Here is a 115,343-nt window from a genome sequence, read left to right on the forward strand (position 1 = left end):
TCATCTTTATGCTGATTTTTGCTAGCTCACTATAATATTTTCTAGTTTAGGATTGAATATCGTAGGAAATGACTTAGGGAGTAGCTTCGTTTGTTGTTTGTTTATAAATGGGTATATTAAAAATAAGGAAACTATAATGCTAATAATGACGTCATCTATGAAAGTAAGTAGGTATTCAACTGGAATTACTTGATTTATATTGCTATGTTTGAACACGATATCGTTGAGCTCACGAGAAGACAATACTTGCTTATTTAAAAATAAATTGAGGAACTATGTTAACTAAGAAATTAAAAGCAAGGAGATTTACAAAATGAATTATGGAATATTTCAATGGATTAATGATATAGCTGGTCGCTATCCTTTTCTAGATAAAGCGATGATTTTCATCACTGATAGCGTTCCTTATGTCGTAATCTTATTCATGTTATTTTTATGGTTTACTGCAAACAAAGAAAAAAGAACGGAAAAACAATATACTGCTATCTATATTGTCTTTACAGTTTTACTTGGATTGGGTCTAAATGCACTCATTCACTTTGTCTACTATCATCCACGACCATTCATAACATATAATGTTCATCAGTTAGTACCACATGCTAATGATTCTTCTTTTGTAAGTGATCATTCAGTATTAGTATTCGCTCTAGCATGGACGTTACTTTTACGAAAAGACTCGTGGAAGTATCCGGTATTAGTATGGGCCATCTTAGTAGGAATTTCGCGTATCTACGTCGGCGTTCATTATCCAGCGGACGTGATTGGCGGAGCCCTTTTGTCATTTGGGGCAAGTTTCTTCATTTTAAAGTTCTCCAAAAAATTGGAGCCAATAGTACAAGTAGTTTTCAACATATATAAGAAACTAACAAAACATATCCCTGTCCTAGCAAAATACAGTCATTAATAACCTAAGTCAGGAAAGATAAGGATAAGCTAATGAAAATGAAGTTCTATGTTACTAGAGCAGCCTTTTTCTTATCAAAGAAATATGTTTTACTGAGAGCCGTATTTTTATGCGGCTCTTTTATTGTTTAATTTAGTCAACTTTACATTTGAAAAGGTGAAGTTGATATGATTATTATATTTAGAGTAAGGGAGCAAGCTAATAAGGTTATAAAGGCGACCTTCATTACAGAATGTTAACTATCTTGATGTAGAGATATCAAGATTCAGTTTAATTTAGTTCGAAAAAAATGGTGTCAACTTTTCTCAGACTTCACTTAAAGAAAATAAATAGTAATACATATAACTTTGAAATGTAAATGGAATGTTTAAAACGTTAAGTCTTAATAGGAAAACTTCCATTTGCTTGGTAACTTAATTACAATATAACAAAGGATCTGTAATGAAGTTTGTTCTTGATTGAAAAAGTAGGTTGGAATAAGAGTACATATTTTGGAAAATATATTTGTGGAATACAAAGAGGTGTTTATTATGAAGTCTTATACACAATTTGAGCGAAGAAAATACATACTAGATGAACTAGATCAATACAATCGTGTGATGGTCAATGATTTAGCAAAAGTGTTAAATGTAACGACAGAAACCATCAGAAGAGATTTAGATTTGTTGCATAAAGAAGGTAAGTTGACGAAAATACATGGTGGGGCTTTAAAGAAAAACGATCATACCGTGGAATTATTTTTTAATAAACGTCGCAATGAAAACATTGATGAAAAACGAAGAATAGCAATAGCAGCAAGTAAATTGGTAGAGGATAATGATATTATTGCCATTGAAGTTGGAACAACTACGCTGCAAATATTGGACTATATATATGACAAAAAAAACATAACCATTTTGACAAACTCCATACCTGCTGCTAATAAAATTATTGAGTTAAAGGAACAGTATGAGTCATTTGACTGCAAACTTATAGTAGCTGGTGGAATGTTAAATACAAATTCATTAGCATTGTCTGGTGATATGACATTAAACTTCCTTGATCATTTTACGGTTAATAAATTGTTTGCTTCTTGTGATGGAATTTCATTAGAAAAGGAATTGACATGTACGTATATTGAGGACGCTCAAATATTTAACCGCTTAAAGAAAAATGCAAGACAAGTTGTCATGATGGTAGATGAATCTAAATTCAACTTAATGAAGTTTTATAAAAGTGGGAGTTTTGCTGATATTGATACATTATTTACGAATGCTAAACTCGATACAGAATGGCAAAGTATTTTTGCAGCTAAAGGTGTAGAAATAATAACCGTATAGAAGGAAAATGATAAATCAGGCCGGGAAACTTTTTCTCAAGTAAGAGCGGTTTTTTAAAACAGGCACATTCGTATGAAGCGAATGTGCCTGTTTGATTTGTATTTCTATTAAAGTATTTGTTGCATTTAAGTAAGTCACATTTCAGGCAACTGTTTCTTCTTTTAAGTAAGAAAGTATACTGAGTAAGACCCTCGTTGTAGAATAAATTTCACTCATGAATAATTGTTCATTTCATTTTTAGGCTGATTTCTTTTGTTTTTGGTCTAAAAGATGACTAAAGAAAGTTAATAGACTTGCACAGACTGCAACTATTCCACCGACCCATGTTACATTCATTAAATTCCCTTGATGGTATACAATTCCTCCTAATGCAGAACCAAAAGCGATGCCTACGTTGCTTGCCACTGGCATGAGTGAAGCGGCGAGTCCTGTAGCATTTGGCTGATAAATTCCTGCGAGGTCGATTAAATATAGCTGAGTAGATGTTGTTAAGAGGATAGCCATTAACGACATGAAGCCAATGTTTATCAGTCCTAAAATAAAATGATTTGTTGTCCAAAATAAACTTGTCAGAACAGCTGCTTGCACTAGAAAAACAAACCGAAGGCGACCGATTGGATTGTGGCTGGCAATTTTACCGGCAAGGATGTTGCTGAAAATCGAGATAAATCCATAACCAAATAAGATTAAACTAATTGAATTATTTGGAGCTCCCATTCCCTTTAAGATAGGGACAAGGTAAGTAAAGACGGCATAAGTTGCGCCAAATCCGAGAGCAGGAATGAAAAAAGCCATCAAAATTCGAGGCTTGGTCATTAAAGAAAACTGATCACGTATCGAACTTCGTACTTGGCTGAGATTATTAGGTAAGACAAAAAAGGAGGCCAAAAACGCCAAAATTCCTAGGAAAGTGGTTAACATGAAAGTGGCATTCCAGCCGTACCATTCGGCGATTACAATTCCAATTGGCACTCCAACGACATTTGCAAGTGTGAATCCACCAAAAACGAATGATATAGCAAGTCCGCGTTTTTTAATCGGCATGGTTTCACTTGCAACAATCATGGCTAGGGAGATTAATACCCCTGTTACAATCGCTGTCATAATTCGAAGGGCAAGGAGCAGGATGTAGCTCGTCGAAATTACGCACAAAGCATTCAGGACGATGAAAGATCCAATCAAAAACAACATCCATTTACGCTTTGGAAAATGACTTGTTGCTGACATCACTAGTGGTGTGGCGATAGCAAACGTAATAGCAAACGCAGAAACGAGTGTGCCTGCTTTTGCATTTGTCATATGTAGGCTTGAAGAAATATCTGTTAAAATTCCGACAATAACAAATTCGCTTGTCCCGAGAACAAATGTTAATAAAGTAAGTGTTAAGATGAGCAACCAATGTCGCTTGGATAATTTTGTGGTGTGCATAAATACCTCTTTTCTTAGATGAATGTAAATGTGTCACATAGTAGATACACAACCTGAACATCATACCATAAAATTTTTTGTGAGAGAAATCCTTTCTTATTCAAGAGATTACTAGAATCGACAAGGGTGCAGAGTTAAATAAGAGCATGTTTTGATCATTCTTTTTTCATAACATGCTCATGTCCCGCTTTCTCGCGGGAAGCTTTGATATGCGACGAAAGCAAAGCGACTGGAGCACTCGAGAGCCCTACGCTACAATCAGTTGAAATGGGCAACATACCTGATAGCAAATAAAACATTAAAAGCTTTACATTGACGTTGCGTAAAGGATTAAGCTTTTAGATAAGGGGGGAGGTAACATGGAAAAAGTAAGAATCAATTTAATCAATAGCTTAGATTTCTATGAAAAGTGTTTATTAGGAAATGTTAATGAGAATTCATTCCGATATGAATTGATGCAACCGATGAAAACAATGTGGGATTATTTAAACGTACCGTTAAAAGCAGCGCAACCTAATGGATACGATGTTGTTATGGCATCAGAGATGTTAGGGATTTGGACTCCAAGAAAATCTATTCAACAAGTTAAGGATAATCTGCCAGAGCTTATAGAATCTAGAATTTTTGATGAATATCAGGAAGTAATCTCAAAGGGAATTGATGAATTTGAAAAGATAGGCTATTCTATTCCACTAGAAGAAATCGGCGTAAATATTCTTTTAGGGGATGAAGATAGTCAAGAAATGAAAGTAAATAAAGGATATTCAGGTTTTGGTGGAATACCGGGATATATTTTGCTAATGGTTGTTCCTAATGATTTTAATAAGAAACGATTAAAATCCGCTTTAGCTCACGAGCTTAATCATAATGTTCGTTTTACATTTGAACCATTTAATCATGGTGACGTGACTGTAGAAGAATATTTAGTGTTGGAAGGTTTAGCTGAATGTTTTGCTGAAGAAATGTATGGGAAAGAATTGATAGGACCTTGGATTAAAGATTTTGATAAAGAAGAGCTGGAGTACTCAATCGAAGTGATAAAAGAAGGAAGAAAGACTAAAGGTTTTGGAGAAGTTTCAGCTTATATGTTTGGTGATGAGGTTGCAAAGAAACAAGGGTACAGTCCAGTTGGTTTATCAGAGAATGCAGGTTATACTATTGGTTACAACTTGATCAAGAAATACTTAACCAACAGTAACAAGAGTATTGCCGAAGCGACACTGACTCCTACCGAAGAAATAATTAGAGACTCTAAATTTTTCGATTAACCTCACAACTGATACGGTAGTGCAACAAAGGTTATATAAATAATCAAACTTTTGATAAGAATTTAATCTGTATTATTAAATAACCGCGTAGCAAGGTTAATATTGCTAATTGAATTTAACTTTTTAATAAAACTACACCTAATAATAAATTAAACTATTTCTCAATGCCAACGAGAAATAGTTTTTTTATGAAAATGTATTGGTTTTTATGTTGTTTTACTTTGTTTATATGTTTATTTTTACAACTTGTTAATAAAAATACAACATCTGATTAATAATTTGGCTTTACAATGTGAATCAGGAGGTGACATGAATGCAAATAAAATTTTCAAAGGCTGCGTTCTTTTTATTACCGGTTGGAATACCTCTTACACTCTTTTGGATTATTCCGAATTTGTTTAGTTTAGGTATTAGTTTTACAGACTGGGATTTCATGACAAATGGTTTTCATTTTGTTGGTTTAGATAACTATTTCAATTTGTTTACCCAGTCATCGTTTAAGCAGGCATTGCTAAACACTCTTTATTTTGGATTTGGGACAGTTATTCCAACGATTGTATTGGGATTAGGTTTTGCTTTGTTCTTTAGAAAAAATTTCAGAGGCTCTGCCATTTACAAATTGATGATTTTTTCGCCATGGGTAACACCAACAGTAGCTGTATCGATTGTATGGTCACTTCTTTATGAACCGAAATTAGGTGTTATCAATAAGGTACTAGGCTTGGTAGGGATACCTGGATTGGATTGGCTTAAGAGCAGTGAAACCGCAATGCTAGCAGTCATTATTGTAACGGTTTGGAAACTAGTTGGATGGACAATGATTTTCTATATTGGAGCGCTCGAGAAAGTACCTGATAGCTTATACGAAGCGGCAAGTATTGATGGAGCAAATGCATGGCAGAAGTTTCGAAACGTAACACTTCCGATGGTTTCACCAACAACTTTTTTCTTAATTGTTGTGAATACGATTGTATCGCTGCAAGCATATGATCAAATTAAAATCTTAACACAAGGTGGACCGAGTGGTTCGACAAGAACACTACTCTATTTATTCTTCCAACAAGCGTTTGAACAATTTGATATGGGATCCGCGACAGCCATCGCGTTTATCATATTAATAATTACTATTCTATTATCATTTATAAACAAAATAATAGGTGACAAGTGGGTGAATTATTAAGACATGAGTAATCAAAAAAAGACACCGATTATTACAAAGCATCTCTTTTTAGCTATATCGAGTATCTTGTTTGTCTTTCCTTTTATTTGGATGGTCCTTAGTTCGTTTAAAACATCCAGTGAAGTACTACAAGGTGGTTTTTGGCCAAAAGAATTCCATTGGGAAAATTATCAAGAAGTATTAGGAGTCATTCCTTTTCACACGTATATATTTAACAGTTTCTATACTTCTTTTATTATTACAATCTATGTTCTTATTTCATCAGCGCTTTTTGCTTATATGTTGGCATTTTATAAATTTAAAGGGAAAGAATTTACGTTTGGCGTTGTCATGGCAACATATATGATTCCAGGTGCTGTATCGTATGTTCCTGTGTATGTGATGTTAGCAAAAATGGGATTGTTAAATAACCATTTTGGATACATTATTTCTTTATCAGTTAGTGTATTTGGGATTTTTTATTTAAGACAAGCGTTCCTTAAAGTTGGTCATGAAATCGTAGAAGCAGCCAAGATAGATGGGGCAAGTGATTGGAAGATTCTTTGGAAGATTGTCTTCCCGATGACACGCTCATCATTTGTGACACTAGGTTTAGTGACATTTGTCGAAAACTATAATAACTATATTTGGCCAGCGCTAGTATTAAAAGATAACGATAAAAAATTGATCACTAACGGGGTTGCTGATTTTTTCATTAATAGCTCATTAGGTAGGGATTGGTCACACATTATGGTTGCAAGTACAATCGCTACAGTACCACTCTTACTTGTATTTTTAGTATTACAAAAATGGTTCCTCTCAGGTGTTTCTGATTCTGGAATAAAGGGTTAACTAATTTAAAAGGAGGCATTTCATGATGAAGAAATTATTAACGCTTTTTATGGTTTTATCATTATTTGTTAGTGTTCTTGCAGGTTGCTCTGGAGGAGAAGGAAATGTAGTTAAGGTAACAAAAGAAGGGGATAAAATTGTTGTCCCATTCATTAACGGAGTTGGGGGATCACTTGCTGATCGTTTAGATAAAATTGTGATGGATTTCAATCAAAGTCAGGACAAGTACGTTGTAAAAACGACAAAAGCAGGTAACTATGATGAGTCTTATCAAAAGCTTCAAAGTGGATTTGCGGCAAACAATCAAGAAGCCATTGCTTTACTAGGGTCAGACGTTATTCAAAACTATATTAACAAAGAGCTAGTTGTCCCAATCGATAAATTTATCAACAATGATAAAGAATTAAAAATAGACGATTATGGTAAAGGCTTTGTTAGTCAAGCAACAGTTGATGGGAAATTTTATGGAATTCCTCTATACGGTACAACTCAAATTCTTTATTATAATAAAAAAGTATTAGAGGAAAATGGTTTTACTACAGATGACTTAAAGACGTGGGAAGGAATAGAAAAGGTAGCCGAAAAAGTATCAAAACGTGATGAAAATGGAAACGTTAGATACGCAGGTTGGATGCCGATTTGGGGTACGACAAACTTAATTGATTCGGTTCGAAGTGCTGGAGGAAACGTATTAAGTGAAGACGGAAAAACAGTTTTAATTAACGATGAAACATGGGTAAAGGTATGGGAGAAATACCGTAAGTGGCTTCATGAAGATAAAATCATGAACATTCATACAGGTGGTACTGGATGGGAATATTGGGATAACACAATTATTGATTTTGTTGAAGGTAAAACATTAGGATATACAGGTTCATCTGGTGACCAAGGTTTTGTCTATAAATCGTTAGGTGAGGGAATGGATGAGGCCGAAAGACTGGCTACATTTGGAGCAGTTCCACAACCAGGCTGGGGTGACCATAAGCCAGCACCTAAATTAGAAGCTTATTTTTTAACATTAACTAGAAATACCGATCCAGAAGTAGCACAAGGTGCATATGAGTTTATGAAATTTGCGACAAGTACTGAGAAAACAGCAGAATGGTCGATGGAAACAGGCTATATCCCTGTTCAAAACAATGTCACTGATTATAAGCCCTATGCAGATTTCGTAAAAAAACAACCACAGGCGTTAGTTCCGTTAGAGCAAGCGAATAAATATGGAGTTTCGCCATTTATCGATCCAACAGGTGGCAAAATTTATGATGCATTAGATATAGCGAAAGATAAAGTAGAAATCGAAGGAATCTCTGCTAAGGAAGCATTAGATGAAGCAGCGAAAATTGCTCAGGAAGAATTAGATAAAGTTAAAAAGAAATAATAAACTATTCGAAGAGAAATGGAGGTACTTCTCTTTTGAATGAAAGAAGTACCTTCATTATTTTGTGAATTGGTCTTATAGAAAGAGAATAATAGGCTATATGTTTTAGGAGGCGAAGAAGATGAAGAAGGGAATCATTTTCGATAAGGATGGAACATTAATACAGCTCGATACTGTTTGGTACAAAATCGTTGATTGTGTGCTTCATGATATATTTCAAAAGTTTCCGAATGAAAAGAACAGACGAGATGAATATATGCAAATTATAGGAATGGACAATAATGATTTTGAGAGTACGAGTTTACTTGCTAGTCAAACGAATTCTTTTATTGCAGCAGCATGGTATTCATTATTGGGAGGGAATAATATTAAAAAAGGGGAATTTGTACATGATGTTTGTGCATCATTCAAAAAGCATTCTACATCAGATGACCTCGTATTTACAGAAGTAAAAGGTGCTCAAGAAACATTAAAGTATTTAAAAGATCATGATTATATTATCGGTATTGTGACAGCAGACGATGTTGATGCAGCTATTCATTCGCTTAAAATGACTAATTTATATGAGTATATAGATTTTTTAAGTGCAGAGGATGGAATCAATAAACCTAAACCTAATAGTGAATGTTATCATTTTTTTAAAGATAAATTCTTACTGAATGATGAAGAAGTTTTAATGGTAGGTGACACGTTAACAGACATTCGATTTGCACGAAACTGCCATATTGAAGTAGCCGGGGTTCTTTCTGGTGCATGCAGTAAGGAAGATCTAGAAGGAAAAGCAGACTATATTATAGATAGTGTTAAAGATATTCAAAAGATTTTATAGCACAAAAAAACAATGACAATATTGATACACAGAAGGTGAAAAGGATGAAATTAGGATTAGAAACGGAAACCTATCATTTACTTTTTCAAAATGGTCGAATGGATATTTTTGATTTCATTAGAAAAACAGCGGAACACGGTTTGGATGGGGTAATGATTAATGTCATTGCTTATCCCGGCGATAAATTTTTACATCCTAAGTGGGGTGCTCTTGGCGGTGCTGAACCTGATCATTTAGAGAAGGTGCGTAAAGAAATTGAAAAGTATGGATTATACGCAGAGATTGACGCAAGAGGAACAGAACCGGGGCATTTATCAGAGGTAATTGAAGTAGCACATAAAATTGGAGCAGATGTGATTCGGACGTATTGCTGTCCAGGGAAATATGATAAAGAATTACTAGATCAAGCACCAAACAATATAAAAAAAGTTGTGCCACTTCTAAAAAAATATCGCATTAAATTAGCTGTTGAAAACCATGAGGAAGAAATAGCTGACGAAATTATACAAATTGTAAATGAAGTAAACAGCTATTGGGTAGGAGCACATTGTGATTTTGGAAATTCAATGATGGCATGGGAAGACCCGGTGGAAGCAGCAAGAAAGCTTGCTCCGTATACGTATACAACCCACTTTAAAGATCACATTATCATCGAAGCAAAAGATGGTTATAAAGTGTGCGGTGTTCCGGCAGGACAAGGAAATATCGATTTAGACGAAATCTTTAAAATTATGATGGAGCATTCCCCGTTAACAAGAATTAATATTGAAATGTGCTACCCTTATGTAGCTCGATTTAAAAGGGAAAAAGGTACAGGAGGTATTTTTGAAGTAGGAGAAGGGGCGTTTAAAGTGGAGAATCCTCCATTTGATCGAAATGTGATCGAGCCAGAAAATTATTACTATCCTCCTGAAGAACATTTAGAAGAGCTAATCGAAAAACAAATTCAAGGTGCTGAGCAATCGATTAAACATGCATTAGCGCTTAGAGATAAGTATTGTAGATAACGTCAATTTTTAAGCACATCACCCAATAATTAGGAATCAAAATTGTTAAAACATATGCAATGTCTATAAGTTGATTGGAGTGGAGGCTGGGCGACTCCATGGGGATCAGCGTCACAGATGAGACCCTGCAGCGAGCAACGCGAGTGAAGCGGCTCATCGGACGCCCCCAGGAAAGCGCCCAGCCGGAACGGAAATCAACCCAACATTATGGTAATGAGCTAATCTTCACTTGAAAATCACAATATTAGGAGGCAATGATGGCTCAGCTATTATTCGAACATATTTATAAAAAATATGATAATGATACAACAATCGTAAAAGATTTTAACCTAGAAGTGAATGATGGAGAATTTATCGTTTTTGTAGGACCTTCAGGATGTGGAAAATCGACGACATTACGTATGATTGCAGGTCTTGAAGAGATTACAGATGGGGACTTTTATATTGATGGAAAGCGTATGAATGATGTTGCACCTAAAGATCGAGATATCGCAATGGTCTTCCAAAATTACGCTCTTTATCCACATATGACGGTATTCGATAATATGGCATTCGGTTTAAAACTTAGAAAGTATAGCAAAAAAGAAATTGAAGAACGTGTAAAACATGCAGCGGAAATCCTTGGGCTTGAGCAATATTTAGAGCGAAAACCTAAAGCACTTTCCGGTGGACAACGTCAGCGTGTGGCATTAGGACGTGCGATTGTTCGGAATGCAAAAGTTTTTTTAATGGATGAGCCGTTGTCAAACCTAGATGCAAAGCTACGTGTTCAAATGCGTGCTGAAATTTCGAAATTGCACCATCAGTTGCAAACAACAACTATATATGTTACCCATGACCAAATCGAAGCGATGACGATGGCTTCTCGTATTGTTGTGCTTAAGGACGGCATCATCCAACAAGTGGGTACACCTAAAGAAGTTTATGATAAACCTGCAAACGTATTTGTAGGAGGTTTTATTGGCTCTCCTGGAATGAATTTTTTCAAAGGAACATTAACAGAAAGTGCTTTTATAGTTGGCGATTGGAATCTTCAGGTGCCAGAAGAGAAGCTGGAGTTCTTTAGAAATAACGGATATATGAATAAAGAAATTATCTTAGGTATACGCCCAGAAGACTTCTATAATGGTCAAACACCTTTAGACTTATCTTATCAAACGAAAGTAACCGTCAATATTGAAGTATCAGAATTAATGGGATCAGAAACTTATCTCTATTCGAAAAATGCTGGTCAATCCTTCGTTGCACGCGTTGACTCCTCAACAGATGTGCAAAACCAATCAAAGATAGACCTTATGTTGAATATGGAGAAAGCTCATTATTTTGATGCTCAAACTGAAAAAAGAATAATTTTATAGGTCATCATTATTGGAATAGATTCCTATATAAAGATATAAAAAAGAGATTTAGGTTTAGATCTAAATCTCTTTTTGCTTTATCAAACACTACATTACTACTATTGTACATAATGATTTTATCCCGAAATAACTGGAAGTAAATTATTGAATAAGACCCCTACGTAAAGCTTAGGCTAAACGAATATAATCTTGAACATTAAACTCACTAATCCCAATAGAAATATGTTTTCCATGTACTTTTTTTGTTCCTTAATTAGAAGTTTTGTCGAAAAAAACCTGCTATTTAATAAAAGTAGTATGATTTATTTTATTAGAACAAAATATGTGATTTAAGATTATTTTGAAAGGAGTTTCCTCATAGAAAAAGAGATTCTATATCTTATAACATGCTTAATAGAAAAGATAACGAATCAAGCCATATTATCCTAATAGGCAAAGTAATAAGCAAAATTATATGTAAGCGCAAAAAAATAAAAAGTAAGCGAGGTAGTCTATGGGCTTTTTCAAAAAGAAAAGTAATTCTAAATTACATTCCAATTCTATTTCAACTAGCCAAATGCTAAAGACAAGTTCAGCAATCGAATTAAAAACAAATCTTCAAGAAAATTTACAAAGAATAAAAGATTCCCTTGGGAAAAGCTCGGATATTATCATTCGAGAAATTCGAATTGGAAAAGATGAAACAATAAAAGCCGGTATTATCTATACAGATGGATTAACCGATACAGCTTCATTACAAAATTTCATTTTAGAAACGCTCATGCTAGATATCGAAGGGACCGAATTACAGAAAAAGCTATCTCCTGAACAAAATCTTATTAGCGTATTAAAAGATTTTGCCATGACAGTAGGAGAAATAAAAGAACTAACTAATTTTGAAGAGCTTCTTACTGGACTATTATCGGGTGATACGATTATTTTAATCGATGGATATGTCCAAGGTTTAATCATTTCCAATAGGCATTGGGTTGAGCGTGGGGTAACGGAAGCAGCGGCCCAGGTGATAGTAAGAGGACCCCGCGAAGGATTCTCCGAAAATTTGCGTGTAAATACCGCCTTAGTTCGTAGAAGACTGAAAGACCCAAATCTTTGGATGGAATCAAAAGTTATTGGAAAACGCACGAAAACGAATGTTGCCATGATGTATATCAAAGGAATTGCAAATGACAAAATAGTGAAAGAAGTCCGTTTGCGTTTGGATAAAATAGATATTGACTCAATTCTTGAAAGTGGAAATATCGAGGAATTAATTAAGGATGAACCATATTCACCTTTTCCAACCATACTTAATACGGAACGGTCGGATGTAGTAGCTGCAGAATTATTGGAAGGAAAAATAGCTATTTTTGTAGATGGAACACCATTTGTCCTAATTGTTCCAGCAATATTCATTCAATTTTTTCAATCTTCAGAAGACTACTATCAAAGTGCTGATATTGCAAGTCTTATTCGGCTCCTTCGTTTTTTTGCATTTGCGATTTCAATGCTTGCACCTGCAATATTTATTGCGGTCACAACTTTTAATCATGTAATGCTACCTCCTGGACTTCTTATTAGTCTGGCAGCTCAACGAGAAGGTGCTCCATTTCCGGCATTTGTTGAAGCAATTATAATGGAAGTCACCTTTGAAATCTTGCGTGAAGCAGGTTTAAGAATGCCACGAAGCATTGGTTCAGCCATGTCTATTGTAGGGGCATTTGTAATTGGAACAGCAGCGGTGGAAGCAGGCATAATCTCTGCTGCGATGGTAATCGTGGTTTCAATAACCGCCATTTCTAGTTTCGTTTCTCCAACTTACAACTTAGCTATCTCTGGCAGGATTCTACGCTTTGGATTTATGGCAATAGCTGCTTCTTTTGGTTTATTAGGAATTACGATTGGTTTAATCGCTCTACTTCTGCATTTATGCAGTTTGCGTTCTTTTGGAGTGCCTTATATGTCTTCACTAGGTCCATTTAATCTTTCCGATCAAAAGGATGCATTTATTCGTTTGCCTATTTGGAGATTTTTTACTAGACCGCATCTAATCAGTCAACAAAATATTTTTAGGCAACAAGACTCAGCCTCTGCAAAACCAGAACCATCAAAAGATAAGGAGTCTGAAGGGGGTTAAACGATGAAAAAGTGCATGTTTGTTTTCCTGATTCTTATCCCCCTTCTTACGGGGTGTTGGGACAAGAGGGAATTAAATGAGCTTGGTATTATGTTGGCAATGGGAATCGATAAAGTAGAAGATGAATACAGAGTAACTGCTCAAGTGGTTGTACCTTCGGAAGTATCCATGAAAACAAGTACTGGACGAACACCAATCATCCTGTATCAGGAGAACGGAGAAACGGTATATGAAGCCTTACAAAAAATTACAAAGGAGTCGCCCCGAGAAGTATATACTGGACATCTTCGAATGCTTGTGCTTGGTGAGGATTTAGCTGAAGAAGGCATTGCCAAATCCATAGAGTTATTGTCAAGATATTGGGAACTTCGATCTGATTTCTATGTTGCTATTGCTAAGGATAAGACCGCAGAGGAATTGCTAAATGTCAGAACAACGATTGAAAATATACCCGCCAATGAAATGTTTAACGCGCTTAAAACGCCAGAAGCTACCTCGACTTCAACAAACGGCTTTACATTAGATGAGTTGATAGCCAGTCTTACAAGTGCTGGAAAGGAATCTGTATTAACAGGGGTTCTAGTAAAAGGAGAATTAGAAAAGGGATCCAATAAACAGAATGTGGAATCGATTACTCCTTCTGTGCAAATTAAATATGATGATTTAGCAGTGTTTAAAAAAGATAAACTGGTGGGCTGGTTAACTGAACGCGAAAGTAGAGGATATAATGCCATCCTCAACAAAGTGCATAATTCTGTAACTGCTATATCTTGTCCTAAAGGGGGAAAAGCCACTTTAGAGATTATTCAATCGGATTCTAAAATGAAAGGCAAAATGAACAAAGGTAAGCCTGAAGTGGATATCAATATTAAAGTAAAAGGAAACGTTGAGGAAGTAGGTTGTCAAATTAATCTTAATGACCAAAAATCAATTGTTGAGCTAGAGAAAAATACTGAAAAACAGTTAGAAAAGACCATTAAGCTGACCATTGAAACGGCACAAAAACAATATAAGTCAGACATATTTGGATTTGGTGAAGCCATTCATCGATCTAATCCGAAAGAATGGAAAAAGATCAAAAAGCAGTGGGATGAGGAATTCCCTGAGATGACAGCGAATGTTAAAGTAGACGTAAAACTTGTACACACGGGTACAGAAGGTAGTTCCTTCTTAAAAAAGATAGAGGTTAAATAATCATGATAAAAACTATGGGAATATTACTGATTGCAGCAGTTATTCTGTGGATTGAAGTTCCACCTCTCTTGGAAAAAAAATATAAAAAAGAGTTGCTTGTATTTTTAATTCTTCTTGCAATTGGGGTAGGTCTAAGTATTACACTTTTTGGATTTGAAAAATCTATTCCAAATCCTTTTGATTTACTCACTTTTATTTTTAAACCACTTAATGACTTAATTTCTCTTTTGTTGAAATAATAGCACAGTGTAGAGGGGAAGGTATGATATGAATGATGCAAGACGTTAAAATAAATTCGTACCAATTTCTAGTGTTAGTTATTTTATTTACGATTGGTACGAGCATCTTAACTGTACCATCAGCATTAGCAACCGACGCAAAGCAAGACGCCTGGATTTCCACTATAATTGGTACAGGAATCGGTTTATTAGTCGTATGGCTATTCATCACTATAGCAAATTGGTTCCCCGACCTCACTTATGTCCAAATCATTGAAAAACTATTTGGAAGATGGATAGGTAAAGCCATTTCTGCTTTTTTTGTATTTATAACTCTTCTTTATGCTTCAGAACTTTTGTATTATTTTGGGATATTCCTAAACATCCATATGCTGCCGAATACTCCAATGGTAATCCTTAATATTCTTATGGCGTGGATTGTGGTGATGGGAGTCCGTCTTGGATTGGAAACCTTCGCTCGTACAGCAGAAATCCTAATTGTCGTGTTCTTCGTCTTTTTTTTCATTTTAGTAGTGTGTATTTCACCTGAAGTAAAGTTTGAAAACATACAGCCTGTATATGAGATGGGGACAAAAAAGATCGTTCAATCATCTATTTTTTATGTTATAGTATCTTCGGTAAATGCCGTTGTTCTCTTAATGATTTTTCCTTCTTTTGTTAATAAAATAAAACAAGGTAAAAAAACTTTTTTAATTGGAAACTTAATAGGTGGTATCGTCATCATCGTTATTACATTTTTATGTGTTACAGTATTAGGCGCTGATAAAACTGCAGGAGAGATTTATCCAAGCTATGAATTGACCAAAAAGATAAATATCGGGAATTTTATACAGCGTATTGAGGGATTGATGGCATCACTTTGGATTATCACTCTCTATTTTAAGACGACCCTTTATTTTTACGTTTCCGTTTTAGGGATGGCGCAAATTCTGAATTTGAAAGATTACCGCCCTTTAACATTACCGTTAGGCATGATTGCTGTTATCCTTTCTCTTGTGATTTATCCTAATATCGTCTACCTAAACCATTTTGACGAAACAACGGGTAATTCTTTAACATTATCAATCGGACTTTTTTTACCTCTATTGTTGGTTGTCGTATATGCAATACGAAAAATATTGAAATTGAAATAAACGAATAGATAATTATTTTGAAAAATCTATGGATAAACCTTTAATGGGACTAAAAATATAGGTAGAAACTCTATAATACATAGAGAAGGAAACATTGAATGGACGATTTCCAGATTCCTTTTTAGAACAGAATTAAATAACTTTATATCACTTTACAAAACCATCTTTCTATTAGGAAAAGCTAAAAAACAGCTTGTGAAATTTTACTCACAAGCTGTTTTAAATTATATTTTGAAGATAAAACCTTTAGTCTATATAATTCATCATGTTTTATTCTATTATCTCGACTTTTGTTTAAATCATTTTTTAATGTGTTATCCCAACTATTTGTAGCTTTACATGTGAAAAATTCAGCAGCACTCATTTTAAATAGTTTTATACGGGATTTGTAATTGAAAGGCTTTAAAAGCTCCGGGATATTTTTAATATAATGGTTGCTTTTTGCATGTGGATTCGAATGGTGGCATGTATATCTTCTTCTACGACAGGGACATTCATAGAAATCCAATTCACACGTTCATTTTTATTTTGATTTTCCGTTTCAGGTGATAATCTGCTCAGCCAGTAATATAGCCGATGAACCGGTGAATGTCTTTTGTTAAATTTTTGTTAGCACAATACCAGCTAGTGCGGATATAACCCCGATGACTTGATACATTTTTAGCCTTTCTTTATATAGCCAACAGCTACCGAGAACGACAACTAAACAACTTAAACTAACGATTGGGAATACAATACTCGCTACTCCTGTATCAAGAGCAAAAAAGTAGCTACAATAACCTACAACACTAATGCATCCAATAATTGACCCGAATTTCAGCTCGGTACGCTGCCATTTTTCCTTCATAATAAAGCTATTAATGATTAAATAAGTCGCACCGCCACCATACATACAAACAAGCGTATTGATTGAATCAATATGTAAATGCGAAGACGTCTTCATAAGCACACCGAGTACACCAAACGATACAATTGATAATAAAACGCGGTACATCCATGGCTTATAATCCGTTTTAACACCACTTCCTGGTACATATTGGATGATAACTGCAGAAACAAGCATAACAATAATGCCAATCCACTGAATTAGTGTAATATGCTCGTGGAAAATAAGTGCCGCACTTAATATTGGAATAACCGTATTGGCGCTAATAAGCGGCGAAGTTAAACTCGCAGGTCCTTTTTCAAACGCCTTTGACATTTGAATATTACCGTTTGCATTCAATATTCCGATGACCGCACCTAATACAATTGTTAATCCATTAAATGATGCAAACCCTACGACTGTTCCATAGCCAAACATTAATAAAAACGCGATAAGATAAAAGAAAAACTGCATATGCACTTTTGATAGTCCTTTTCCTGACGTGATCTTAAAAATCATATTATTGATTCCAAAGCAAAACATCGTCAGTATTGCTGCTACAATCCACATTTAAAATCCTCCTCTCCCTTTGATAGAATTATTTTAATATAAATTTCTAGCATTTCAAATGATTATTACAATTATAAAAGAAACTTTTTATGAAATCCGTAGCTTACTTTCATAACGAGAATCTCCTATCAAATTATTTCATTATTATTGTAAAACATCTAAAAAAGAATACCTATTAATTACGAATTTTAGTTAGTGATTGTAGAAAGTATCCTTCCATTGAGTAGAGTGAAACTTAAAAAATTGCAGACGATGAGCAGAATCAACTCTTCCAATGCCTGTTCGCTACAACCATTATAAATTGCTTTTACTAACAAAATCCCTCGGTATTAGATCAAAGGAAGTTGACACTATGTCTGAAACAGAAAAATTTACTAGTATCTTGTTCATTTTAACGATTTTTTGAAATATAAAACAAAATATAGAAAAATAGTCTCAAAAAAAGTATAATTTCCTTCGGTGGGTAAAATACACCATAAGTCATGGGAGGCTGTTGATTTTGAGCACTATTATAACTACACAAGTTTTGAATGAAAAAGCTGTTTTATCTGCACTTGAATTAAACTTAGCGATGATAGAGTTTAATTTAGAAGGAGAAATAATTTGGGTTAATAAAAACTTTTCAAGCACTTTAGGATATGAAGTTAATGAAATGAAAAATATGAGGCATAAACAATTATGTACTGAAAAGTTTAAAAACAGTAAAGAATACGAAGTATTATGGGACAACCTTCGTAAGGGAATAAAATTTCAACAAAAAATGCAGAGAGTTGGTAAAAAGGGGAATTTACTATGGCTTGAAGCTACCTATATTCCAGTTCTAAATGACGAAAGAAATGTAAGTCATGTTTTAAAGATAGCCACTGATATTACAGAGCGTGAAAATAAAACAAGAGATGTTATATCTCAATTAAATGATATGTCTACAGAGTTAGGTAATTTGGTTGTTTCTAAATCTAATGAAAATATACTAACTCTTCAATCTCTAAAAGAAAACACAAAGTTAATAAGTGAAGTATCTAAAACAATAAGATATATAGCTTCTCAAACAAATTTATTAGCATTAAATGCAGCCATTGAGGCCGCAAGAGCAGGAGAACATGGGCTTGGATTTTCAGTTGTAGCAAATGAAGTCCGTAAATTAGCCAATAATTCTGATGAGTCTATAAAAAATGTCAACTCTTATGTGGAACATATTACGAATGAAGTAACGAAAGTTAGTGATATCACTGAAAATTTACAAAGATTAGTTGAAGAAACTCAATTGAAAATTAATAATATTACGGATGAATTTAAAAATATGGAATGATTTTATTCATTACCGAAACGGCTTGAAAAAACGACTATTTATATACAAAAAATATACATCTCCATCCTAAGTGGTATATACCGAATGCGTAAATTATCCTTACACATGAGTGGTAGTACATACATCACCTGAATGCTTTATTTAAAAATATTGATATTTGAAACCTACCTGAAATCTTAGTATTAATCAGTTAAGAATGAATGTTTGGTATGTGATTGGGTTGTGCAAAACATTCAGTAATTAAACAGAAATAAGAATGGATATCTCTATGAATGTATATGTACAGAATTATAATTTTTATCCCTTTCGTTGATACGAAGGGGTTTTTGTATATTTGTGCAATTGTACATAAAAAAATATTGCACTTTTATTTTAATAACCTAACTTTCGAACTCAGAAAAAATGTACTTTGTACTAGCTTAAAATATCAGAGGCATTTCAAAAAAGGGAAACTGAATATGGAATTCAAGCAACGCCTTGTAAATAACAACTGTTGACAATTTCAAAATCAGGAATATTACCTCCTTATAGGACAGCATTTAGATGTCTTTTTTGTTGAATAAAAAGAGACAGAGTGACTCCTTACTCCATTTCTCCTTCTTCAACCTCTTTCAATGTCAAAAATTTTTCGAAACCCTTGTTACTAGAGCGTACACTTCTGTTGTTATCGATTTTTTAAACGAGCGTCGCTCAAAATAACAAAAATGTAACGTTTATGAAATATAAATCAACCGATACTATGAATGAAAATGTATAAAATAAATTACATAAACGAATAAGGATTAAAGCATTTTTTTATGGAAAAAGGAGAGATATAAATGCGAAATATATTAAGTGTAGAAAAAATAGAAAAATATTATGGTAATAAGGATAATGTCACAAAAGCTATAGATAATATTAGTTTTAAGGTAGATGAGGGAGAATTTGTTGGGATTATGGGGCCCTCAGGAAGTGGTAAAACTACATTACTTAACTGTATATCAACTATTGATAATGTTTCTACGGGGAAAATAATAATAAATAATAGTGACATTACTAGATTAAAATCAAAGTCACTTGATAAGTTTAGACAAAATGAATTAGGGTTTATATTTCAGGACTTTAATTTATTAGATACTCTTACCGCTTATGAAAATATTGCCTTGGCGTTAACAATAAAAGGTGAGGATAGTTCAAAAATTGATGACAAAATAAAATCAGTAGCAAAATATTTAGACATTGAACAAGTATTAAGCAAATACCCTTATCAAATGTCAGGCGGACAAAAACAAAGAGTTGCTTCAGCAAGAGCTATAGTAACAGATCCATCTATAGTACTTGCAGATGAACCAACTGGAGCGTTAGATTCTAAATCAGCTAGATTATTACTTGAAAGATTTGAAAATCTAAATAAATCTTTAAACGCTACAATTCTTATGGTTACTCATGATGCATTTACAGCAAGCTATGCCCGTAGAATTCTTTTTATTAAAGATGGGAAAATCTTTAGCGAGTTGATAAGAGGGAATGATTCTAGAAAAGAATTCTTTAATAAAATTATGGAAGTGATATCCCTTCTTGGAGGTGACGATAATAATGTATTCTAAGATTGCTGCCCGCAATGTAAAGAAAAGTTTTAAAGATTATGCGATCTATTTCTTAACATTAACACTAGCTGTTTGTATATTTTATAGCTTTAACTCAATAGAATCACAAAAGGCATTTATGGAAATTGAATCTTCAGGTGCAGATTATACGTCTACTTTAATGAAAGCTATGTCAAATGTATCCGTATTTGTATCCTTAATATTAGGTGGTTTAATCTTATATGCAAATAATTTCTTAATCAAAAAACGTAAAAAAGAATTAGGGATATACATGACTTTAGGTATGGGGAGAACAGACATATCTAGAATATTAGTAACAGAGACATTACTAGTTGGCGTTATTTCTTTAATGAGTGGACTTATACTTGGCATTGGCGTCTCACAGGGATTATCTACATTTACATTAAAGTTATTTGATTTGCCCATTTCTGAATATCAGTTTGCAGTTTCAACAGGTGCAATAGGTAAAACTGTTTTATACTTTGGAATCATGTTTGTACTTGTCATGTTATTTAATATACGTGTTGTTTCTAACTACAAAATAATTGATTTGTTAACAGCAGATAGAAGAAATGAAGAGATAAAATTTAAAAACCCTATTTTATATTTTGTAACATTTATTTTATGCGTAGTATCACTTGGATTTTCATATCAATCTGTAATAAAGATAGGGTTGGATTATAAAAACCCTATGTTCCAACTGTCTGTAATTATGGGACTATTAGGTACATTGATGTTTTTCTTTAGCTTATCTGGATTTATCTTATTTGTTGTAAAGAAAAATAAAAAAGTTTATTTTAAAGGTTTAAATATTTTTATCATCAAACAATTAAATAGTAAGGTTAACACAAATTTTATATCCATGTCTTTAATCTGTATTATGCTATTTATTACAATGACGGTTTTATCTACAGGAATAAGCTTTAAAAGAAGTATAGACGCAGAAGCTAAAGAAGCAACACCATTCGATGCTAGTATAATATTGGTAAATGAAGATGGAAATTACAAGATAGAAGACATATTAAATACAGTTAATTTTAAAATAAGTAATAACGAAAAATATGTATCTTATAATATATATCGAACAGGAATGAAAATTGGTGACTTTTTAACAAAAGAAAATACACCTGTAACGAATTTCGATGTGGATTTCATTAAAGTATCTGATTACAATAAAATTTTAAAATTTAAAGGTGAAAAAGAAATCCATTTAAATAACAATGAAGTTTTTCTTTCAAATGATAGCCGGTTAGTTAATCCTATAAATGAAAGATTAAAAAATAGCAATAAAATAAATATTAAAGAAAAAGAATATCTAATAAAAAATTCTGAAGCTAAACAAGAAAACCTTCAAACTTTTTATGGGCAATCTAATCCATTCACAATCGTTATAAATGATGAGTTTTTATCAGGCTACAAAATTAGTACATCCGTAATTAATGTAAATTATTTAGGTGGAAATAGAGAAGAATATAATAAAAAATATGATAGTTTTCAAGGTGACTTTTATGATAAAGTTCCAAATTTAAATTTCAAAATTATAGCAGGTATGTCAAAGGATACTGTTTATGCAGATAGTAAGGGATTGACAACTACCATACTATTTATTGGGATATATGTAGGTATTGTATTTTTAATAACGTCTATGGCTGTATTAGCTCTTCAACAATTATCAGAAGCTAGTGATAGTATAGAGAGATATAAATCTTTAATGCGAATTGGTGCAAACAGACAAATGATAGACAAAACAATTTTTATTCAAACTTTAGTCTACTTTAGTTTACCAGTTATTCTTGCCTTAATTCATTCAGTAATCGGAATTTATGTAGTCAATAATTTTATAAACTCGTATCAAGAAACAGATATTAGTTTTTCATCGCTCATGACTGCATTATTCTTTATTGCAATTTATTCAGGATATTTCTACACAACCTATATCGGGTATAAAAATATTGTAAAAAGTAATACTTGATATATTATGATCATTAAGGCTATTACATCTTGTTACTGAGATGTAATAGCCTTATATTCTATATAGGGAGGGGAAAATCATGAAAAAAATCATTCTTATTGAAGATGATGAAATGATAAGAGACGAATTACAAAATTTTTTAAAAAAGTATGGATATGAAGTAAAGGCCCCCATAGATTTTAATCATATTATCGAATATGTAAAAAATGAGAATGCCAACCTTATATTACTAGACGTAAATCTGCCAGTATTCGATGGCTATTATATTTGCAGAGAAATACGAAAAACTTCAGATGTTCCAATCATAATGGTTACAAGCAGAGATAGTGATGTAGATGAACTAATGAGTATGAATTTAGGAGCAGATGATTTTATAACAAAGCCGTATAATACAGAAATATTACTAGCTAGAGTTACGAACATGTTAAGAAGAACGTATGGAGGCTTAAAGACGAATAACATCTTAAATTATAAAGACTTTAATTTGAATCTTTCGAATGCAACGGTTACGTATCAAGACAAATCTTTAGAGCTAACTAAAAATGAAGTTAAAATACTCTCATACTTAATAAATAACCGCGGTAATATTGTAAAAAGGGATTCACTTATGGAACACTTATGGAAATCAGATTATTTTGTGGATGATAGCACCTTATCTGTTAATATGAATAGATTAAGAAAAAAGCTTGAAGAGATAGGTATAGAAAATCCAATAGAAACAAGAAGAGGGTTAGGGTATATAATGCCATGAGTACAGGTGAATTTATTAAAGACAAAATGGTAATAATAGTATCTAATTTGGTGCTATTTATTATATTAGCAGGTATATTGATTACTGCGAGTGTTAGTTCCATTATAATATACTTTACCTTTTGTGTTTGGTTTTTTCCATTAATTTCATATATAACTCTAGAACTTATTAAATGTAAAAGTTATTATAATGAGATCAATGGTATATTAGAAAACCTAGATAAAAAATACCTACTTCCAGAGGTAGTAAAGGAAACAAATTTTATACATGGGGAAAAGCTTAATTCTATACTTAAAGAGATCAGTAGGGACATGCATGAAAATGTAAAATATTATAGGGATATGCAAGCGGATTATAGAGAATATATAGAAACATGGGTACATGAAATCAAGACACCGATCGCTTCTACAAAGCTAATAATTGAAAATAATCAAAATGAAGTAACAAATAAAATAGACTCTCAAATAGATCGAATCGAAGGGTTTGTAGAACAGGTGCTGTATTATTCTCGAAGTAATAATGTCAGTAAAGACTATATTATAAAACCTATCAACCTTGATAATGTGGTAAGAAATGTAATTAAAAGAAATTATAGAGATTTTATTTATAAGAGAATAAAATTAGATATAAAAGCTATTAATGAAACCGTATATAGTGATGGAAAATGGGCTGAATTTATTATTAATCAGATAATAGGAAATTCTATAAAGTACTCAAATAACAAAGAACCAATGATAAGTATTTATTCAATTAAGAAAGCTAACTCAGTCATATTAACCATAGAGGATAATGGAGTGGGGATAATATCAAAAGATATAAATAGAGTTTTTGAAAAAGGATTTACTGGAGAGAATGGAAGGAGATTTAGCAAAAGTACAGGAATGGGCTTGTATCTATGCGAAAAACTGTGCTCGAAATTGGGATTAAAAATTAGTATGGACTCTGAAGAGAATAAAGGAACTAGAGTTACATTAATATTCCCTTTGTCAGATATGGCGACTGTTGAGTCTCCTTTATAACAGAGGTGCTACCATCTTTCTACGTATTTTGGATGAAACCTATAAACAAATAAAAGAAAATTAAAACAAAAAAGAGCTGGTTTTGCCAACTCTTTTTTTGTTTTTGCAATTTTACCTCAAAATCAATCAATTGTTTAATATGTTATAACAGCAGGGTAGTACCACATAGCTATCAAGTTAAGGTTAGAAAAGGTCAGTTTCAATGTTATATAACGATATTGTAAGATTGGCGTAACAATCATTGCTACTACTATTTTAGGAACTTCTGTATAGTTTGTGAGTGAGGAGGAGAGTTACATGCAACCAATTGATTTAAACAAAAGAATTGATACATTAGATTATTTAAGGGGATTTGCTTTATTAGGAATTATATTAGTAAATATTCCAACACTCATGTGGTTTGAACCATCTACAACTGTTGATCTTACGTATTATAGTTTTTTAACGCTTTTTGTGGAAGGGAAGTTTTTCTCCATTTTTTCATTTTTATTTGGTGTAGGCTTCTATATTTTTATTTCCCGTGCAAAAGCTAAAAATGAAAAAGCCTATTTTTTATTCTTTAGAAGAATCATTTTTTTATTTTTATTAGGACTTGTGCATTTCTATTTCCAACCGGGAGAAGCGTTAACCATCTATTCGATATTTGGTCTGATAGCATTACCATTTTACAAAGTTCGTAAAGAAATAAACTTAACTATAGGACTTATATTGTTAGCTGTTACAGCTTATTATGGAAACAAACTTGCTATGCCGTTTCCACTTATTTTACTTGGGTTAACGGCCGGTCAGTATCGAATTTTTGAAAAAATCAATGAAAATCGGAAAAGCTTATTTGCCTTTACAATTATTATGTTCTGTATTAGCATCGGTGGATTGCTGTATCAATGGCATTATTTTCCGGATTCAATATTGAACTATAACAATATGTCAGAAAGTGAAATTAAAGAATATGAGACAAACTCTTTAAAATTTGCCGTAATCGGGATGCAAATTAGCCCATTTGTATCGGCGTTTTATGTGGGACTAGTAATGCTTTTACTGCAACATCCTTTATGCCAATTTTTGCTTTCACCACTAAAAGACTATGGCCGAATGGCTTTAACAAATTATTTAGGACAAACAGCGCTGATTTTAATAATAGCGAATGTCTTTCACCTTAAAATTCAGCTGATTCAATCTCTATGGATTTGCATAGGCATTTACATTTTCCAATTACTAATTAGTAAGCTTTGGCTAAAATTCTTTAGATTTGGTCCAATAGAATGGTTGTTGCGCATGGGCACATATTGGACAGTACCTACAATGCTAAAAACTTCTACTAATTCTAAGAAACGCTCCTAAAGAATTGATAAGAACTTATCAAACTGGGTGATCCGTGCAGCTGAAGATTGGCTTTAGGCACAAAGTCTATTTTTCTATTCTTAAAGCATTCTCATTAACATAACAAAATTGTAACGTTGCTGTTATGGAAATCCATCTCTCAGTTAAAAGACATCTGATAAAGTTATATTTGTAATCAAGAGAAAATGGAGGAACGTTAAGATGAAAAAATATTTAGGCATTTTTGTTATTGGAGTATTAATTATTGGTGCAGTAGGATATAAAGTAATTCCCGGTTTATATGAAAAGGCGACAGCAGAAGAATATTATGTACAGATCCAGGGTAATGAAGATAAACAACAGCATCCAACAAAAGATGAGTATAAATTAAATGCATTTAATAAAGATGGTGAAAAAACAAAAATTGTTTTTTCTGTATATGATAATGAAACTCCCTTACTACTTCGTGTAAATGTATTAAAATCAACAGATTCTGAAGGAAATCACTTCGTTAAAAATTACGAAAAAGTAAAGGAAACAGAACTACCTGAGAAAGTAAAAGAAAAAATAAAAGAAGATTAAAGAATATTTTTTGTAAGTTATTTTGGTTTATATCAAAATACATACTTACTGAGAGGAAGACAACTGATGAAAAACAGTATAAAGATATTTCTGAGTTCGATAATTATTGCGTCTAGTATGAGTTCTTATAGTTTTGCTGAAGCTAGCCCCCCTGTCCAATCGTTTACCGGAAAAGGTGTAAAAGTGGCCGTGATTGATTCAGGTGTTGATAGAACGCATCCGGATCTTAAGAAAAATTATCTAAAAGGTTATGACTTCGTCGATAACGATAATAATCCAGAAGATACGGAGGGACACGGAACACATGTAGCAGGCATAATTGCTGCGAACGGATCAATGAAAGGAATTGCTCCCGATGCATCAATTCTAGCTTATCGTGTTTTTGATGATCAAAAAGGCGGGGATACCGAGACAATTGTTAAGGCTATTCACCAAGCTATCAAAGATGGTGCACAAATTATTAACTTATCTTTGGGAGAATCTTATAAAGGCACAGATTCCCCATTAAATAAAGCGGTCCAGGAAGCTATAGCTAAAAATATCACAGTTATAGTAGCAGCAGGAAACGCGGGGCCCGAACAATGGACCGTTAATAGTTTGGCCAGTACACCTGAGGCAATTACTGTAGGAAATATAAAGCAGCAGGGTATGAGTAATACTGTGCTGCACATTCCTGGTATGCAACAAGATATCGAATTTCACCCATTATTTGAAGACCAAGTTTTGAACCCAGGGAAACATACCGTTGCATATTTGCAAAACCTAAATTTAGATACTATTAAAAAGCAAAATGATCTGAAAAATAAAATTGTGATCATCGACCATATTGATGAAGAGCAATTTGAGGATTCTTTACAAGAACTTCAAAAAAGAGGTGTAGAGGCTATCTTTGTACCTAATGAAGATAGCACGGAAACGGTGGAAATGACTACACATTTGTACAATACAGATACAACGAACACAACGAACAACAATGCATTTCCTATACCAATGAGTTTCAATTCAAAAACAGAAATAGAAATGTTAATTAAAGCAGCTAAAGAACAAAAAACGGTTACCATTGTACAGGATACAGAGGCACGAATTTCATCTAGTAGTTCTAATGGTCCTACTGTAGGGTCTTGGCAAATTAAACCTGATCTAGCTGCACCTGGGACAAATATTGAGAGTACAGTCCCATTAAATTTTGAATTTAACTCTCCGGACGTTAAGCCGTCTGAAAAGGAAGGATATGCTATTATGTCTGGAACGAGTATGGCTGCTCCATATGTTGCAGGCGCAGCAGCATTACTTAAACAAGCACATCCAGATTGGTCACCTTATGAAATACGTGCAGCTCTTACGAGTACTACCAAGCTAATTAAAAACCGACAAGGTCAAGTCATAACTCCGTTAGCACAAGGATCTGGAGAAATTAATGTCGAAAAAGCTTTGAAAGCTGAGATATTACCATTGACTAACAATTTAAACTTCGGTCTTTTACATGCGAATACCGGTACTAAAAACGTTGTCAGAAAATTAAGAATTGAAAATGTATCCAATTACAGCCGCACCTTAGTTACGAAGAATCAATTGTTAGAAGGGAAAGTGGAGCTGCAAATTCCTAATCATATCACAATTCCTGCCCGTCAAACGATTGAAGTTCCTGTTAAGTTAAAGGTAGATACTTCTCTAGCGATAGATAAACATATAGGAATGATTTCTTTAGGACAAGGTGAAGAACAAATGAATATTCCATATATGGTATCCGTAGATCCTAAAGATTATCCATATTTATCAGTCGAAGGAAAAGAGGAGATTTCATTTAATAAATTTCCTTATGTGTTCGAATATTATACGCCATTTTCGCCAAAGCAACTAACAATTTCAATTAAAGGATATACAGCTGACAATCAACCCTTGTCGTCTGTCTTAATAGAAAAAAAGAATCCATCTAAAGGGTATCAGCAATTTAAATGGTATGGGAAGGATAAGAATAAAAATACGATACCGAAGGGTTCCTATGAATTAGTTATTGTGGCTAAATACAATGGGCAATCGTATCAGGTATCACAACCGTTGACAATTAATTAAAAATTCGGTTATGTGCGAAAATCCGCCAAGAGATAAACAGTGATATCAAAATATGGGGGAAATTATGTGGTATCTAATAATTTCTGTAATACAAGATGATACACTGAAAAGTTGGAATCTGTTTTTGAAAACACTCCTGATAAATGGGAAGATAATAAGCTTTATCGAATGACACATATTACATGTTTAAATGCTTAGCTATAGTTATTTGGTAATAAAGTGATAAATGATAATTGCTTAGTTAAATCAAAGTAGCCTAATTCCGTCAAAATTGCACAAATTTTAATGAAGCTAGATGAAATTGATTGGCTTGCGACTGGAGTTATAAAATATTTGAAGGGTGCCTCTGATACAAAGATTTTAGTAAGTGATATTTTAAATTGTTTAAAGTAAAATAGTAGTAAGGTATTTCACAATAAACTCAACTAATCTGATTAGTTGAGTTTTATGTTTTTATATAAAAAGCTACTAAAATATTTTAAAGAAGATGTGATGATTATGGGGAAAATCGCTATTTTAGCAGAGAAACCATCTCAAGCAAGAGCTTATGCAGAAGCTTTTAAAATTAAACAAAAAGAGAAAACATTTATTGAATTGGAACCTTGTTCTACTTTTCCAAAAGGTGCAGTAATTACTTGGGCAGTTGGTCATCTTGTTGAATTAAAGGAACCAAAAGAATATCAAAAGGAATGGGATAAATGGTCGCTTGGATCATTACCTATCATTCCACAAAAATTTGAAGATAAAGTTGTCTCAAAAATGTATTCACAATTTAATGCTGTAAAAAAAATCTTTAGTGATCCGCAAGTAACAATGATATATAACTGCTGCGATAGTGAACGTGAAGGTTCAAATATATTCTACTCACTTTTAAAAATGACGAAAGTAAATAAGGCTGTTAAACGATTATGGATCAATTCATTAGAGGTTGAGGAAATTCGAAAAGGTTTTAATAATATGCAAAGTAATGAGCGTGATCTGCTCATGTACCAAGAAGCAAAAACACGTCAAATTAGCGATTGGTTAGTAGGCATGAACTGTAGTCGCCTATATACGCTACTTTTACAAAAAAAAGGCTTTAAGGGTAGTATCTCTATCGGACGTGTGCAATCGCCAACCGTATATTTAATTTATAAAAGACAACAGGAAATCGAACATTTCAAGCCTGAAAATTTTTATGAAATTGAAGGGATTTTTAAAGCACAAAATGGTGTATATAAAGGGAAAGCAAAGTTAAAAACAAAAGAGCGTGGAGAGGCTGTGCAATTATTGCAACAACATGGGGTTGAACCGATGGATACAGGTTTAATTACGAGTGTATCGAACAAAACGAAACGTATTGCACCACCCAAACTACATGCGTTATCAACATTACAAGCAGCCGCCAATAAACGTTGGAAATACAGTCCGTCGAATGTTTTGAAACTTACTCAATCACTTTATGAGAAAAAGCTCGTTTCTTACCCACGTACCGATTCACAACTCATTACACATAACGAGTTTGCCTATTTAAATGAATCATTGGCAAAATATCAGCAGGTCGTGGGAAAGTCATTTAATGCGATAAATCGAGGGAATAACAAACGCTACGTCGACAGTGCCAATGTTGGGGAGCACTATGCTATTATTCCTACGAAAAAAGTGCCGACAGAAAAAGCGTTACAATCCATGAATGCTGATGAACGAAATATTTATTTCGAAATTGTCAATACAACACTCGCCATGTTTCATCAAGATTATGAATACGATGAAAAAACGATTATAACGAATGTCAAAAAATTAGAGTTTAAAACAGTAGGGAAAACAGAACTTGTAAAAGGTTGGAAAGAATTGTTTTCAAGTGAAAAAGAGTTGCAGGAGCGTGAGGAGTCGTTACCTGTCGTATTCCAAAATGAGATGGTACAAAGTAAGATTTCAATACTAGAAGGCAAGACAACGCCTCCTAAGCCTTATACAGAAGGACAACTCATTACGATGATGAAAACATGTGGTAAATCAGTTGAGGATGAAGAAGAAATCGAGGTGCTGAAATCGATTGAAGGTATTGGTACAGAAGCAACTCGGAGTGGCATTATAGAGACGATTAAAAAACATGGATTTATTGAAGTACGAAAAAACATAGTGAGTATTACGCCTAAAGGGGCGCTTTTATGTCGGGCAATTGAAGGGACATTACTCTCAAGTCCTTCTATGACTGCAAAATGGGAAATTTACTTAAATAAAATTGGTCGTGGAGAAGGCTCTGCAAAACATTTTATTGAAAGCATAGGCAAGTTTGTTAATCAATTAATTGCAGAGGTGCCTAAACAGTTAGAGTCACTCACAATTGAAGCTGAGCAGTTTAAACCAGCTGCTGTGAGAGATATTGTGACGTGTCCGACATGTAAAGTAGGAAAAATAGGTTTGCGTAAAAGCTTTTACGGTTGTTCGAATTATAAAAATGGTTGTAAGCAAACATTCCCAGAAAGGCTATTAGGAAAAAAACTAACTGAAAAGAACATTAATGATTTATGTAAGATTGGTAAAACAGCTGTTGTTAAAGGGTTTAAATCAAAGAATGGTAAACAATTTAACGCATCACTCCGTTTGGTAGAAGGAAAAATTGAATTTGAGTTTAATGAAAAGTAAAAGCGGAAGAGATTTATGATCTATTCCGCAAAAAAACTTATTAATTGAATTCGTCATGTAGATGTTTGAAATTTTCTTTTTTCTTTTTTCTTTGTTTTATAGGTGCTTCAGGTCTTAAATTACTCTCTAAATCAGAGTTAATATCCAAATTTTTTTTACTAAATTTACTCACCTTAGATTTTGGATTTTCTACAAGGTGAATAAATAAGCTTGAAACTATTAATTCGTTATAGAGCTGCTTGAAATGAGTAGCTCTATTTGTTTATTTTTTTAATTCAAGTTTTTGTTTCCTTTTTTTAAAAATCGAGTAATTCAGAATAAGTGTCATATAGAATTTGATAAAATGAAATTAAGTCATTTTTAATTGTTCTAGTTTTTGCTTGAATTTTTCATACATAATATCAATACTTGGTAAGGCAATATCCTCATTATCATTAAGGATGTACTTTTTAATACAGGACGATTCAGCTCAGCAATGTATTCTGGTATACGTCTGCTCCAGGTATTCCTACCAATCGAAGTATCTCTTTCAAGTAGGGAGGGTGTTAACTTAATCTTAACTTGATTATTTCTAAACTTCACGTCAGCTTCCATTAATTTCAAATTTTATCAGTAAATTGACTTTTCCGTACCCCGATAATTAATGCTCATGCTTCATGCCTCCATTAACAAGGCTTCAATATTAGCTTTTTGATTCAAATAAAATTCAATTTTTCTTGAAGTAGTTTTAAGTAAATCATAGTTAGCACTTTTAAATTGTGAAGCAATTGTAAATGATATATCTCTCATTAATTTTACTGCTTCACGTATTTTTTTCTAATTCTTTTGAAGAGTCAGTAAGCCTAAAAGAACTTCATAACGCCCTCCATTTTATTAGGACAACCATCTGTTTGATCCTTGCCGAAACAGTGAAAGCGAACAGGTTAGATTTATATCGATACATAGAAAATCTCTTAACGTAGCTGGAGAATATATTATTCAATCGGTCTGTGGAAAATAAATAGCTGTATATTTGATAATAAAATCAAAGATAAATAGCTTATCGTCCTGCGTATCTAGAATTTCTTTTTGTCGGGATATAATTAAAGACAGCGTAAGAAAGGATTCAAAAATAATTTTAAATTTTTTGAACGAAATGAAGCATCGCTGAGTCTAATTAAGGAAGGAGGCGAAAAGGATGGAATTTGATATCGTAAAGCGTGCTGTTCGTGGGGATCATCAAGCGATACTTTCACTTATTGAAATGGATGAAGATATTTTATATCGTATGGCTTTTACATATCTGAAAAATGAACAAGACGCTTTAGACGTGATGCAGGACCTAATTTACAAGGCACTGAAAAAAATGCATACCGTTAAACAGCACGAATATGCCAGAACATGGCTGGTGCGCGTCTTAATCAATTGTTGTAAAGACCATTTACGAAAACGTCAACCAACTGTTTCAATTCAGGAACATCACCAAGTTGAATGGGTCATCTACTCTGATATGGAGCGGTTATTGGAACATTTATCCTTATCTGAGCAGCAACTCGTCTATATGAAATATTTTCAGAAACTAAAAAACAAAGAAATTGCCGAGCTAAATCAAATTCCGGAGGGTACTGTAAAGTCTAAGCTTCATCACATACTCAAGAAGCTTAGAAACTTCGCTGGAGAAAAGGAGGACTGGCTATGAGTAAACTACCGATTGACGTTCCAAAGGAGAAACTTCAACAAGTTAGGATGGATATGTTTCGTAAAGTTCAACGAGAAAAAAGAGCAAAGAAGCGCATTGTTCCGGTTGCAATAGCCTTTTTGCTTTGCTTAAGCCTTTTATTTTCAATTCGTGTTTCTCCTACGATTGCTAGCTATGTTGCAAAAATTCCTGGCTTTCAACAAATTGTATTAGCGGTTGTAAGAGATAAAGGGATAAAAGATATTGTGGACAATGGATACTATGAAGAAATCAATACGACGCAGTCTAAAAATGGTCTATCACTTACATTGCAAGGCGTGATTGCAGATAATTCGGGATTAGTACTTTACTATGACGCAGATGCCTCATTTGATATGTCGGATTTACACTTGGAGGAAGTTCATTTGTTTCAAGGGGACGAAGAAATTGAAGGGGGTTCATTTACCAGTCATCAATCACATCAAACACGCATCTCTTCTTCAGTAGAATATAATTTTTCAGAGCCTTTCGCTTATACTTCAAAGGATTTTAAAGCGGTTTTTCGTTTTAATGAAAAGGATAAGGGGAACATTGAAATGACGATCCCGTTTTCACTACAAAACGAAATCGCAAAAGAAAAAATTATTACTGCGAATCGTACTGTAGATGTCGTTGGTCAGAAATTTACGATTACACAAATTCGCCGTTCTCCACTAAGAACGGCAATCGATATTGAAATAGATGAAGCGAATACGATGCAAATTTTAGCGCTTGATGATATTGCGGTCGAGACGGAAAATGGGGAGCGAAGAGAAGGTATTAAATATGGCTTGTCATTACGTGGTGATATTCGAGACGGCAAATTCACGCTTAATTTACAAAGTAATTATTTCCATGATTCAGATTCACTCAAAATATTAATTGGAGCTGTTCATGCCGTCCCAAAGGGCGAGGATTATATCGAAGTTGATTTTGGCAAAAAAGAAGTACTTACGAAGCCTGATTATTTGGATTGGGATATTTCTGTAACGCAGCAAAGTGTATCATTTGCTGCAAAGAAATGGGATGATAGAATGGCACATTCGTTTCTAAATAGAGCTGTAAAAGCAGATGGCACGACGTTAGAATATAAAGGTAGCTCGTTCTCAGATGATGAACAGTACCTATTTGAGACGGAGAACTTTGAAAATTATGATGGCAAAGCAAAATTATATTTAAGTTATTACTTCAATCCAATTGGAAAAAATATTGAACTGAATATTCCGTTGAAATAAAGTACAGATGTTCAAAAAGGCAATCCTTTTTGAACATCTGTTTTTATATTTACATACTTGTTTTTATCACTGTGTTGTTTCTGCTAAATGAAGAGAGACTTAGTGAGTTTTTGGCTATGATTTTAGAGGAAGAAATGTACTTAAAACTAGCGTGTGCGTTAGTTAAAAAAGGGCTACCAAAAAATAATCAAACTTTATTCCAGACCAACAAATTAAGACTGAGAACAGGCAAAAATGTACATTGTTATTTTGTCATTTACAAGCACACTTTATTGTTGGATTTTTTACAGACAATATGGCAAACTAAATAAGATAAATCTGAACATGATCATCTTTCACTTAAGGGCATAAGCATCTTACGAATAAATTTATTATGTATTGAGTTAGCTATGCCATGCTCCACCAGGGACACTAGTTTATAAAAAATAAAGTTAGCACGCTAACTTATTGGAGGTAGAAAATTGAGCAAAATGAGATCAGTTGGATTAGAGTTGCGCACATTATCACTTCTAATGAGAAGACAACTGGATCAAGCCGCATGTACTACACTAACTAAAAGAGATAACCTTACAGCCATGCACGGTTGGACTATTAGTTATCTTTGCAAAAACCAAGATAAAGATGTGTTTCAAAAAGATTTTGAACGAGAATTTTCTATTCGCAAATCAACAGCATCTAGAATACTAAAATCCATGGAAAGTAATGGATTGATTACAAGGCAAACTGTTCCCTATGATACAAGACTCAAAAAAATTGTCTTAACAGAAAATGCGCTGAAAATACATGAAAGTATCATGACTCGTAGAGCGATGCTTGAACAAAAATTACTAACAGGTATCCCGGAAGAGAAACTTGATGTTTTTTTTGAAGTGATGGATGCCATGAAAAAGAATCTGGAATCTTGATGAAGATGCTATTTTGAATTATTTTCACTATATAGTTAGCATGCTAACTAAATTGAGGAGGACTGCAAATATGTTGAAAATATTTAAATACTTAAAACCAAAAGAATGGACGCTAATCGTAGCTAGTATTGTGTTCATTGTAGGGCAAGTTTGGTTGGATTTGAAGTTGCCTGACTATATGTCCAAAATCACAACCCTTGTACAAACACAGGGCAGTAAAACGAGCGAGATATGGACAGCTGGAGGGAAGATGCTTTTATGTGCCCTTGGCAGTATGATTTTGGCAGTCATTGTGGGCTATTTTGCAGCAAGGGTAGCAACGTCTCTTTCAAAGGAATTGCGAAAAGGAGTATTTAACAAAACTCTATCTTTCTCTATGGAGGAGATTAATGGTTTTTCAATCGCAAGCCTAATTACTCGTTCCACTAATGATATAACGCAAATACAGCAAACTGTTGCAATGGGTCTTCAAGTTATGATCAAGGCTCCTATCCTTGCAACATGGGCTATTTTGAAGATCATGGGGAAAAGTTGGGAGTGGTCAGCGGCAACAGGAGTAGCTGTCATTGTTTTACTTATTTTGATAGGTAACCTAATCATCTTTGTGCTTCCGAAGTTTAAAGTCGTTCAAAAACTGACAGATAATCTTAACCGAGTAACAAGAGAAGGTTTAACTGGTATTCGTGTTGTTCATGCTTATAACGCACAAGGGTATCAGGAAGAAAAATTTGAAAAAGTAAATAACGATTTAACTGATACAAATCTTTTTGTGAACCGCCTTATGGCCCTTATGCAACCGGGGATGGGTCTGATTATGTCAGGTTTAACTCTTTCAATCTATTGGATTGGCGCGCATTTAATTAATAATGCAGCGGGTATGGATAGAATTGGTAAGTTTAGTGATATGGTCGTATTTTCATCTTATGCAATGCAGGTAGTTATGGCATTTATGCTATTATCAATGACATTCATTTTGCTACCGAGAGCAGCAGTATCTGCAGCACGTATTAATGAAGTACTAAATACACCTCAGACAATTATTGATGGAGAAATACAATCGTCTCCTAAGGGGATCGAAGGTGAAATCGAATTGCGTAATGTTAGTTTTAAATATCCTGATGCAGAAGACTATGTTTTAAAGGATATTAGCTTTACAGCGCATAAAGGCGAAACTGTTGCTTTTATCGGTTCTACGGGTAGTGGTAAGAGTACGCTAATTAATTTAATCCCAAGATTTTATGATGTTACTGAGGGAGAGGTATTAATCGACGGCATTAATGTGAAAGAATATGCACAAGAAGCTCTTTATAATAAGCTTGGCTACGTTTCTCAGAAAGCCGTATTATTTTCAGGTACGGTAAAATCTAATGTTGCCTACGGTAATAACGGCCAGAACCCATCAACTGATGAGGAGATCAAAAAAGCGGTGGAAATTGCACAAGGGCAAGAGTTTGTGGAGAAAATGGAAGGCGAATATGAAGCGGCTATTGCCCAAGGTGGTACAAATCTTTCAGGAGGACAAAAACAACGTCTTTCTATTGCAAGAGCAGTGAATAGAAATCCAGAAATCTTTATTTTTGATGATTCGTTCTCTGCCCTAGATTATAAAACAGACCGTCAACTTCGTTCTACTTTGAAAAAAGAGACGAAAGGTGCAACCTCTTTGATTGTGGCACAGCGAATTGGAACGATTAAAGATGCTGATAAAATCATTGTTCTTGATGAAGGTAAAATCGTTGGTGTGGGGAAACATAGTGAATTATTGAAAACTTGCAGCACTTATCAGGAAATTGCCTATTCGCAACTATCGAAGGAGGAGTTGGAAAATGAGTAATACACAAAATAAGCCTCGAAAAGGTCCAGGTGGTCCAGGTGGTCCGGGTCATATGATGGCTCCTGGAGAAAAACCAAAGAATTTTAAAAAGCCTATGGGAAAGTTGATTGCTTATTGTAAACCTTATTTACCAGCGATAATCTTTGCAATTGTTTTGGCAGTTGTAGGAACAATTTTCACGATCATTGGACCCAATAAGCTGAGTGAGATTACCGATTTGATAATGGATGGCATGTCTGGTGAGATTGATATTACGGCAATAGGAAAAATCGGCCTGTTACTTGCTATTTTGTATGGATTGAGCTTTGTATTCAATTATATTCAGGCGTTTATTATGGCTACAATTACGCAGCGAGTTTCCAAAAGGTTACGGACAGATATTTCGAACAAAATCGATAGATTACCATTGAAATACTTTGACTCTACAACCCACGGAGATGTGTTAAGTCGTGTCACGAATGATGTGGATATGATTGGACAGTCTCTAAACCAAAGTATTGGTTCGTTAGTGTCAGCGGGAGTTATGTTCTTTGGATCTTTGATTATGATGTTCTATATTAATGTTACGATGGCTCTTTCTGCCATTGCAGCAACTTTCATTGGATTTGTATTCATGACCTTTATTATATCCAAATCCCGAAAGTACTTCATACGCCAACAGCAGGACCTTGGTAAAATAAATGGCCATATTGAAGAAATCTATTCAGGGCATAGTGTTATGAAGGTTTATAATGGTGAAAAAGTAGCGAAGCAAGAATTTAATGAAATCAATGAAAGTCTATTTAATAGCGCTTGGCGAGCACAGTTTATGTCGGGCATGATGATGCCTCTTATGATTTTTATTGGAAATTTAGGTTATGTTGTTGTTTGTGTAGTAGGTGCCGCACTAACAGTGAAAGGTTCTATTACATTTGGTGTTATTGTTTCATTTATGGTTTATATCCGCCTATTTACACAGCCATTGTCTCAGTTAGCACAGGCAGCTACAAGTTTACAATCAACTGCCGCAGCAAGTGAACGTGTATTTGAGTTCTTACAAGAAGAGGAGCTTAAAGACGAAAGTGATAAGAAAGCCACATTAGATGCCAAAGATGTTAATGGTAATGTAGAATTTAAAAACGTTAAGTTCGGATATACGAAAGAGAAACTTATTATCAAAGATTTCTCTGCTCAAATAAAAGCCGGTCAAAAAGTGGCAATCGTCGGACCTACAGGGGCTGGGAAAACAACACTTGTTAATCTACTCATGCGTTTCTATGAGGTAGACAGCGGGGAAATCATGATTGAGGATGTACCGACTAAGTCCATTACTCGTAAAAATGTTCATGACTTATTTTGCATGGTGCTGCAAGATACTTGGTTATTCGAAGGTACCATTAAGGAAAATATCATTTATAACAAAGAGCATGTAACCGATGAAGAAGTGGTTGCAGCTTGTAAGGCAGTAGGTTTGCACCACTTTATTAAAACGTTGCCGAAAGGTTATGATACAGTTTTAAATGATAATACAAGTTTATCTGTAGGACAGAAACAGCTTATTACGATTGCAAGGGCAATGGTTAAAAAAGCACCGTTGCTTATTTTAGATGAAGCTACTAGCTCCGTTGACACGCGTACTGAAGCACTTATTCAAAAAGCAATGGATAAATTGATGGTTGGCAGAACATCATTTGTTATTGCCCATAGACTTTCAACAATTAAAAACGCCGATTTGATTTTAGTTATGAAAGACGGAGATATTATTGAAAGCGGTAATCATGAAGAGCTGATTGCAGAAAAAGGATTCTATGCGGATCTATATAATAGTCAGTTTGAAGATGCTTCTTAAAATTGAGTGCCGATAGACTTGCTAATGGCTACTTGGGAAAAGTGTAGCTTTGTAAAGAAGCTTGATCGTTTATAATAAAGCATTGATTAAAATCACCTCATTAGATTGTCTAAGAGGTGATTTTTTATTGGATATATATGTTAAAGTTTATTTAAAGATTATGAAGAAATGTACTTAAACTAACGGTGCAGGTAAGTTCGAAATACCTCCCTGTTCTGATGAAAAAAGTTAATAATGTAGACCAATTGGAGGCAGATCATGAACGAGAACGAATTTTATGTTTATCATATCGTTACTTGAAATAAAATGAGCACGGGACAGATAATTAACTTTGACAAGAACCAAAAGAATACCTTATATAGCTTCTTTTTTGAAACGGAACAATTGAACTCTAAAGGTGAAGACTTTATTAAGATTTTATATGGTCATTATATAATTAAGGGCTTGAACATTAGTAAAGAGAATGCCGAAGTAGCTATTAAGTATGTAGGACAAACAATCAGAGCTATTAGAGAAGTGGTAGTAGAAATGGTTAGACTACAGGAACATCCTGAATATCCTTCAAGATTGTCTTGCTTATATGCTGCTAAAAGCTATGAAGACGCTTTGAAATGGAAAGAAGTATTTGATTCATACAATTGTAATGTTTTGTAGATTGTTTAACTTCGAGTTATTGGGAAATATTTTGAAGGAGATGCAAACCTTTTACCAAAGGAGGATGGGGTTCCTTTCGCTCAAAAAATTGAACAAGCTAGAGAATATTGGAAGGGTAATGTTAGAAATGAATTTACTGAACTTTTGATAAACGGAAAAATTGAAGTGGTAGAAATTACTGATGATTTCTCATCTTAATTTCTGGAAAGTCTTTAAAGGTATGAGTGTTGTGATTAGGGGTAGGGCAAACATGAGGGGGAGTTAAGATGTTTTCACGGAAAACAATAGGTATTCGTAGAGAAAATGCCATTGCGGAGTTAAAATCAATCTCCGTAGGCGGAGTTGAACAATGGCTTTTGATTCGAGGAGAAGATCAATCGCTACCTGTTCTACTTTTTTTACATGGTGGACCTGGAACAAGTCAGATCGGCATTATTGCTGATTATCAGAAGGAATTAGAAAAACACTTTATCGTTGTGAATTGGGACCAAAGAGGCGCGGGATTGTCCTATTCAAAAAAAATTCCACAAGAATCCATGAAGGTTGATCGATTATTAGAAGATACGTTTGAGGTTACCAACTATCTTCGAAAAGAATATCAACAGGATAAAATCTATCTGGTTGGGCATTCATGGGGGACAATTTTGGGATTATTGGCTATCCATAAACATCCTGAATGGTATCACCATTATATCGGCGTCTCCCAAGTGATAAGTGTCCAAAAAACGGAGGAATTATCGTACCAATTAGTACTGGAAAAAGCGAAGGAACAAGAGCACCAAAAAGCCATTACCCGGTTAAATGAAATGGGGAAGCCGCCTTGGAGTAACATGAAAAATGATCGAATCCACCAAAAATATTTAGAATCCTTCCGGGGAGGCATCTCCCACGACGGAAAACTTATCTATACTTTAATCAAAAAAATGCTTAAAAGTAAGGAATATTCGCTATTTGATATTTTCCGTTTTGTGAAAGGTCAATTCTTTAGTATGCATAATCTAATTGATGAAATGAGAAGAATCGATTTAAGTGAAACTATTCAATCAGTTGTGGTGCCTATTACGCTGATGATGGGAAGACATGATTTAACAACGCCACCAGAAGCGGCTCGTGAATGGTTTGATTCCCTCCAGGCAAAAAATAAAACATGGCTTTGGTTTGAAAATTCTGCTCATTCCCCATTATTTGAAGAGAATCAAAGATTTGTTGATATTATCTCGAAATTATGAAATGATAAGCAGAAGTTGGATTTGGTAATATAACCCATCATGGTAATGGAATTGGGTTGCATAGGCAGTTCTTTTTCTCTCATGAAAGAACGTAACTTGTCTGTTATTTAGCGCTAGTTTAGTGCTACATAGACGGCTAACGGGTAACCGGTTTCTAGCATCGACTGAAACACATATTCATATAAAAGGAGAAAACGACAAGTTGAAACTGATTTGTAAAGAATGTAATTTAGAAATTTCTGAACCATTATCGGAATTAAAAGACCTGAATTTGATTAATGAAAATGATGGTCAAGATTATATTCCTAGAGGCTTTTATTTAATTCAAGAGGAAACAGCTTACGAACTAGTAAAAGGTTCTATCATTATCAACATAAAGGATTTAATCAATTCAAACCGCCATTCAGATGGAAGTAGATTAAATGGATGTTGTGGTCTTGACGGCTGCGATGGAATGAACAGGGTTTGCTTGAATGACCACGAAATTGGTACAGAATACTCTGATTGTTGGAGGTATCATAGAGTTGTATTAAATCCAGAGTTAGTACAACTTATTTAAGATTTACACTCATACCTCATGCTGAACTAAGCATAAAGCCGATTCCGGATGCAATAATCTCGAATCGCGGAAACTTTAATTTTGTGAAGTCTTACTGCTAATGAGCATATACTTTAATAACGAAGATCGTTTTTTATTGTTCAATTTAATGGCAGATACGTTTTGCAGGAATATGGGTGCACACTACAATGTCTCTGGTGCTCCATTTTTATTAGATTAAAATATGGAGGCGAAAAATTGTATGTCCAATGATGATGAAGTTTTATTAGATAAAGAAAAACGAAATGATTTAAAAGTGAAAGAGGAGAGGAAAGAAGGAGAACCGACTCCAGCCTTCAAAGGGGCTTCGTGGGCAGCGCTATTAGTAGGAGTTGCGTCTTATCTTATAGGTTTGTTTAACGCAACTATGCAATTGAACGAAAAGGGATATTACTTTGCAGTTTTAGTGTTCGGACTCTATTCAGCGATATCTTTACAAAAAGCAGTTAGAGATAAGGATGAGGGAATACCAGTTACTAATATTTATTATGGTATTAGCTGGTTTGCACTTATTGTATCTATTGCATTAATGGCCATCGGTTTATACAATGCAGGAAGCATTGTTTTTAGCGAAAAAGGATTTTATGGTATGGCGTTTGTTCTTAGTTTATTTTCAGCAATAACGATTCAAAAAAATATAAGAGATACACAGAGGGCAAGAGAAAAAGATTGAGTTATGAAGCATACTGCAAGGGACTTCCTTTGCTCGTTAAGGGTTTAATAACGACTAAAAGATATAATTTTTAAATCAAGCTGCCAAAGTCAAAGGCAGTTTTTCTTATTGAAGAGCAAGATTGAATAGATTTTTTGAAATTAAAGAAAAGCCGACGTTTTTTTAAAACGTTGGCTTTTTATTGTACAGTGAACTCAAAGATTAGAGTGAATTTTTAAATGGTTTCTATTTAATATCTTGTTAAAAATTGGTGTTAGTGATATATTGTGAATATAACATATGAATATTCATATAAAATATTCATAAAAGAGGGGGTGCTTATCTATGGCAAGAGGAAAGAAAGTTTTTTCAGAAGAAGATAAAATTCTAATTAAAAGTAAATTGAAAGATGAGTGTATGGCATTTTGGATTTCTCCGGGATATAAAGAAACAAGCATTGGCGCATTGTGTAAGAAAGCAGAAATATCTACAGGTACTTTTTATAATTTATATTCAAGTAAGGAAGAACTTTTTTTTGAAGTTCTGTATGACATTCAAGAGACGATTTATGAAAATTTCATTGAGCGAATTGAACAATGCCCTGAAAAGTCCGGCTTTGAAACAGCCATAATCCAGCTTTACTATGAATACGAAAGCAAACCATTTCTTTATGACGTGAAAACGACTGATTTCACATCGTTTTATAGTAAACTTTCTGAGGAAATGAAAGAAAAATTAATATTTGATAGTAGTGAACTTTTTCGCACAGCAATCAAACGAGCAAATCTTAAATTGAAAGTTCCTGAAAATTTAGCCTTTTCTACCTTCACCGTCCTTCTTTCAAGCATTGCAAGTAAAGAAGGAATTTCAAAGAACTGTGATCATTTTGCCACATTTCAATTTATGACTAAGCAATTGGTAGCAAGCATCTTTGAGTAGAGTCTCTATTTCAACTATAAAATAGGAGGAGATATCAATGAGTTTATTTTGGAGCATTATAGACTTTCTAAAAGAAACAGCACCCTTCTTTATCACGATTAATATCATTTTAGCCATCTTCCTACTAATCTTCGGATTAGTTTTAATATCCAAAAAGAATAGAGGACAGAAGTCGAAAATGATTGGCGGAATGGTTTGTTTATCATTTTCAATGTTGGCTTTTTTGGGTGCTTTGTCCAATGCATTTTTTTCTTTTTTCGTATTCTAAAAATAGGAGGATAAAAAGATGTTAGACAAACTACAAAATATCATGGATGCGGCATGTAAATGGGGAAATAAAAATCTGGGAACCTCTATCCAGTTCCCTAAACCAACAAAAAAATCCATGGTATCCAGTGCTTTTTCAAGTGGAATTATAGGTAGTGTAATGACGATCTATGGACTTTTTTTTAAGAATATTTGGATTTTGTTATTTGGTGGACTTGGCATAATAAGCAGTGTTTTCATATATCGGCAAAGTGAAAAAAACGATTAGATAAGTAACAATAAACTTATATTGCGAAACGTTGTGAGGAATCTGTTTTGATAGATTATTGTCAAAATGGATTCTTCTTTTTTTAGATAAACAAATGCTATCGCTGTTTATAAATAAACTTATTATATATTGTTTATTAAGTGATGAACAAAGAGAGGTTTTGTTTATGAGCTTAAATGATTTGACTATAGAGGAATTATCGAGTGGATATGTAGACGTATATGAGACAAATGAGTGTATATTTTGTAAAAAAATATTTGATGCCGAAGAAGTATTCAAAATAGATGATCGTTTTTTTACGGCTAAAAAGGCTATATAACTCCATATCGAGAATGAACATATCACTGTATTTGAAGCGTTACTTCAATTAAATAAGAAGGATACAGGGCTATCAGATATCCAAACCGAATTGCTTAAGCTATTTGCAACAGGGGCGCATTTCAACAATTCGACAGCATCGATTTAAATTGAAAGAAAAAGAAAAACAAGCAAAAGTTTTTCTGGCAATTATGCAAGCTTTAGAAACAACAAAAGTATACAAACCTATTCAAAAGGGGGCGACGCAGGTGGATGAACGTTATGCGATTACAGTAGACGAGAAAGAAAAAGTGCTAGCGACGTATTTTAAAGATGGTTTAGATGGTCCTATTGAAAGTTTTCCAAGTAAGGAAAAACGAAAAATAATTATACTGCAACATATTGTCACGAAGTTTGCGGTAGGGCATAAATATACCGAAAAAGAAATCAATGAAATTTTAAAGCCTATTTTTAGCGATAACGTATCATTAAGAAGATACTTAATTGAATATGGCTTCTAGATCGAAGTGACGATTGTACAACGTATTGGGTGAAAGAGGTTTAAAATATAAATAAGTTTTATTACCCAAATATTCCTAGAAATCACTTTAGTTGTTACTAATTTTTATATTAAATATACTTATGTTGTAGTTACATAGAAAGGGTGATTGGATGGGTAAGAACTTTATTATATTTGGAGCAAGCCAAGGATTAGGTGATGCATTTGTAAAGGGTTTACCAACTGAAGGGGATACAGTATGGGTGGTGTCACGTACACGACCAAGTAGTATAGATATAAATGATGGCGTAAATCGTAAATGGCTGGCTATTGATTTATCTAGTCAACAACATATTCCTGCTTTAAAAGAAGCTTTAAATGGCGTTGCTATTGATGTATTAATTTACAATGTTGGAGTATGGGAAAAGTGCGGTTTTGAAGATGACTATACGTTTGATAAAGATGAAGTTGGGGATATTGCAAACTTAATTAATATTAATTTAACTTCCACAATTACATATATTCAGGCGCTTTTATCTAATTTAAGACAGGCGGAAAATGGAAAAATAGTTTTAATAGGATCGACAGCAGGTTTAGATCATACGAATAATGCTCAAGTTTCATTTGTTACATCTAAGTTTGGCTTACGAGGCATTACAAATGCTTTGCGAGAGCATGTGAGAAAAGATAAGATCACTGTAACGTGTATTAATCCAGGAGAACTTGCTGCTGAAGTACCTTTTGAAGAAGGGGCTGAAAAGGCAATTAAATTGTATGAAGGTACACGTATTCCTGTACAAGATATTGTAGCCCTAGTCCAATGTGTTATTAATCTATCACCAGTTTCATGCGTGAAGGAAATAAATATTCCTGCCATTACAGACATGAATGTATAATTCAGTATAAAAAACAGCTCACATTTTGAACACTTTTGTTCAAAAATGTGAGCTGCTTAAAATTATTTCAAAGTAATATAATACAATTTAAAAAGTTGTAGCACGAAGTTCTTCTGTTCTGATCGATTCTTGAATAATATGAACTTTAATTTTTATCACTTTTTTCGGGAAATAGAATTTCTAACTCAAGAATATTACTATTAGTAAAAATGCCGCTTGAGAGCTCCATTACATAGATAGGGGCTTTTTTCTTGTCGATAATGGATAATATTTGCTCCTCAAATTCATCATCATTTTCACCAATAATAAATATAGAACTATATTTACCTTCATTCATGATGAAATCAGCTTTATGTTCTGTTTTTATACACATATGATATTCATCTTCTTCAAAAACATAAATAATATCATTATAAAAAAATTGCGTTGATAATTGTAATTTTAAAAAATCTTTGGCTGATAAGGTTTCATTAGTTTTTAAAGTGATTATTTTTTCTAAATGATTTTTAGTTAAGTATTTTGTTGAACTTACTTTTTTGTTTGTAATATTTACATAATGGTTATCAATTGTCTTTTTAATTTTTTGTAGTTTGTTTATTTCGTCTGAAAGTTCTTTTGATTTTTCGCTTAATAAACTCAAATAATCATTTTTTTTATATGTCGTTACAACATCTTTAATTTGTGCGATTGAAAGATTTAAGTCTCTCAACATTAAAATTTGAGCAAGCTGATAAATTTCCTTAAGAGAATATTTTCGATATCTATTATTATCCGTGTAGGATGGAAATAAGAGCCCTTTTTCTTCGTAATATCGTATTTGATGATGACTAATATTAAATATTTTAGCCAATTGATTTATTGTAATTGTTTCATCCATAATATCCCTCTTCTCTAGCATAAATATAAACTCTAGGGCTAGCCTAATGTCAAACAATAAACCTATGATAAAACTTTAAACAGTTATCACTGATAATGAAAGAATGGTTATAAGAAGTTGTAAGTATAAATTCCATGTGATAAAGATAATGGATTTGGGCCATGTGGGTTTTAGCATCATTCTATAATTGGGCAAATGAATTGAGAGGTGGACACAAACAAAAGTTGGTTTGACATTAGGTCAACCCTATAGTTTATAGTTAGGATGTATTAAGCAGGGCGCCCCAAAAATGCATAGGTTTCTGATAAATAATGGTTTTAATGGTTTCCTTAATATTTAGGTAGATATAAAAAGTCTGTAATATCTATAAAAGAATGTCCCCATATCAATAGAATACCATTAACAACTAGCAAATGTTTTTTGTTACGAAAGTGAAACGGCAGGTATGGATGTTTTTTGTTACGAAAGTGTAACGACAGTTACAGAAGCCTCCCACCTCTATAACTGATGAGATGAATGCAGATATAAGAATATTAAAAGAAGTCATTAATCGTGTACTTAAGGAGGAACATTTATGATCAAACAGGTACAATCTAAGCGTATTGAAGGGTTAGATTTTGCCAGAGCCTTAGCTATGTTTGGAATGCTGTTAGTAAACTTTAAAATTATTATGGGAGCGGTAGGAAATGGGCCAGAGTGGCTTATATGGTTTACAGGTCTTTTTGAAGGAAGAGCATCTGCCACTTTTGTTACGCTGGCAGGTATCGGAGTTGCTTTGATGACAAGAAAAGCTAGAAATGGCGGTAACCTTTCTATTATTAAAGGAAATAAGGTGAAATTATGGAAACGTTCCGCTTTTCTTTTTGTTCTAGGTTTATGTTTATATGTAGCAGATTGGACTGGGGATATTCTCCATTATTATGGAGCTTATATGCTGATTGCATCATTTCTTATCGTAGCTTCTACAAAGTTCATGATTATCATATCTAGTCTTTTTTTAATAACATCGCAAATCTTACAAGTGACAATGAATTATTTGAAAGGATGGCATCCTGAGCAGCCGTTTATGGAATATCTTGATTTTTGGACAATAGAAGGTTTTATTAGAAATCTGTTGTTTAATGGGTATCATCCAGTATTCCCTTGGATATGTTTCTTTTTGCTTGGAATGATCCTTGGCAGACTTAATTTATCGAAGAAAGTTGTAAGAAACAAGATGTTGTATATTTCTTTATTTTTACTCATAACGATAGAGGTATTTTCAAAAATATTGATGCGACTATCTCTGTTGGTATTAGATAGTAACAATGCCGAATTTTTGTTTCAAACTGGACCAATTCCACCAAACATATTTTATATGTTATCAAATTCCGTCTCAGCGATAATTGTCATCGTTGCTTCTATTAATATTGTAGAAAATTTTCCTAGTCATTGGTTGACCAAATCACTTATTCAAACGGGGCAGTTAACATTAACTCACTATGTAAGTCATGTATTTATCGGTGTTGGCATATTGGCTTTATTAAATAGAATAGAAAACCAAACGTTAGCATTTTCATTATTATTTTCAATATTGTTTTTTGTAGCGAGTATTTTATTTTCCGTTTTATGGTGCAGAAAATATAAAAGGGGACCCATTGAATGGGCTATGAGAAAAATAACAAATTAACATTTAAGTAAAAGAAATAGTTTTACTACAAATGAGGATAGTATAAAAGAAGTAGGTTTTAATAATCATTATTCATAGCCTCCTAAATATTTTTAATTTTTATTTAGGAGGCTATTTTCACTGCTTTGTTCATTTATTACACCCTCGTATATGATATTGTCTGATAAAATTTTTTTGTTACTCAACATTTTATATCCTTATAATATAGTAAAGAGGGCTTTCAAGGATATTAACGGACAGACCAATGCCATTTAATTGCATCTTTTTCAACACTTTTGACAAAATCGTCTTTCCCGTTACATTAGCTATCAATATCATTTGGATATTACTTGTCAAGTTGGCTCTTTATTTCTCCATACTGCCTGCAAACCTCGGGATGCTCTCGAAGGTAATCTCTAAATGCTATATGTCTTTCTATTTCTTCAATTGTTATATTGAAAAGCGTGAATTTGGTGTGTACGATGATCGCCACCTTTACGGAAATATCTTCTTCCAGTTATCCAGAATTCGCCCTTAACTTCGTATCCAATCTCTTGAAATTGCTTAGAAAATGAATCCAATTTATGGATATCGTTGACTACTAGTAAAATATCAATAATTGGTTTTGCTTTTAGGCCTGGAACTGATGTGCTTCCAATATGAAAACAATTCACCGATTCTTCTTGAAGGATAGCTTTAATAGAACGTTCCTCTTTCTGGTAGTCGTTGTTCCAATTGTGGTTATGATCTACAACTTTTATAATCCTCATTCAATACACCCCATTCATTGTTTTCATGTTACTTGACAAATTTTACGCAATGTTACAAATTACAAAAAGACTAATGCACTGTCAATGATGTTCTTTGAAAAACAAGAACATTTTAATTTTCTCTACTAAGCATTTTTCGCGGTGTTAAAATGAGCGATGAAGAGCTTGATAGCAACTCTTCATCGCTCTAAAGGGGTGGGGAGGTAAGCAACCCTCAATCTTTAATTTGCGTTGCATTAATTAATGCTAAATATTGAGAATCCCCTAAACCGTACTGAGGGAAGAGATGTAGTAGGTTTTGTACGATTTCATTCTGAGATTGATTTTGATGTGTTTGAATATATTTTATAATATCGTTGTCGTTGTTCAATAGTTCTAAATACAATTTGATTCCTTGATACATAAACGGCATTAATTCTACATGTGGCATACGGTGGTCTACTAACACTGCTTTATATATTTCATAATAGCTGCCTAATAAAAGATTGTTGTTATTCAACTAACGGTGCAGGTTGATGAAAGAAGTCGGCAAAAATGTTTAATAAATGCTAAAATACCTGCAACAGGTAGTATTCATCGAATTTTATCAGGAAAACAATATATAAAGCAGTAAACAAAACTTGAGGAGGTATTGTAGTGAACCAACACAAAATGATAATTACTCAGTATAATCCCAAATACGCTGATCAAACAGTGGAAATGTGGCGAGATAGTAAGGAACAGGCTATTGGTCAGAAAGAAATTCATAGCTTTGAAAGTCACGTTTATTTTTTAAATCATATATTATCTGAACAGTTTCAAATAGATTTAGCGTTAATTGATAAAAAAGTAGTTGGAATGATTGCCTATAATGAAAGGGAAATAAGCCAACTATATATTCATATAGATTATCAAGGAATAGGTATAGGTCATACATTACTAGAAAAAGTAAAAGCACAATCAAATGGGAGATTAACATTATCCACATTTGAAGTAAATGAAAATGCACAACGATTTTATGAAAAACAAGGATTTGAAATCATAGGTAGAGGACACGAAAATGAAGAAAATTTAGCTGATATTCAATATGAATGGATATCCAATAAATGATTATCAGGTGCTTTTGTGGTAAAAAAGTTAGAATTCTTCTTCAACTAACGGAGTACTTTAGTTAAACTTTGATTCGCGAAATATCAAACCAAAAAGGGAGAATTTATTCTACACGTTTGTAGATTAAATCTGCCTTTTAGTATGTTAATTGTCTTTTTAACCTGCGATTTTAATGGCAGCTTAAAGATCGAATTGACTTTTAAACTTGTATATCTCATCGACAGCTTTGTGATACCCACCTGATTTTTGAAAGGATTCTATAATATTTGCAACAGTTTTATGGATGGAAGGGTTGTTTAACATCTGATCGGTAGCTTCTTTTAATTGAGTTGCCGTCAAACTTTCCATTTGTAATTGAATTCCTGCTCCGATGTTGGTAACTTGTTCAGCAATTATTGGCTGATCCGCACTTAGTGGGATAACGATTAGTGGAACTCCGTTATAGAGAGCTTCATTCGTACTGTTCATGCCACCATGTGTGATAAATAATTTTGTATATTTTAGTAATTCAGTTTGTGGAACATAGTTTTTCACAATGAAGTTTTCAGGAATCTCTCCCAAATCATCAAGTTGAGTTTGTCCTCCAATAGACATGACAACAGTATGCTCAGTATTCTCGAATGCTTTAAAACACAACTTATAGAAGTCAATAGCCCGATTTAAAACAGTACCGAGTGAAATGTAAATGGGGCTTTTTCCTTTAATTGCAGTAAGGTCGAAGTCTTCTTGCGTTAATCGTGAAGAGATGGATGGACCTACAAATTTATAGGATTGGTCAAATGCTTCTCCGAAAGGCTGAAATTCCCTCGTTGTATAAACTATTGTCAGTGGTGCCGGGTTACAGAACACTTCATAAGGTGAACTGATTTCAACACCATATTTTTCTTTGATTTTTGTTGTCAAGTTTAGAAAATCATCATTGATCCTTGTTAAAACTTCAGTTGGGACATTTTGTGAAAGGCGGTCTAATGTTTTATCAAATGATTGTTGAGTCTCAGCAAAAGATGTACATGAACTGATTGCAGGAAGCTTAAGGATTTTGGCAAGTAAATGGCCACACCCAAACATAGAATCGTGGATGATGTAATCAAAATGCTCTCCTTCAATCTGTTCAAGAACACTAGGTATGACAATATCTGCAGTAAGTAAAAGTCCGTTGACTCTTTCAAGTAAATGATTTCTTCCACCGGAGATAAAGGCTTTTATAAATTTTTGACCGTCAAATGTGCGCACAGTAGCTCCTGTTTTTTCAATACGATCTCGAAAAGCTTCTATCGTAAAGTACACAACCTCTTCTCCACGTGAAATTAGTTCTTGCACAACTCCGATCGTTGGATTGATATGTCCTTCTGATCCAGCATTAATAAATAAAACACGTGCCAATTCTACCACTCCTTAGGTAAAGATATTTTCAAGATTATGTAGAGTAATGGATACTGTCACATATCCTTGCTTGAATATGTTAAAGCACAGTGAGATCTTTTAGCAAGTTTAAACATATAGACAATTGAAATTTCTAGACGCAATTATGCTGTGGAATAATTGATTTAGAGATGCTTTGTTAAAGCATTTCTGATTTGGCAATCGCAAAAAAAGTCAAAAAACATTAATTTTTATTCGATATGATTATAAGTGAAGGAGAGGTGAAATAACGTTGAAATATGAATGGGTAATTCAAAAAACAATAGAGTGGATTGAATCTCATTTACATGAGCAAATTTCTGCAAATGACATTGATGAAGTTTCAGGTTTTTCAAAATACCATTTTCACAGAGTTTTTCAAACCTCTGTCGGAATGTCTGTCTCAGAGTATATTCGAATGAGGCGACTTGCAAATGCTGCAAGTATACTTCTAAATACTGATGAAAGAATTATTGATATTGCATTTTATTATCAGTTTGAGTCGCAAGAATCTTTTACACGTGCATTCAAAAAACTATATGGTATGCCTCCAGGGCAATACAGAAAAGTAATGGGAACTATGAGAAAAAACAAGGAGGAATCAAAAATGGAAGAGAAAATTAAGGGCTGGTTCATTAGTGGGAGTCATCCATATAATTATGAGATAGGAATAGATAAGAAAAATGTACATCAAGGAAAGACATCGGGATATTTAAAATCAAAAACGGTTCAAGCACCAGATGAATTTGCAACAATGATGCAACAATTTAAGGCAAATGAATTTAGAAATAAAAGAGTTAAACTCTCGGGGTTTGTAAAAACTGAAAATGTAAAACAATTCTCGGGACTATGGATGCGAGTAGATAGTGCATCGGAAGATAGCTTGCAATTTGATAATATGAGTGATAGACCAATCAGTGGTACAAATAGTTGGAATCGATATTCTATAGTTCTTGATGTTCCAGAAAACAGTGCCATAATATCATTCGGTATTTTACTGACAGGAAAAGGGGAAGTTTGGCTGGATGGACTTAGTTTTGAAGTAGTTGATAACGATACCCCTACAACACATATTGGTTTTGATAACCATCTATTAGAGGAACCGACAAATCTATCATTTGAAGAATAAATCTAAGCATACATTTACTTTACTCTAAATATACTTTGAGCTGTATCGGCAGCTCTTTTTTTATACTGATGAACTTGCTCGGAATATTCGTTGTTATAGTATTATCTGGCATTCCTTATCCAGGAGGAGGTATTATATGGTTATTGAAGTGCAGAGTTTGAGACAATGATAAGGAGACTAACATGTACACAATTGGACAAGTAGCTAATTTTTTAGGAATATCTAGAGATACCTTGAAATTTTACGAGGAAAAGGAATTAGTAAAGCCAAAGCAAAATATGGAGAATGGATATAGAAAATATAATCATTTTGATATTTACGATATAACAACAGTAAATTTCTATAGAGAAATTGATATTGAAATTAAAAAAATCCAGGAATTAAGAAAAAGTAAAAGTATTGAGGGAATACAATCATTATTAGAAGAGAAAGAACAAGAGGTTTTGCAGGAAATAGAGTATAAAAAGCTTCTTTTAAAAAAGCTTCGAATAGTAAAAGAAGATTGTGAGAAAATTAAACAATTTTTAGGACAATACATAGTTAAGGAAATGAAACCTTTAGAAATAAAGGGGGAAATAAAACATTTTACTGCCTATGATGAATATGACACTGTAAAAAAGAATGCAGACAGCTTAAAAAAAGCTGTTACTCTCACATCTTTAAGAAGAGTCATTAGCTTCAATGAAGAAGATATAATAGAAGATAAGTTTATCATTGTAAGAAAAGTAGAAGATCCTGATGAAGAAATCGAAGGTGAAATTCTATCTCATCCAAAATGTATCTATACAATTATTGAAGATGGAAGATGGTCAACTGGTGGAAAAAGTATTGATAAAAATGTGGGAGCGAGTTTAAGAAACGAAGCAATCGAAAAAGGGTATGAACTTTTGGGGCAAGTCTATATAAATCTATTACTGACCACTTATGAAGATGAGCTAGAACGTGTATTTTTAGAGATTTATGCACCTATCAAATGAAACTTATTATATTAAAGGTGATTTCGATGAATAGAAAGAACGCATTTATTTTTTCCTTCGCCGAATTTTGGAGTGGTAAAAGTATTGACCTGTGAGCAACCCCTAGGTTTAAGCTAAAGGTATTCTTAACTATTGTTTTTAAGAAAACTAAGCTCGAAGCGGGGAGTATGCTTGAATAGAGAAAAGAAACTAAAAAAACCGGTAGCAAGTTTTATTCTACTAACCAATATCATTTTTTTGCCACTTTTTTGTCTTGTTGGAGTCATAAGCATGTTAGGATTTCCTAAATGGATTTTTGATGTCATGCTTTGTATATCTGCTTGGTCCTCAACCTTTGCTTTCGCACTTTTATTTAAAAAGATCTATCCTGGGCAAAGTTTGATCCAATTTGTAAAAGATAAATTCAACAATCGACTTAAGCTTTCTGTGATTCTTACTGCGATGTTGATTCAAACCTTCATATTTTTGATGATTATGTTTCTAGTAGCGAAAAATAGTGAAGTAGACTCTATTTTTACGATTTCTTCATGGGGAATGCTGATCTATTTCTTTATTAAAAACCTTCTTGCAGGGCCATTAGGAGAAGAAATAGGGTGGAGAGGCTTTGCTCAAATTGAGCTCCAAAAGAAGCATTCACCATTAAAAGCTTCGATTATCATCGGATTTTGGTGGGGGATGTGGCATCTACCCATATGGTTTACTACAGGCCTTGTGGGCATTGATTTAATAAAATATATTCTGTTCTTTATGATTGCAATTATATCCATTAAAATCGTCATGACAGCATTTTATAATTTAAATCAAAATTTAATCGTCCCAATCATTTTCCACCAATTCTTTAATTTTTTTCTGGGCTTAATAAACGGAAAATTAATTGATTTACTCATGTATAACGCCATTTTTTACTTCATTGTAGCCGTTTTAATCATCATTATTAATCCAAAGAACGTATTGTATGGAAAGGAAGATACAAACGTTATTCATGCAAAACAATATATGGTTTAGTGTTTGTTAAGCGAGAGTAGCGGCAGTTGATCAACGAACGGGTCTTTTAAGTGGGGTTTTTGATCACAGAGCAAATGGGCAAATTAGTGGAATACGGAGGAGAAATAAGATGGAGAAAAAAATTTAGTTGTCGTTCCCGTGTCAGATTTTGAAACAGAGATAGGGCGCTGGATATGGTGTTTAGAAGATGTTCGGCGTACGCTTTTAGAAAAAATATCAGGAATAAGTCAGCAACAGATCGATGCCAAACTAAACGGTCACTCAATTGGATCGTTGTTATATCATATCGCTCTAACTTCTATCAGCGGGTGTACAAACATCCGCTGATAGAAGTTAAGCCTCCGGCGGATGTCACGGAATCGGAAAGGAGTTCTTTGTGCAAGCACAAAGCCGATTCCAGACACAATTATGCCGAGGCATAATTGATTTGAAGCAGACTGGCTCTATGAAGAGGTTCTAGGCGGTAAATGGAATACAAAGATTCGTTCCTTATTTTCTCATGAAGACCGTAATGAGGATGACACCTTGAGCCATATAGAGGGTCAAACTTTAGATGAACATTTACATCGTCTACAATGTGTCCGGGATGAACTGCTTTTCCATTTTCGTTCAATGGACATAGAGGATTGGCGTACATCTAGAAGTCTTCCTCATTACGATGTCACACCTGAGTGGGTTATTTATCATCTCCTTGAACATGAGTCACATCATAGAGGACAGATTTTTCAGATGCTTGCCATTTTTAATAGACAAAGTTAGCCGCTATCTTTCGAAGATGGTTGATTTTCACCTCAAAAGACATGAACATTGAAGTAACTAAAATTCAATGCTATTATAGATATGTAAAGTCTCTAATTGAGGTGAATAAAGATTATGAAATATTCTAAAGCTACAAATTATGCACTACATACAATGCTTTTTCTTGCAAAGGAAGCAACAAATAAACCAGTAGGTGTACAACAATTAGCTGAGATGCAAGATGTTTCTCCTACGTATTTGTCTAAGATCTTAACTAAGTTAGTAAAAGAGGGAATGATTAATTCTGTATCGGGAGCCAATGGTGGTTATACACTTAGTCGGAATTGGGAAGATATTTCATTTTTAGATATAATACATGCAATTGAAGGCAAATCGTCATTGTTTGATTGTTGTTTATATAACGATCCTAAGTGTGTAATAAAAGAAGTAATGCTATCTGCAGAGGAAACACTGGAGAATGAGTTAAGAAACAGAAAAATATCGGATCTGGTGAAAAAATAGTAGTGGATGAATAGTCCACCATTATTTTTTTGAATAATCGCGGATATAAAGAGTCTTTTAAGTCTGTAATTAAGGCTTAACTACATTTATTTATTTTTTACTGTTACTAACTTCGAGTGGTTAGAATCATTTTATTTTTAAACTTTAATTTGAGGCTAGGGTGCATGTAGCGTTATTTAGAAATGGACGATTATACAACAGGTACTCTAAACAAATTATGAAGGAGAGTTAAATGATGGAATTATTTGATTGTGCAATTATAGGTGCAGGTGGTGCTGGACTAAACGCTAGTTTGATTTTAGGAAGATCTCGTAAAAAAGTCGCGTTATTTGATAATGGAACAAATCGGAATCGTGTCACTCAGGAATCACATGGATTTCTTACGCGTGATGGTATTAAGCCAGCGGAGTTTAAAGAAATAGCTTTGAATGATGTGAAAAAATATCCGTCAGTACATTATTATCAAAATACGGTTATGAATATTACGAAGCAACCAAATGGCTTGTTTAAGATTGAGACATTAGAAGAAGTTGAGTATGTTGCTGAAAAAATTATATTGGCAACAGGTATTCAGGAAGAATTTCCATCAATTCCGGATATTCGAAAGTATTATGGGAAAAGTTTATTCTGCTGCCCAACTTGTGATGGATGGGAATTAAGAGATCACCCTCTCATTATTATTTCTGAAAATGAAGAACAAACGCTTTTTAAAGGAAAGCTTGTTTATAACTGGTCAAAGGATATAGTGATCGCCACAAATGGCTATGAACTTTCTGCTCCAACATTGAATGAACTACAAAGAAAAGATATAACGGTCATCACTGAACCCATTAAGAATCTACATGGTGAGGATGGTTATTTAAATAAAATAGTATTTAGTTCAGGTCTTGAAATAGAAAGAGTTGGAGGTTTTATAGTCCCTAACTTTGTACGTCCAAATCAATTTGCAGAGCAGCTTGGTTGTCATTTAAATGAAAATGGCAGCATTGTTGTGGATGAGGCAGGGCGTACGTCACAGGAAAATGTTTATGCAGCGGGGGAAACATCAAAATTAGGCCAATCTTCATTAATAGTTACAGCTGCTGAAGGATATAAAGCGGCGATGGCAGTTGTGTTCGATAGTACAATTTAAAAAAATTTTCATTCAATTCCGGATATTAAAGGTCTTTAATGTGTAATTAAAGGGAGAAAGCAGGGGCTAATAATAAATAAAAGCATATTATAACTTCAAGATTTTTATTTCCACAAAGGAGGAAAAGAAATATGTCGATTGTTCATGTAACAACAAAGAAAGAACTAAGTGAGCACTTAAAAACTAAAAAAATTGTGCTATTAAATTTTTGGGCTGAGTGGTGTGGCCCATGTAAAATGTTTGCGGGTGTTCTTAGTCAACTTAATGAGGAATTTAGTGGTAAGGTAAAAGTTATAAAGATAAATGTTGAAAAAAGCCCAGATATTGCAGCGGAATATAAGGTAATGGGAATTCCTCATTCTCGATTGATTATTCATAATAAATCGAAAGAACCAATTATTGGATATGTACCTTTTGAAAAACTGAAGCAAATGATTGGATTTTGATATAAGCAATTATTGTTGGAGGACCTGCAGAATAGATCTTTCTAGAGTTTTTCCGAAATTCGGGAAGATGGAGCTTGTAACATTAGAATTCCTGGCAATACAATTTTTGGGGAATAGAAACCGTTGACGCATCAGATGTTAGATAATGATATCTTGAATCTGTTTAAATATGTACCAGTTCATGTTATAATAAGTAGCTTAAGGTAATTAAGACGTTCTTTATAATTGAACGGATGCCAAGAAAGTCTCCGTATAGAGATAAAATATAGAGGTGTAAGAGAATTGAATAAAAAATGGACGATTGATAAAATTAAAGAATTTGTAGAGAATAATTCGGAAAGTAAGTTACTAACTACTGAATATCACGGTTTCTCTCAAAAGTTACTATTAAAATGTGCGTGTGGTAGCAATTTTGAAAAAACATTCACAAAATTTAAGAATAAACATCAACGTAAATGTGACGTTTGCCAACCACCAAAAGAGTCACGCTAATCAATGATAAACGAAGTGTTTAAATGAACTAGCTAATAAAAAGAGTTCAATGTTTACAGCAACAAAGAATATTTTAAAAGTGAGTAGGAGAACAAACATGATAGAGATCAAAACATCTCCAATAAGTGATGGGGAATTCAATAGAGGGGTATTTGCGACATGTGATATCAAAAAAGGAGAGCTTTTTCACGAAGCACCTGTCATTTCTTATCCAAACGAACAGCATCAATACATTGAACAAACCCTACTCGGTGATTACGCTTTTGAGTATGGGATAGGTCAATCTGCTATCCTTCTTGGCTATGGAATGTTGTTTAACCATTCTTATGAACCTAATGCAATTTATGAGATTAATTTTAAAAATCAAACATTTGACTTCTTTGCTTATACAGATATCACAGCAGGAGAGGAAATTCTAATCAATTATAATGGCGATGTTGATGACAAAGAGCTACTATGGTTTGATCAGGAATAAAAGGATTTAAAATAAATCAGGCGTTGATCCAAGAAGGATTGACGCTTTTTTTGTTGACGTTATTGAGTCTATTAACCCATCAGTTGTGTTTGCCGATATAGTGCACCGTGATTCAAAATTATTGTCCAATGAGGGGGGCTTTTTGAAAAAGGAGTTTTTCTTAAAATATGGTTTGATTACTATATATTTTCCATTGAGGGTACAAACCTTTTTATTGAACATATAAGCCATTATCCAGATGGCAAATTTAAATATCAATTTAAGCTGAAAGAGTATATCGAAGCTATTTATACAGGATTCCAAAAATATCTGCAACAACTTGAAAAGGATGGAATATTACCTTTAAAAACTCAAGAATTTGCTCATCCATTAGGTGATGATGTATTAAATGCATTTTACGATTTTTCATCACTTTTAAACCGTTAATTTAATTAAAATATATACGTTGTTCAACTCACGGGTGCATTAGACAATACTGAGGAGTCATTTTGCAGCTCATTCACATTTTGCAATATTCCACAATCGGGCGCGTTTGTGGAATAAGCATCCCTTTTCCTTTTCAAGTAACGTGGGGCGTTAATTAAAGATAATTGAGTTGCATAGGCAGCTCTTTTTTAATTGAACTAACGGTGCAGTTTAGTTGAATAATAAGGAGTAGAAGGTTATTTTAAATAGATATACAAAAGTGGGATTTTAAATTTCATCACTATATTGAATGAATATGTGAAAGATAATGTTCAGCTTTACGTATAGGAAGGAGGAGCATAGTTTTGAAATTGATAGGATTAATCATTCTAGGTGGCTTATTACTTCTTTTATTAAGTTTCATTTACATAATTATTAATGTAGTGTTGCGAAATAAAAAAGAAAAGTAATTCTGGCTATTTTAATAGATTTGAATTATTTAATGGCTTCGCAAATATTGTGTTTTAGATGTTATGTTGATTTATGTAATCAGAATTTTACTGCACAATATGAGGAAAATAATAAGTAGGGTTATCAACTACTTACTGCGAATACCAAAGAATTTGTGAAGAATCATACTTTAACTAACGGTGGCGATTGTTCAATTTGAGCAATCGCTTTTTCACTAATGGTGCAGAATAGTTTAACAATTCATGTGGATTTTTATGGTAAAATATTTAGCGAGGTGGGGGGATTTGTTCAAAGAAGAAAGAAAATTTTTAAATAGTTTATCTAAAAGAACTAAATTTGTTTCTTTAGGCGTAATCATAATTCTTTTGAGTATTTTTATTGTGGATTTTTCCTTTAAATTTTTCTTGATATGTTATTTGCTAGGAGTATTTTTAATCTTTATCAGTGATCTAATTGGTATAGAGAAGTTTAATAAAAACGCAATAGGAGAGATAACTTCAAGTTTTGGATTTGTATTGATTATGTTAGGGGTATTTGCACCCCTGGGAATTAATCCTAACTTTCATTATGGCACGATAATAGGGCCTTTTTTTATGTTAATTGGAACAACACTAAAGAGTCTAGGGAAGAAAAAATGTTCTTAAACTAACGTGTACTTTACTTGAAGACCAAAGAGCTGCTTAGACAGCTCTTTTTTCTTATTGTACTGACGGTGCAGGTTAGTTGAAAAGCAATTAGGTGATTAGAAGAATTGTCGATGATATAAAAAAGACACCGAAGTATCTTATGTATTTTCAAATTAAGCTTATGGACAACTTGGAATTTGTAGGGTTAATCATAATAGTGGAATTCAAAACCGTCTTCTGGTTCGCCAACTTCATATCCCAATAATTTTGTAGCTCTATTCTTAAATAATGTAATCCATTCATTCCATTCTTCTGATGTTAATTTAGCATAGAATTGTAATCCACTTGATTCAATACTTACTTCTATCAATTTACCATCTGAACCATACCACTGTGGACAGCTATTTACAAAGTTGTTCCAGTTAGGCATTTCTCTATATAAACGCTCCAACTTATCCCAAACTTCTAGTGGGGCAGAATAATGAATATTCAAATTAATATTGTATATTTCCATATGTTCTCCTTTTAATATTTAGATTTATAAGTGATTTTATTCGCTAATTCAACCAAAAGTCGAACTTTTTAATCTTTGATAAGCTCATACACTGAATTTGAATATCCCATATCTATTAATAACCTTGGTTGAATTTTACTGGCTTCTCCAAAATAAATTCCAATATTGATAACAAATTCAAAATATTCTTTAAGGTTTCATATGTTTTTTGAATACTGATAATTCTGCATAACCAATGATTTTCATAAAATCTAAAGTTCAATGTTTCTTTTTATATCCTAATATTTTTAAAAACTCATTAATTTTTTCAATAATTCCTTGAATTCATCATTTATATTCTTGCGATTCTTTCGAATTATTGTTTTACTGTGGGTCAACTGTGATAAAAACACTTTTTAATCCGTCATCCGTATATAAAAACTCCATTTGCAAACACATATCTGCCAATTTAGAATTTGAAGTTAAATCATAATCAACAGCAAATCCACTGTTATCACTGAATTCATAGAAGTTGATTTGTGAATATTCGTATTTTGGGTGGAAATTACATGGAGCTCCATATTCATCAAATGAATCAAATCCATTTAAGTTTAATGTTTCTTGGACATAATAGAATAACTCACAAATATCATCCACTTCAGATTCATCCACATAATTTAAAATGTTTTCATATTCTTTACTGTGCATTACTTTTAATATATTAGTAATAACAGTTAAAGCATATTGTTTATCTTCACTTTTCATATTGAACCCCCAAATTCTAATTTGTCTTTCTATTCAACTGTATAATATCATACATTTAATTCACTTAAACTAATGAGTGCTTTACTTAAAGATGGGATTCCACAGAGATCCCATCTTTTTCTTCTTCAACTAACGGTGCAGGTTAGTTGAAGAAGGAAAAAAAATGAAGTATCTACTGTAATAAAATTAATATTGTAATATACTATCTTTAATAGGTTAACAATGTTAATTTATGTTTTATTCAAAGATCTATAGAATGTTCAGTGAAAAATATTATAAGGAGTCTTAAAATGAAAAAGAAAATAAACTATTTAATCTTACTTTTAACTGCCATCTTTATAGTTGGTTGTACTAACGTAGAAGATGTATCGGTTACTGATGGGAAAGCGGATTCACAAGAAGCAATTACAAAAAATAGTGAAAAAGAAAAAACTACGACTGAAAAACAAGTAGTAGAGGAAACATCAACTCAATCAAAAGATCAACTGTTCAAAGGTTACAAACTAATTGAAGTTGATGGTGGTGATTTGTCTGGACATCGCGAGCCTAACGTAGTCGTTGACATTGGTTTTGGGGACCGAGAGTATTGGTCCTTTACGAATGAATACGGGCAAATAGTCCGTGTCATTGCTAACGAAATCGTTCTACAAGATGATCGTACCGAACCTGTAACATCGTCTGGCAGATACTACGCTGATGAAGCGAAAGTTCCTGGTGTCGAAAGAGCAGATTTAGATGAAGGACATGTTATTGCAGATTCTCTTGGTGGGGTATCAAATGCTTATAATATTACGCCACAAGATAGTACGCTTAACCGACATGGTGATCAAGCATATATGGAAGACGCTATTCGTAAAGCTGGTGGAGCTACTAGTTTTGAAGCAATAATCACATATCCTAATACGGAAACGCAGATTCCATCTCATTACAAGTACACTTACACTTTAAAAGGGAATAAAATTGTAGATGAGTTTGATAACGGCAACCCTGATGAAATAAATAAGTCTCTAGGATTAACTGAAAGTAAAAGTAAATCAACTAACTCAAATAAGTCAACAAGTTCTAATAAGTCCAATGCTTTGAATGGCACTGAAGATATTTCTAGCGTTGATACAGATGGAAATGGTCAAGTAACGATTAAAGAAGCAAAAGCAGCAGGTTATAGCATGCCAATAACGAGTGATCACTGGTTATACCCATATATGAAAGACAATGATAACGACGGTATGGTAGGGGAATAAGCATCTAGAACTCAAGGCAAAGTAAATGAATGAAATAAACGGATGACCTACAGAAACAATCGGGAGCGATTGTTGAAGAAGCGAAGCTGTTCTTATTAAACGAACGGGTGCTTTAATTGAATATTCGCATCCAGAATTAATCAACCTTTATTATAAAAACCAAACTAGATAAATAAAGAACCGACTGTTTTGATCAAACTTTGTTTCAAAACAGTTGGTTTCTTTCTGTATAAAATCAACGTTTGCAACTTACTTGTAATCGAACTTTATTCAAAAGCTACAGTAATGATACTAATTTTAATCCATTTGAAAACTTAACACGTGCATAAATGGCTAAAATTCTTATGTGTTCTTTGCAACCGAGTGATTGGTATTAAGCGTTTTGCATACTTGTCATATTTAAATAGCTTGAAAATTTAATAATGAAAATCGATAATCCTATCTTTTATCGGAATCATTTCCTTCAAGAATAGAAAGGTAGATTGTTGAAGATACTCCGCCACCTTTTCAGGATAAGCCGACTATAATTCCTTCTAAACCTTCTGATCCCATACCGTTTGATTAGCAGGTTGTACCTTCGATTCTACAGCAACTCAATGAACCTAATCCGGAATGGTGGGCGCGACTTACTGACATAATCATGCCGACTCTTATTATAGGAGGTGGGTTCAGTAAGCTCAGCCTTGATATTGTGGGGGACCGGGGTAGCGGTTTGGATTACCGGCCATAGACTGTTGAACAAAGCTAGGAATGGATCAAAAGAAACTTAGGATCTTTTAAGTTTTAATGCAGCCTTTTTGATAAAGAAAATATCACTACCCTAAAGTTTTTTGTAAAATATGAATTAGCGAAGTATTTTTATTCAAACTTTATTTCGGACCAACAGAAAGAGACCTTGAAAGTTGTCAAGGTCTCAGTTTTATGTAGCCCTTTTAGAAATGATATTCAGCTAATGATTGATAAAGTTATTCACATAATAGAATTTGACGTAAAAACGATTGCTTTTTAGCAACGCATCTATCTTTTATAATAAAACCTGCATCTTCTATCATGTCATCAATTGTTTCAATTGTAACGACAATAACCTTATCGGCAATCCGACGAGCATGTTTTATAATATCAAATTGATCTTCTGGTGATGAATGCGTAAATAAGTTATAGGGTAAATCAATAATTGCGACATCATAGTGTTCTGTTACTTCTGAGATTGGACCTACTGTAATTTTGCCTGTTAATCCAAAATAAGCGATGTTTTCTCGGGAACCTTTGCAAACATTGTAATATAAATCTCGCCCTTCAATATTAATTCCCATGGAAAGGGCTTCAATTACTACTGTCCCTATACCACAACAAGGGTCAATCGCCCGTATGTTTTGAGGGTGAGGAACTGCGATATTCGCAACAGCACGAGCAACTCTAGTACTAAGTGCTGTTGAATAACTGTTTGGTTTGTGTAAATGTTTACGCCAAATAGATTCACTCTTCATATACTTTCCAAAATACCATGTTCCATCTACTAGCAAAAGACCAAATACAATTTCAGGATGATTTAGGTCTGGTTCGCCCTCAATGCATAATCCTATCTCACGTTCAATCAATCGACGCTCTGGTAGATGAATTTTCTTCGTTTCACCTATATCCATACCATTTAAACAAACTACTTTATAAGTAGCTTGATTTACTTCTATATCCTTCACCAAGGTCTTGAGGCTCTCTATATTATTTTCTTCATATAGCACTTCAAGTCTTTCTTGCATAAAAGGACTTCGGCTTGGATCAATTTTAATATTGCTTATAATATAATTTGATTGGGAATCAATACTAAAAAATGAACGCATCTCCATTCTACATAGATCGTACTCGTCAACATGATGTACATATGTGTATATAAATTTACTGTTATTTTGTTCGTTACTCAATTGATTATCATCCTTTTATATTGTTGTTCACTTGATTTTACTAACGTTCATAAAAACAAATGAAGTTACTCATTGTGTAATCGTATCATAGGCGTCTCTATCAAGCCACTCGATATCAATATCGATTCACAATTATGCCGCTTTTAGGATAATAGTGGAAAAAATCTGTAAGGAGAAATAATATAAAGATAGACATCTATTCATTTCAACAGGTCGGATTTTATGTTCCACAATAACAGGAGGGTGTTAAATGGTTGTAAAAGAAGAAATTTTACATAGAAAGGGAGCTAGAAAGGCTATTGAAATCCCTAGCGAAGTTTTAACGTTGCTGAATCAAGGGGAAATAGAGAGTGTTAATTTAACTGAGTGGCAAGCTGTTCACCATAGTACATTATTAAAAAATGTTCTCCCATCGATTGGACTAGAAGAAAAGTTAGAATTTATACTGACAGAGGTTGAGAAGCAAAAAGTTGAAACGGGAATGAAGGCTGTACGTTTAATAGGATCTTTATTAGAAAAAGCATTGGTAGATAAGAGCGATATAAAAAAAGAAGAGCTAATCAAAATATGCGCTCATCACGTATCTGATAGTGTCCGATGTTGGGCGGCATTTATGAATAAAAACAATGATTATTCTTTAGAAGAGAAGCTGTTGTATATCCGACCTTTCGCAGCAGATCATCATTTTGGTGTTCGGGAAATTGCTTGGATGTCAATAAGGGAGGACCTTGCAGCGAATATTGAAATGAGTGTAGATTTGTTAACGGAGTGGGCGAAAAGCGAAGATGAAAATATTCGTAGATTCAGTTTAGAATCCATTCGTCCTCGCGGAGTATGGACAAAGCATATAGAAGTTCTAAAGGAAGAACCGCAAATCGCACTTCCTATTTTAAATTTACTAAAATCAGATCCGTCAAAGTACGTTCAAGATTCAGTCGGCAACTGGTTAAATGATGCTAGTAAAACACAACCAGAGTGGGTAAGAAACCTTTGTGATAAATGGCAAAAAGAATCTCCGACTAAGGCAACTGAGAGAATCGTTAAAAAAGCTCAAAGAACAATAGTGAAAAGTTAGTTGGCTATTGAAAAATTACTATCGAGTTTTTTGAAAGTTGCTTGCTGACTTTGAAGATGAGTGTCAGAGAAGTCTACTTAGCCTTAAATTTTCCACAATAACAATCAACAAACCGAGCAAGCAAAAGGTATTAATCATGTTGCTAGATTGCTAAATATAATGTGAAGCTAATCGCAATAAACATGATCACAGAAGTTAAAGCTTCCAGAGGATATCACAGAATCGGAAAGGAATTCTTTATGCAAGCACAAAACTGATTCTGGATGTAGTTATGCCGAGGTATAATTGATTAGTCTATAGGATAATGGTTATATAGTAAATGGCGAAATATTTATGGGAATATTTCAAAAAGGAAGTGCGAAAATGAATCTAGAAATGGTAATGCAGGAGCTTGAGGCTCTTGGCAAGGAACGAACTAAAAAAATGTATATATCCAATGGTGCGCATGAGCCCCTTTTTGGCGTGGCAACAGGTGCAATGAAGCCAATAGCTAAGAAATTAAAAATAAATCAACCGTTAGCTGAAGAACTTTATGCCACAGGGAATTATGACGCAATGTACTTTGCAGGTATTATTGCAGATCCAAAAGCGATGACTGTGTCAGATTTTGATCGTTGGATGGATTCAGCATATTTTTATATGCTGTCTGATTATGTGGTAGCAGTAACTTTAGCGGAAGCAGATATTGCACAAGAAGTTGCTGATAAATGGATCGCAAGCGGTGAAGAGCTGAGAATGTCAGCGGGCTGGAGTTGCTACTGTTGGCTTTTAGGGAATCGCTTAGACGATGAATTCTCCGAGAGCAAAATTGCCAACATGATTGAAACAGTGAAAAATACGATTCTCGATTCGCCAGAACGAACGAAATCTGCTATGAATAATTTTCTATACACTGTTGGGCTTTCGTATTTACCGCTCCATGAAAAGGCTGTCGAAATTGCAAAGGAAATAGGTCCAGTAGAAGTTAAACGGGATAAGAAAAAAAGTAGTGTCCTGCATGCATACGAAAGTATTCAAAAGGACGTAGATAAAGGGAGACTTGGTTTCAAACGTAAATATGTAAGATGTTAGACAATAGCTACGCATCACGGACATTATTTATTTATCTGGGGGTTATCCAATATGGATTGATCCCCTTTTTGATTAAAGCATTTTAAGAAGACGATGCTTCGCTATTTCTTAGTAAAATAATTATAAATTACAATCGAGCTATTGTTATATTTTTACTTCTCTTAGCGAAGCTGATGTCACGGAAGCGGAAATTTCTTATTGGTTATTTAAAATTATAATACATAATAAAAAACCATCCTTAATATAAAATTGCTCTTAAAACGGGGACATTTTTAAACTAAAGGATGGTTTATCTTATGAAGTTGATAGGTTGAAAAACAACTTTATTTTCCAAATGGATTATCAATATAAGGGCCCTTCACTGTAATACGCATTAGCTGAGTAGACATAAATTTTGATGAATAAGGCATATCGTTTTCTAGCCACCAAACAATCACTTCAAGAAAGGCAGCGGCAAAATATCTGACAGCCATTTCACGTGGAACTGTCAGCTTTTTATCATCAGGCTGTGTAAAGTTTATGCCATTTGAGACAAAATCAATGATGATTTCCTTCATGCCTGAAGAGAAATAAGGAATGTCTTGTTCAGTTAAAAACACTTTATATAATTTGCAATTTAAAGAAATTTGCTCGAATAAATGTATCGTGTGGCTCATCTTCATCTTTTAAAAAATCAAATTCTATCTTGTCATCAAATGTAACATTAATACTTCCCACTAAATAATTCTGTACATCCAGGTATTATCGTAACACCAATGACGGCACCAACGATGGAAGAGGGAGGAGCTCTACCTTTCTATAAAACGTATACACAACTTCCATACTTGGGTGAACCAGAGAATGTAGCCTATGGCGTTGTATTTTTAGCATCTGACGAATCACGCTTTATGACAGGTGCAGAATTAGTCATCGATGGTGGTTGGACAGCTATTTAATAAAGAATAATTAAGCTTAAAATCTAGGTTTCATACAAAATGTGAGCCTAGTTTTTTTGTTGAATGCGTGAGTAGAAAAATTTCCGCGAACGAAAAATAAGAGGATAATACATAAAAATTCAAAAAAATAATTGACGCTAGTATTTAATGTGTGATAAAAATGATAGTATCAATTCGGGAAATTAATATTTGGGCAATGATAGGATAAAGTAGTGAAAATCTCCCTATTTCAGAGAGCTGGTGGTTGGTGCGAATCAGTATATAGATTATCATGAATTTCGACCTGGAGCATCTTTCATAAATCACATTTTGTGAGGAAGTGGAAGACGGTAGTGAATACCGTTATCAAATAAAGTGGTGAAGAATTTTATTCACAACAAGGGTGGTACCGCGATATATATCGTCCCTACGTATTTACGTAGGGACGTTTTTACTTTCTTTCAGCAAAATCTCATACCTTTATGGGTGTGAGATGAATGCGGTTTTAAGTCACTTTTCAGAGGGGTTCCTAACATCTGTACCTGTCGCTACGCTTTCGGTACAAAAAACATCCGCTGAAAGAAGTTAAAGCCTCCGGCGGATTAGGTCTAACTCTTGTTGTATTTTCATAACTAGGGTGGTACCGCGATATAATATCGTCCCTACGTATTTGCGTAGGGACGTTTTTTATTCAGGTCTAACTCTTGTTGTATTTTCATAACTAGGGTGGTACCGCGATATTATATCGTCCCTACGTTTGCGTAGGGACGTTTTTTATTCAGGTTTTACTCTTGTTATATCTTCATAACTAGGGTGGTACCGCGATATTATATCGTCCCTACGTATTTACGTAGGGACGTTTTTTATTCAGGTTTTACTCTTGTTATATCTTCATAACTAGGGTGGTACCGCGATATTTTTATCGTCCCTACGTTTTCGTAGGGGCGATTTTTATATGGAAGAGAGTGGTTGTATGAGAAAGGAGTCACGAAAGACAAATATGAAAAAAGCCCGGATTGGAATAAACAAAGAAATAGAAAAAGAGAGGAGATAAAGAGATGAATTCACAGCAATGGACATCGAAATTAGGCTTTATTTTAGCCGCAGCAGGTTCAGCAATAGGTCTTGGAGCGATTTGGAAGTTCCCGTATATGGCCGGTATTGGAGGTGGCGGTGCGTTCTTCCTTATTTTCATCGGTTTTACGTTATTAATTGGTTTACCGTTATTATTGGCGGAATTTGTTATTGGAAGAAGTACACAAAAAGAGGCTGTTGAAGCATATAGAACTATTGCTCCTAAGACACTGTGGCCGTGGGTTGGTAAATTAGGGATTGTAACTTGTTTCATATTGCTTTCATTCTACAGTGTTGTGGGTGGCTGGATTTTATTATATTTATGGAATGCAATTACAGGTAGACTATGGGAAGGTAATGGTTCGTACGAAGCAACTTTTGGAGAAATCATTTCCAATCCATTTTTAGCGGTTGGATCACAGCTATTATTTATTTTCATTACTATTTTTATCGTAAGTAAAGGTGTACAAAACGGTGTTGAAAAAGTAAATAAATATTTCATGCCAGCATTATTTGTTTTATTCTTTGTATTAATTATCCGTGCTCTTACATTAGATGGAGCTGGAGAAGGGGTTCGCTTCTTCTTGCAGCCTGATTTCTCAAATGTAACATCTGAAATTATTTTATATGCGATGGGGCAATCATTCTTCTCATTATCTGTCGGTGTAGGAGTAATGGTAACGTATAGCTCATACTTACCGAAAGAAGAAAGTTTACCGCGTTCCGCATTTTCTATCGTCGGTTTAACGCTTGTGATTACATTGCTTGCAGGGCTTGCTATTTTCCCGGTAGTATTCGCATTTGGAATGGAACCATCTCAAGGGCCAGGTCTATTATTTATTGTATTGCCAGCAATTTTCAGTAAAATGGCATTTGGGAAATTGTTCTTTATTATTTTCTTGCTACTATTTTTCTTTGCAACAATAACATCAGCGATTTCAATGTTGGAAATTAGCGTTGCCTCTTTAACGACAAAAGGTAAAGGGAAACGCGAAAAAATGGCATTGATTGTTGGATTACTTATCTTTGTTGTGGGGATTCCATCGGCGCTATCATTTGGCGTATTAAGCGATGTGAAATTGTTTGGAAAAACAATCTTTGATTTAGCAGACTTTACAGTAAGTAATATTCTTATGCCACTCGGTGTATTATTAGTTGCTATCTTCGTACCGTTTAAAATGAAGAAAGATGTATTAATGAGAGAACTGGATGTAAGTAAAAATAAAGGCTATAAATTATTTGTATTATGGTTATTCTTACTCCGCTATATAGCACCAATTGCAATTATTATCGTATTTTTAAATGTAATTGGAGTGATTTAACAGACAAAAGGCCCTAGCATAACGTTATGTTAGGGCTTTAACCATTATCCAAAAACTGCTCAGGTCACCAAAAATACTCCTCCAGTTCCTACGATTACTGCCCTCAACGGAATAAAAGCGGAAACCTACCCAAATCAAAGGTTAATACCTTCCTAAAAAAGATGGAATATCTAAAAAATGACTTGACATCGATCGGAAATAGCACAAACATCACAATTTTTTCTGCATATCATAATGGAGTAAGCGTTTTCTTCAATTAATATGGAAGAAAGGCACTACAATTCAATCAAGTTTGCTGCAAAACACTTTGTTACAAAACTTTTAAGTATGCACAAAAGAGTTATTTCACGATGTACACATTTTGTAACTTGGTTTTATTACGACACTTCGAGAAAAGGGATCAAGCCATAAGTCATCCCCGAATAGTTTCGACTTGTTGTTGTAATAATGATTCACATCCAGCAGTTGAAGTGATACATCTTTATACAAGCAATATTATTCAAATGGAAATCCACATTTATTTTGTAAAGACGTGGTTCGTTTTGTCATGTCTAATCTACTGTTAAAAATTCTATAAAATAAATGATTTCAGCTAGTTCAGACAAATATTTTTACGATTATAGGAATTCTACGAAAAAAATTTGCAAAAACCTTAACTATTTCATACGAAATCCGTATAATAAATCAAACAGCGTGAAAATTGTCCATTTCCATCAGTTAATTGTGTGAATTTTTTAAATTGTATTGACGTGGGGAACGATAATTTGTACACTGTGTACATTCAATTGTTTTTTGGAGGAATACATTTAAATTAAAAAGTTAGGATTTGATGGTTATGATCGTATGTAAGTTTGGTGGAACATCTGTAGCAAGTGCAGAACAAATTCAAAAAGTAGCAAACATTGTAAAATCTAATCCGGCACGTAAAATCGTAGCCGTTTCGGCACCTGGGAAGCGCTCTGGTGAAGATATAAAGGTAACAGATTTATTAATTAACTTAGCAATGGCAGCATTAAAAAATGAAGATATTGAAGATGAATTACAAATCGTTGTGAATCGCTTTATGGCGATTGCGGATGGTTTGGAGTTAGATCATACAATTTGTGACGTGATTGCAGAAGATTTACGTGAACGTGTACTAGGTGATAAATCGAATGAGGAATTATTTATCGATAGCATCAAAGCTGCAGGGGAAGACAATAATGCGAAGCTGATCGCTGCTTATTTTAATTCAATCGGCATGCCGGCCCGCTACGTAAGTCCAAAAGATGGTTTGGTCGTCAATGATTTACCTGAACGCACGTATGCATTACCAGAGGCTTATGTAAATTTAGCACCTCTAAAAAACACTAAAGAAATTATTGTGTTCCCAGGTTTCTTCGGTTACACTAAAGCGGGCATATTGCGTACATTTGACCGCGGTGGCTCTGATATTACAGGCTCTATTTTAGCAGCTGCTGTTGAAGCAGAACTTTATGAAAACTTTACGGATGTGGATTGTGTGTTCTCCGCAAATCCGAAAGTCGTGAATGATCCAGTGGAAATTAAAGAAATTACGTATCGCGAAATGCGCGAATTATCCTATGCAGGCTTTTCAGTTTTCCATGATGAAGCGTTAATGCCTGTCTACAAGATTGGGGTGCCAGTTAACATAAAAAATACAAATAATCCATCAGCTCCAGGTACTCGTATCGTACCAAGGCGCTCTGCAGCAGCGCGTCCAGTTACAGGTATCTCGGCAGACAGTGGCTTTTCAACTTTGTATGTATCAAAATATTTAATGAATCGTGAAGTAGGCTTTGGACGTAAGCTTCTACAAATTTTAGAAGATGAAAATATTTCATATGAACACACACCGTCTGGTTTAGACGATATTTCTGTCATTATGCGTTCAAATCAAATAACACTTGAAAATGAAGAACGAATTCTTTCTCGTGTGAAAAATGAATTACAAGCAGATGATGTGCAAATGCGTCATGGTTTCTCTATGATTGTTATAGTAGGCGAAGGCATGCGTAATAACACAGGTCTAGCGGCACGTGCTGCAACTGCGATTTCGAAAACAGGTGCAAATATAGAAATGATTAATCAAGGTTCATCTGAAGTTAGTCTAGTATTCGGTGTGCTACAAGAATATGAAAACCAAATTTTACAAGCACTATATGAGGAATTTTTTGCACATGTAAGAGTGTAAGGAAATAAAGTGAAAGCTTTAATCAGTGGGGATTCTTTACCCCACTGATTAATAGTGTTCACCAATCGGGCTTTTACGGGCATTTAATGATCTACATAACTTCTTTGCTTTCGCTAAATTTTGAGGTGGGAGTCTTGTACCTGTCGTTTCACTTTTGGTACAAATAAATGACTGCCCGTTTACTGCGCTAATCCTTGAACTGGATTAGTGTTTTCTTTTTGACGGGAATACGGTAAAATCGAGGGCGTACATTGATTGGAGGTCTTTCTTTTGAAAAAATTATCGATTGGTATGTTTCTATCAATGATTGGCATACTTTTTGTTTGTTTAACTATTATGGATATATTACCGTCCTCAACAAAAACAATGAAAATTGTCTATATCGGTATTGGCTGGGTATTCATCATTGCGGGTTCTGTTATTCGTTTTAAAACCTTAAAACAAAGGCAATAACGGAAAATCTCGAAATTGAATTGTTATGACACGCGAATTTATGATACAATTTCAAAAAAATAAATAATTTGAGTATTATGAAGTTGTAATGCTGTACGAAAATTCAGAAGGTTCAAATTTGGGTAAATCATTAATTTAAGAATGAAAAGTACAAATTCTTCTTTGTAAGAATTTGTTTTTTTATTTTTATCTACATTCAGCCAATGTTTTCTGTGCGAAAGCGAAGCGACAGCTACATTGTCTTTCTGCGCGAAAGCGAAGCGACAGCTACAATTTCGCCAAGGCGTAGTTGATTAATGATGCACAATACATTAAATAGGAGGCGGGATAATGCCAGTACTACGCAAGGAAGATATTCATATTTCCGATCATTATGTTGCCGTCCAAACTGATTTTCAGATGAAGGTCGTATCCTCAGCAGTACATAATCCGGGCTTTGGCTTTTATACACATTTGATGAATCGTTCAGTGCCTTATACATATGATGAACGCAAACCACGGTTAGAATTACAACGTTTTTTACAGTCTGAGGGCTTTCCGATTGACAATACAGTTGCGATGATGACTGCTGTTTATGCTCGGTATGCAACAATTCGTGAGTTTACATATGAAGGAATTCATCTTGTCATAATGATTACAGCTGGTCTTGGCAATGCGGTTGATATTACGCGTGCCTTTCATCGTCAGGAGAAGTATCATGCTGGGACTATTAATACGTGGGTACTGATAAATGGAAGATTGTCGGATGAAGCTTTATTTCAGGCAATGATTTCTACGACAGAGGCAAAGGTCAAGGCACTTATTGATGAGGGGATAACAGATCCAACAACGGGTACACAAGCTACAGGTACTTCAACGGATAGCTTGCTGATTGCTTCAACAGAGGAAGGCGACTACCATCAATATGCAGGACCGATTACGATGCTAGGGAAAGTTATTGGCCACAGTGTTTATGAAACGATGCGTGAGGCCATTCAAAAATATAAAAAAGACAAAGAGGAGAATCCTTTATGATGGCACTGATGATTGCCTGTATCATCGGGCTTGTTTTTGATTTAGTAGTGGGTGATCCTCCTAAAATGCCTCATCCTGTACGCTGGATAGGGAAGCTCATTCAATCTCAAACAGAAATATGGAATAAAGGTAGAATGAGAAAGTTTCGTGGCATGGTGATGGCGCTCTCTGTAGTTGGTACAACTATGTTTGTTGTGACTGCCATAATGCTACTAAGCTATCAAGTTAGCGCACTATTTGGCATATTGGTTGAGGGCTTACTAATTGGGATTGGACTAGCACAGCGTAGCTTGAAGGAAGCGGCGATGGCTGTCTATGAACCGCTCGTCAAAGGAGATTTTGCTGAAGCGCGCGTGAAGCTTTCTTGGATTGTCGGCCGTGATACGAAGAAGCTTGACGAAGATGAGATTGTGCGCGGTGTTGTGGAAACGGTCTCAGAAAATACGAGTGACGGTGTAACAGCTCCATTATTTTATGCCTTTTTATTTGGTGCAATAGGGTTATGGGGTTATAAGGCAGTCAATACGTTAGACTCGATGATTGGCTATAAAAACGAAAAATATAAAGATTTTGGTATGTTTGCTGCAAAGCTAGATGATGTATTAAATTTTATTCCAAGTCGATTAACTGGCCTATTGATGGTGCTAGGTACGAAAAATGAAACAAACGTATCCCTCGGTAAGCGCTTAAAACGTTGGGCTCAGGATGCGAAAAAGCATCCAAGTCCTAATAGTGGTTATTTAGAAGCAGCTACAGCTGTTCAATTAGGGGTACAGCTTGGTGGAAAAAATACATATCAAGGTGTCGTTTCTTATCGAGCAATAATGGGCGAAAAATTAGTTCCGTTATCAAAAGAGCATATTGCAACGTCTGTGATTCATATGCGCATTGCTACCTTGCTCTTTACTCTTGTTATGTTAGCAATGGAGGTGTTAATTTTTGCAATTACCTAATCACGGAGCAAATCCGCAAAATGTTTATCAGCAGCTAGGGCTAAATATACCCGAAGAGGTGTATGATTTTAGTGAAAATGTCAATTCGGCAGGGCCACCTCCATTCGTTGAGGCGCGTTGGCGGACATTTTATCCGCTTATTCAACGCTATCCAGATCCGGACGGCGAGCCTTTTTTAACAAAGGTAACAGCTTTTCATGATGTTCAGAAAGATTCTGTATTACTAGGTAACGGTGCATCCGAGCTTTTTAGTGGGCTAGCTAGACGTTACGCCAATAAGCGTGTTATTATCGTACACCCAACTTTTTCAGAATACGATCGTACATTACGAGCAGCAGGTGCTAAAATTGTGCCCATTATTGTAGAGGATATTATTCATTATACATTGCCAATGGAGCATCTGAAGCATGAAATGGTCAACGCAGATGCATTATATATTTGCACACCGAATAATCCAACGGGGGTGCTTCCTAAGAAAGAGGAGCTTCTCGAATTAATCTCACATGGGGCGAAGGCCAATTGTGAGCTTGTTATTGATGAGGCATTTATTGACTGGGTAGATGAAGCCTATTCATTGATCCCGCATGTGGCTGAAAATCCTCATTTGATTGTCGTTCGTTCTATGACAAAAATGTATGCAATTCCAGGATTACGCCTTGGCTATTTAGTGGCGAGTCCAGTGGTTGTTGCTGAGCTAAAGTCTATTTTACCGCATTGGAACTTGAATGCCTTTGCCCTTGTTATAGGTACAGGCTGTTTAGATGAACAAGTATATTGTGAGCAAGCCATTGCCTATGCTAAACATCAACGGGAATCGCTACAGCAATATTTACAAGAAAAAGGTTGTCAGGTGACAAATAGTGTAACGAATTATGTATGTTTTGCATTACCGAAAAATCAGCAAGCAGATACATTTTTCACATATTGTTTAGCAAAGGGCGTCGTACTGCGCCATACAAAAAACTTTATGGGCTTAAATGGTGAATGGTTCCGTATTGGAATTAAAGATATTACAGCTATGACGTATTTACAGAATTGTTTGCAGGCGTGGTTTAACGCAAAATAGGGGTGAGCAAGTTGACAACTTTTTATTTAGTGAGACATGGTGAAACAATGTGGAATAAAGAGCATCGACTACAGGGATGGTTAGATTCCTCATTATCTGAAAATGGTATTTTGCATGCAGAAAAACTTCGAGATCATTTGGAGAAATTCCCTTTTGCAGCGGCATATAGCAGTTCAAGTGGCCGTGCTAAGGAAACGTTGCATATTCTTATAGGTGATCGTCAGCTTCCAATATTTTATGAGGATAATTTACGAGAGATTTTTTTAGGGGAATGGCAAGGGAGAACAGTCGAGGACATTATGACTACGAATCGCCTTGACTATGAATTTTATACTGATTACCCTGGACAATTCGTCGCAACCCATACGGAAAGTTTTGGTACGGTAACAGAACGAGCAATGTTTACGTTAAGGAAAATTGCAGAAAAATATCCCGAGAACAATGTTTTAATTGTGTCCCATGCTGTTACGATTAAATGCATCATTAACGCCATTTTAGGGCGCAGCATCAATCAGCTGTGGGCAGAACCATTTATTCATGGTACAAGTGTAACGATTATTGAACAAGTCGAGCAACAATGGCTCGTTAAAGATATCGGTAACATTCAACATTTACAATAGGAGGCGTAACTATTGCCACTGATTTTCATTACAGGGGGAGTACGCAGTGGTAAATCCCACTTTGCTGAAAAAGCGGCTGTTTCTCACTATCAAACAAAATTTTTGCAAGTGCAACGACTTATTTATATTGCTTCTGGAGTAGCGATGGACCAAGAGATGAAGAAACGAATATTGCGCCATCAGGCAGACAGACGTGCACAAAACATTGAATGGCTGACGATAGAAGCACCTTATGACATCGCAGATACTTTGCATAAATTGACCGATGGAGATGTCGTGTTATGGGACTGTGTTACGACATGGCTGACGAATGCGTTTTACGAGGGTTTTGACAAGGGAACTCCATGTGTAGAACAACCAGGCTGTTTAGAGAAGAAGCTTAATGTTTTAAAAAATGCGGTAGAGACGTTACTTGAGAAAAGGGTGACGTTTTTTATCGTCTCGAACGAATTATTCGATGAGCCTCCATATTCTAACGAAGAAGTTGAATTATACCGACAAATGCTTGGGAAATTACATCAATGGTTCGTGTCTATAGCGGATGAGGCGTATGAAATAAACTATGGTGTCGTAAAGAAATGGAAATAATGAATGACGCATTGAAAATAAAAAGAAGGTGGCAAGACGATGAAAAATTTCTGGCATAGTATGCAACTTGCATTTCAATTTTTTACAGTTTTGCCGGTACATAAAGAAATTCCTTTAACAAAGGCAACTATTACCGGGATGTTCGCCTTTTTGCCATGGATAGGGGCTCTCATGGGTACCACAGTGGCAGCGGTTATATATGGTTTAACAGAGTGGACGGCGAGCAGTGAAATCTTGCTTTCCTTTGTAATTGTCGGATTATTCGCCTTATTTACTGGTGGTTTACATTTAGACGGTTTTATAGATATGGGGGATGCTTATTTTTCATATCGGGATCGTGAGAAGCGGCTAGAAATTTTAGATGATCCACGTGTTGGCGCATTTGGTGTACTTTCAGTGCTATTTTTAGTGCTTGGTAAATTTGTCATTCTGCATGAGCTATTCGTGCAGCAAAAGTTAGCACTGTGGATGCTTGTGTTTATTCCGTTATTAACACGAGTAGGTATGAGCTTTTATTTTATGTCGCTCAAGTGCTCAAAAGAAAAAGGGCTTGCTTACTTTTTTAAAACACATATTAAGCCGGGAGTACTTATCAGTTTTATGCTTATAACACTAGTTGTGGCCTATAGCAGCTTGTTGTTTGTCATAGGTTTTACAATTGTTCCATTAGTGTTGATGGCTGTATTAGCGATTGCCTTTTTAGTCTTTAGACAATTTACAGTGCGCAACTTTGGTGGCGTTTCAGGGGATTTACTCGGTGCATCAATTGAAGGGATGGAGGTTGTGCTATGGGTGACGTTGTTATTGTGCGCATAATGAGACATGCACCAACAAAGGAAAATTTGGAAAAGCGTTATATCGGCTGGACAGATTCTACATTAGCTGACGCATCTTTGCTGACTATTGTAGATAAAGATGTTAAGAAGGTGTATGGTAGTGATTTATTGCGCTGTAGGGAAACAGCTGCCCGTTATTTCCCGAATGCAACATATCTGTCTGATAGGAGATTTCGAGAGTCGAACTTTGGAGAATTTGAAGGGCGCACATATGAGGACTTAAAATCCGATAGTCGTTATTGTGCATGGTTAGATGATCCCGTACAGTCACCACCTCCAAAAGGGGAAAGCTTTGATACCTTTTGTACGCGTGCAATTGAAGGGTTCACTGCATTACCAAAAGATGAAGACGTTTATCATCTCGTCGTGCATGGTGGAGTTATGCGTGCGCTTCTCGTAGCATTTGCACCAACTGAGCAACCTTTTTGGTCGTATCAAACACCGCATGATAAAATGTTTTCTTTAACGTTTACAAGAAAGGCTTGGGAGGAGGGAGCGAGATGCATGTCTTTATCGGAGGAGCCTATAGTGGAAAAACCGACTATGTCATGAAATTACTTGCAGGCCAGAAAGTTGAGCTTGTAGATGGCTATGTTCCTGATGTCAGTCCAGCCTGTGATGTACTAGTTATTAAAAACTTAGAGAAGTGGCTCGTAACACAAGATCTTGAGGATGATGAGCCCCTTGTCAGAACCATTTTGACAAGACTAAAGACTCTTGAAGAAAATTGTGCCCTCTATATAATAGTAATCGATATGGGACGTGGAGTTGTGCCGATGGAAAAACAAGCACGATTGCTGCGTGATACATGTGGGCGATTATACCAGGCATTATTTGCTGAAGCCGAACAAATCGTACGCATTTGGTACGGTATCGGGGAACAAATCAAATGATATAGTTTTAATAAAAATTTTATTAGGCTTTTTTGGGGATAAGATTTCCAAGGACGTATGCTTTGTAAATAAGTTGATTGGAGTGGAGGTTGGGCGACTCCTTGGGGATTAGCGATAGAGGAACGAAGGCTAAGATCATCACATCCTGTGAGAACGCCTTCGTGACCAACATCGTGCTGTTGCTGTCGCTACGTTGCACTACGCTTTCGCACAGACAAAAACACTTTGCTGCCGCTACGTTAACACTACGCTTTCGCGCAAAAAACACCTGTTGCCCCAAGCGGCTCATCGGACGCCCCCAGGAAGCTTTGCTCTGTGCGAAAGCGAAGCGACAGCAACAGCAACAAAGCGCCCAACCGGAACGGAAATCAACCCCGCGCTATGATAAAAAAATATAACGAAAAGAGGAAATGGAATGGATCGACAAAGATTGATGAAATTGACGCTTACTGCCATGGTAGCGGCAATTTGTGCAGTGGGTGCAGTCATTAAAATTCCAACATTTATTTCAACTGCTGCGCTTGACTCTGCACCTGCATTTTTGAGTGTTGTATTTTTATCTCCAGTATTAGCTGGGGTTGCGGGGGTAATTGGGCATTTTATATCAGCCTTAACTACCGGCTTCCCCTTAGGACCACTACATATTATTATCGCAGTGGAAATGTTTATTGTTGTATGGATCTTTGGAGTTATGCATAAAAAAGGAATGCATTTCTGGAAATGGCCAGTGGCACTTATTTTAAATGGCGTTGTAGCACCATTACCATTTTACTTTATCATTAGTCCGGCATTTTACTGGACGTCATTGACTAGTCTTCCATTGGCAACACTCATAAATCTAGTAATCGTAGCAATTGCGATGCCAATTCTGTCGAAGGTATTTGTGCGTAAGGAAGGTCGAGTACATTGAGAAATGCAATAAAAGTAGGTGAGCTGATTGCTACAACAGATAATGCTGCAGCAATTGGCGAAAAACCACAAGATGTTGTGTCTGCTTCAGACAAAATTACAGCATACTTCACTGCACGTGTTACTTTTTTAGAGCAGCTTGCTGCAAATGCTTTACCAAGGCATATTTTGCTCGCTAATTTTTCAGGGGATGCAGCATGGTCTCGTTATGTTGCAGGTATTCAACAGGTTTTTGATGAGGTTGGTCTTATTTCCCCGCAAATAGACGGTAGCACAGAGTCCAATATGCCGACTCTACAATCAGGTTTGTCTATAACGATGCTTGGTGAGCAACAGAAACGCACATCAACTAAGCATGAGCACCTAAGTTGGTACACATATGGACTACCACTTGTAGGCAATGAAGTCCTTGCACAGCCTGAAGATGTCGCACAGCTAAAACCTATTTTTCACGCGTGGAAAGAGGGGATAGTGCAGCAAGTATGGCCAGTTGGATCAAAAGGTCTGCAAACAGAATTTACCCGACTTTTTGGTGAGGAACAGGTCAAAAGTTTATTAGATGTTAAAAAATCGGCTGGTCCATGTGCAGTAGTTATGCTAGGTATACAGCCAGAAAAAGAGCAGCTAGCACAAAAAATTTTTCCTAGAAATTTTGAAAAACTACGTAAAACTGCATTGTAATTGGGCTTGATTTGAGAAAAGGTAACGGTTTCAAGCTTAAATGCAGTAATGAATCGTACGTTTTACTTTTGGTGTACAGAGCCAGTGCTAGAGCGACGGATGTAGAAGATAACAGCTTTGATGATATGTAAAAAACTTTAGAGAAAAAATAGCCATGTTAGCGTGATTATTGCTGACATGGCTTTTTTTTAGTTTATTCAAAAAAATCTGATTCGAAAAATGGTGGGATGCCAGCTTCCTTTAAAAAGTATTTGTATTCAGTAGGGGCTTCTAAAAGTGATTTATTAGGAAGTAATACCTCATCTCTTAATCGTTGAACGAGTTGAGCATTTAATTCTGGAAACCATTTTTCGTACGGTACTTTTCTTTCTTCTTCTATAGAAATTAAAAAATTAATAATATATTCAAACATCACGGGGAAATCTTGTTAAATTTGATGATGATGAGCAACGATGGCCTCGATGTAATTATTCAATTCATGAAACGGTTCATTTGGATCATACCCACCTAAATATTTTCGGTTGTGCTGTGGAATAAAGGTAAATCCACTGAGAGCATGCCATGCACCGAGCATTACTGTAAAAGCGGCAAGGGCACATCTCCGTGTTTCTAAATCTCGATCGTTAAAAAAACGATAATAGTCATCATACTCAAAACCGCTACTAGTATAAAAACCTCCAATACCAAAATTTTTAAGTCTCTCTGTTACTTTTTCTACAATAGATTTTGTAGAAGGTTCTGTTTGTAATGATTGATTTGTAGCAAGCGTGATAATTTGATCACTACTACAATCTAATCGATGACCTAAATAAGAAATTGTTCGAGAGTACTTTAATATATCTTGATTAGTTGTCATATAAACGAGGTTGTCAATTAAGAAGCCCATAGCTTCAGCATGTTCTCCTAAGTTAAATAATGACATCGCGTAGAAAACTTTCATTTGTTCCTTATTAGGAAATTTACAAAATGCTTCTTGGAATAGTTTTTTTGCCTCTACAAAACGTTCGTGTGTTCGATAAATGCATCCTAATTTGACGTATGCGTCCTCCAGTTCTTCATCTGATAAACCTAATTCAATTGCTTTCTCATAAAATGGCATTGCCTTTGTCTCTTCAGCTAAAATATCAAAGCTGCGTGCACATTGATAGTGGAGGGAAGGATTGAGCTGATCATTTGATAATAACCCCAAAAACATTTCTTTCGACTCTCGTAGTTTTCCTTGTCTTCGTAAATGTAATGCACTTTCTATAGTGTTTTCCATGATTTATCCTCGCTTCTGCTTTAATAATGGACTAATTAATTTAGGGCTCATACCAAAAATTAGAGCTGATATATGTTAAATCGTTTAGATGAATGGAGTGAAGGTTGGACGCCTCCAGGATAGCGCCCAGTCGTAACGGCCATCAACCCCACGTTATGGTAATGAGCCAATATATTACTATAATTATTATACTGAAAAAAAAGGGTTCAATCTCCTTTTTTGTCTAAAAATTTATGTCCCGAATATTACGAGACACAATTGCCAATTGAGATATGCAGAGGTTGAAGAAGCTGTTAAAATCGCTAATGCCCATAACTTTATTAAATATTTACCAGCACAGTATGATACACTTGTATAGGCAGGTGGCGCAAACTTAAGTAAAGGTCAACGACAATTATTGGCTATTGCCCGGGAAATTTTAGAAAATTCGGATATTTAAATTTGGGTAATGCTATATCGAGTGTAGATACGCAAATCGAGGTCGATATTCAAAAAGGTTTACAGCATTTAATGCAGGGGCGAACAAGCTTTGTTATTGCGTACCGTTTAAAAACAATCGAAAATGCTGACCAAATTCTTGTTTTTCAACAAGGTGAAATCGTTGAGCAGGGTAATTACCAACTGCTCATGCAAAAACAAGGTATTTATAGTAATCTCCAGCAACAACTTTTGCTTGAGAAAGTGGAATAAAATATTGAAGGCTATCTATTAAGTACGTATAAACTTATTAGACAGTTTCTTTTTTTACCTATCGTGGAAGATATTTGGAAATGTTATGATGCATCAAAATTCAACTTTCGAAGGTGAGGTATTAAAATGTACGAATTAAAAACAAAAGAAACTGATGAGAGTGTTATTGAATTTATTGAAAATGTAGAGCATCCTAAAAAGCGTGAAGATGCTTACCGACTATTGGATATTTTTGCTGAAGTAACAGGGTATGAAGCAAAAATGTGGGGGCCAAGTATTATAGGATTTGGTAAATATCATTACAAATATAAATCTGGACATGAGGGCGATGCACCTTTAGTTGGATTCTCACCTCGAAAAGCTAAAACCAGTTTATATTTTGCGCCAGGCGACAGTGAGCGTGACAATTTATTAAAGGATTTTGGTAAACATACAACAGGAAAAGCTTGTATTTATATTAATAAACTAGCGGATATTGATGTGGAGATATTAAAGTCGCTCATCCAACGATCTGTAACCTTTTTACAAGAGACCTATCCTGATCAATAATTTTCTAGGATCAAAAGCTGTCTAAGTGGAGTAAACACCACTTTTAGACAGTTTTTTATTTGCCTAATCACAAAAAATTAATTAGAAATTTATTTTTCTTGTTTATCCTTTCATTATCAACTGAAAGGGGAATTATATGAAAAAGAAGTTTAAGAAAATAGTTATTTATTTTATAGCGGCTGCGCTTATTGGACTAGTGGTGATCTTCAGCTATCATCAATATCAGCTTAGTAAGGAATCTAATCTTTTGGGGAATAAAGGTACACTTGTTGAGGTAGATCATCAAAAAATCAATGTTTACACTGAGGGTGATGGTGAGGACACTTATGTGTTTATGGCAGGTTCAGGGGTTGCGGCACCCATTTATGAAATGAAGGGGCTTTACAGTAAATTTTCGCAACAACATAAGATTGCTGTTATTGAAAGAGCGGGATATGGATATAGCGATGTCTCGAAGGACGAACGAGATATTGATACAATTTTGGCACAAACGAGAGAAGCGCTCCTGAAAAGTGGAAATAAGCCTCCTTATATATTAGTACCACACTCCATTTCAGGGGTTGAAGCGATTTATTGGGCACAAAAATATCCTGAAGAAATTAAAGGGATTATCGCGCTTGATATTGGTTTGCCAAGTCAATATGTGGAGCATAAAATGGGAGCGGTTGATTTATGGACTGTTAGGGGAATGAATTTGCTAACGAAATTGGGTGTACAACGATTAACACCTTCTAAAGTGTTTAATCCGGAAGTAATGAAGCAATCGTTTTTAACGGAGGAAGAAAAAGAAATTTATAAAGCACAGTCCTATAAACAACTTTTTAATGATGATATGAAAAATGAGTTACTACATGTGTATGAAAATAGTTTAAAATCAGAAGAGCTTCCGAAACCAAAAGACACACCGATATTATTAATAGATGCCATTGCTGAACTAAATAAAGATTCGAAATTTACGAAGTACCATAGCCAGAAATATGCGGAATTTGCCGAGCAAATTAACATAACAGATGTGAAAGAATTAAGTGGTACCCATAGTATCTATTTATATAAACCTGATGAGATTTATAATCTTGCTATAGAATTTATGGAGACTAAAGTTAACAACAAAGAAAGGTCGAGGTAATGAAAGGAATTACGATTTTAATAGTAGAAGACGACCAAATGATTGGCGATTTGATGCAAAAAATACTACGACGAGAAGGCTACGATGTTGTATGGAAAACTGATGGACGTGAAATTATGAACCTTATCCATCAAATTGATTTAGTCATAATGGACATTATGCTTCCAGGGGAGGATGGCTATCAGCTGACGAAGAACATTAAAAGCTTAGGCTTAAATATCCCCATTATTTTTCTTTCAGCTCGGAATGATATTGAGAGCAAGCTTCAAGGGTTAACAGTTGGTGAAGATTATATGACAAAACCATTTGATCCGAGAGAGCTTCTTTTAAGAATGCAGAAAATGCTAGAGCAGCAATATGGAACATTTACGCAAATCCAGCATCTATTGATTGATATTGAGCATCGTAAATTATTTAAGAATAATATACATGATGAAATTTCATTGACTGCGATCGAACGTAAAATCTTCTTTTATTTATTTGACAACAAGGATAGGGTGTTAACGAAGGATCATTTTTTTGACTACTTATGGCCGCTTGAAGATCGAAATCAAAATATCATCAATGTTCACATAAAAAAGATCAGAACGAAAATTAATGATTCATCAGGTATCATCCTACAAAATATTTACGGAGAAGGGTATCGATTAAATACCTACATAAAGAAATGACTTTAAAAACAAAATACCGATTATTATTATTTACTGCTATAGTCAGCGTTCCAATTGTATTGTTAGGGATTAGTGTGTCGATGTCTATTATGTATGAATTCGTCTTTAAAAATAGAAATAAAGGCACGCCATTCCATGAATCTTTCGCCTATCCAACCATGCTTATTGTGTTCTTCGTATCATTATGTTTGCTAGCATTTTTATTTTCGAAATCGATCAATTCTTTACTAACGAAAATTAATATGCTAAATAAAACGATTCGCGACTTAGCGAGTAATGAAAGAATACCGAGTACTTTAGAGGTGGGTAGTGAGGATGAAATTGGACAGTTAATTCAGTCGGTTAATATACTAATTGAGCGAACTACCTATCGGGAATTAGAGCTTAAACAACAGCAAGAGCTGCAAAAAGAGCTACTGCAAAAACTAAGGCACGACATTAATACCCCGTTAACAGCTATCCGTTTACAATTATTTTATCTAGAAGATACCTATAAGGAACAACCCAAATTGGTAGAATCCTTGAATGAGCAAATTCAATATATCGCTAGCTTAACGAATGAATTTAATTTACAGTCCTTAGACACAATGGAGAATTCTTATATCGTTACGGAGGAAGTGCAACTCACGACATTGTTAGAAACGATGATAAAAAAATGGAGCTATTTATATAGAATGCAAAACATCGAAATAATTTATCATCCAGAGGATACCGATATTACATTTATGAGCAATGAACTATGGCTACAACGAATGTTCGATAATGTGTTCCAAAACACATTGAAACATTCAAAAGCTACAAAGCTTGAGGTAACAATGAAAGATAGTAAGGTTTTCATGATGGATAATGGTATTGGCTTTGAACAAAATCGTGTAGGTGAGGGTCTAGGCTTGAAGATTATTGATGACATCGCTAGAATTCTTCAAGTAAACTATGCACTATATTCATACGAAGAAGGGACATCATTTTGTTTTACTATTTCAACCTAAAACAACGGCTTTTTTCACTTTGCCGTTGTTTTTTTATTACATCGAAAAAAGCTAGGTGTTGCTGAACTTCCTTCACTGCTAATGCTTCAGCAATTTAGGGAATTGAAATCGTAAAAGAACCATATAAAAGGAGGAAAGTTTTTATGAATAAAATTTCCCCATCAAATGTAAGTATGGTTTACATGATGACGAATAATCAAGTGATGAATCAAGTCATTGCTTTTAACAGGGGCACAAATGGAATGCTCGTATTTGTGGGTGCCTACCCAACTAATGGTAGAGGTACTGGCACAAGGAAAGTCTCTGCGGTAACGCCAAACAATGGGGTCGATCCCACGGCATTTTTACACCCTTAACGGAAATCAAGGAACAGTCTCCCCTTTTGCCATTCAAGAAGGTGGAAGTCTAGTCAGGTTGCAGGTTGCCACATGGACTCAACTCCCTTATTTTGGTTCGCAGGGGTTAGCGGTTCTTTGATTTTTTTGAGAATTCGGGTGATAAATTAAAGTTAGGTGATAAATTTAGAAAGTTGGTTGATAAATTAAAAAAGTTAGGTGATAAATTAAGAAAGTTAGGCGATAAACTTAAAAAGTCGGGTATAAACCAGAAAATGAGGGCGATAAATCACCAGACCCAATCGAACTAGCTTTGTTCGATTGGGTCTTCCAGTAATGATTCAATAACTTGTTTTAATTGGCAAGGAGAAGATTGTTGACTTTCACTCTTCTTGTAAATAAAGACAGTTTTGATTATTTTGTTTAACTGCTGCAAATCGTAATAGTGAATGTTGGAATAGTTATAAAGGTCAATTAGTTTTGTATTTAACACAGCAATCGTATTGTCTATTTGTAGGAAATCAAGGATACTACTAACCGACTTTATTTCCTTCATCGTAAATGGTACTTGATTCTTTTTTAACCAATCAGCCATCGCACGTGTATACATACAGCCTCTGCTTAACACAAGTAGTGTAACAGGTGAACGGTTCTCAAAATTAATAATTTGTGAATTGTTCGAAATGACTTCAAATGTTTCTGTTGCAATCATGTCATAATTTAAATCAGGGTAGTGTTTAATAGGATTACTTGTCAGTGCACAATCCATTTCGGCATTATGTACTTTTTCATTTAAGGAAGTGCTGGATTCCACAGTGAAATCGACATCTAACGGTATATTATTTGTTTGCAAGGCATTCATAATGGAAGCACCATAAATTTTAATCGTTGTATGCGAAGTGCCAAAGCTAATTTTTGTATTTGTTTGTGCCGAACTAATCTCCTGTAAAAATTCATCGTACTCTTGTGAGATAAGCTTTAAAAATTTTAAATATTGTGTCCCTACATTTGTAATCTTCAAGCCTTGTGGTGTACGCTTAAAAACCTCCTGACCAATTTCAGCCTCCATTTTCTTCACTTTAGAGGTTAAGGCAGATTGAGTATAATTCGTAATTTCAGCGGATTTACTAAGATTTTGCCTTTCCAAAATCTCGATTTTCAATGCTATTTCTTCTATGTTCATGTTGTATTTCACACACCTATTAAATTTTTTGATAGCCACTATCATTTTCTTCTATTTTACGCATTAAAAGGGCAAGCGTAAACTTTAGATAAATAAAGTTATCCTACACAAATGAATAAGTGTAACAGCATTGGAGGAATTTTTATGAATACATATTATAAATGGATAATCGTATTAGTGGCTACTCTTTCCCAAACTGCGGCAACTTTTGTTACGTACGGCATGGGACCAATTGCAACATTTTATCAAATTGAATGGAATTTATCATCGCTCCAAACAGGTTTTATCGTTTCTGCCGTTAATATTGGTCCAATCTTTTCGATGATGATGTTCGGCTATCTAATGGATAAAAAAGGGGAAAAACAAATCATCGGATGGGGTTCTATTTTGCTGGGGCTCTCAGCTTTATTACTCATGTTGGTCAATAATTATGCGGTGTTGTTATTTTTATTATTAGTCGTTGGCGTATGGTACGGAAGTGCACAAACAGGGGGGAGCACCGCAATTGTGAAGTGGTTTCCAGATAAACATCGCGGGCTGGCGATTGGCATTCGACAAACAGGCATTCCAATCGGTGGAGCCTTAGCATCTGTCATACTCACATTTATGTACCATCACTATAGCTTGCCATCCGTTCATCTTGTGCAAGGCTTAGTGGCTATTGCTGGCGGACTGCTCTTTTTACTTATTTATCAGGAACCTAAAAACCGTGTAGCATTAGCTGCAACCTCTGTCACTTTTAAAGAGAAGCTCGAAGCTATTAAAAATAATAAGGATTTATATCCAATTTATATTGTGGGAATCGTTATGATGACCTTACAAATGATACTCGTAGCCCATTTCATGAGTTATTTACATCAAGAAGGAGGTTATTCCTTAACAGAGGCGGGGAAGTATCTAAGCCTTGTATTAATAGGTGGAATGGTTGGAAGGGTAGCTATTGCATGGATTAGTGATCAATTTTTTGTACAGAAGCGGGAGCATTTATTAATAATAGTGATGGCCAGTGCAGTTATTCTTACCATGATTTTTCCACTTTTGCTACGTGCAAAAATGTTGATGTTATTATTTTGTTTCTTATTAGGCTTCGTAGCACTTGGCTGGTATTCATTGTTTATCGCCTGTGTGACAGAGCAATCGAATCCACATTATGTTGGTCTAACTGTGAGTGCAGCCTTGACGTTGAACCAACTATTTATCGTCATCGCGCCTTCGTTATATGGTTTTATGGTAACGACATTTTCAAGTTATCAAGTAGCGTTGAATATTGTTGCAATTGTTGTAGCACTCGGTGCAATGAATTTGTATAGGGTGACTAAAAATACGAAGATTAGTCCAAAAACGCTGTAGTATCATCGTAACTGCATGTAGACATAAAGTGAATAGAAGATACGGTCCCAATCAAAATTAATGAATGACTAAAATTATTCGTTTCACATTCAGTTCATAAATTTTTATTATCATCCGTCTTATAAAAAACTGAAGGTAATAAGTGAAGGAGGAATTACAATGTGGAATGTGAATTTAATGAAAAGCCCATTAGCGAATAAGGAAAGTCCTAAATAATAAATTTAAAGAGTGTGTTATGCACAAGGCCATTGTCAAAACACACATTTCATAGAAAGAACAGAAGTTGAAACTGTTTTTGATTCCAATAATCGGATAAAATGAAAGGAAGAGGAATGGATTCAGCGAACGGAGGAATGCAATGTTGGATAAAGAAAAAAGTTCGATTTGGATTGATGCAAGTATTGTTACAGTTTGGCGAGCTATCACAGAGGAGCAGCTGTTATCGCAATGGTACTCCCAAGATTCAACTTGGGATATTCCCAAATTAGAGGCTGGAGCAGAGATAATTTTCACTTTACTGCCGAATGAACATAATCAGCTTTCAGAAAATTTACCGATGGTGTTAACAATTAAAAATATAACGCCAAATCGAGAATTTTCGTTTTACTTGGGTAATGAAGAGACACTGATCGCTATCTTCATAGAGGAAGAACAAAATGGCACGAAGGTTACATTTAATTCGAGCGGCTACGAGGCTTCTCTCGCTAACTTAAAAACTTTAGTGGAGAGAAATGATACTCTTTAAAAAAAGGTTTCATGGAAAAATTGTATTTTTTCATGAAACTTTTTCGTTGTTCATCAATCTAACTGTAAATCCTTTAGTAGGGGTGAGCAAAATGTTAAAAAGAACAGAAGGACAGCTGTAGTAGTTCACTTTTGTTGAAAGGTGACATATATCCATTATATAAAAGCTCACTACGTCTTAGGTCTTAGACGAATTTAAAGCGGAGGGTCGTTTTTATATTTGACAATTCCTATATAATGAAATTATTGGAATATTATATAACGGGAGGAAATTACATTGAAAAAATTTATGGGACTTGGTTTGATTATAGGCGCCTCAATAATTGCATTATCGGGATGCAACTCAGTCATACCAGGAAAAACCAAAGATGAAACGATCCTAGTAGAAAAGGATACAGCAGAGAAGTTAGATGTTGAATTACACCTGGGTATTGGAGACATGACAGTGAAAAAGGGAGCCAATGATTGGGTTGAGGGTACTGCTCAATATAATATTAATAAGCTAGCACCAAAAGTAAAATATGACTTAAGTGGCAATACAGGAAAAATAACGATTGAGCATAAAGGCTCTACTGGCGTGCGCTTAGGAAAAATAAAAAATATTTGGGATATCGAACTGAATGAAAATATTCCAATGAATCTCTCTATTGAAACGGGCGCGTCGGAAGCAGAACTAGATTTACAAGGGTTGCAGCTCGAAAAACTAAATATTGAAACGGGTGTTGGCGATCTCAAAGTGAATTTAGGTGGTGATTGGAAGAAAAGCTTCGAAACGAATATTGAAACGGGTGTTGGGGACACTACTGTCATCTTACCGTCAAAGGTTGGGGTAAAGCTTACGACGGAAGAAGGCATAGGCACTTCAGATGTAGAAGGCTTCATTTCTAAAGGCAAAGGGGTTTATGTAAACGAAGCGTATGATAAAGCAGATATAATATTAGAGGTCAATTCAGAAATCGGAGTTGGCGACGTAACTTTTAAATTGGATAAATAAAGAAAAAATTGGTAGGCTACTTAGATGAAGTAGTCTACTTTTTTTGGGGATAGAAACATAGGCGACCGATAGAATGCTCAAATGGTTGATAGAACGTATAAAGTGCATGATAGAAGAGCCGAAAGTGACGGATCGAACAATCAAAATCGTGGAAAGAACGATCAAAGTGCACGATAGACGAGCCAAAGTGACGGATCGAACAATCAAAATCGTGGAAAGAACGGGTAAGTGCATGATAGAAGAGTCAAGGTGGCGGATTGAGCGTCCCCAAACATTTGAAGAATGCCCCTTTTTTATTTATCCTATTTATCCCCAATAGTTAGGAAGACATTTGTTATAACATTTGCAAGTGTATATTGGTTGATTTTTGTTCCAGCTGAATGCCCCAGGAAAGCGCCCAGTCGTAAAAAAATCAATCTCACGTTATATTCAAGAAAAAGAATTTTATCAAAGTGAAACCTTTTCATATAGTTATTTACTCTAAGTATTGAAAGGAGGAAACAGCATGGAACATAATTTATCAATCGTCAAACGGGCTATTGCAGGGAATAAGGAAGCGTTTGAGCAGTTGCTCATTCTAGAAGAAGAAAAATTATTCTATACCGCGCTTTCTTATGTTGGCCAAAAAGAGGATGCGTTGGATGCTATTCAAGAAGCAGCATGTAAAGCTTATCTAACCGTTCATCAACTAAAGCATCCGGAATTTTTCTCCACATGGCTGTTTCGTATTTTAATACATGAATGCTATCGTTTGCTAAAAAAAGGGCAGAAAATCATTCCTTATGAAGAAAGTGAATTATTAAATCGTCTACAGGAGCAAGAAAATGTTATGGCGAATCCAATTGATTTATCGGATGCTATACAGCATTTGAATCATTCTCAGCAAATGGCCATCATTTTGTTTTATTATCATGATTTACCAATAAAAGAAATTTCAGAAGTAATGGAAAAGCCAGTTAGCACTATTAAAACGTATTTACATCGTGGGAAAAAACAATTAAAACGAGAATTAGAAAGGAGTGCAATGTTCAATGAAAAAGCCATTTAATGAAAACAGTACCCTTCCAGAATTCCCAAGAGATGAGGTACGAGCAGCAATTTCCAAAGGAATCCAAAAAGCAGAGGAGCAAACAAAAATGACTCAATCACCTGTACAAATTAAAAGAAAAAGCAAACGTAAACCATTAATATATGTAGCAAGTACGGCAGCCGCTTTTAGTATTATGATAGGTTCGGCCGCTTATGTCTCACCGACTTTCGCAAGCACATTATCACAGCTACCAATTATCGGGTCGGTATTTAGTAACTCTGGCTTACCCGGGCTAAAACAAGCTAGTGAACAAGGGTTAACAAGCACTATTGGAGAAAAGCAGACAATTAACGGTATTTCTGTAACAGTAGATGAAGTCCTTTATGACGAATCTAATATTACAGTAGGACTTACGATTGATTCTGAAGAGGAATTAAGTGAGAATTACTTCGGAGCAGGATTTGATTTTACTATTAATGGTAAATCCCCTAACGCGAGTTCTGGAAGCTATGGAGAAAAAGTTATAAGTCCAACGGTTCGTACAGGCATCGCGACATTTGATGTGAATGATAACATGCCAGATTCCTTTGAAATGGGCTTAGTGCTGAAAGGCGAAGGAGGGGAAAAATGGGAATTCAAAGCGCCAGTTAAAAAAATTACGGATATTGCTTATGTTCCTGTCAACCATCAGCAACTAGCTGAGGGCATTCAACTAAATGTGTCCAAAATTTCATTAAGTCCATCAGGTATAGCACTTGACTATAAAGCTACTGAAAAGGGGTCAATTGATAATTCACAAGTAGGTGCATCGTTTATAGAATTCCATATTACCGATCAAACCGGCAAGGAGATTACATCGCATTCTGGTGGAGGAGAAGGGCATTTCGATAATGGTGTATGGAACTTTAGTAGCACTAAATCCTTTGACCCGATTTCAGACGATGTTCAAAAATTAACGATTACCCCTTATTTAGCACTTCCTTCAGGCGGAGGCGGTGTACAAATTGATAAGGATGGCACAGAAACAAAAATACCATTCGATAAGTCATCACTAAAAGAAGTGAAGTTCCAACCATTCACAGTAGAAGTACCTAAGCAAACTAAATAAACATTCAAGCGCCAAATACAACCTTTTGTATTTGGCGCTTATTTTGTGTTAGCTTAAAGGAAGCAACAGTAATGAAGGAGCGAATATATTGAAGATTTATACATACAAGCAACCAGCGGCGATTGAATCAACAGAGGCAGTAGCCATTGTAAATGAAGCGGGGGAAGTATCGTCTACTGTTCAGCGTGTTTATTCGAATGGCTTGAAAAAAGCGTTTGACCGCACAATGGACTATCGTTATTTTGTACGTTTTGATGTTAGCGATGTCACTGGTCAGCCTCTTTTCACATGTAAGAAGATGTCGCGACGAGGGCGAGTGCATTTTAAAGGGAAGGATTTCCTTACAGGCAAAGAGTATATGATTGCCTATGATGGCTGGCAAATTATGATCCCTGATTTAATCATTACAGATGGAGTCCAAAAAATAAATCTGAACAAAGAGATGGAGGACTGGTCTGTATTTTCTCTAGAAGATCAACCAATTGCACGCTGGCAGGCTGTCTTTTGTGAAACGCATTTTGAGATTACCCTGCAAATTGAAGACAACAGCCCAATACAGCATGAAGCCTTTTTTATTGCGATTGGACAGGCCGTGCTGTTTGTAGGAGCGTAAGTGTGAGTTGGGCGAGAAATTTGAAAAGTTGGCCGATAAACTGAAAAAGTTAGGGGATAAATCTAAAAAGTTGGTCGATAAATCAGAAAAATAGGGCGATAAACTGAAAAAGTTGAGTGATAAATGAATAACAGACCCTCTGCTACTTAATCGGAGATGGTGTTTAATTATTGGGATTAATATTTAAATAGAAGGAACAGCTTATTTTAAGAGCTGTTCCTTTTTTGTGTGTCAAAAGCCCCTTTTGTATATTTTGAAATATGCTAAAAATTACACGAAAATTAACTTGTTATTTCTTTTAGTATAGAAAATATTCACAAATCATCCAAGTTCGATTTGGAAATGTTAGATTACTAATGATGTGTAAAATGTATAATACAGCACATTTAGATTGCACTTGAAAAGTAAGGAGAATTTGAAATGAATTTTAAGTCAATTAGTAAAAGAATCGTTTTTTCCTTCAGCATTGTAGTAGCAGTAGTGGTTTTATACATTGGTTACAATTTTTATGCAGTCAAGCAAAGCAACACTGCAACAGAACAAATTATTGATGAAGAAATGCAATTACTCATTACAGATTATGAGGAAGCTCAAACGATAGGGCTAAGAATTGCCGCAGTTAGAGGGTATATACTTTCTGGTGATGAAAAGTATAAGAAGATTTTTGAAGATAATGTAAAGCATGCTGAAGATAACGAGAAAATACGTTTAGCATTAACAAATTCAGGAGATTTCAACAAATTTGCAGAAATGGCTAAGGAATGGAGCAGTTATGTTGAAAAAGAGGTATTTGATGTTTATGATCAAGGCCAGATTGAACTAGCGAAGAAAAATTTAGCTGCTATGAGTGAAAAGGCTACGGAAATACGCGAAGGCTTTGAGAAGTTAGCTGAGCATCGTAAACAATCGATTAATGCGTTAGGTGCAGACATTGTTAAAGCGGGTGAGAAAAAGCAACTTACAGGTATAATTGTCGGTGCTGTGATTGTTATCGTTGCAATTATCATTGCATTGTTTAGTGCTCGAGTAATTTCAAGACCAATCATCACTGTGACAACTCGTATGCAACAAATTACTGAAGGTGATTTAAGTGAGCCTGCACTTACTGTGAAATCAAAAGATGAGATAGGACAACTGACGGAAGCGACTAATACGATGTCCGATATTTTAAATGGTTTATTAAAGCAAATTCAAACAGTATCCAATGACGTAGCCGCGCATAGTGAAGAGCTCATGCAATCAGCGACAGAGGTGAAAACGGGTACTGAACAAATTGTCGACACAGTCAATGAAATCGCAAGTGGCACAGAAGTACAGGCAAGTAATGCATCAGATGTAGCAACAACAATGACAGAATTCACATTTAAAATGACAGATGTCAATAATAGCAGTGCGGATGTTCAGCAATATTCCCAAAATGTCATGGCTTTAACGAAAGAGGGCCAAGGTTTAATGAATGCATCTACTGAGCAAATGACATCCATTCATCATATTGTGAAGGATGCTGTTCATAAGGTGGACGAACTAAGTAAACAAACTCAGGAAATTTCAAAAATCGTGGCAGTGATTCAGGATATTGCTGCACAAACGAATTTACTGGCACTTAATGCAGCGATTGAAGCGGCTAGAGCAGGGGAGCATGGTAAAGGATTTGCGGTCGTTGCAGATGAGGTCCGTAAACTTGCTGAACAAGTAGCCGTATCGGTGGACGATATCACGGATATTGTCCAAAAAATCCAACAAGAATCGAACATGGTGACATCTTCACTGGAAAACGGCTATGAAGAGGTTGAAAAAGGTACAACTCAAATTACATCTACAAATGAAACATTCGGACACATTGCAGAGGCAGTTTACTCGATGTCAACAAACATTGATAGCATGACGACAAAACTAGAAGACGTAGTACAAAACACTGTCAATATTAATAAATCAGTGGATGAAATTGCTGCTGTATCAGAGCAATCCGCTGCAGGCATACAAGAAACTTCGGCCACAATCGAACAAGCAGCAAGCTCGATGGATGAAATCAAAAACAGTTCAGCCAATTTAGCGGACATGGCAGAGAAATTAAACGATCTAGTTAGGAAATTTAAATTATGATTTTGAACATGCATTTAATGCAAAATCATAATTAGACAGTAAATGCTACACCGAAAATTAAAAAATCTGTTAAACCAGCAATTGACGAGAAAATCGTGTGATTGCTGGTTTTATTTTATTATATGGGTTAAGTAAAAGATCTTTTATTTCTTCGAGGGAATTTTTATTGGATATTTATGTTAAAATCAATGAAGACATTTGGAAGAATTGTATTTACATGAACGAAGCAGGCTAGTTGAAGAATTTATATATTTTTGAATATAAATTTTGGAGGATATTTAATGACAATAGACAAATTTTTAACGAATGTAAAAACATTGATAAAAATGCACTCAGAAGGACAGCTTGGAGGAGAAACAATGCCTGAAGACGTATTAATTGGCATTGTACCAAAAGAGGATTTACTAGATGTATTAACATTAGCTATGGCTTTAAATTATCAAAGGAATTCTTTTACTTTATGGGAATCAGTTGTAAAAGCATATCAAGATGAAGAAACAAAGTGGATATTTAATCCGAAAATTGTGGTAAATAGCGATTTAAATGTCTTACGAGAGGCATTACTTTTGCATCGTGTAGGATTGCAACCTAATAGACATCCAGAAATTTGGCAACGTGTAGCAAAAGGTATTGTTAATTTTTCCACTAAAGGAAATGTACAAGGCCTTCTTGAAGCTGTTCGATATGATGTTTATACTTTGAAAGAATTAATGCAGAATACTCGAAAATCTGAATTTCCTTATTTATCTGGACCAAAAATCTTTAATTATTGGCTTTATGCTTTAGAGAGCTACACAGATATCCAATGGGAGTCTCGCGAACTTATCTCAATAGCACCAGATACCCATGTTTTGCAGGCTACTGTTAAATTAGGATTATGTCCTGAAGATGTATTAACTGGTAGTGCTACTGATAGAAAAGTAGTAGCTAATGCTTGGGAGAAAGCGCTTGATGGAACAGGGATAGCACCAATTGATGTTCATACGCCTTTATGGCTATGGTCTCGGGCTGGGTTTCCTTCGCTATTAGATTCTTAATGATTAAAATAGTGGGATGTTATTCGAGTATCGGGGAGTTTGTCCTTGTAGTTAAGTTGCTTTTTAACTAGCGTGTTGCCCATTAAAGAGGAGCAAACAAAACCTTTATTTTCTAAGTATTTGTCGCCTATACAGTATTGATTATAAATTATTTGTACAAAATTGAATAATAGGAAGTTCAATGGGTATATAAATAAAATAAATTGATAATTGGATTCATGAAAAAGCTTCGATAAGGAGTGTGGAGATGGCGACACTTGTTGTAAAGAGAAATATTATGCACCGATACCAAAGTATTGGGCAGGCGATTCAAGAGGCAGAGCCGGGGGATTTTATTGAAATCCGGGATGGGATATATGAAGAAAGCTTCGAAATTTCCAAAAGGCTGACACTTTATGGAGTGGGGAATGTGACCATTAAAGGTGGCGTTTTTATTCGCTATCAGACACTTGTGAATATGCGAAATTTGCGTTTTACTCAAGGTCAGGGTATGTATGTAAAGGGAGATTTACAGCTAGAAAACTGTGTAATTGAGCAGCAAATTGTGCAAGCACAAGTGACCGTTAGCTTCGGAAGTCTAATGATGAAAAATGTTGATATTTTAGCGAGTCCTGTCAATCATTTTGGCATACGTATTGATAATGGTTCGAGCGTTATTCTTGTGGATACGACTATCCAGCAACATGTTAAGGCTCAAATCATTGTGCAAAATAGTGAAATAGCATTGACAAATTGCATGCTGTTGGAAGGGCACACGAATGGCATTTATGCAATACGGGATGTAAAAATGGAGATTGTCGATTGCGAAATTCATGGACATCAAAAGGCACAAATTGTAGCAGCCTCCAGTTCAATTTCAATGACCAATACACTTATTCATCAAGGGCACGGTGTAGGGATGCAAGTTTTCGATAGCTCGAAACTAACGATAGATGGCTGTGAAATCAAGCACCATCAAGACACACAGCTGGTTGTTCATCAAAGTGAGTTGTTGGTGACGGATTCTATCTTTTCTGATGGAGTAGGGAACGGCATTTATATTGGAGAGAAATCTAAGGCGAAATTATACGATTGTAAAATTCTTCGACATGTGAAGTCACAGTTTTTAATTGATAATAGTAAAGCGGAGTTTCGTACATGTAGGATTGAAAAGGGAGAGGCAACAGGAGTTACGATTGTTAATGAAGCCGATGTATCGATGACAGAATGTGATCTCCAAGAACACCCGCAGTTTCACTTTATTGTCGATTCGAGCGGTCTAAATCTCAATCAGTGCATGATTCAATTTGGGCAAGCAGGTGGTATTTATGGCAATGATCACGCCAAGATTACGCTTCAGAACATAACAATTCGAGAGCTCAAAAGTCATCACATTTATATAAATAATGCTCGACTATTTACTAATAATTGTACTTTTGAACATATTAGCGGGAATGCGATTACTTGTATAGATGCAATTTTTGAAGTGGCGAATAGTGAATTTAACAACTGTTATGAAGGTCCATATGCAATAGTTTGGTCTGATAAGTCAATGGGGCGTATTGAGTATTGCACGATTGATAAAGCTGATCGGCCATTTTTAGCGATGTCCAATCAATCTTTACTTGAAATGGTACACACAGATGTTACTGCTGTAAAGATACCTGCTATTGTACAGGGGGAAAGTCAATTATTCATCGAGGGGTATACAAACAAGACAAAGTGGAAGAGTGATGCATCGTCGAGAATAGTTTATTTATCAGTCGGTACTAGCGACAAGACAAAGCATGATGTATTAAATAAAGTAGAAGCAGCCAATATTCAAAAATTAGATGAAAAAATACAAATATCAGTTGAAAATTTACAAAAATTTAACATACCTCTCGCGAAGAATAATATTAACAAAACAGTGTAGTTAACCGAATAAAATAGTAAGATAAGTAGTTTCAATTATTTTGAAATTACTTTTTTTATTAAATAAAAGCACTGTATTAACGAGGAAAATGTATAATAAAGATGAATACATATTAAAAAAGTGAGTAAATTTACGTTCTGTCATTGCTCATTATAATTTTATGAAAACGGTTTCTAATTGTGATTTATAAGCTGTGATGAGGAATACTAAAATTCGACAAAAGCACTTGTTATTCATATAATAGAATTAATGAATGCAAATATCCTTACAGTAACTTCATAAAAAATTATTATTAAATAATAATAATATTTTATAGAGGTTAACATTTTATTAAAATAAAGTAGATTTTGGATTGATTAAGTTACATGTTTTATCTATATTCAGTAACAATAGTTCATGGAACGGTTGTATTAGTTAGTCGTTTAAAAAACGCGAATAATGATTGTGAAATAATAAATAGGTGAAGCGGAGGTGAAAAAAGTATGTTTGGGCTTTCGAAGGAAGAAATTATGTTAATGCTTGAGAAGGTAGAATTAGCAGAGAAACAAAAAAATGTAATTGCGGACATCCTGCATCTTAACAATGTGCGAATTGAGCAACAACTTGCATTTATTATCCACTTAATTATTGACGAGCGCGAAAGAAGCATTTCAAACAATACATATTTAAATTAAAAAATGTTGAAGTATAAAAAATTTTACCTTTTGACTTATTACATATCTTTTTTAGTTCCAAAATAAATGGACTTTTAAAGTTTGTATTCATATTTATTATAGATCTATATCGAAAAAAATATAAATCACAAGTGTGTAAAGAAAAGCACTTGTGATTTTTTTCTTTTTTTGCAATTAACTGTATACATTTTAGGGTTTAATTGGTTATATAGATGAGTTAACTACGAAATGGATATCCAAAAGTTGGTGATGTATGAATAAAGAGTGGGAGCGTCTATTGCTTGCGCATGCAGAAGTCGTTTTCAAATATTTGATGAAAATAGGGGCTACAAAAGAAGATGCCGAGGACGTTATACAAGAAGCAATTATTAAAACAATCGAATGTTTGTCTACAATTCGACATGATAATTTACGAGCTTGGTTATTCAAGGTCGCCCTTAATCGTTACTATACGTTGTATAACAAGCAAAAGCGCGCAACATTAATAGGTGATAATGAAATCGAAAAATTAAAAATTGCATTAGATGATGTAGAGCAACATTATTTACAAAAAGAGCAAAATGCAAAGATTAATGAAGCCTTGCAGGGGCTACAGCCGTCATTCCAGCAATTACTTTTAATGAAATACGATATGGAATTGTCCTATAAAGAAATCGCTGCGATTCTCGCGGTGAGTGAGTCACATGTAAAAACTTATTTACAGCGAGCGCGAAAAGCATTTAAAAAACAGTGGGAGGCGTTAGAAGATGGACAATCTTTTTAATACAGAAAAGATGACAAAAACAATGAAAAAAGCACAACGTTGCGCAACTTGGAAAACGATCTTTATCACATTTTGCGTCTTAATTGTGACTTTGTCTGTTGGGAAATTAGCTAATGATGCTATTACTAGATTTTTGCAAAGCCAAGCACAGAATTCCTTCTATACTTTACATCAAGTGAAAGGTGCAAATGAATTTATTGGATCAATTAGGAATTATCCTGGCATTTTAGGCGGTGAAATGCATTATAAAACAATCAAATACATTGAAGGAAAGGTAGTTCTTACTGGAGATGACGCACTGGGCTACGGTTTTTTACGAGACGAGGTGTTATATGATGGTGCTGTTTCTGTTCTTTCAATTGGAAGTAACAGAGAAGAAGATTTAAATTCTCAACGTTATAATGAGTTTGGACAGCGAGAAATGTTGTTTTTTTATCCATTTATAAATTATCAAAAGATGCGTAATGATTTAGCGTTGTTACCTGAAATGGATGATCATAAAATAATGGAGGTTGCTTTATCTTTTGATAAGGGCTATTCAATGCAGGAAGCACTTGCGAAGCTGCCAAAAGATGTGAATACTACTTGGCTTTGGGTTAAAGATGTGAATGAAGCAGACGATCACACTGGTAAGATAGAAGAAAATAGAGAAGTTGTAAATAGTTACAATGTGTTTCGTTCAGAACAAGATGTATATGGTTTTTCACTTTTAAACGCAAACGGTGATGTAGCAGAGAATCCAGCAGAGCAATTTGTGCGTGCAATAAGTAGTGGTACTAGACAGAAATCAAGTTTACAAGATGAATATAAACGGTTGGAAAAAGAAATTGGAGGTGCTGATGGGTTGTCAGTTAATGATCTAGTTATTTATGGGGCTGTCGTAACTGGTAATAAGAAGACACTCGCAAACTTGCAAAATCTTGACTTTATTAAAGCGTCTTCAATCGGAGTTATAACGGATAAATATTAACATTTTAATAAGGTCATTCCATAGGGGATTGACCTTATTTTTATAATTCCTTCGTAAAACAAATTATACGGTTAGCCTCTGTGAAACCTAGTTTAAGATGGACGGCTAGACTTTCGAGATTTTGTAATTCACAATCACTCGCAAATTCACGACATCCCTTACGTTTAGCCCACTGCTCACAATTCTCGACAAGTTGCTTTGCAAAGCCTTTCTGTCGATATGGTTCTTTTACGAAGAGACCTTCTAAATAACCGACTGGGCTTGAGTGGGTACCTTCAACATAATCTGTTCGAAGTTGACATTGTGCAAAACCGATTGCTTTATCATCCTTATAGGCAAGAAAAATCGCAGCGTTTTCAGCATTAATAAGTTGCGCCATCTCTTCGCTAAATTCTTCTAACGTATGATTTGGCCAAAGTTGTAGTGCTAATAACACTGCTGTTTGAATCTTCTATGACGGCTTGTTTAATCATATCGAGTCTCCTTTTAATAAAATGGAAAAAATTGAAACTTTTTATTTCTAAGAACGTAAAAAATATCAGAAAAAAATACTGGGAGGTTAATATTATGAAGCAAGCGTTAATGGTACTTGATATTCAAAATGATTATCTTAGTAATCATGCACGAATGCCTATCGCCGAGCATCAAATCGAGCCAACTTTAAATGGCATTAATGACCTGATAAAAAGCGCTGAAAAGTCAAATGTCCCTATCCTCTATATTAGGAATGAATTTGAGCGAACGCAATTACTTTCGAACCTTTTACGAAAATTCACTGCGTTAAAAGGCAGTAAAGGTGCTGAATTGGATGAACAACTAATAAGAGCCAAGGGTGCGTATTTTTCAAAAAAGAAAGCGGATGCATTTAGTAATCCGAGCTTAATAACGTATTTAAACAAGCATGGCATAAACGAATTAATAGTATCAGGGATATTTATTGAAGGCTGTGTCACTGGAACTGTGGCAGGGGCTCTAGCTAGAAATTTTTCTGTAACTATTGTGAAGGATGCAGTCGCAGGTGCTACAGATAAAAGCAAGGAAGTTGCCTTAACAAAGTTAGCTACACAAGACATCATAATCCTTAGTTCGCAGCAGATTTTTGAAAGTGAAAATGACAAGGGGGAAAATTGAAATGACGCTTTTACAACGATTAATTGAGCAAGCTAAGAAACCAAGAGGATTCGTCGGGTCATTGATGTTACGAATTATGAACAAGGCACATAGTGGTATGAATACCTGGCTAATTAAACAAGAAGTAATAAATGCTGGTGATATTGTGTTAGATATTGGATGTGGGGGTGGAAAAACACTTCAATCCTTATCGAAAATTAATCGAAGTGGTAAAATCTATGGTATAGACTTTTCTGAGCAATCTGTCAAAGACTCCATAAAAACAAATCAAATGGATGTAGCAAATGGAAAAGTGATCGTGACGCAAGCAAGTGTTTCGAGCATTCCGTACTCAGATAAGTTTTTCGATAAGATTACAGCGTTCCAAACACATTATTTTTGGCCAGACTTAGCAAATGATGTGAAGGAAGTATTTAGAGTGTTGAAGGATGATGGAAAGTTTATCATAATTTCGGAGCTCTATAAAATTAATTATCATATGAAAACCTATAAAACAAAACCTGAAATCAAGCAGTTGTTTGAAAGCGTTGGGTTTCAAACCGTTACTATAAGGGAAAATACTCAAAAAGGATGGCTTTGTATAACAGGCGTTAAATGATACATAGAAAATGGAGGATATATAAATGAAAAGATGTGATTGGGTAAAACTAGATGAGCCTTTATATGTTGAGTATCATGACAAGGAATGGGGTATTCCTGTCTATGATGATCAGCATTTATTTGAGATGCTCTGTCTAGAAGGGGCACAAGCTGGACTTAGCTGGTGGACAATTCTACAAAAAAGAGAGGGCTACCGGGCAGCATTCGACCAATTCGATGCTTCGAAAATCATACTCTATACGGATGACAAGCTAGAGGAGCTGAGACAGGATTCTCGCATCGTTCGTAATAAGCTTAAGATTGCTAGTGTTGTGACGAATGCTCAAGCTTTTCTACGAATACAAGAGAAATATGGCTCCTTCTCTGAGTATATTTGGGGCTTTGTGGATCATCAGCCGATCATCAATGAATGGTCGTCCATAGCAGATATACCTGCTACAACAGAGATAAGTGAACGAATGAGCAAGCAATTGAAAAAAGACGGTTTTAAATTTGTTGGTAGTACTATTTGCTATTCATTTATGCAGGCAACGGGGATGGTTAATGATCATATCGTAGATTGTATTTGTCGCAGTGAGGGATCAGCGGATGAAAATTGATGATATAAAAGTGCAATTAGTGAGACAAGCAACGATTTTTGAAACTGGTGGGGTTAGACCTTCACATGATCTGCTAGAAAGCTGGATTGGCTATGTAGGATGGTCATTACCTGGAGAACAGAGGCCACAAGGGTTTCAGCCACTAGTTACATTATTTTTCAAAGATCTTCCTTTTGTACCCACATCAATACAGCATTTTGAGCTACTAACGTTATTTATCAATGAAGAAATATTTGATCACCTCATAGAAGATGATCTTAGCTGTTTTTTTGAAATTAGAGCATATACATCTATAGAAGGATTAATCCAGCAAAATTGGCAGCATGACCATATCCGTGCTTTCCCGCTTATTCCAAAACTTATTGACAATGATTTTCCGACATGGGATGGGGGAGGGATCCCATCTGATGTAGAGGATGAAATTTTGAGGCTAGAGCACGAGGAGGATATTGAGTACTTCGATGATATCGTAGAGGAAATATACGCCGTTCATAAACTAGGCGGTTATCCAGCTTATTGCCAAAGTGGTCATGATTATGGTGAGGACTTCCCCTTTGTTTTACAGATTGCCTCAGACGAGAAGGCGTATTTTAAGTTCTTTCAGCGGGGGTCCAAACATCCGCTGAAAGAACTTAAAGCCTCCGGCGGATGTCACTGAATCGGAAAGGAATTCTTTGTGCAAGCACAAAGCCGATTCCGGACGCAATTATGCCGAGGCATAATTGATTATATTCGTCGATAATGGAAATTTCTATTTCTTTTTTAATCCAGAGCTAAATGAGTGGCGTGTTCATTGCGATTTTTATTAGCAGAAAAACCATTAATCTATAAGGAATAAAAGAGGCAAAGATAGCATATTTAAGATAGATGTGACAGTCATATAGCCATTGATGACATGATTTGGAGGAATGAAGATGAGGAGGCATACTTCCGACATTAAAAGAGTAAAGAAGGTGAAGAAAATGGAAAACAAAACAGTTATTAAAAGCGGTATTAGTTTTGGGTCGGTATTGGCCATTACTATTTCTTGGAGTGTCAATCATTCGATCATTTGGGCAATCATACATGGTTGTTTAAGTTGGTTGTATGTAATTTATTACGCAATAATAAGATAAAAAATGACTAGCATGTGGGATCTTATCAAAGAAGCGGAAATGGAACTTGATACTGTGCAATTGTTTAGTGATACATTGCAACGTATACATACAATAGTGAATGTGTGCTTCATTCATAAATTTTGAGCATGTAGCATAAATAACAAAGTGCTCTTTTTTCGATGAAAAGCTCATAATAAGAAAGTTTACTTACATCGTTCCGTGTATCGTAGAAGAAAGGTTGATAGGATGACACATCAAGTGACCGCCACAAGCAATATTGATTGTAATGCTACAGGTGTTGATGAAATATTACAAAATGTAGCTTATATATTATCTACTTTCGTAATATCTTGCCCTTTATACAGAGATTTTGGTTTTAGACTAGACACTCTTCCACCTTTCCAGCTTGTCAAAAGACGAAATACCGCACGTCTTATAGAAAGCATTCAACTTTTCGTGCCACAAGCCATAGTAATAGATGTTGATTATCTTGGAGATGCATATGTAGGAAAATTAGAACCTGTTGTGAAAGTCATCGTAAATAAATAAACGACTAAGGTGAATTTTGTCTTTACCTTATACCAATTTTGCCAGGCTATTTAAATGTTAGCCTGGCAAAAATTATAAGAGGACTATTTATAAATAATTCATGCTTCGTAGAGTGAATCGACAAATAAGCTTTTTTGATCCACTGTTGAAATTGGATTTTCATTAGTTTTTGAACAGAATTTTTTTTATGAGATAAGCGTATTCTATTAAAAAGATGAATTGGAGAGAATACATGAGAGGGTTAATTAAAGGCCTATTTATTTTATTTTCCTTGATAGTAATAACTGCAGCCTTGATGAAGTATAATCAGCCTTCATCTGAAAGACCCATTCAAAAGAATCCCGAAATAAATTATGCTGATGAAATTGGTGAAAAATTACAAAATACAAATTTTACAAAAAAAATTTTAGTAGCGTTACGAGCAGCAGGCTATTATCCAGATAGTACAATAGGCTATTTAATTGATTCTCCAAACAATCAAGTAATCACTATACAATTACACAATTTAGATAAATTTGATAAGAGTACAGAAAGCGAAATCCAAAATATCGTCAACAGTATTGCGGAAAATAATGATCTACAGTTGTTTATGGTGAATATCAGACTTATTGATGTTCATTAACAATGCTTTGTTCAAGAAATACATTTGCATTAAAAGGATGGTTAGAAACTTCTAAGTGTTATAATCAAGAAAAGAGGTGATCATTTTGAGGATTTTAGTGTTAGGTGCCACTGGGCGCGTTGGTAGCCACATTGTTTCTCTAGCGTTACAAGATGAACATAGCGTTACAGCTTTAGTTCGTGACCCAAATAAGCTAAAAATAAATGATGAAAATTTACATATTGTACAAGGAAATGTCTTAGAAAAACAAGATATCGAAAATGTCATGGCGAATGTAGATATTGTAGTTAGTGCATTAAACACAGATGGCACAAATACTTTAACTGAAAGTATGTCACTAATTCTTGATGCAATGGAAAAAGAGCAAGTAAAAAGAATTATAACTGTTGGAACAGCTGGTATTCTCCAAAGTCGTCTGACGCCGAGTGTTTTACGTTATCAATCAAGCGAATCAAAAAGAAAATCAACGTTCGCAGCAGAAGAGCATCATAAAGTCTATCATTTATTGAAGAAATCCGACACTGATTGGACAATCGTCTGTCCTACATACTTACCTGATGGTCAATACACGGGTACTTATCGTATGGAACGAGACTTTTTACCGGATGGTGGGGTAGAAATATCTGTAGCAGATACCGCGGAGTTTGTATATCAACAAATTCAGAGTAAGGAATATGTGAAATCGCGTGTAGGGATTGCGTACTAGATTTTCAAACAAAAGCGTAATTAAGTATTAGAAGAGGACAAAAAGAGATTGAAAACCAATGTTTAAAGGCTGAGGAACTTTGTTCATCTATAAGGGGGCGTTAATCTAAAAGGGTTAACGCTTTTTTGTCGTTATGGAAATTTTATAAATTAAGCATGTGAAATAATCTAAATGTGAGGAATAATTAAGAAATGTTGATGATTAATCGAATTTTAAGCAGCGAAAGAAATTATTTACCTGAATCTCTATGATGGACGCAGTTGTTGAACACGATGCTGGCAATAGAAGATGCTTCATTTTAAGTTTAGACCTTTAACACTTGACTCGACTCAAGTACTCATTGTTCTGTTTTGCATCATGGTTCCTACTATTCCAAGGACGATGATTATTTATTCTAAATTAATTTAAGGATGTGAAATAACTTGTTGCAATAGTCATTTAGAAAATTAATAAGAGACAAGTAATTTTGAATATCTAATACTTCTAAAGAGATTCAAAATAAACACTGTATAAAACCTCGTTTTGTTGATGTTATATCAGTGTTCTTAGATTACACTTAACAATATAAACGCTATAATCAAACCTAATTTTCCTTCACTAAATCTCACATGCTTTATATCAAATGAAATTTAAAAAATACTAGAATTAGTATTATGATAATGATAATAATCCACCAACTAGCTCCAGATGCAGAAAGTAAATAAATAAATGCTAATAAACATGAAAGAAGAAATGTTGATAATAAAATATTAATAAATTTTTTGTTTTTCAATTAAATCATTTCTCCTTTCAGTTATATATCATATTGAGATTATTTTAGGCACCGCAGGCTATAACACATAAAGCTAGACACGACAGAAATGCAGGTGGATTACCAATTAATCCAACACAAACTGTTGAACATGTAATACATAAAATTCGAGGAGTAGGTTCTCCTTGTAAAGTATAATTCATGTTTAATTCTCCGTCATTAACGTCAATTACATTAGTTAAGCCTTGAGAGTTATAGAGGACAATTTGATAGTTGTCTTGAGATTTACTCAGCATAATAGCTACATTTACTTGAGATTCTTGATCTTTAGGAAAAATCCTTTTTACTTCAATACTCTTTTCCTCTAAAGAATAACCTTGTTCTTCTGCAGTTTCAATAACAACTTGTACCCTTGTAGCATTAAGCGCTTCTTTAATATAACTCTCTCTTTCAGTACCTTCGACATTTTTAGATTTCATTATATCCTTTTGCACAGTACATGTATTGCAATTCTCAAGATTATCTGCTGCGTTTGATTCTATTGTTTCAAAATACAAGAATAATGAACTAAAGATCAATACCGAACATACTAATTTTTTAATAAATGAAATCACTTTTACCACCCTCTCAAAGAGTTTTAATAATAAAATATTGCAATTACATCAAAATAGGTTTAAAATCTTTTATTTTCAGACCTGTTGGCTTGTGATTGCGTACCTGATTTCAATTAATAATGCAGAAATTTTTTCATAGTCATTCTCCTTTGTTTTTTTCTAGATATGTAAATACCTTACCATTTGCTATGAAAGTTTTAAAATCAGTTTTTTCAGATAAATCAACGAAAATTGAGAAAACATAAATTTGACTTTTATACAATGATGTGCATTTTCGTAAATACAATAAGAAACTGTATTAAAAGTTGCCTGAATTGTTTAGGTATCATGTAATACGAGAGGCACTGACGGACTGCATGTTAGTGCTTTTTTTCACTTAATAATTCTTAGCCTAAAAGTATAAATAATTTAGTATCCAACCGGTAATTCCAGTTATGATTCCTACAATAATTAAAACAAGTCCATGCCTTTTCGCATGATAATCACTTCTCAAAACGATACCCATACAAACGGCAATAATACCACAAAACAATTGAAAAAAGACAAATGCAAACAAAGCATTAATCCAGCCAATTGTTATGAGTAGGGATTTACAGTTTTTTTCATTTTTCATGTACACTCCTCTTTTCATAGTTATGTAATTATACCATTTTATTGGAAACTTATATTAGAGTACATAATATGTTTTGGATATTGTTGGTAGCAAATCAGGGGAGTCGAGCGATATGTAGGAGGGAGTTCACATCTACTAAAAAAGACTGAAGGCAACGACTTCAGTCCAATTTTCACATCTAAATATTTCGATTTAACTTTTCTGATATACTTTTAAGTATTTCAGTTTGCTCCTGCTGAATTTTAATGAATTTAATTAAAAACCAAATGATAAAGGCAGCTGGAACAATATAAAACATAAATATACCGAAAAGAGGTATAAGTGCAAAAAACATTTCCATTTTAAATCTCCTTTTTTATGCATAAAGTAGAGGGGTGCGGTGCCCTCTGCTAATTACTGTGTTTCTAAATGTAGTATTGGATAATGGCGACCTGAATTATCTGTTGGTTCTTCACTGACAATCGTAAAACCATCTTTCAAATAAAAAATCTTTGCGTTGTCATTGTCTTTGTTGACATCAACAGACCTTACATCAAAATCTCTTATGTTGTAGAAGAAATTTAAGTTAGTTTTGTGCCTGCAAAATAGATTCATAAAAAATAAAATTTAAAAGTATAAATCAACAATCGCAAATAACTAACTTTAACTAATTTTAGTTCCGTTTGGTACAGACTGATCAGGAGTTAATAGAATTACATCTCCTTCCACAGGAACTCCGCCAATCACTAAAACTTCAGATTTAAAGCCTGCTACACGACGGGGAGGGAAATTAACAATTGCTACTACTTGCTTATTAATAATTCCTTCTGGTGTATAGCGCTTCGTAATTTGAGCAGAGGATTGCTTGATTCCAATATCTTCCCCAAAATCAATTTTCATTTTAATGGCAGGAACCCTTGCTTTCGGAAGTTCTTCAGCTTGGATAACTGTGCCGATTCTTATATCAAGGTTCATAAAGTTTTCTAAAGTTGCCATAAAAAATACTCCTTCATCTAATTTTCAATTTGTATAAAATCTTGTAAATTCTTTTCGACCGCAGTATTTATTTTTGCTAAAGTAACTGGATTAATATTTTCGAATAGTACATATAACGATTCAAATGAAGCATGGAGGTCTTTGTTTTGATTTAATTCATCTCGAGTGATTGAAAAATTCTCTAATGTAGTAGGGTGATTATGTTGTTTTAGTGCCTGTTCAATTTTCTCAAGGAGTAATAGAAAAGGTTCATCATTAAAATACTTAAAACATGCTTTGAGAGCTGCCCATTTTTTAGACTGTGCCATGAAATAAGCACTCCACCAATAAAATTCGATAAGAGATTTACTAATATGGTTAAAATAAACATTAAACATAAATAACGCTCTTTGGCCTTCAGTAAGTTCCTCATAAAAACGTTCTTTAACACCTATATTAGTTTCTTCGGACATTCTTTCCTTATAAATCTTAATTAGCGGTTCGAAGCATATTTGACTTAGATTGGAACAGTTTAGATCAAATTCCTCTTCTTTTACCTTTATTATCAAAAACAATCATACTCCTTCCTAATAATATAACATTTGGAAATCGGTTGTGCAGTTGTTTTTTGCCACGAGCAAACAACATCAAAAGAGTTATTATTATTATTCATTGTGGGCGAAAATGCAGAAAAAAAACCAGAGGACGTAAACACGAACTAGCCATTCACACATATACCCATCTTTTAAGAACTAATGATTCCCACTTATTCAACGTGAGATTTCTTGAATGGAAATTCCTCCTTTGTTTTATTACTAGAAGAAATAATGTAAAATAATGATGTTTATGGTGATTTCAACCTTTAATGTACTAGGCTGGTTTTTTAAATAAATTATGAAAAGAACATTTAAGAGGTCTATAAACAAGGAATGGGGGTATCAATTATGAATGATTACATTAAAACGATGAGACAGATGATTGGGCATGAAACGCTATTGACTATTGGCTGTGGAGCAATAATTGAAGATGATAGGGGACGTATTCTTTTACAAAAAAGGACCGACAATGATATTTGGGGAATCCCAGGAGGCATCTTGGAAATCGGAGAAACTTTTGAAGAAACAGTTAGAAGAGAGGTCTTTGAGGAAACTAATCTTATTCTGAACAACGTTTCATTGTTTGGATTATATTCAGGTGAAAATGGTTTTGCAGAGTATTCAAATGGAGATAAAGTATTTAGTGTTCAAATAATTTTTTACTCAAGTGATTATCAAGGTGCTATACAAATCAATGATGAAAGTAGCGAATTGCACTTTCTATCGAGAAATGAAATACCAGTAAATCTAAACCCTCATCAATCCCCATTTATTAAGGATTGGATCAATGGTATACCTACTCCAGTAATAAAATGAAAAAGATCTTAAATGGGTGGGATTCCTTAGTAGAGTCATCTATTTTTCGCATACATTTGGAATCTATTAATTTCATATAAATTTACTGAATATTCAGGAGTGTTATATAATCAAAATACAATATTTTCAAAAAGGAAGTGGGAAAAGATGAAACAAATTATTACATTAGGAGGAGGGGGCTTTTCTATGGAGCCTCATAATCCGTTATTAGATACATATATTTTGCAGCAGTCTAACAAAGCCAATCCGAAGATCTGCTTTGTTCCTACTGCAAGCGGAGACTCAGAAAATTATATTTCAAAATTTTATTCTTTCTTTGACTCACAACCATGTATTCCGTCTCACTTATCTCTTTTTTCTCCTCCTACTCGTGATTTAGAAAGTTTTGTTTTGGAAAAGGATATTATTTATGTTGGGGGAGGAAATACTAAAAACCTTTTAGCTTTATGGAAAGAATGGTCATTAGATAGCATTTTTAAGACTGCTTGGCATGAGGGTATCCTTTTAACAGGCATTAGCGCTGGTTCAATTTGTTGGTTTGACGAAGGAATAACAGATTCATTTGGGGGAGATTTAGAGCCGATAACATGTTTAGGGTTTCTTCCAGGAAGTAATTGTCCTCATTACGATGGAGAAATCAATCGAAGACCAGCTTATCATGATTTGGTTAAAACGAATAAACTCTCATCTGGAATTGCCGCTGAAGATGGAGTAGCCGTTCATTTTATCGATCAAGAAATTCATAAAATCGTTAGTTCAAAACCTAATGGTAAAGCATATAAGGTCTCCTTGGATAAGGATATCAATGAGCAAGAGTTAACTGTTGAATATTTAGGAAGTATTTAAGAACTTCAAAGAATAAGCCTACTCCCGACTTTCATGTCTCGAATAGGCTTATTTTTATTATAGAAGAATATAGTTTATGATTTTAGTCTTCGTAAACTATTCTAAGAGTAGTTACATATTTTTCAAAAACTCCTTTTGGCTTATGTAGTATGATCAAAAGACGTAAAAGCAGTACACATTTTTCACTGTCACTATTTCCAAAGACAGGTGGTACCATACATTAAATTGATAAGTAAACTAAGCACTAGAAAAAAGTGAAACAAATTTTGGTAATTAAACGTAAAATAAGGAGAGGGGTGATTTGCGTTGAGGTATTTATTAATTGGTGTTTTCTTCTCACTATGCAGTGTCCTAATATCGATGATTTTGTGGGGAATGGAAAAGATTTATTTAGTTTCAGGCACGATTGGCTGTATCTTCATTGTCATTTCAATGATTTTTTCGGGGTCCATGGCTAGTGGGGATAGGATGAGGGCAAATTTTGCTACTGAATCAATTGAAAATAGGGACGAACGCAATAAAATTACTATAAATTCCTTGTACATTGCTTTACCAAATCTTATTGTTGCAGTTTTATTTTATTATTTTAGTAAATAATAAAAGAGCGCTTAGCACTTCTGAGCATCTTTTGAAGTTCTAGATGCTGACTGCAATTCCTTTATTCCTCCTCATATAAAAACTTAATTTCCTAGACTTTTCTAAAATAATATTTTAGCCTGATGATAGTTGACCATCTAATCTAAAAGGTCACTCGGACAAAAGTGACCTTTTGTTTTACTGTAGGTGTAAGGCTGGTGATTATCCTACTATTTAGGATGCGATATTTAGTAACAGAGGTTTTGAAAATGAGTGAATGTGACAATGATAAATAGCATTAACTTTTTTCATTGAACATCTGAATAGAAAGTAAATATTTTATAACTTAATTAATAGCGCATGAATGTTGCACCGACAATAATTAAAAGAATGAAGAGAACTACGATTAAAGCGAATGTTGAACCATAGCCGCCACCACCATAATAGCCACAACTTCCACTACCAACATTTCCACCTTGCCAGTATCCCATAATATATCCCCCCTTTCTACAAGCTATAATATGCACAGATGTTGAAAGGAGAGGAGTTATTCATCTAAAATTTACTCAGTTTGGATTAAAAATTTGAAAAAAATTTATGAGGAATTACTCAAATAAAAAATGGACACCTATGTGAAAGTGGCTCGAATTTTTGAGATTTCTTAGACATATGACATTTAGAGAAAGAGACTATTCTACTTCATTTAATAAACGTAATTTCATTTTTATAGAATAATAAAATTGAAACTATTACAAATTTCAATCGTATAAAATAAGGAAGGTTCTAGGAGGTGTCTATACTATGCCGGTTATTGGATGGGCAATTCTAACTTTTTCAATTGTATGTTACTTACCTTTCTTTATCTGGCTTTCTGCTAGTTATCTAGGTAACGGTGATCAATCAAAAAGAAAAAATAAATTTTGGTTATTATTGATGATAGCGGGATTATTAAATTCTTTGAACTTATTCTTATTTAAGATTCCGGATACATATTGTTTAGCAGTAACGGTCATCATCATTTTATTATTTAACCTATATATGTTTTTCGTTGTTCGGAAAGATAAAAGAAAAAGGATCGTTAAGATAAATTAAAAGTGGTAGAATGACTAGCGAAACGTTTGAGAATGACATAATGTACGTGAAAATGTTCCCCTTGAAGTAGACAATATAATCCATGTCTACATTCAAGGGGATATTTTTTATGTATTACAGTTATCAAGGGAAATGAAAAGGGCCTAAGAAAGACTCTTTTTAAAGTGACTTATTAATTTTTTGTTTCCAGACCAAAGTGGCTACTGAACCTAGGCATATACAAACGGCATATATAATACCGCTAATGTTACCCCAAAACTCTAGTCCAAAAGGTAACAGTAAGGTTGCAATACCAACTATGTAAGAGAATATCCCAAATAGCTTAGCTAGTTTATCTTTATCACCAATAAAACTATCTTCTTGGTAACCCGCAATAAGCCCCAGTTTCTTTTTTATATGGATAAGATAACCCATGAAAATAATTAGTATAGCGAGAACAATACAAGTAACATATCCAGCAATCATTTTCGTCACCTCACTTATATCAGTTTAATTAATATACGAATGTAACAAGATGGGGTTTTCCAAATTATTACTGAAGGTGATCTATCTCGCAATACGAGGATTAATTGAGGAAAGTAAGCAGGGGAGTAATTAGAAAAACAGCATAAAGATTTTCCATCATGCAAAATCTTAGATAGTTAACCCGAAGTTAGAAAATGTCTATATATTTATCAGCACAGTTCCAAAAAAAGTTGGGGAAATTGGATAATAATAAAAGAGAAGAAATAAGGGTCACTCGAACCAAAGTGACCCTAAACCACAAACTAGGAGGCGCAAAGCTAAGTTAGCTTTACACTACTATTAATATGCTTTGATAGTTATGCTTATATAGTGAAATGCCTGTGAATTAGATTTAAAAATAAAAGCTTCCTTCGACTATTTAAACTTTTGCGATTTTGAGTAAGTCGCATTTTTACTGCTTCTACTAGTGTAGAAAGCCTATTAAATATCTCATGAACCTGCCTCCTATTTTAATATAGAAAGTGGCATATATATGAAGCTATGGTCTAATACAACTTACAGATAAGAAGGCTTGCTACATAAAGCTGCTTGTAATACTAATTGTGCAAACTCGTGGTCATTGATTACAAAAGGTACTTCTTCTGGCTCAACCCAAATGCGCGAAATCGTTTCATGCTCACGAAGAAATGGGAGGCACTCTTGGATTTCCATGCGATAAAACATTTGATATCCGATTAAAGGGTACTTACTATCAGCATTGAATAAAGGATTTTCTTCGTGACTGACTTCAATTGCTCCTATATAGTTGATATGACCCTTTACATAGCCTTCTTCAAATGCTTCTCTATGCAATGCTTCTTCAGGTGTTTCTCCTTTTTCTATATGACCTCCAGGAAAGTTAAATCCTCTCTCGGCTACATGTACTAACAAAACATACCCATTATAAAAACAAACCCCATGTACACTTGTAACTTTGCTGTAATTTTTAATCTTTTTCTTCGGTAGCCAAGTCAGTTTAAGATAATGCCCGCTCCAGTTCACATAAGTTTGATTGTTCATATGCTTCCTTCCTTATTATCAAAATCATTATATTTCCATTTTAGTTAATTGGAAGAAGTGTGTATATTATAAATTTTAAATCCTTCTGAATAGATTTTGTTTCATATTCAGAAGGCCTATATTTAGATGGGCTGATTTATTTTAGGGAGTCAATTAAAGTAATTTATATGATGATCTTAGTGAACATCAACATCAATTGGTTCATCAAAATAAACAAATTTTGTTTCAGTTTGACCGTAAAGAATAAAAGAATCTAACTGAATGTCCTTGTTTAATGTAAAGGTCGTATATGTTTTATCTTTATCTGTTCGGAATCGGGCTGTATCCCATGCTGTTTTATGATTGACTTTAATATCCCAACTACTAATCGTCGTTGACTTTGCATCTGAAGAAATTTCAAGAGATTGATCTGGTTGGAGCTTTACTTCATATGTTGTACCTTTATAGGTGAATGAATAAGGTAATTGGTCAACTGTTAGTGCATGTCTTACATTCGTTGGTAGCTCAAATTTTGCTCCAATTACAGATAAATAACCTCCATCACGTATGCTTGGGTATGTGCTAAGTGTTTCAGTATGAGCTAGGCGATCATTTTGAATGCTAATAGTATCTTCAGGAATTGAGCGTTTTAAAGTTTTTCCATCTGCATTTATTACATCATATAGAATTTGTGCATTATAACCTACATAAGCATCCTTTTCAGTTAAAGGTAAATCAGCAGTATATTGTGCTACTTGTTGTTCTACAAATGTTGCCATATCGTCCGTGAAATTTGTTTCAAATTTGAAGATAGAGTTGTATGGTCCATGCTGTGCACGTATGAAATTTACGTCAATGCCGTCCTTTTTAAAAGAAGAATGAAGTGTGATATTTTCCGTTTTGGCTAACAATTCCTGTCGGTTAATAGGTACTTCAAACGACCACTGTCCATCAATGTCATATATGTGCTTAAAGTCGAAAACTAATTTGAATTCAGGGTAGGGCACATCAAATAATGGGAAAACATAGGTAATTTCATTTGTTGATGTCTCTGCATAACTACCTATTAATTCGGTTTCCCCGTTTGGTAGAACGAGTGATACATCATTTACATTACCTTCGTTCGATTTATTGAAGAAAAGTTCATCACCGTTATAGCCAGATGTAGCTAATGTTACTTCTATGAGAGCATCCGTTACTTTAACTTCCTTTACGATAATCGTTACAGAGGAAGAACTAGTTGAGGATTCCTTCTGTAAAATCGAAAATACTAGAAATAATAATGCTGCTGTGACGAAAACAGTTGCTAAAGCTGCTCGCCAGTCTCGTTTTTTGGAAAGTACAGTCTTTTCCAACGATAATTGATCCATTACCTGATTTGTAAAAGCAGCCTCAACATTCACAGGTGAGAACATAGTACTTATTGCATGTTCCGTTTCAAGCAGCTCCTCAAATAGTGCAGAGCAAGTTGCACATGATTGGATATGCGTATCAATTTGAGCTGTTGACTCTTCAAGTTGTCCATCGATAAAATCATACATTTCTTCAGTCGATAAGCAATTCACCATTTAAAACTCCCTTCAACTTGGATTTTCTTAGCCGAGTTTTTGTTCTATATAGACGATTTCGCACCTCGGTTATTGGAATATGAAGTGTTTCAGCGATATCTTCATATGTGCAGTTACTAGCATACTTAAGAATAAAAATTTGACGCGTTTTATCGTCCAATGTTGTAAGGCATTGCTGTAGCAGCTCTTTCTGTTCTTTAGCAATCAATACTGATTCTGGTGTACATAATGATGGCGTTTCCTCAAGTGGTGTCGCATCTTCTTTATGCTTTCGCTTAAAATCGATAAGATGATTAATCGCAATCCGAAAGAGCCAAGCTTTAAATGAGCCACCCTTGAACTTAGCTAGGTTTTCATAGCATTTAATAAATGTTTCTTACGCTATGTCCTTTGCCATTTCTTCGTCTTTCGTCTGATACGTTAAATAGCTGACGAGTGGCTGCTTATATGTATCAACAATGATGCGAAAATCCTGTTGATCACCGGCTATGATTTTTTGTATAAGCTGTTCATTCACGAAATCCACCTCCTTACATTAAAAACGTAAAATCTTTGAAAAAATCTCAAGTGGATGGAAAAAATTTTGTAAAAGATTCTATTTAAAACAGTTTATAAACCTTAGTACTTCGTTGCTCTGTTTTTAATAGGGGCATTCAAGTCTATTATTTTAATTATATTAAAAATAGCAGTTGCACATAAAATCATGCATTTGAAGCGGAAGCTAAAAGTTAAACGGATTCCGCTTTTGTTAAGTTAATGATTGAAGATGAACAAAACTAACAAAAATACAAAAAGAGTCACATTTAACTAGATGTGGCTTTTTCTTATGCATCTAATAGCTATGAATAGAAGTGATGGAGGCAATCTTAATGCCAGTAGATTAAAATGCAGCCTTGTTTGTTATCAACTTTACACAACGAAAGAGGTGGTACTATGCAATTAACAGATGGTACATGGATATTTGATTCAGAAATGATCGATGAAACTGCAAAAAAATTAGAACGAGATGAGCAAGAGCGGGAGTTGTTAAATGCTTTTGCTCGCTATGCTTATCTTCGATACAAGCAGATTCGAGATAGTGTAAAT

General features: G+C 34.5%; 119 protein-coding genes, 6 pseudogenes and 1 other annotated feature (1 of these 126 cut by a window edge). Of the genes and pseudogenes, 98 read left to right on the forward strand and 27 right to left on the reverse strand.

All coding sequences use genetic code 11. The annotated features are described in order from the left end of the window. The first annotated feature begins 313 nt into the window (after positions 1-313). Together ACQKNC_RS06580 and ACQKNC_RS06585 are read left to right on the forward strand one after the other, a co-directional pair. The gene (locus ACQKNC_RS06580) at positions 314-904 is read left to right on the forward strand and encodes an undecaprenyl-diphosphatase (protein ID WP_427424053.1); all 591 of its coding nucleotides are present in this window, start codon (positions 314-316) and stop codon (positions 902-904) included. A gap of 530 nt (positions 905-1,434) precedes the next feature. Continuing rightward, the gene (locus ACQKNC_RS06585; RefSeq protein ID WP_427424054.1) at positions 1,435-2,223 is read left to right on the forward strand and encodes a DeoR/GlpR family DNA-binding transcription regulator; all 789 of its coding nucleotides are present in this window, start codon (positions 1,435-1,437) and stop codon (positions 2,221-2,223) included. A 237-nt stretch (positions 2,224-2,460) separates the two neighbouring features. Here the strand turns inward: ACQKNC_RS06585 and ACQKNC_RS06590 are convergent, their stop codons facing one another. Then, positions 2,461-3,651 (reverse strand): MFS transporter, encoded by a 1,191-nt coding sequence (locus ACQKNC_RS06590; RefSeq protein WP_427424055.1) that lies wholly within the window; start codon positions 3,649-3,651, stop codon positions 2,461-2,463. Positions 3,652-4,010: 359 nt separating this feature from the next. Here ACQKNC_RS06590 and ACQKNC_RS06595 point away from each other — a divergent pair, with 359 nt between their 5' ends. The 11 genes from ACQKNC_RS06595 to ACQKNC_RS06645 all read left to right on the forward strand — a co-directional run bounded on the left by ACQKNC_RS06595 (position 4,011) and on the right by ACQKNC_RS06645 (position 16,184). Then, the gene (locus ACQKNC_RS06595) at positions 4,011-4,919 is read left to right on the forward strand and encodes a DUF2268 domain-containing protein (RefSeq protein WP_427424056.1); all 909 of its coding nucleotides are present in this window, start codon (positions 4,011-4,013) and stop codon (positions 4,917-4,919) included. 313 nt (positions 4,920-5,232) lie between these two features. Continuing rightward, the gene (locus ACQKNC_RS06600; protein ID WP_427424057.1) at positions 5,233-6,099 is read left to right on the forward strand and encodes a carbohydrate ABC transporter permease; all 867 of its coding nucleotides are present in this window, start codon (positions 5,233-5,235) and stop codon (positions 6,097-6,099) included. 3 nt (positions 6,100-6,102) lie between these two features. Further along, positions 6,103-6,930: a carbohydrate ABC transporter permease gene (locus ACQKNC_RS06605; protein WP_427424058.1), complete on the forward strand. Its 828-nt coding sequence runs from the start codon at positions 6,103-6,105 to the stop codon at positions 6,928-6,930. Positions 6,931-6,955: 25 nt separating this feature from the next. Beyond that, positions 6,956-8,311, forward strand: coding sequence for an ABC transporter substrate-binding protein (locus ACQKNC_RS06610; RefSeq protein WP_427424333.1), 1,356 nt, complete (start codon positions 6,956-6,958; stop codon positions 8,309-8,311). A gap of 121 nt (positions 8,312-8,432) precedes the next feature. Beyond that, positions 8,433-9,140 (forward strand): HAD family hydrolase, encoded by a 708-nt coding sequence (locus ACQKNC_RS06615; RefSeq protein ID WP_427424059.1) that lies wholly within the window; start codon positions 8,433-8,435, stop codon positions 9,138-9,140. 44 nt (positions 9,141-9,184) lie between these two features. After that, on the forward strand, positions 9,185-10,147 hold the full coding sequence (locus ACQKNC_RS06620) for a sugar phosphate isomerase/epimerase family protein (protein ID WP_427424060.1): 963 nt from the start codon (positions 9,185-9,187) through the stop codon (positions 10,145-10,147). 257 nt (positions 10,148-10,404) lie between these two features. Then, complete coding sequence (locus ACQKNC_RS06625; protein WP_427424061.1) at positions 10,405-11,505, forward strand: ABC transporter ATP-binding protein; 1,101 nt, start codon at positions 10,405-10,407, stop codon at positions 11,503-11,505. 493 nt (positions 11,506-11,998) lie between these two features. Continuing rightward, positions 11,999-13,618 carry a spore germination protein gene (locus tag ACQKNC_RS06630; protein WP_427424062.1) on the forward strand — a complete coding sequence of 540 codons (1,620 nt, stop codon included), beginning with the start codon at positions 11,999-12,001 and terminating at the stop codon, positions 13,616-13,618. Positions 13,619-13,621: 3 nt separating this feature from the next. Further along, entirely contained in the window at positions 13,622-14,812 is a 1,191-nt protein-coding gene (locus ACQKNC_RS06635) for a Ger(x)C family spore germination protein (protein WP_427424063.1), read from the forward strand. A gap of 2 nt (positions 14,813-14,814) precedes the next feature. Then, positions 14,815-15,051: a hypothetical protein gene (locus tag ACQKNC_RS06640; protein WP_427424064.1), complete on the forward strand. Its 237-nt coding sequence runs from the start codon at positions 14,815-14,817 to the stop codon at positions 15,049-15,051. Positions 15,052-15,083: 32 nt separating this feature from the next. After that, positions 15,084-16,184: a GerAB/ArcD/ProY family transporter gene (locus tag ACQKNC_RS06645; protein ID WP_427424065.1), complete on the forward strand. Its 1,101-nt coding sequence runs from the start codon at positions 15,084-15,086 to the stop codon at positions 16,182-16,184. A 598-nt stretch (positions 16,185-16,782) separates the two neighbouring features. Here ACQKNC_RS06645 and ACQKNC_RS06650 read toward each other — a convergent pair. Further along, a complete protein-coding gene (locus ACQKNC_RS06650) occupies positions 16,783-17,619 on the reverse strand; it encodes an EamA family transporter (RefSeq protein WP_427424066.1) in 837 nt (278 codons plus the stop codon). A 571-nt stretch (positions 17,620-18,190) separates the two neighbouring features. Between ACQKNC_RS06650 and ACQKNC_RS06655 the strand changes: the two are divergent. From ACQKNC_RS06655 to topB, 10 genes and pseudogenes are all read left to right on the forward strand, one after another. Further along, a pseudogene (locus ACQKNC_RS06655) lies at positions 18,191-18,499 on the forward strand (PAS domain-containing protein); the annotation flags it as partial. Between the two features lie 39 nt (positions 18,500-18,538). Next, positions 18,539-18,928 (forward strand): methyl-accepting chemotaxis protein, encoded by a 390-nt coding sequence (locus ACQKNC_RS06660; RefSeq protein ID WP_427424334.1) that lies wholly within the window; start codon positions 18,539-18,541, stop codon positions 18,926-18,928. Positions 18,929-19,746: 818 nt separating this feature from the next. Further along, positions 19,747-20,514, forward strand: coding sequence for an ABC transporter ATP-binding protein (locus ACQKNC_RS06665; protein ID WP_427424067.1), 768 nt, complete (start codon positions 19,747-19,749; stop codon positions 20,512-20,514). Next, a complete protein-coding gene (locus tag ACQKNC_RS06670) occupies positions 20,504-22,486 on the forward strand; it encodes an FtsX-like permease family protein (RefSeq protein WP_427424068.1) in 1,983 nt (660 codons plus the stop codon). Before ACQKNC_RS06665 ends, ACQKNC_RS06670 begins: the two co-directional genes overlap by 11 nt. 79 nt (positions 22,487-22,565) lie before the next feature. Beyond that, entirely contained in the window at positions 22,566-23,237 is a 672-nt protein-coding gene (locus ACQKNC_RS06675; protein WP_427424069.1) for a response regulator transcription factor, read from the forward strand. After that, positions 23,234-24,256 (forward strand): sensor histidine kinase, encoded by a 1,023-nt coding sequence (locus ACQKNC_RS06680; RefSeq protein WP_427424070.1) that lies wholly within the window; start codon positions 23,234-23,236, stop codon positions 24,254-24,256. The genes ACQKNC_RS06675 and ACQKNC_RS06680 overlap by 4 nt, the downstream gene beginning before the upstream one ends. Positions 24,257-24,553: 297 nt before the next feature. Beyond that, positions 24,554-25,597, forward strand: coding sequence for a DUF418 domain-containing protein (locus tag ACQKNC_RS06685; RefSeq protein WP_427424071.1), 1,044 nt, complete (start codon positions 24,554-24,556; stop codon positions 25,595-25,597). 201 nt (positions 25,598-25,798) lie between these two features. After that, the gene (locus tag ACQKNC_RS06690; protein WP_427424072.1) at positions 25,799-26,158 is read left to right on the forward strand and encodes a YxeA family protein; all 360 of its coding nucleotides are present in this window, start codon (positions 25,799-25,801) and stop codon (positions 26,156-26,158) included. Positions 26,159-26,224: 66 nt separating this feature from the next. Then, positions 26,225-28,231 (forward strand): S8 family serine peptidase, encoded by a 2,007-nt coding sequence (locus tag ACQKNC_RS06695; RefSeq protein WP_427424073.1) that lies wholly within the window; start codon positions 26,225-26,227, stop codon positions 28,229-28,231. Positions 28,232-28,729: 498 nt separating this feature from the next. After that, a complete protein-coding gene (gene topB, locus ACQKNC_RS06700) occupies positions 28,730-30,859 on the forward strand; it encodes a DNA topoisomerase III (protein ID WP_427424335.1) in 2,130 nt (709 codons plus the stop codon). Positions 30,860-31,513: 654 nt separating this feature from the next. Here topB and ACQKNC_RS06705 read toward each other — a convergent pair. Then, a complete protein-coding gene (locus tag ACQKNC_RS06705; protein ID WP_427424074.1) occupies positions 31,514-31,648 on the reverse strand; it encodes a hypothetical protein in 135 nt (44 codons plus the stop codon). Between the two features lie 388 nt (positions 31,649-32,036). Between ACQKNC_RS06705 and ACQKNC_RS06710 the strand changes: the two genes are divergently transcribed. From ACQKNC_RS06710 to ACQKNC_RS06775, 14 genes and pseudogenes are all read left to right on the forward strand, one after another. Next, the gene (locus tag ACQKNC_RS06710) at positions 32,037-32,537 is read left to right on the forward strand and encodes a sigma-70 family RNA polymerase sigma factor (RefSeq protein ID WP_427424075.1); all 501 of its coding nucleotides are present in this window, start codon (positions 32,037-32,039) and stop codon (positions 32,535-32,537) included. Further along, entirely contained in the window at positions 32,534-33,790 is a 1,257-nt protein-coding gene (locus ACQKNC_RS06715; RefSeq protein ID WP_427424076.1) for a DUF4179 domain-containing protein, read from the forward strand. Before ACQKNC_RS06710 ends, ACQKNC_RS06715 begins: the two co-directional genes overlap by 4 nt. 470 nt (positions 33,791-34,260) lie before the next feature. Next, a complete protein-coding gene (locus ACQKNC_RS06720; protein WP_427424336.1) occupies positions 34,261-34,695 on the forward strand; it encodes a MarR family winged helix-turn-helix transcriptional regulator in 435 nt (144 codons plus the stop codon). A 70-nt stretch (positions 34,696-34,765) separates the two neighbouring features. Next, the gene (locus tag ACQKNC_RS06725; protein WP_427424077.1) at positions 34,766-36,529 is read left to right on the forward strand and encodes an ABC transporter ATP-binding protein; all 1,764 of its coding nucleotides are present in this window, start codon (positions 34,766-34,768) and stop codon (positions 36,527-36,529) included. Further along, positions 36,522-38,357 (forward strand): ABC transporter ATP-binding protein, encoded by a 1,836-nt coding sequence (locus ACQKNC_RS06730; protein WP_427424078.1) that lies wholly within the window; start codon positions 36,522-36,524, stop codon positions 38,355-38,357. Before ACQKNC_RS06725 ends, ACQKNC_RS06730 begins: the two co-directional genes overlap by 8 nt. A gap of 306 nt (positions 38,358-38,663) precedes the next feature. After that, positions 38,664-39,209 (forward strand): annotated as a pseudogene (locus ACQKNC_RS06735) (DUF2441 domain-containing protein). 68 nt (positions 39,210-39,277) lie between these two features. Further along, on the forward strand, positions 39,278-40,240 hold the full coding sequence (locus ACQKNC_RS06740) for an alpha/beta fold hydrolase (protein WP_427424079.1): 963 nt from the start codon (positions 39,278-39,280) through the stop codon (positions 40,238-40,240). Between the two features lie 202 nt (positions 40,241-40,442). Further along, on the forward strand, positions 40,443-40,799 hold the full coding sequence (locus ACQKNC_RS06745; RefSeq protein WP_427424080.1) for a hypothetical protein: 357 nt from the start codon (positions 40,443-40,445) through the stop codon (positions 40,797-40,799). Positions 40,800-41,040: 241 nt separating this feature from the next. Further along, positions 41,041-41,511: an inner membrane protein YiaA gene (gene yiaA, locus ACQKNC_RS06750; RefSeq protein ID WP_427424081.1), complete on the forward strand. Its 471-nt coding sequence runs from the start codon at positions 41,041-41,043 to the stop codon at positions 41,509-41,511. Positions 41,512-41,835: 324 nt separating this feature from the next. Then, positions 41,836-42,429 (forward strand): TetR/AcrR family transcriptional regulator, encoded by a 594-nt coding sequence (locus ACQKNC_RS06755; protein ID WP_427424082.1) that lies wholly within the window; start codon positions 41,836-41,838, stop codon positions 42,427-42,429. Between the two features lie 37 nt (positions 42,430-42,466). Continuing rightward, positions 42,467-42,697, forward strand: coding sequence for a hypothetical protein (locus tag ACQKNC_RS06760; protein ID WP_427424083.1), 231 nt, complete (start codon positions 42,467-42,469; stop codon positions 42,695-42,697). Between the two features lie 18 nt (positions 42,698-42,715). Further along, on the forward strand, positions 42,716-42,964 hold the full coding sequence (locus ACQKNC_RS06765; RefSeq protein ID WP_427424084.1) for a hypothetical protein: 249 nt from the start codon (positions 42,716-42,718) through the stop codon (positions 42,962-42,964). A gap of 166 nt (positions 42,965-43,130) precedes the next feature. Next, a pseudogene (locus ACQKNC_RS06770) lies at positions 43,131-43,826 on the forward strand (DUF2087 domain-containing protein). Between the two features lie 107 nt (positions 43,827-43,933). After that, positions 43,934-44,656 (forward strand): SDR family NAD(P)-dependent oxidoreductase, encoded by a 723-nt coding sequence (locus ACQKNC_RS06775; RefSeq protein WP_427424085.1) that lies wholly within the window; start codon positions 43,934-43,936, stop codon positions 44,654-44,656. A gap of 145 nt (positions 44,657-44,801) precedes the next feature. On the opposite strand, the gene ACQKNC_RS06780 is transcribed toward ACQKNC_RS06775, so the two are convergent. Further along, positions 44,802-45,533, reverse strand: a complete 732-nt coding sequence (locus ACQKNC_RS06780) for a MerR family transcriptional regulator (protein WP_427424086.1) — start codon at positions 45,531-45,533, stop codon at positions 44,802-44,804. Positions 45,534-46,107: 574 nt separating this feature from the next. Here ACQKNC_RS06780 and ACQKNC_RS06785 point away from each other — a divergent pair. Beyond that, positions 46,108-47,202 carry a DUF418 domain-containing protein gene (locus ACQKNC_RS06785; protein WP_427424087.1) on the forward strand — a complete coding sequence of 365 codons (1,095 nt, stop codon included), beginning with the start codon at positions 46,108-46,110 and terminating at the stop codon, positions 47,200-47,202. A gap of 325 nt (positions 47,203-47,527) precedes the next feature. On the opposite strand, the gene ACQKNC_RS06790 is transcribed toward ACQKNC_RS06785, so the two are convergent. From ACQKNC_RS06790 to ACQKNC_RS06800, 3 genes are all read right to left on the reverse strand, one after another. Continuing rightward, positions 47,528-47,674, reverse strand: a complete 147-nt coding sequence (locus ACQKNC_RS06790) for a GrpB family protein (protein ID WP_427424088.1) — start codon at positions 47,672-47,674, stop codon at positions 47,528-47,530. Beyond that, the gene (locus ACQKNC_RS06795) at positions 47,625-47,951 is read right to left on the reverse strand and encodes a GrpB family protein (protein ID WP_427424089.1); all 327 of its coding nucleotides are present in this window, start codon (positions 47,949-47,951) and stop codon (positions 47,625-47,627) included. Before ACQKNC_RS06795 ends, ACQKNC_RS06790 begins: the two co-directional genes overlap by 50 nt. A gap of 214 nt (positions 47,952-48,165) precedes the next feature. After that, on the reverse strand, positions 48,166-48,381 hold the full coding sequence (locus tag ACQKNC_RS06800) for a hypothetical protein (RefSeq protein ID WP_427424090.1): 216 nt from the start codon (positions 48,379-48,381) through the stop codon (positions 48,166-48,168). A gap of 206 nt (positions 48,382-48,587) precedes the next feature. On the opposite strand from ACQKNC_RS06800, the gene ACQKNC_RS06805 reads away from it, so the two are divergent. Next, the gene (locus tag ACQKNC_RS06805) at positions 48,588-49,040 is read left to right on the forward strand and encodes an N-acetyltransferase family protein (RefSeq protein WP_427424091.1); all 453 of its coding nucleotides are present in this window, start codon (positions 48,588-48,590) and stop codon (positions 49,038-49,040) included. A 180-nt stretch (positions 49,041-49,220) separates the two neighbouring features. On the opposite strand, the gene ACQKNC_RS06810 is transcribed toward ACQKNC_RS06805, so the two are convergent. Beyond that, on the reverse strand, positions 49,221-50,423 hold the full coding sequence (locus ACQKNC_RS06810) for a macrolide family glycosyltransferase (RefSeq protein ID WP_427424092.1): 1,203 nt from the start codon (positions 50,421-50,423) through the stop codon (positions 49,221-49,223). Between the two features lie 271 nt (positions 50,424-50,694). Here ACQKNC_RS06810 and ACQKNC_RS06815 point away from each other — a divergent pair, with 271 nt between their 5' ends. The 10 genes from ACQKNC_RS06815 to ACQKNC_RS06860 all read left to right on the forward strand — a co-directional run bounded on the left by ACQKNC_RS06815 (position 50,695) and on the right by ACQKNC_RS06860 (position 58,877). Continuing rightward, positions 50,695-51,570, forward strand: a complete 876-nt coding sequence (locus tag ACQKNC_RS06815; protein ID WP_427424093.1) for a helix-turn-helix transcriptional regulator — start codon at positions 50,695-50,697, stop codon at positions 51,568-51,570. Positions 51,571-51,752: 182 nt separating this feature from the next. Continuing rightward, positions 51,753-52,547, forward strand: a complete 795-nt coding sequence (locus tag ACQKNC_RS06820; protein WP_427424094.1) for a MerR family transcriptional regulator — start codon at positions 51,753-51,755, stop codon at positions 52,545-52,547. 171 nt (positions 52,548-52,718) lie between these two features. Further along, on the forward strand, positions 52,719-53,552 hold the full coding sequence (locus ACQKNC_RS06825) for a CPBP family intramembrane glutamic endopeptidase (RefSeq protein WP_427424095.1): 834 nt from the start codon (positions 52,719-52,721) through the stop codon (positions 53,550-53,552). Between the two features lie 525 nt (positions 53,553-54,077). After that, a complete protein-coding gene (locus tag ACQKNC_RS06830; protein WP_427424096.1) occupies positions 54,078-54,311 on the forward strand; it encodes a DinB family protein in 234 nt (77 codons plus the stop codon). Positions 54,312-54,425: 114 nt separating this feature from the next. After that, positions 54,426-54,812, forward strand: coding sequence for an Rrf2 family transcriptional regulator (locus ACQKNC_RS06835; protein ID WP_049665926.1), 387 nt, complete (start codon positions 54,426-54,428; stop codon positions 54,810-54,812). 235 nt (positions 54,813-55,047) lie between these two features. Continuing rightward, a complete protein-coding gene (locus ACQKNC_RS06840) occupies positions 55,048-55,944 on the forward strand; it encodes an NAD(P)/FAD-dependent oxidoreductase (RefSeq protein ID WP_427424097.1) in 897 nt (298 codons plus the stop codon). A 131-nt stretch (positions 55,945-56,075) separates the two neighbouring features. Continuing rightward, positions 56,076-56,390: a thioredoxin family protein gene (locus ACQKNC_RS06845; RefSeq protein WP_427424098.1), complete on the forward strand. Its 315-nt coding sequence runs from the start codon at positions 56,076-56,078 to the stop codon at positions 56,388-56,390. A 282-nt stretch (positions 56,391-56,672) separates the two neighbouring features. Continuing rightward, positions 56,673-56,882: a hypothetical protein gene (locus ACQKNC_RS06850; RefSeq protein WP_285399041.1), complete on the forward strand. Its 210-nt coding sequence runs from the start codon at positions 56,673-56,675 to the stop codon at positions 56,880-56,882. A gap of 97 nt (positions 56,883-56,979) precedes the next feature. Next, positions 56,980-57,357 carry an SET domain-containing protein gene (locus ACQKNC_RS06855; RefSeq protein WP_427424099.1) on the forward strand — a complete coding sequence of 126 codons (378 nt, stop codon included), beginning with the start codon at positions 56,980-56,982 and terminating at the stop codon, positions 57,355-57,357. A gap of 1,160 nt (positions 57,358-58,517) precedes the next feature. Further along, positions 58,518-58,877: a hypothetical protein gene (locus ACQKNC_RS06860; protein WP_427424100.1), complete on the forward strand. Its 360-nt coding sequence runs from the start codon at positions 58,518-58,520 to the stop codon at positions 58,875-58,877. 187 nt (positions 58,878-59,064) lie between these two features. Here ACQKNC_RS06860 and ACQKNC_RS06865 read toward each other — a convergent pair whose 3' ends face one another. Both ACQKNC_RS06865 and ACQKNC_RS06870 read right to left on the reverse strand, forming a co-directional pair. Then, the gene (locus ACQKNC_RS06865; RefSeq protein WP_427424101.1) at positions 59,065-59,373 is read right to left on the reverse strand and encodes a hypothetical protein; all 309 of its coding nucleotides are present in this window, start codon (positions 59,371-59,373) and stop codon (positions 59,065-59,067) included. Positions 59,374-59,736: 363 nt separating this feature from the next. Next, positions 59,737-60,117, reverse strand: coding sequence for a DUF7668 domain-containing protein (locus ACQKNC_RS06870; protein ID WP_427424102.1), 381 nt, complete (start codon positions 60,115-60,117; stop codon positions 59,737-59,739). Positions 60,118-60,407: 290 nt separating this feature from the next. Here ACQKNC_RS06870 and ACQKNC_RS06875 point away from each other — a divergent pair, with 290 nt between their 5' ends. Further along, on the forward strand, positions 60,408-61,358 hold the full coding sequence (locus ACQKNC_RS06875; RefSeq protein ID WP_427424103.1) for a DNA/RNA non-specific endonuclease: 951 nt from the start codon (positions 60,408-60,410) through the stop codon (positions 61,356-61,358). Between the two features lie 965 nt (positions 61,359-62,323). On the opposite strand, the gene ACQKNC_RS06880 is transcribed toward ACQKNC_RS06875, so the two are convergent. After that, entirely contained in the window at positions 62,324-63,277 is a 954-nt protein-coding gene (locus ACQKNC_RS06880) for a TRM11 family SAM-dependent methyltransferase (protein ID WP_427424104.1), read from the reverse strand. A gap of 250 nt (positions 63,278-63,527) precedes the next feature. On the opposite strand from ACQKNC_RS06880, the gene ACQKNC_RS06885 reads away from it, so the two are divergent. Next, a complete protein-coding gene (locus ACQKNC_RS06885) occupies positions 63,528-64,352 on the forward strand; it encodes a DNA alkylation repair protein (RefSeq protein WP_427424105.1) in 825 nt (274 codons plus the stop codon). Positions 64,353-64,715: 363 nt separating this feature from the next. Beyond that, on the forward strand, positions 64,716-65,423 hold the full coding sequence (locus ACQKNC_RS06890) for a DNA alkylation repair protein (RefSeq protein WP_427424106.1): 708 nt from the start codon (positions 64,716-64,718) through the stop codon (positions 65,421-65,423). Between the two features lie 323 nt (positions 65,424-65,746). On the opposite strand, the gene ACQKNC_RS06895 is transcribed toward ACQKNC_RS06890, so the two are convergent. Next, on the reverse strand, positions 65,747-66,079 hold the full coding sequence (locus ACQKNC_RS06895) for a TetR-like C-terminal domain-containing protein (RefSeq protein ID WP_427424107.1): 333 nt from the start codon (positions 66,077-66,079) through the stop codon (positions 65,747-65,749). A 66-nt stretch (positions 66,080-66,145) separates the two neighbouring features. Here ACQKNC_RS06895 and ACQKNC_RS06900 point away from each other — a divergent pair. The 14 genes and pseudogenes from ACQKNC_RS06900 to ACQKNC_RS06965 all read left to right on the forward strand — a co-directional run. Beyond that, positions 66,146-66,358, forward strand: a pseudogene (locus ACQKNC_RS06900) (SDR family oxidoreductase); the annotation flags it as partial. A 187-nt stretch (positions 66,359-66,545) separates the two neighbouring features. Next, positions 66,546-66,769: a binding site (T-box leader), on the forward strand. 626 nt (positions 66,770-67,395) lie between these two features. Next, positions 67,396-68,733 carry a sodium-dependent transporter gene (locus ACQKNC_RS06905; RefSeq protein WP_427424108.1) on the forward strand — a complete coding sequence of 446 codons (1,338 nt, stop codon included), beginning with the start codon at positions 67,396-67,398 and terminating at the stop codon, positions 68,731-68,733. A gap of 835 nt (positions 68,734-69,568) precedes the next feature. Next, a complete protein-coding gene (locus tag ACQKNC_RS06910; protein WP_427424109.1) occupies positions 69,569-70,927 on the forward strand; it encodes an aspartate kinase in 1,359 nt (452 codons plus the stop codon). Between the two features lie 270 nt (positions 70,928-71,197). After that, complete coding sequence (locus tag ACQKNC_RS06915) at positions 71,198-71,380, forward strand: hypothetical protein (RefSeq protein ID WP_100543083.1); 183 nt, start codon at positions 71,198-71,200, stop codon at positions 71,378-71,380. A gap of 330 nt (positions 71,381-71,710) precedes the next feature. Further along, the gene (locus ACQKNC_RS06920; protein WP_427424110.1) at positions 71,711-72,394 is read left to right on the forward strand and encodes an adenosylcobinamide amidohydrolase; all 684 of its coding nucleotides are present in this window, start codon (positions 71,711-71,713) and stop codon (positions 72,392-72,394) included. Continuing rightward, entirely contained in the window at positions 72,391-73,347 is a 957-nt protein-coding gene (gene cbiB, locus ACQKNC_RS06925; protein ID WP_427424111.1) for an adenosylcobinamide-phosphate synthase CbiB, read from the forward strand. Before ACQKNC_RS06920 ends, cbiB begins: the two co-directional genes overlap by 4 nt. Then, a complete protein-coding gene (locus ACQKNC_RS06930; RefSeq protein ID WP_427424112.1) occupies positions 73,334-74,413 on the forward strand; it encodes a pyridoxal phosphate-dependent aminotransferase in 1,080 nt (359 codons plus the stop codon). Before cbiB ends, ACQKNC_RS06930 begins: the two co-directional genes overlap by 14 nt. Positions 74,414-74,415: 2 nt before the next feature. Next, positions 74,416-75,033 carry a histidine phosphatase family protein gene (locus ACQKNC_RS06935; RefSeq protein ID WP_427424113.1) on the forward strand — a complete coding sequence of 206 codons (618 nt, stop codon included), beginning with the start codon at positions 74,416-74,418 and terminating at the stop codon, positions 75,031-75,033. 12 nt (positions 75,034-75,045) lie between these two features. Next, entirely contained in the window at positions 75,046-75,621 is a 576-nt protein-coding gene (locus ACQKNC_RS06940) for a bifunctional adenosylcobinamide kinase/adenosylcobinamide-phosphate guanylyltransferase (protein ID WP_427424114.1), read from the forward strand. A gap of 39 nt (positions 75,622-75,660) precedes the next feature. Then, positions 75,661-76,437, forward strand: a complete 777-nt coding sequence (gene cobS / locus ACQKNC_RS06945) for an adenosylcobinamide-GDP ribazoletransferase (RefSeq protein WP_427424115.1) — start codon at positions 75,661-75,663, stop codon at positions 76,435-76,437. Further along, positions 76,410-77,009: a histidine phosphatase family protein gene (locus ACQKNC_RS06950; RefSeq protein WP_427424116.1), complete on the forward strand. Its 600-nt coding sequence runs from the start codon at positions 76,410-76,412 to the stop codon at positions 77,007-77,009. The genes cobS and ACQKNC_RS06950 overlap by 28 nt, the downstream gene beginning before the upstream one ends. Further along, positions 76,958-77,350 carry a bifunctional adenosylcobinamide kinase/adenosylcobinamide-phosphate guanylyltransferase gene (locus ACQKNC_RS06955; protein WP_427424117.1) on the forward strand — a complete coding sequence of 131 codons (393 nt, stop codon included), beginning with the start codon at positions 76,958-76,960 and terminating at the stop codon, positions 77,348-77,350. Before ACQKNC_RS06950 ends, ACQKNC_RS06955 begins: the two co-directional genes overlap by 52 nt. A 415-nt stretch (positions 77,351-77,765) precedes the next feature. After that, a complete protein-coding gene (locus ACQKNC_RS06960) occupies positions 77,766-78,260 on the forward strand; it encodes an ECF transporter S component (protein WP_427424118.1) in 495 nt (164 codons plus the stop codon). Continuing rightward, the gene (locus tag ACQKNC_RS06965) at positions 78,257-78,940 is read left to right on the forward strand and encodes a hypothetical protein (protein ID WP_427424119.1); all 684 of its coding nucleotides are present in this window, start codon (positions 78,257-78,259) and stop codon (positions 78,938-78,940) included. The genes ACQKNC_RS06960 and ACQKNC_RS06965 overlap by 4 nt, the downstream gene beginning before the upstream one ends. Before the next feature lie 193 nt (positions 78,941-79,133). On the opposite strand, the gene ACQKNC_RS06970 is transcribed toward ACQKNC_RS06965, so the two are convergent. Together ACQKNC_RS06970 and ACQKNC_RS06975 are read right to left on the reverse strand one after the other, a co-directional pair. Further along, positions 79,134-79,352 carry a hypothetical protein gene (locus ACQKNC_RS06970; protein WP_427424120.1) on the reverse strand — a complete coding sequence of 73 codons (219 nt, stop codon included), beginning with the start codon at positions 79,350-79,352 and terminating at the stop codon, positions 79,134-79,136. A gap of 15 nt (positions 79,353-79,367) precedes the next feature. Further along, positions 79,368-80,201, reverse strand: coding sequence for a tetratricopeptide repeat protein (locus ACQKNC_RS06975; RefSeq protein WP_427424121.1), 834 nt, complete (start codon positions 80,199-80,201; stop codon positions 79,368-79,370). A 277-nt stretch (positions 80,202-80,478) separates the two neighbouring features. On the opposite strand from ACQKNC_RS06975, the pseudogene ACQKNC_RS06980 reads away from it, so the two are divergent. The 7 genes and pseudogenes from ACQKNC_RS06980 to ACQKNC_RS07010 all read left to right on the forward strand — a co-directional run. Next, a pseudogene (locus tag ACQKNC_RS06980) lies at positions 80,479-80,891 on the forward strand (multidrug ABC transporter ATP-binding protein); the annotation flags it as partial. Positions 80,892-81,017: 126 nt separating this feature from the next. After that, the gene (locus ACQKNC_RS06985; protein WP_427424122.1) at positions 81,018-81,440 is read left to right on the forward strand and encodes a DUF1801 domain-containing protein; all 423 of its coding nucleotides are present in this window, start codon (positions 81,018-81,020) and stop codon (positions 81,438-81,440) included. A 136-nt stretch (positions 81,441-81,576) separates the two neighbouring features. Next, entirely contained in the window at positions 81,577-82,566 is a 990-nt protein-coding gene (locus ACQKNC_RS06990; protein ID WP_427424123.1) for an alpha/beta hydrolase, read from the forward strand. After that, positions 82,566-83,237: a response regulator transcription factor gene (locus ACQKNC_RS06995; RefSeq protein ID WP_427424124.1), complete on the forward strand. Its 672-nt coding sequence runs from the start codon at positions 82,566-82,568 to the stop codon at positions 83,235-83,237. Before ACQKNC_RS06990 ends, ACQKNC_RS06995 begins: the two co-directional genes overlap by 1 nt. Then, positions 83,234-84,226: a sensor histidine kinase gene (locus tag ACQKNC_RS07000; RefSeq protein ID WP_427424125.1), complete on the forward strand. Its 993-nt coding sequence runs from the start codon at positions 83,234-83,236 to the stop codon at positions 84,224-84,226. Before ACQKNC_RS06995 ends, ACQKNC_RS07000 begins: the two co-directional genes overlap by 4 nt. A 143-nt stretch (positions 84,227-84,369) precedes the next feature. Beyond that, the gene (locus tag ACQKNC_RS07005) at positions 84,370-84,582 is read left to right on the forward strand and encodes a hypothetical protein (RefSeq protein ID WP_427424342.1); all 213 of its coding nucleotides are present in this window, start codon (positions 84,370-84,372) and stop codon (positions 84,580-84,582) included. Then, positions 84,563-84,703, forward strand: a pseudogene (locus tag ACQKNC_RS07010) (lactonase family protein); the annotation flags it as partial. The gene ACQKNC_RS07005 and the pseudogene ACQKNC_RS07010, both read left to right, overlap by 20 nt. A gap of 165 nt (positions 84,704-84,868) precedes the next feature. Here the strand turns inward: ACQKNC_RS07010 and ACQKNC_RS07015 are convergent. After that, a complete protein-coding gene (locus tag ACQKNC_RS07015; RefSeq protein WP_427424126.1) occupies positions 84,869-85,744 on the reverse strand; it encodes a LysR family transcriptional regulator in 876 nt (291 codons plus the stop codon). A gap of 111 nt (positions 85,745-85,855) precedes the next feature. On the opposite strand from ACQKNC_RS07015, the gene ACQKNC_RS07020 reads away from it, so the two are divergent. The 12 genes from ACQKNC_RS07020 to ACQKNC_RS07075 all read left to right on the forward strand — a co-directional run bounded on the left by ACQKNC_RS07020 (position 85,856) and on the right by ACQKNC_RS07075 (position 99,024). Continuing rightward, on the forward strand, positions 85,856-87,094 hold the full coding sequence (locus tag ACQKNC_RS07020) for an MFS transporter (RefSeq protein ID WP_427424127.1): 1,239 nt from the start codon (positions 85,856-85,858) through the stop codon (positions 87,092-87,094). A gap of 358 nt (positions 87,095-87,452) precedes the next feature. Then, on the forward strand, positions 87,453-87,839 hold the full coding sequence (locus ACQKNC_RS07025) for an SRPBCC domain-containing protein (protein ID WP_427424128.1): 387 nt from the start codon (positions 87,453-87,455) through the stop codon (positions 87,837-87,839). Between the two features lie 276 nt (positions 87,840-88,115). Next, positions 88,116-88,832, forward strand: a complete 717-nt coding sequence (locus ACQKNC_RS07030) for a toast rack family protein (RefSeq protein ID WP_427424129.1) — start codon at positions 88,116-88,118, stop codon at positions 88,830-88,832. A gap of 505 nt (positions 88,833-89,337) precedes the next feature. Continuing rightward, on the forward strand, positions 89,338-89,880 hold the full coding sequence (locus ACQKNC_RS07035; protein ID WP_427424130.1) for a sigma-70 family RNA polymerase sigma factor: 543 nt from the start codon (positions 89,338-89,340) through the stop codon (positions 89,878-89,880). After that, positions 89,864-90,970, forward strand: a complete 1,107-nt coding sequence (locus ACQKNC_RS07040; protein WP_427424131.1) for a DUF4179 domain-containing protein — start codon at positions 89,864-89,866, stop codon at positions 90,968-90,970. Before ACQKNC_RS07035 ends, ACQKNC_RS07040 begins: the two co-directional genes overlap by 17 nt. Positions 90,971-91,058: 88 nt before the next feature. Next, the gene (locus ACQKNC_RS07045) at positions 91,059-91,583 is read left to right on the forward strand and encodes a tubby C-terminal domain-like protein (RefSeq protein WP_427424132.1); all 525 of its coding nucleotides are present in this window, start codon (positions 91,059-91,061) and stop codon (positions 91,581-91,583) included. A 420-nt stretch (positions 91,584-92,003) separates the two neighbouring features. Continuing rightward, positions 92,004-93,686: a methyl-accepting chemotaxis protein gene (locus ACQKNC_RS07050; protein WP_427424133.1), complete on the forward strand. Its 1,683-nt coding sequence runs from the start codon at positions 92,004-92,006 to the stop codon at positions 93,684-93,686. Between the two features lie 281 nt (positions 93,687-93,967). Next, positions 93,968-94,723, forward strand: a complete 756-nt coding sequence (locus ACQKNC_RS07055; protein ID WP_427424134.1) for a hypothetical protein — start codon at positions 93,968-93,970, stop codon at positions 94,721-94,723. 247 nt (positions 94,724-94,970) lie between these two features. After that, positions 94,971-96,617: a right-handed parallel beta-helix repeat-containing protein gene (locus ACQKNC_RS07060; RefSeq protein WP_427424135.1), complete on the forward strand. Its 1,647-nt coding sequence runs from the start codon at positions 94,971-94,973 to the stop codon at positions 96,615-96,617. A 482-nt stretch (positions 96,618-97,099) separates the two neighbouring features. Further along, a complete protein-coding gene (locus ACQKNC_RS07065; RefSeq protein WP_427424136.1) occupies positions 97,100-97,291 on the forward strand; it encodes a hypothetical protein in 192 nt (63 codons plus the stop codon). A gap of 253 nt (positions 97,292-97,544) precedes the next feature. Continuing rightward, positions 97,545-98,054: an RNA polymerase sigma factor gene (locus ACQKNC_RS07070; protein ID WP_427424137.1), complete on the forward strand. Its 510-nt coding sequence runs from the start codon at positions 97,545-97,547 to the stop codon at positions 98,052-98,054. Further along, positions 98,038-99,024 (forward strand): anti sigma factor C-terminal domain-containing protein, encoded by a 987-nt coding sequence (locus ACQKNC_RS07075; RefSeq protein ID WP_427424138.1) that lies wholly within the window; start codon positions 98,038-98,040, stop codon positions 99,022-99,024. Before ACQKNC_RS07070 ends, ACQKNC_RS07075 begins: the two co-directional genes overlap by 17 nt. Positions 99,025-99,064: 40 nt before the next feature. On the opposite strand, the gene aac(6') is transcribed toward ACQKNC_RS07075, so the two are convergent. Then, positions 99,065-99,460, reverse strand: a complete 396-nt coding sequence (aac(6'), locus tag ACQKNC_RS07080; protein WP_427424139.1) for an aminoglycoside 6'-N-acetyltransferase — start codon at positions 99,458-99,460, stop codon at positions 99,065-99,067. A 131-nt stretch (positions 99,461-99,591) separates the two neighbouring features. Here aac(6') and ACQKNC_RS07085 point away from each other — a divergent pair, with 131 nt between their 5' ends. The 8 genes from ACQKNC_RS07085 (at position 99,592) to ACQKNC_RS07120 (ending at position 104,328) form a co-directional block, all read left to right on the forward strand. Then, positions 99,592-100,155, forward strand: coding sequence for a cysteine hydrolase family protein (locus ACQKNC_RS07085; RefSeq protein WP_427424140.1), 564 nt, complete (start codon positions 99,592-99,594; stop codon positions 100,153-100,155). A gap of 1 nt (position 100,156) precedes the next feature. Beyond that, a complete protein-coding gene (locus ACQKNC_RS07090) occupies positions 100,157-100,753 on the forward strand; it encodes a class I SAM-dependent methyltransferase (protein WP_427424141.1) in 597 nt (198 codons plus the stop codon). Between the two features lie 25 nt (positions 100,754-100,778). Next, the gene (locus ACQKNC_RS07095; RefSeq protein ID WP_427424142.1) at positions 100,779-101,354 is read left to right on the forward strand and encodes a DNA-3-methyladenine glycosylase I; all 576 of its coding nucleotides are present in this window, start codon (positions 100,779-100,781) and stop codon (positions 101,352-101,354) included. Beyond that, positions 101,344-102,012 (forward strand): DUF1963 domain-containing protein, encoded by a 669-nt coding sequence (locus tag ACQKNC_RS07100; protein ID WP_427424143.1) that lies wholly within the window; start codon positions 101,344-101,346, stop codon positions 102,010-102,012. The genes ACQKNC_RS07095 and ACQKNC_RS07100 overlap by 11 nt, the downstream gene beginning before the upstream one ends. Before the next feature lie 256 nt (positions 102,013-102,268). Further along, positions 102,269-102,469, forward strand: a complete 201-nt coding sequence (locus tag ACQKNC_RS07105) for a hypothetical protein (protein ID WP_427424144.1) — start codon at positions 102,269-102,271, stop codon at positions 102,467-102,469. A 228-nt stretch (positions 102,470-102,697) separates the two neighbouring features. Beyond that, positions 102,698-103,000 (forward strand): hypothetical protein, encoded by a 303-nt coding sequence (locus tag ACQKNC_RS07110; RefSeq protein ID WP_427424145.1) that lies wholly within the window; start codon positions 102,698-102,700, stop codon positions 102,998-103,000. A gap of 232 nt (positions 103,001-103,232) precedes the next feature. Then, a complete protein-coding gene (locus ACQKNC_RS07115) occupies positions 103,233-103,622 on the forward strand; it encodes a hypothetical protein (RefSeq protein ID WP_427424146.1) in 390 nt (129 codons plus the stop codon). An 85-nt stretch (positions 103,623-103,707) separates the two neighbouring features. Then, complete coding sequence (locus ACQKNC_RS07120; protein WP_427424147.1) at positions 103,708-104,328, forward strand: NAD(P)-dependent oxidoreductase; 621 nt, start codon at positions 103,708-103,710, stop codon at positions 104,326-104,328. Positions 104,329-105,144: 816 nt separating this feature from the next. Here ACQKNC_RS07120 and ACQKNC_RS07125 read toward each other — a convergent pair. The 5 genes from ACQKNC_RS07125 to ACQKNC_RS07145 form a co-directional block, all read right to left on the reverse strand. After that, positions 105,145-105,693, reverse strand: coding sequence for a hypothetical protein (locus ACQKNC_RS07125; protein WP_427424148.1), 549 nt, complete (start codon positions 105,691-105,693; stop codon positions 105,145-105,147). 391 nt (positions 105,694-106,084) lie between these two features. Next, entirely contained in the window at positions 106,085-106,306 is a 222-nt protein-coding gene (locus tag ACQKNC_RS07130) for a hypothetical protein (protein WP_427424149.1), read from the reverse strand. Positions 106,307-106,484: 178 nt separating this feature from the next. Continuing rightward, on the reverse strand, positions 106,485-106,646 hold the full coding sequence (locus ACQKNC_RS07135; protein ID WP_427424150.1) for a hypothetical protein: 162 nt from the start codon (positions 106,644-106,646) through the stop codon (positions 106,485-106,487). Positions 106,647-106,948: 302 nt separating this feature from the next. Beyond that, on the reverse strand, positions 106,949-107,281 hold the full coding sequence (gene csaA / locus ACQKNC_RS07140) for a chaperone CsaA (RefSeq protein ID WP_427424151.1): 333 nt from the start codon (positions 107,279-107,281) through the stop codon (positions 106,949-106,951). 17 nt (positions 107,282-107,298) lie between these two features. Next, on the reverse strand, positions 107,299-107,829 hold the full coding sequence (locus ACQKNC_RS07145) for a hypothetical protein (protein WP_427424152.1): 531 nt from the start codon (positions 107,827-107,829) through the stop codon (positions 107,299-107,301). A 375-nt stretch (positions 107,830-108,204) separates the two neighbouring features. On the opposite strand from ACQKNC_RS07145, the gene ACQKNC_RS07150 reads away from it, so the two are divergent. The 3 genes from ACQKNC_RS07150 to ACQKNC_RS07160 all read left to right on the forward strand — a co-directional run bounded on the left by ACQKNC_RS07150 (position 108,205) and on the right by ACQKNC_RS07160 (position 110,115). After that, positions 108,205-108,672, forward strand: a complete 468-nt coding sequence (locus ACQKNC_RS07150) for an NUDIX hydrolase (RefSeq protein WP_427424153.1) — start codon at positions 108,205-108,207, stop codon at positions 108,670-108,672. Between the two features lie 147 nt (positions 108,673-108,819). Continuing rightward, positions 108,820-109,518: a Type 1 glutamine amidotransferase-like domain-containing protein gene (locus ACQKNC_RS07155; protein ID WP_427424154.1), complete on the forward strand. Its 699-nt coding sequence runs from the start codon at positions 108,820-108,822 to the stop codon at positions 109,516-109,518. Between the two features lie 306 nt (positions 109,519-109,824). Next, entirely contained in the window at positions 109,825-110,115 is a 291-nt protein-coding gene (locus ACQKNC_RS07160) for a DUF5316 domain-containing protein (protein WP_427424155.1), read from the forward strand. A 329-nt stretch (positions 110,116-110,444) separates the two neighbouring features. Here the strand turns inward: ACQKNC_RS07160 and ACQKNC_RS07165 are convergent, their stop codons facing one another. Further along, positions 110,445-110,585, reverse strand: coding sequence for a YjcZ family sporulation protein (locus ACQKNC_RS07165; protein ID WP_427424156.1), 141 nt, complete (start codon positions 110,583-110,585; stop codon positions 110,445-110,447). 310 nt (positions 110,586-110,895) lie between these two features. On the opposite strand from ACQKNC_RS07165, the gene ACQKNC_RS07170 reads away from it, so the two are divergent. Continuing rightward, a complete protein-coding gene (locus tag ACQKNC_RS07170) occupies positions 110,896-111,186 on the forward strand; it encodes a hypothetical protein (RefSeq protein ID WP_427424157.1) in 291 nt (96 codons plus the stop codon). A gap of 159 nt (positions 111,187-111,345) precedes the next feature. Here ACQKNC_RS07170 and ACQKNC_RS07175 read toward each other — a convergent pair whose 3' ends face one another. From ACQKNC_RS07175 to ACQKNC_RS07195, 5 genes are all read right to left on the reverse strand, one after another. After that, positions 111,346-111,651 carry a DUF3784 domain-containing protein gene (locus ACQKNC_RS07175; protein WP_427424158.1) on the reverse strand — a complete coding sequence of 102 codons (306 nt, stop codon included), beginning with the start codon at positions 111,649-111,651 and terminating at the stop codon, positions 111,346-111,348. A 555-nt stretch (positions 111,652-112,206) separates the two neighbouring features. Beyond that, a complete protein-coding gene (locus ACQKNC_RS07180; protein ID WP_427424159.1) occupies positions 112,207-112,710 on the reverse strand; it encodes an NUDIX hydrolase in 504 nt (167 codons plus the stop codon). A 176-nt stretch (positions 112,711-112,886) separates the two neighbouring features. Next, complete coding sequence (locus tag ACQKNC_RS07185) at positions 112,887-114,257, reverse strand: anti-sigma factor family protein (protein WP_427424160.1); 1,371 nt, start codon at positions 114,255-114,257, stop codon at positions 112,887-112,889. Further along, positions 114,235-114,624 carry an RNA polymerase sigma factor gene (locus ACQKNC_RS07190; protein WP_427424337.1) on the reverse strand — a complete coding sequence of 130 codons (390 nt, stop codon included), beginning with the start codon at positions 114,622-114,624 and terminating at the stop codon, positions 114,235-114,237. The genes ACQKNC_RS07185 and ACQKNC_RS07190 overlap by 23 nt, the downstream gene beginning before the upstream one ends. Before the next feature lie 9 nt (positions 114,625-114,633). Beyond that, complete coding sequence (locus ACQKNC_RS07195; protein ID WP_427424161.1) at positions 114,634-114,774, reverse strand: hypothetical protein; 141 nt, start codon at positions 114,772-114,774, stop codon at positions 114,634-114,636. 416 nt (positions 114,775-115,190) lie between these two features. Between ACQKNC_RS07195 and ACQKNC_RS07200 the strand changes: the two genes are divergently transcribed. Next, positions 115,191-115,343: the 5' end (the start) of a hypothetical protein gene (locus ACQKNC_RS07200; protein ID WP_427424162.1), read on the forward strand. 156 nt of this gene lie beyond the right edge of the window; the window shows 153 of its 309 coding nt (coding positions 1-153); it begins with the start codon at positions 115,191-115,193; the stop codon falls past the right edge of the window.

It is taken from the genome of Lysinibacillus sp. NPDC094177, from assembly GCF_050279145.1.
In the GTDB taxonomy this organism is placed as follows: domain Bacteria; phylum Bacillota; class Bacilli; order Bacillales_A; family Planococcaceae; genus Lysinibacillus.

Excerpts from the sequence above, each read along its gene's own strand:
- ACQKNC_RS06580 (WP_427424053.1), top strand. The coding sequence starts at position 314 with ATGAATTATGGAATATTTCAATGGATTAATGATATAGCTGGTCGCTAT.
- ACQKNC_RS06585 (WP_427424054.1), top strand. The coding sequence starts at position 1,435 with ATGAAGTCTTATACACAATTTGAGCGAAGAAAATACATACTAGATGAA.
- ACQKNC_RS06590 (WP_427424055.1), bottom strand. The coding sequence starts at position 3,651 with ATGCACACCACAAAATTATCCAAGCGACATTGGTTGCTCATCTTAACA.
- ACQKNC_RS06595 (WP_427424056.1), top strand. The coding sequence starts at position 4,011 with ATGGAAAAAGTAAGAATCAATTTAATCAATAGCTTAGATTTCTATGAA.
- ACQKNC_RS06600 (WP_427424057.1), top strand. The coding sequence starts at position 5,233 with ATGCAAATAAAATTTTCAAAGGCTGCGTTCTTTTTATTACCGGTTGGA.
- ACQKNC_RS06605 (WP_427424058.1), top strand. The coding sequence starts at position 6,103 with ATGAGTAATCAAAAAAAGACACCGATTATTACAAAGCATCTCTTTTTA.
- ACQKNC_RS06610 (WP_427424333.1), top strand. The coding sequence starts at position 6,956 with ATGAAGAAATTATTAACGCTTTTTATGGTTTTATCATTATTTGTTAGT.
- ACQKNC_RS06615 (WP_427424059.1), top strand. The coding sequence starts at position 8,433 with ATGAAGAAGGGAATCATTTTCGATAAGGATGGAACATTAATACAGCTC.
- ACQKNC_RS06620 (WP_427424060.1), top strand. The coding sequence starts at position 9,185 with ATGAAATTAGGATTAGAAACGGAAACCTATCATTTACTTTTTCAAAAT.
- ACQKNC_RS06625 (WP_427424061.1), top strand. The coding sequence starts at position 10,405 with ATGGCTCAGCTATTATTCGAACATATTTATAAAAAATATGATAATGAT.
- ACQKNC_RS06630 (WP_427424062.1), top strand. The coding sequence starts at position 11,999 with ATGGGCTTTTTCAAAAAGAAAAGTAATTCTAAATTACATTCCAATTCT.
- ACQKNC_RS06635 (WP_427424063.1), top strand. The coding sequence starts at position 13,622 with ATGAAAAAGTGCATGTTTGTTTTCCTGATTCTTATCCCCCTTCTTACG.
- ACQKNC_RS06640 (WP_427424064.1), top strand. The coding sequence starts at position 14,815 with ATGATAAAAACTATGGGAATATTACTGATTGCAGCAGTTATTCTGTGG.
- ACQKNC_RS06645 (WP_427424065.1), top strand. The coding sequence starts at position 15,084 with ATGATGCAAGACGTTAAAATAAATTCGTACCAATTTCTAGTGTTAGTT.
- ACQKNC_RS06650 (WP_427424066.1), bottom strand. The coding sequence starts at position 17,619 with ATGTGGATTGTAGCAGCAATACTGACGATGTTTTGCTTTGGAATCAAT.
- ACQKNC_RS06660 (WP_427424334.1), top strand. The coding sequence starts at position 18,539 with ATGTCTACAGAGTTAGGTAATTTGGTTGTTTCTAAATCTAATGAAAAT.
- ACQKNC_RS06665 (WP_427424067.1), top strand. The coding sequence starts at position 19,747 with ATGCGAAATATATTAAGTGTAGAAAAAATAGAAAAATATTATGGTAAT.
- ACQKNC_RS06670 (WP_427424068.1), top strand. The coding sequence starts at position 20,504 with ATGTATTCTAAGATTGCTGCCCGCAATGTAAAGAAAAGTTTTAAAGAT.
- ACQKNC_RS06675 (WP_427424069.1), top strand. The coding sequence starts at position 22,566 with ATGAAAAAAATCATTCTTATTGAAGATGATGAAATGATAAGAGACGAA.
- ACQKNC_RS06680 (WP_427424070.1), top strand. The coding sequence starts at position 23,234 with ATGAGTACAGGTGAATTTATTAAAGACAAAATGGTAATAATAGTATCT.
- ACQKNC_RS06685 (WP_427424071.1), top strand. The coding sequence starts at position 24,554 with ATGCAACCAATTGATTTAAACAAAAGAATTGATACATTAGATTATTTA.
- ACQKNC_RS06690 (WP_427424072.1), top strand. The coding sequence starts at position 25,799 with ATGAAAAAATATTTAGGCATTTTTGTTATTGGAGTATTAATTATTGGT.
- ACQKNC_RS06695 (WP_427424073.1), top strand. The coding sequence starts at position 26,225 with ATGAAAAACAGTATAAAGATATTTCTGAGTTCGATAATTATTGCGTCT.
- topB (WP_427424335.1), top strand. The coding sequence starts at position 28,730 with ATGGGGAAAATCGCTATTTTAGCAGAGAAACCATCTCAAGCAAGAGCT.
- ACQKNC_RS06705 (WP_427424074.1), bottom strand. The coding sequence starts at position 31,648 with ATGAGAGATATATCATTTACAATTGCTTCACAATTTAAAAGTGCTAAC.
- ACQKNC_RS06710 (WP_427424075.1), top strand. The coding sequence starts at position 32,037 with ATGGAATTTGATATCGTAAAGCGTGCTGTTCGTGGGGATCATCAAGCG.
- ACQKNC_RS06715 (WP_427424076.1), top strand. The coding sequence starts at position 32,534 with ATGAGTAAACTACCGATTGACGTTCCAAAGGAGAAACTTCAACAAGTT.
- ACQKNC_RS06720 (WP_427424336.1), top strand. The coding sequence starts at position 34,261 with ATGAGATCAGTTGGATTAGAGTTGCGCACATTATCACTTCTAATGAGA.
- ACQKNC_RS06725 (WP_427424077.1), top strand. The coding sequence starts at position 34,766 with ATGTTGAAAATATTTAAATACTTAAAACCAAAAGAATGGACGCTAATC.
- ACQKNC_RS06730 (WP_427424078.1), top strand. The coding sequence starts at position 36,522 with ATGAGTAATACACAAAATAAGCCTCGAAAAGGTCCAGGTGGTCCAGGT.
- ACQKNC_RS06740 (WP_427424079.1), top strand. The coding sequence starts at position 39,278 with ATGTTTTCACGGAAAACAATAGGTATTCGTAGAGAAAATGCCATTGCG.
- yiaA (WP_427424081.1), top strand. The coding sequence starts at position 41,041 with ATGTCCAATGATGATGAAGTTTTATTAGATAAAGAAAAACGAAATGAT.
- ACQKNC_RS06755 (WP_427424082.1), top strand. The coding sequence starts at position 41,836 with ATGGCAAGAGGAAAGAAAGTTTTTTCAGAAGAAGATAAAATTCTAATT.
- ACQKNC_RS06760 (WP_427424083.1), top strand. The coding sequence starts at position 42,467 with ATGAGTTTATTTTGGAGCATTATAGACTTTCTAAAAGAAACAGCACCC.
- ACQKNC_RS06765 (WP_427424084.1), top strand. The coding sequence starts at position 42,716 with ATGTTAGACAAACTACAAAATATCATGGATGCGGCATGTAAATGGGGA.
- ACQKNC_RS06775 (WP_427424085.1), top strand. The coding sequence starts at position 43,934 with ATGGGTAAGAACTTTATTATATTTGGAGCAAGCCAAGGATTAGGTGAT.
- ACQKNC_RS06780 (WP_427424086.1), bottom strand. The coding sequence starts at position 45,533 with ATGGATGAAACAATTACAATAAATCAATTGGCTAAAATATTTAATATT.
- ACQKNC_RS06785 (WP_427424087.1), top strand. The coding sequence starts at position 46,108 with ATGATCAAACAGGTACAATCTAAGCGTATTGAAGGGTTAGATTTTGCC.
- ACQKNC_RS06795 (WP_427424089.1), bottom strand. The coding sequence starts at position 47,951 with ATGAGGATTATAAAAGTTGTAGATCATAACCACAATTGGAACAACGAC.
- ACQKNC_RS06800 (WP_427424090.1), bottom strand. The coding sequence starts at position 48,381 with ATGCCACATGTAGAATTAATGCCGTTTATGTATCAAGGAATCAAATTG.
- ACQKNC_RS06820 (WP_427424094.1), top strand. The coding sequence starts at position 51,753 with ATGTACACAATTGGACAAGTAGCTAATTTTTTAGGAATATCTAGAGAT.
- ACQKNC_RS06835 (WP_049665926.1), top strand. The coding sequence starts at position 54,426 with ATGAAATATTCTAAAGCTACAAATTATGCACTACATACAATGCTTTTT.
- ACQKNC_RS06840 (WP_427424097.1), top strand. The coding sequence starts at position 55,048 with ATGGAATTATTTGATTGTGCAATTATAGGTGCAGGTGGTGCTGGACTA.
- ACQKNC_RS06845 (WP_427424098.1), top strand. The coding sequence starts at position 56,076 with ATGTCGATTGTTCATGTAACAACAAAGAAAGAACTAAGTGAGCACTTA.
- ACQKNC_RS06855 (WP_427424099.1), top strand. The coding sequence starts at position 56,980 with ATGATAGAGATCAAAACATCTCCAATAAGTGATGGGGAATTCAATAGA.
- ACQKNC_RS06865 (WP_427424101.1), bottom strand. The coding sequence starts at position 59,373 with ATGGAAATATACAATATTAATTTGAATATTCATTATTCTGCCCCACTA.
- ACQKNC_RS06870 (WP_427424102.1), bottom strand. The coding sequence starts at position 60,117 with ATGAAAAGTGAAGATAAACAATATGCTTTAACTGTTATTACTAATATA.
- ACQKNC_RS06875 (WP_427424103.1), top strand. The coding sequence starts at position 60,408 with ATGAAAAAGAAAATAAACTATTTAATCTTACTTTTAACTGCCATCTTT.
- ACQKNC_RS06885 (WP_427424105.1), top strand. The coding sequence starts at position 63,528 with ATGGTTGTAAAAGAAGAAATTTTACATAGAAAGGGAGCTAGAAAGGCT.
- ACQKNC_RS06890 (WP_427424106.1), top strand. The coding sequence starts at position 64,716 with ATGAATCTAGAAATGGTAATGCAGGAGCTTGAGGCTCTTGGCAAGGAA.
- ACQKNC_RS06895 (WP_427424107.1), bottom strand. The coding sequence starts at position 66,079 with ATGAGCCACACGATACATTTATTCGAGCAAATTTCTTTAAATTGCAAA.
- ACQKNC_RS06905 (WP_427424108.1), top strand. The coding sequence starts at position 67,396 with ATGAATTCACAGCAATGGACATCGAAATTAGGCTTTATTTTAGCCGCA.
- ACQKNC_RS06910 (WP_427424109.1), top strand. The coding sequence starts at position 69,569 with ATGATCGTATGTAAGTTTGGTGGAACATCTGTAGCAAGTGCAGAACAA.
- ACQKNC_RS06920 (WP_427424110.1), top strand. The coding sequence starts at position 71,711 with ATGCCAGTACTACGCAAGGAAGATATTCATATTTCCGATCATTATGTT.
- cbiB (WP_427424111.1), top strand. The coding sequence starts at position 72,391 with ATGATGGCACTGATGATTGCCTGTATCATCGGGCTTGTTTTTGATTTA.
- cobS (WP_427424115.1), top strand. The coding sequence starts at position 75,661 with ATGAAAAATTTCTGGCATAGTATGCAACTTGCATTTCAATTTTTTACA.
- ACQKNC_RS06950 (WP_427424116.1), top strand. The coding sequence starts at position 76,410 with ATGGGTGACGTTGTTATTGTGCGCATAATGAGACATGCACCAACAAAG.
- ACQKNC_RS06955 (WP_427424117.1), top strand. The coding sequence starts at position 76,958 with ATGCATGTCTTTATCGGAGGAGCCTATAGTGGAAAAACCGACTATGTC.
- ACQKNC_RS06960 (WP_427424118.1), top strand. The coding sequence starts at position 77,766 with ATGGATCGACAAAGATTGATGAAATTGACGCTTACTGCCATGGTAGCG.
- ACQKNC_RS06970 (WP_427424120.1), bottom strand. The coding sequence starts at position 79,352 with ATGTTTGAATATATTATTAATTTTTTAATTTCTATAGAAGAAGAAAGA.
- ACQKNC_RS06975 (WP_427424121.1), bottom strand. The coding sequence starts at position 80,201 with ATGGAAAACACTATAGAAAGTGCATTACATTTACGAAGACAAGGAAAA.
- ACQKNC_RS06985 (WP_427424122.1), top strand. The coding sequence starts at position 81,018 with ATGTACGAATTAAAAACAAAAGAAACTGATGAGAGTGTTATTGAATTT.
- ACQKNC_RS06990 (WP_427424123.1), top strand. The coding sequence starts at position 81,577 with ATGAAAAAGAAGTTTAAGAAAATAGTTATTTATTTTATAGCGGCTGCG.
- ACQKNC_RS06995 (WP_427424124.1), top strand. The coding sequence starts at position 82,566 with ATGAAAGGAATTACGATTTTAATAGTAGAAGACGACCAAATGATTGGC.
- ACQKNC_RS07000 (WP_427424125.1), top strand. The coding sequence starts at position 83,234 with ATGACTTTAAAAACAAAATACCGATTATTATTATTTACTGCTATAGTC.
- ACQKNC_RS07005 (WP_427424342.1), top strand. The coding sequence starts at position 84,370 with ATGAATAAAATTTCCCCATCAAATGTAAGTATGGTTTACATGATGACG.
- ACQKNC_RS07015 (WP_427424126.1), bottom strand. The coding sequence starts at position 85,744 with ATGAACATAGAAGAAATAGCATTGAAAATCGAGATTTTGGAAAGGCAA.
- ACQKNC_RS07020 (WP_427424127.1), top strand. The coding sequence starts at position 85,856 with ATGAATAAGTGTAACAGCATTGGAGGAATTTTTATGAATACATATTAT.
- ACQKNC_RS07025 (WP_427424128.1), top strand. The coding sequence starts at position 87,453 with ATGTTGGATAAAGAAAAAAGTTCGATTTGGATTGATGCAAGTATTGTT.
- ACQKNC_RS07035 (WP_427424130.1), top strand. The coding sequence starts at position 89,338 with ATGGAACATAATTTATCAATCGTCAAACGGGCTATTGCAGGGAATAAG.
- ACQKNC_RS07040 (WP_427424131.1), top strand. The coding sequence starts at position 89,864 with ATGAAAAAGCCATTTAATGAAAACAGTACCCTTCCAGAATTCCCAAGA.
- ACQKNC_RS07050 (WP_427424133.1), top strand. The coding sequence starts at position 92,004 with ATGAATTTTAAGTCAATTAGTAAAAGAATCGTTTTTTCCTTCAGCATT.
- ACQKNC_RS07055 (WP_427424134.1), top strand. The coding sequence starts at position 93,968 with ATGACAATAGACAAATTTTTAACGAATGTAAAAACATTGATAAAAATG.
- ACQKNC_RS07060 (WP_427424135.1), top strand. The coding sequence starts at position 94,971 with ATGGCGACACTTGTTGTAAAGAGAAATATTATGCACCGATACCAAAGT.
- ACQKNC_RS07065 (WP_427424136.1), top strand. The coding sequence starts at position 97,100 with ATGTTTGGGCTTTCGAAGGAAGAAATTATGTTAATGCTTGAGAAGGTA.
- ACQKNC_RS07070 (WP_427424137.1), top strand. The coding sequence starts at position 97,545 with ATGAATAAAGAGTGGGAGCGTCTATTGCTTGCGCATGCAGAAGTCGTT.
- ACQKNC_RS07075 (WP_427424138.1), top strand. The coding sequence starts at position 98,038 with ATGGACAATCTTTTTAATACAGAAAAGATGACAAAAACAATGAAAAAA.
- ACQKNC_RS07085 (WP_427424140.1), top strand. The coding sequence starts at position 99,592 with ATGAAGCAAGCGTTAATGGTACTTGATATTCAAAATGATTATCTTAGT.
- ACQKNC_RS07090 (WP_427424141.1), top strand. The coding sequence starts at position 100,157 with ATGACGCTTTTACAACGATTAATTGAGCAAGCTAAGAAACCAAGAGGA.
- ACQKNC_RS07095 (WP_427424142.1), top strand. The coding sequence starts at position 100,779 with ATGAAAAGATGTGATTGGGTAAAACTAGATGAGCCTTTATATGTTGAG.
- ACQKNC_RS07100 (WP_427424143.1), top strand. The coding sequence starts at position 101,344 with ATGAAAATTGATGATATAAAAGTGCAATTAGTGAGACAAGCAACGATT.
- ACQKNC_RS07105 (WP_427424144.1), top strand. The coding sequence starts at position 102,269 with ATGAGGAGGCATACTTCCGACATTAAAAGAGTAAAGAAGGTGAAGAAA.
- ACQKNC_RS07110 (WP_427424145.1), top strand. The coding sequence starts at position 102,698 with ATGACACATCAAGTGACCGCCACAAGCAATATTGATTGTAATGCTACA.
- ACQKNC_RS07115 (WP_427424146.1), top strand. The coding sequence starts at position 103,233 with ATGAGAGGGTTAATTAAAGGCCTATTTATTTTATTTTCCTTGATAGTA.
- ACQKNC_RS07130 (WP_427424149.1), bottom strand. The coding sequence starts at position 106,306 with ATGAAAAATGAAAAAAACTGTAAATCCCTACTCATAACAATTGGCTGG.
- ACQKNC_RS07135 (WP_427424150.1), bottom strand. The coding sequence starts at position 106,646 with ATGGAAATGTTTTTTGCACTTATACCTCTTTTCGGTATATTTATGTTT.
- csaA (WP_427424151.1), bottom strand. The coding sequence starts at position 107,281 with ATGGCAACTTTAGAAAACTTTATGAACCTTGATATAAGAATCGGCACA.
- ACQKNC_RS07150 (WP_427424153.1), top strand. The coding sequence starts at position 108,205 with ATGAATGATTACATTAAAACGATGAGACAGATGATTGGGCATGAAACG.
- ACQKNC_RS07155 (WP_427424154.1), top strand. The coding sequence starts at position 108,820 with ATGAAACAAATTATTACATTAGGAGGAGGGGGCTTTTCTATGGAGCCT.
- ACQKNC_RS07165 (WP_427424156.1), bottom strand. The coding sequence starts at position 110,585 with ATGGGATACTGGCAAGGTGGAAATGTTGGTAGTGGAAGTTGTGGCTAT.
- ACQKNC_RS07170 (WP_427424157.1), top strand. The coding sequence starts at position 110,896 with ATGCCGGTTATTGGATGGGCAATTCTAACTTTTTCAATTGTATGTTAC.
- ACQKNC_RS07175 (WP_427424158.1), bottom strand. The coding sequence starts at position 111,651 with ATGATTGCTGGATATGTTACTTGTATTGTTCTCGCTATACTAATTATT.
- ACQKNC_RS07180 (WP_427424159.1), bottom strand. The coding sequence starts at position 112,710 with ATGAACAATCAAACTTATGTGAACTGGAGCGGGCATTATCTTAAACTG.
- ACQKNC_RS07185 (WP_427424160.1), bottom strand. The coding sequence starts at position 114,257 with ATGGTGAATTGCTTATCGACTGAAGAAATGTATGATTTTATCGATGGA.